This window comes from Bradyrhizobium denitrificans (genome assembly GCF_013179005.1).
GTDB lineage: Bacteria > Pseudomonadota > Alphaproteobacteria > Rhizobiales > Xanthobacteraceae > Bradyrhizobium > Bradyrhizobium denitrificans.
Genome location: NZ_JABFDP010000015.1, coordinates 113,864 through 200,228, shown reverse-complemented (window position 1 = coordinate 200,228; position 86,365 = coordinate 113,864). Strand labels below are relative to the sequence as shown.

The following is an 86,365-nucleotide window of genomic DNA, read 5'->3' as shown; positions in this document are numbered from 1 at the left end:
TCCAGCTAACAGGACACTTGACGCATAATCTAAGGCCTGCACGCCCTCGATGCCGTCCGAGCCTTTGCCCTCCTGCTCGGCATCGTCCTGCATGCCGCGATGTCGTTCCTGCCGTCTCCCACACGATTCTGGTTCATCGAGGACACCCATCAGAGCCTGGTCCTGAGCGGCGTCACCTTCGCCATCCACGTGTTTCGGATGACCACCTTCTTTCTAATGGCCGGCTTCTTCGCCCGCATGAGCTTTCACCGGCGCGGAACGCCGGGGTTCATCAAGGATCGCCTGCTTAGAATCGCGCTGCCGCTGGTGGTGGCGTGGCCGATCGTGTTTGCGCCGATGGCCGTGTCGGTGATCTGGGCAAGCCAGTTTCCGCATGGCGGACCGCTGCCCGGCGCGGCCGGTTGGCCGCCGGTCCTGCCGCGCTTTCCGCTGACCCATCTGTGGTTTCTCTACGTGCTGATCGAGCTCTATGCCGCCGCGCTGCTGCTGCGCACCGGCGTGGTCACAATCGACCGCGCCGGCCGGATTCGCATGGCTATCGATCGGCTGTTCGCGGCGATCATGACAAGCCGGCTTGCGCCCGCAATCCTTGCTCTGCCGATCGGGCTTGCGATCAGCCTCGATCCGAAATGGGTCGGCTGGATCGGGATCCGTACGCCGGACCAATCGCTGATCACCAACGGTCAGGCCTGGATCGCCTATGGCAGCGCCCTTGCCGTGGGCTGGCTGCTGCACCGGCAGATCGGGCTGCTGCGCCAGCTGGAACGGCGCTGCCTGCTCAACACCGCCATGGCGATTGGCCTGATCGCGCTGAGCTACGGGTTGGCATTCGCCGTGTCGATGGTCGCGACGCATGTCGTCGCGGCGCCGGTCAGTCTCCCCATGATCAGGCTTGCCGGCGCCATCGCCTATGCGCTGGCGATCTGGACGACGAGCTTCGCCGCGATCGGCTTGGCGCTGCGCTTCATGGCCGGCTTCAGCCGCACGCGGCGCTACCTCGCCGACGCATCCTATTGGCTCTATCTCATCCATATGCCGATCGTGATGGCGCTGCAGTTGGCGGTCTCGCAGTTCGACTGGCCGTGGCCGGCCAAATACGCGCTGATCCTGCTGGTTGCGATGCCGCCGATGCTGGCGAGCTATCACCTGCTGGTGCGCGGCACGATCATCGGCTGGCTCCTGAACGGCCGGCGTCCCCAGCCCGACGGCGCACCGCGCAACGCCGCAGCAGGGCCAGCATCGGGTTGAGCCGTGTCCCGGATCTCCGACGTCCGCCGCGGCCCTTGAAACGTCTAAGTCACAAGCTCAGGGTCGAACTCTATCGCCGCGAAGCGTTGTCGCCGACCGGCTTTTCCGGATAGCGTGCATTAACTAAGTGGTCCCCCCGCCCGATCACCGGAACCCTAAACTACCGCGTGTACCAGCGCCGGGATAGTATCGCCGCGCTATCAAGTGGTCGACAAAGGCGCTATAATTACATTCACGCCTGCGCCACTCCGACGCCGCGGTCCGGCCTTGGAGTCACCAGCTCTCGCGTTTCACCCGGGAGAACGCATGGCGAAACAACTCATTGCAAAATCGCCGACGGCCGCAAAGCCGTCGACCAAGCCAAAACTCACTTTCGATCCGTCGGTATTTCTGAAAACCGATGGCCCAGGCCGCACAGTCGGGAAGTATCGCAAGGACCAGCCGATCTTTTCGCAAGGCGCCGCAGCGGATGTGCTGTTCTACATCGTCTCCGGCACGGTCAAGATCGTCGTCCATTCCGAGCAGGGCAAGGAGGCGGTCATTGCGCTGCTCGGACAGGACGACTTCTTCGGCGAGGGGTGCCTGGCCGGCCAGTCTCACCGGCTCTCGGCAGCGACGGCCATCACGGACAGCGAAATCCTGCGGATCACCAAGCCCGTCGCGCTGAAGACCCTGCGGGAGCAGCCGGCGTTTTCCGAGGTGTTCGTGTCGCACATTCTCGCCCGCACGATCCGCGTCGAGGCCGATCTCATCGATCAGTTGTTCAATTCGAGCGAGAAGCGCCTCGCGCGGGCCCTGCTGCTATTGGCCAATTTCGGCAATGACGGCAAGCCGCAGCGGGTCATCGCGAAGGTCAGCCAGGAGATGCTGGCCGACATGATCGGTACCACGCGCTCGCGCGTTAGTCATTTCATGAACAAGTTCCGCAAGATGGGCTTCATCGACTACAACGGCCACCTCGTGATCCACAGTTCGCTGCTGAACGTCGTTCTGCACGACCAACCGCATATTGCGGGCGTGAAGTCGGTGGAAGGCAAAGGTACGCTGAAGGGCTTATGATTCATCCGGCGCCACAATCATCATAGCAACTGATTCCGTACCGCCGACGCCGGTGGTTTCAGGAAGGCATCGAAACGTTGCTTGACGATGGCATAGCATTCGCACGACGCCTGCTCGAGACCGCGCCGGTCTAACACCTGGATCGTGCCGCGACGATAGCTGATCAGTCCGGCCGCCTGCATGGATTGCGCGGCAAGCGTCACGGACTTGCGATTGGCTCCGAGAATCTGCGACAGGAACTCGTGTGTGTAAGGAAGCACCGCTCCTTCGGCCCGGTCGTGCATCATCAGCAGCCATCGGCAGATGCGCTCTTCTGTCGCATGCATGGCGTTACAGGCGACCGTCTGCTGAACCTGGGACAGCAGCGTCTCCGAATAGCTGACAAAGAGATTGCGCACGTGCTCGCTGTCGTCGAACTCGTGCTGCAGGAGCTCGATCGGACACCGGACGGTATGGCCCTCGAGCTGCACGATGCAGCGGTTGAACGAGGTCCGACTGTACATGGCGGCGAACAGGCCGAACGCCCCTTCGCGACCGATATTGGCGGTCTCGATGGCATCGCCGTTCTCCAGCACGGTCAACAGCGACAGCACCGATCCTCTTGGGAAATAGGCATGCCGGAGCGGTCCACCGGCCTCGCAGACCACGGCGCCGAGCTTGAAGTCGACGGGCTCGAGGTGTGGATCGATACGGCGACGGCTCTCCGGCGCCAGGGCATCGAGCAGCTGATTGCTCCGGAGATCGCGGTCAGTTTGCGCTTTGATCATTCCAACGTTGCCAGACAGCCAGGAAGGGACGGAGACCACGGCGCCGAGGCGGCACCGCACGTCGATCCCCCTGTTTGAGCGCTCTCGTCCGGCAGATCTGAGCACAATTGCTCACAAGCCGACGATCGCAACCGGTATTCTATTCTCGATTCGCGCCTTCCACCTCCGTGTCGATATTATTGCGCCGGATCGTCGGAGCCGTCGCCCGGTGTTCCGGCCGCCCGGTCGGTCCAGAAGGCGGCCATACGCAGGCAATGCGTCTGCAACTCCGGATCGAGCGAATCACGCGCAAGCTGCGTGAATTCCGCCGCCAGGCGCAGGCATTCCCGGCTGAAATTGAGGTCGTTGACGGATCTGGACAGGAATGCCCCCCTTCGACGGGTTCCATCTGTCACATGGCTCGCCGCTCGCTGTCGGTGGGCCACACCACCGAGCAGCGCAAAATCGTGCCTCGATGATCGGCCGCGACACATCCGTCCGCACGGACGACCAGCACCCGCTCCCCTGCTTCGGCGCGGGGTTCCACAAAATTCGGGGCTTGTCCGCTTTTGCTCAGACTCCACAAGACGCCGCCAACAGAATGCGCGCACGCTGTCAAAGCGTAATCGCCAGCCAGCAACGAGGGATCTCTGAATCGGGGTGCGTTCCTTTTGGGAGACTACGCGTGTTGAAACATTCGAGCCAAAGCTCCGCCTTTCCGGTTTTTCTCGAGCGCGCAGGCGGTCGCAACGAACTCCGCGACGACAGGCTCACGAAGCAATCCGTGCTCGCCGAACTCGCCCGCATCGCGTTACAGACCCGCGACATCCACATCCTTCTTCAGCGCGTCATCGCGCTCTGCGCCAGGGGCCTCGACGCACCGTTCGCAACGGCGATGGAATTCATGACGGCCGATCAGAGACTGTTGGTGCGTGCGGGACACGGTTGGCCGGGCTCGATCAAACAGGTCGCGTTCGTCGTGGATAGCAGGTCATCGGCTGGACGCGCCTTCGAGACAGGTGACGTCATCATCAGCAATCGCGCCTCCCTCGATGGCCGCTTCGAGACCCCTCAGCTTCCGGTCGATCGCAGCATCAAGAGATCAATCAGCGTCCGGATCGAACGCGGTGGACAAGGTGGCGGCTATTTCGGCGTGCTCCAGGTCGGCAGTCCGGACCCCGGCCGCTTCGATGAGGCTGACGCCGCCTTTCTCACCCGAGCAGCCGACATCGTCGGGATCGCCATCGAGCGCCTGCACGAGGAAGCCCGGCTTCGGGAAGCCCTGGATCATCAGGCCATGCTGACGCGCGAAATGAGCCATCGCGTCAAGAACAGCCTCGCCTCCGTCGTTGCCATGCTCCGCGTCCAAGCGTTCGGGGCCGGCTCGGTCGAAGCCAAACAGGCCCTCGGCGAGGCAGGATCACGCGTGGCGGCCATCGCCCAGGTTCATGACCATCTGTCGCGGGCGTCCCGGATCGGCTCCATCGACGTCGACGTGTTCCTCACCGACTTCTGCAAGCGGCTGCAACTTGTGGCAGGAGCGCATGTCCTGCGCTGCGACGCCGACCCGATCCGGCTTCCCGCCGATCTTGCCGTGCCTCTCGGCCTGCTGATCAATGAGCTGGTCAGCAACGCCGTGAAACACGCCTACCCTGGCCAGGACGGGCCGATCGATATCTCCGCCCGTGACGTCGGCGGTTGCCTGCAGCTCAGCGTGGCCGATCAGGGTGTCGGACTGCCTGCTGGTTTTGATATCGATCAGACACGCACGAGCCTCGGATTCCGGATGATCAACGGGATGGTCCAGCAGCTCCACGGCTGTCTCAAGGTCAGCGCGAACCAGCCGACCGGCACGCGCGTGCTGTTCGAACTACCGATCGTCCACCAGGCCGCCGCTGGTGCTCCGGCGGAACCCATCACCGCGGAGGCATCGTCGGAAGATCCCACGCTCCTGGCACCGTCGCGGGGACAGTCCAATGTCTAGCGTCGACCTCAGCAATTCCACCTGGAAGGAGACCACAGCGCCGCGCGCCGTTGTGCGCGACATGGTCACGCCGTAGCGCCCGCGCGCCGGCGCCTCGGCATTTACCGGGCGGAAAGAGTTGCTGACGTTGAATGCGAACATGGCACAGTTGCGCATGGAAGTTCGCGATTCGGCCGGCACCAACCTGCCGGGCTATGGCGACGCATTCTTCGACCTCAGGCTCCCCGGCGACCATTGCCGCGTGGCGCAGAACCTGCTCCGGATGATTCGCGGCGACGATGTCCGCTCGCCGGTCCACAGCATCCATTTCTTCCGCGATGGCGCCGAGATCGGCCGCTGGTCTGTCGACGACGAGCACGCGGAGATGGGCTTCATGGACAAGCGCGCGCATACGCCGCCAGCGGCGGCGTAAGGCCGCGCCAGCCGGCGCTCAGCTCGCCACCGCTCACGCGATGCGCGGATGCGCCTTCTGGTGCCAGGCCCAGGCCGAGCGGATGATATGGCCGAGATCGGATCGGCGGGGTTTGAAGCCGAGCTCCTGCTCGGCGCGACGCGGGTCGGCCACCAGCACCGGCGGATCGCCGGGACGGCGCTCGCGATACACCAGCGGCACCTGCTCGCCGGTCTCGTTGCGGATCGCATCAACGATCTCACGCACCGAATAGCCGCTGCCGGTCCCGAGATTATAGGCGCCGCCGCGATGCCCCTCCATCAGGCGTCCGATGGCCGCGATATGGGCCGCCGCCAGATCATCGACATGGATGTAGTCGCGCACCGCGGTGCCGTCCGGCGTCTCGTAATCGGTGCCGAAGATCGCGAAATCGGGCACATGGCCGAGGATCGCCATCAGCGCGCGCGGAATGAGATGCGTCTCGGGGTCGCGCAGCTCGCCGATCGCGCCTGAGGCGTCGGCGCCGCAGGCATTGAAATAGCGCAGGGCAATCGCCGAGAAGCCATAGGCGGCGCGATAGTCCGACAGAATCTGCTCGATCATGTATTTGGAGCGGCCATAGGGATTCACCGTCGGCCCCGCCGCGCTTTCCGGAATCGGCTCGCGCCCGGCATTGCCGTAGACCGCGCCGGTCGAGGAAAACACCAAGCGGGTGCAGCCCGCCTCGCGCATGCCCTGCAGCAGGCCGAGCGTGCCGGCGACGTTGTTGAGGTAATATTTCTGCGGGTCGGCGACCGATTCCCCGACGGCGCTGGATGCCGCGAAATGCATCACAGCCTGGACGTCATATTGGCGGATCGTGCTGGCGACCTTGATGCTGTCGGCGATGTCGCCCACCACCAGCGGCCCCCATTGCACGAAGCTGCGGTGCCCCAACGTCAGATTGTCGTAACAGATCGGCGTAAAGCCTGCGTCTGCGACCGCCTTGCTGCAATGAGCCCCGATATAGCCGGCCCCGCCGGCGATCAGGATCGCGCCCTTCGTACCCATAACTCTTTGTATCCTTAATCGAGGCGCGGAAAACCTGCCGGCCCCGCGAAATGCCGGACAGTAGAACAGCCGCTCGCCAGCACCAAGTACAGGTTGCGCGTGTCGTTAATCTGCAAGCCCGGATCGGCTTGATCAAACGTCCAATCGCCCGCCGCGCGCACGGGTTCCAATCGCGCAGGCTGGGCTGTTTGAACTTTCCGCGCATGCCTCCCAGCCGCGCGTAAAGGTGGCACGCGGCGCAGAATGGGCTACCACTAGCGGGACGAGCATTGGACGGCGCGGGAGGCATGTCGTGAGCGAAACATCGAGCAATGTTGACGCGGCATCACGCACGGCATCGACACCACCGTCCTCTGCCGCGCCGACGGCAGGCCTATGGGCGCGTCTGGCCATTCCGCTGCTCGCCGTGATCGTCGCGCTGGCCTTCGTGGCGCTGGCGACCTTGCGCTGGAACGCCTGGACCGGCAATGCCACGACCCAGACCACCAACGACGCCTATGTCAGGGCCGACCTCACCCAGTTGTCGAGCCGCGTCGCCGGCGAAGTGCTTAAGGTCGCGGTCAGCGACTTCCAGCGGGTCAAGGCCGGCGACCTGCTGATTCAGATCGATCCGGCCGATTACGAGGCCCAGGTGTCGCAGGCCGAAGCCACCGTGGAAGCGGCGCAGGCGGCGCTCGACAATCTGAGCAATCAGATCGAGCTGCAATATGCGACGATTGCGCAAGCCGAGGCGCAGCAGGTGTCGGCCGGCGCCGCCGAGGTGCAGGCGCGGCAGGAGGAGGAGCGCCAGCAATCGCTGTCGCAGAGCGAGGCCGGCACCCGGCAGCGGCTAGAGCAGGCCACCGCCGCCTATGCCAAGGCGCAGGCCGACGTCCGCGCGAGCCGCGCAGTGATTGCCGCGCAGCGCCATCAACTTGAGGTGCTGACGGGCACCAAGAAGCAGCGCGGCGCCGACCTCGCCGGCGCCAAGGCCGCGCTCGCCGCCGCCCGCCTCAAGCTCGGCTATACCAGGATCACCGCGCCGTTCGACGGCGTCGTCGGACAGCGCCAGGTGCAGGCCGGCGACTACGTCAATGTCGGCAGCAGCCTGATCGCGGTGGTTCCGCTGCCGCAGGTCTTCATCGTCGCGAACTACAAGGAGACGCAGCTCACGCATGTGGCGCCGGGCCAGCCGGTCGACATCACCGTCGACACGTTCCCGGGCGAGCAGATGCATGGCCGCGTCGAACGCATCGCGCCGGCCTCCGGCTCGCAATTCGCGTTGCTGCCGCCCGACAACGCGACCGGCAATTTCACCAAGGTCGTGCAGCGCATTCCGGTGCGCATCGCCCTCGATCCGAACCAGCCGCTGCTGGCGCGGCTGCTGCCGGGCATGTCGGTCGTGACCCATATCCACACCGCTGGCCGCACCGATGGCGCCAAGTGAGAATGCAGGCGAGACGGACCGCGGGCCGCTGTCGCGCGGCGGGCTCGCGGCGCACCCGTTGTTCGCGGTCGGGGCCGTCCTGCTCGGCTCGTTCCTCGCCAATTTCGACAGCCGGCTGACCTCTGTCGGCCTGCCCGATCTGCGCGGCGCGTTCTCGCTCGGCTTCGACGAGGGCGCCTGGCTGTCGACGGCCGCGATCGGCTCGCAGATCCTGATCGCGCCGGCGGTGGCCTGGCTCGCGACCGTGTTCGGCCTGCGCCGCGTGCTCGGCGTCCCCAGCCTGGTCTATGCCGCGCTCTCCCTGATCATCCCGTTCGTGCGCGACTATCCGACCCTGATCGTGCTCGCGATCCTGCACGGCATGCTGCTCGGCACCTTCGTGCCGGCGACCCTGATGATCATCTTCCGCAACCTGCCGATCCGCTGGTGGCTGCCGGCCATCTCGATCTATGCGATCCGCGTCGGCTTCGCGCTGGACACGTCGACCTCGCTGGTCGGCTTCTATGTCGAGCATCTCGGTTGGCAATGGCTGTATTGGCAGGGTGTCGTGCTGGCGCCGCTGATGGCGCTGATGGTGTATCTCGGCACACCCGCCGAGCCGGTCAACCGCACGCTGCTGCGCAACGCCGATTGGGGCGGCATGCTGCTGCTCGGCAGCGCGGTTTCGATGATCTATGCCGGGCTCGACCAGGGCAACCGGCTCGACTGGCTGCAATCCGGCACCGTGGTGGCACTGCTCGGCGGCGGCGCCGTGCTGTTCGTGCTGTTTCTCGTCAACGAGGCGCTCTCCCCGCAGCCATGGGCGCATTTCAACGTGCTGTTCTCGCGCAATATCGGCCTGTCGCTGGCCGTGATTCTCTTGTACACGCTCACCAGCCTGTCGAACGCCTCGCTGGTCCCCAATTTTCTCGCCACGATCACGCAGCTCCGTCCCGAGCAGAGCGGCTCGCTGCTGCTGGTCTACGGCGCGCTGCCGCTGATCGTGCTGGTGCCGCTGTCGATCTGGATGTTGCGCCATCTCGATCCGCGCATCGTGGTCGTGCTTGGCCTCGGCGCCTTTGCCGCCGCCAATCTGCTCGGCACGCAGCTCACCCATGCCTGGGCACGCGAGGACTTCATCGTCATCGTGCTGTTGCAGTCGTTCGGCCAGGCCTTCACCCTGCTGCCGATCATCATTCTCGCGCTGTCGAACTCCGACCCGGCGCGCGCCACGTCGTTTGCGGCCTACATCCAGATCATGCGGCTCGGCGGCGCCGAGATCGGCGTTGCGCTGATGGGAACCTGGCTACGGGTGCGCGAGCAGGTGCATTCGGCCTATCTCGGCCTCAACATCCAGAGCGGTGATGTCGACGTCGCCCGCGCGCTGCAGCGGCTGACCGGCTATTTCGCGAGCCACGGGACAGGACTGGCCAAGGCCCGCGCGGTCGGCACCCTTGCCGCGCAGGTTCAGCGCGAGGCCAATGTGCTCGCTTATCTCGATGCGTTCTGGCTCTGCTTCTGGCTGGCGATCGCCGCGCTGGTGCTGACCGCCCTTATCACACGCGCGCCGCCCGGTCCGTTCTCGCCAGCGCCGTTGGGACTCAGGACGAATTGGCTGCGGCGCTTCCGGGCGAAATTTACATAGATAAGTTCCAACGCCGGGCGCCAGGACGAACTCGTCAGTCGCTGTGCCGTAGCCGGCTCGCTGCCGCTCGGCGGCCGGATTGGCAATCGAGGGCGGCATCATGGACGTGCCATGGACGCTCGACGAGGCGACCAGTTCGAACGACATCCTCGTCATGGAGCGCGCATCGCCGCTGGCCGACAGAATATCCACACCGCCGGCCTCAATTGGTATGTCAGCGGCGCCATCCGCTTCATGGTCGCACGGCAGGCGCGCGCGACGAGCGCGCTCAACACCGACTCGAAGTTTGACGCGGCCGGCTTCCGCACCCAGGTGGCGTTCTGAGGTGGCGTTCTGAAGCCCGCTTCTGTGCGTGGCACGACAAGCCTCGCCGACAAAAGGCCCAGCACAAGTCGGGCCTTTGCGTTTACGAATGGCGGGCCGCAGCCATCGTGGCAGCGCGTACGTCCGCTGGATGTAGTGAGCGCTCGCCGCGACGTACGACATCTGGCCGTGAACGAAACGGGCATCGTGAGTCGCAGCCGATTCGGACGCGGTTCGTTCCGGCCGCGTTCCGGACGTTAACGTCGCAATCCGCAGCGTTGCACGATGGGACATCGTCCCATGAGCGCTGCGGCAGGCCGTCTTAACCCTTTGGCGACCGGGCCAGACGCAGCTTTCCCTCGCAACGTCTGGATATCGTAGGTCGCAACGGCATACCGCGACATCTAGCCGTGAACAAACGCCATACCGTGATGCGCAGCTGATTCGGGCGCGGTTCGTTCCAGTCGCGTTCCGAACTTTAACGTCACGGTGGGCAGCGTCGCACTGTGGGACATCATGCGCGTGTGGGTTGCAGCAGCTCATCGAGCGGCCATTTCGGACGCTTGATCTTTCGGTATGGCAACGTCGTCACGTCGCGCGCGACCACGCCGGGCGCATCGACCATGATGATGTCGGCCGCGATCGGCGCAAAGGCGGCGCGAAAATGCTGCGCGGACTTCACCACGACGAGCTTGCGCGTCGCCGGATCGCAGCCGAGCTGGGTCAAAAAGTCTCTGCCGAAGGCCTGGCAGCGGAATGTCGTGATGACGACCTCGACGCCAGCGGTCGCGATCAGCGCGCAATCACCGAGCTTGGCCGGCGTGCCGGCGAGCCCCGTCATCACCATGTTCTCCTTCAGCGCCTTGATCTCCCAGGTCGCATCCACGGGATCACCGGACAGCGGTCCGATCTTGCCGCCGATGCGCAGTGGCAGTTTTGCGCCGATGCCGGCATCGAAGGCGATGCGCACCGCGATCGGGTCCCACATCGGGCCGACGCAGACGTTCTCGATCTTTCGTTCGAGCACGCGGCGCAGGATGAAGGTGGAATCGCCGGGCGCGCCGCCGCCGGGATTGTCGCTGGCATCGCCGAGCACGATGGTGCCGTCTTTGGCCAAGGCCTGGTCGAGCGCGGCGTCGACGCCCGGCATGCGTTCGGTGACGGCCTCGCGCATGCCGATCAGCTCGTCGGCGAGCTTCCGTGCCAGCGCCTGCGCCCTCGCGCCATCGGGATCGACGGCGGCATCGCTATAGACCAGCACCTTGGTGCCCATCGCAGGCGTGTCGCCCCAGCCGAAGCCGTGCACGATCGACACCGAGACGATGCCGTCCTTGCCTTCCAGCGCGGTGATGCGGTCGACGAAGCTGCGCACCGGCTCGCGCGTCGTGTGCAGCGTCACGATCATGTCGGTATCGACCAGCGCCGATCGCAGCTTGAGGCGCTTCTCGGCCAGCTCTGTGCAGAGCTTCACCAGGTCCTGCGCGCGCTCGAGGATGTCGGTGTGCGGATATTCCTTCCAGCAGATCAGGAGATCCGCGCTCTTGACCATCAGCTCGCTCATATGGACATGCGGATCGAGCGTGGCGCCGATCACGACATCAGGGCCTGCGATCTCGCGGATGCGCGACAGCAGCTCGCCCTCGCAATCGTCATAGCCGTCGGCGATCATTGCGCCGTGCAGGCCGATCAGCGCCATGTCGATCGGCAGCGCCGCCCTGAGATCGGCAAGGATCTGGTCGCGCAGCGTCTCGAAGGCCGCGCGGGTGACAAGCCCGTTCGGGACCGCGGCAGCCACGAGGCCCTCGATCAGCGTCCAGCCTTTCGATGGCCCGACCTGCCGCGCCGCCCACAGCGGCCCGCCATGCATCTGCATCTTGTCCGGATGCAGCCCGGCCGGGAAATACGCGCGCTCATGGAAGGTGGCGAGCCCCGTCGGCATCGGCGCAAAGGTGTTGGTCTCGGTGGCGAGGGCAGCGGAGAAGACACGCATGAAGAATGGCTCTTGGTTCGCGCAATGACGATGAATGCGGCCGCAGGGGATCGCATCGCGTCCAGGAGCACAAGACAGCGCGACGGCAGAGCGCCCGTCGCCCAGCGCATGAGATCAATCAGTTCGCGGCGATGGGGGCGCGTACCGACTGCTCCTCCACCGACCTGATCGCCACTTCGGCCACCTGCGCCAGGGCCTCACGGTCGGCGCCGGAGGACGCCATCACGCTCATGCCGGTGATGACGGCGGAGACGTAGCGGGCGAGCGCGGCGGGATCGGCGGCTTCGGCCAGATCGCCTTCGGCCTTCGCCCGTTCGAAGCGGTGCCGGAGCTGCTCCTCGGTCTGGGCGCGGCGGGCAGCAAGCTCGAACGGCACGTTCGCCGAGCCGGAGCCGCAGGCGAGGCCGCCCTGCACGAGCAGGCAGCCGGGCGGATTGGACGGATCGGTCTGCTTCTCGGCCACGCCCATCAGCATCCGCGCGGTGACCTCGCGGGCGGTCGGCGCGCTCAGCACCTCTTCCATCCAGGCCTCGCGGCGCGCGGTGTAGCGATCGAGCGCGGCCTTGAGCAGGGCCTCCTTGCTGCCGAACGCGGCATAGAGGCTGGGCGGGTTGATGCCCATGGCCTCGGTGAGCTGGGCGATGGTCGCGCCCTCATAGCCATGCCGCCAGAACACCTCCATCGCCTGGTCCAGCGCGGTGTCACGATCGAATGTCCTCGGACGTCCGATGGCCATTTGCAAAACTCCTGTTCCCGTCGCCGCCCCACCAGATTTTTATCTATTTGCGATTCCTAGCCATTTCTTTGATCTGTCGCAGTCGCCAAAGTTCCATCTAGGATTTTCGTAGCATCCGATACATAAGTCTCTTGCGAACGAGTTGCCAGCGCCACATTTGTAGCGAGCACTACAATATGGAGCGCACCAATGCCCTCGTCCGAAATTCGTTCCCCTGGCCGTCTAAAGCGGTGGCTGAGCACCGTCGCCGCGGCCGGCGTGGTGATCGCCGCCGGCTCCTATGCCGGGTCGCATTACTTCAACATGAGCCCTGCGCCACAGGCCGCCCGCGCCGCCGCGCCGGAGCAGGCGGTCGCCGTGACAGTCGCCGTGGTCGAGCCACGCAAGGCGAGCCTGTGGGACGAGTTCTCCGGGCGGCTTGAAGCGGTCGAACGCGTCGAGGTCCGGCCGCGCGTGGCCGGCGCCATTCTCTCCGCCAATTTCACCGAAGGGTCGCTGGTGAAGGCCGGCGACGTCCTGTTCAAGATCGATCCCGCGCCCTACGCCGCCGAGGTCGACCGTGCCCAGGCGCAGCTCGAGGCCGCACGCGCCCGCGCCGCCTTCGCCGCCAATGAGCTGGAACGCGGCGCGCAACTGGTCGGCAATTCGATCGTGACGAAGCGCGATTACGACCAGCGCGACAACGGCAACCGCGAGGCGATCGCCAACGTCAAGGCAGCCGAAGCGAGCCTGCAGACCGCGAAGCTCAATCTCGACTACACGCAGGTCCGCGCGCCGGTCGACGGCCGGGTCGGGCGGATCGAGGTCACCGTCGGCAATCTCGTCGCCGCCGGCTCGGCGTCGCCGGTGCTGACCTCGCTGGTGTCCGTCAACCCGATCTATGCGAGCTTCGACGCCACGGAAGAACTGGTCCTGCGCGCCTTGAGCGCGATCTCCGACGGCTCAGGCAAACGCGGCAATCTCGATCGCATCCCCGTCGAAATGACGACGTCGGGCGGCATCACGGCCTCCGGTCACATCCAGCTGATCGACAACCAGGTCCAGGGCCAAACCGGCACCATCCGCGTCCGCGCCGTATTCAAGAACGAGGACGGCCGGCTGATTCCCGGTCAGTTCGCCCGCGTCCGCATGGGCCAGCCGCAGCAGCAATCCCTCGTGCTGCTCGACGAGCGCGCCATCGGCACCGACCAGGACAAGAAGTTCGTGATGGTGGTCGGCGACGACGAGCGCGCGGTGTACCGCCCGGTGACGCTCGGCGGCAGCGTCGACGGCCTGCGCATCATCTCGGCCGGCCTGAAGCCCGGCGAGCGCGTGGTCGTCAACGGCCTGCAGCGCGTACGGCCGGGGGCCTTGCTGAAGACGCAGGTCGCCGCAATGGGCGCGCGCGATGGCGCCGACGCGACGCAACTGGCGCAGCGCTGATCATGATCGGCCGACACGGTCACCGCGCGCGCCATGCCCACCCTGCCCTGGAGGGGGAGGGTCGACGCGCGCACAGCGCGCGGCAGGGTGGGGTGACAGCGGTAGTTGGACGAAACGCACTCGCATCATCCCAGCTCTTGCATGACGCGGCTTGGACACGATTGAGCACCGCATGCGCGGAGGGTCTGCCACGCAACCCCGTCTCGCATGTCGCTTCGCTCATGCGAGCCGACCCTCCCCCTCCAGGGGAGGGTGAGCACCGCGCATGCCGAACCTACCCGTCAGACCACAACCACTGACATCTCCCGACCACGGGGCCTCCCATGAACCTCTCCAAATTCTTCATCGACCGGCCGATCTTCGCAGGCGTGCTGTCGACCCTCATATTTCTCGGCGGTCTCATCGCGCTGTTTGCGATGCCGATCTCGGAATATCCCGACGTGGTGCCGCCCTCGGTGGTGGTGCGCGCGACCTATCCCGGCGCCAATCCGAAGGTGATCGCGGAGACGGTGGCGACACCGATCGAGGAGCAGATCAACGGCGTCGAGAACATGCTCTATATGAGCAGCCAGGCGACCACCGACGGCGCCATGACGCTCACGGTCACCTTCAAGCTCGGCACCGATCCGGACAAGGCGACGCAGCTGGTGCAAAACCGGGTGCAGCAGGCCGAGCCGCGGCTGCCCAATGTCGTGCGCCAGCTCGGCGTCATCACCAAGAAGAGCTCGCCGGACCTGACCATGGTCGTGCATCTGATCTCGCCGAACGGCCGCTACGACACCACGTATCTGCGCAACTATGCGGTGCTCAACGTCAAGGACCGGCTGGCGCGCATCGACGGCGTCGGCGACGTGCAGCTGTTCGGCGCCGGCGACTATTCGATGCGGGTATGGGTCGATCCGCAGAAGGCCGCCGAGCACGGCCTGTCCGCCTCCGATATCGTCAAGGCGATCCAGGCGCAGAATGTCGAGGCCGCTGCCGGCGTGGTCGGCGCCTCGCCGAGCGTCAAGGGCCTCGACCTGCAGCTCTCGGTCAATGCCGAGGGCCGGCTGTCGAACGAGGACCAGTTCGCCGACATCGTCGTCAAGACCGGCGCGCATGGCGAGATCACGCGGCTGCGCGACGTCGCCCGCATCGAGCTCGGCGCCTCGGAATATGGCCTGCGCTCGCTGCTCGACAACAAGCAGGCGGTGGCGATCCCGATCTTCCAGGCGCCCGGCTCCAACGCGCTGCAGATCTCCGACAACGTCCGCGCCACCATGGCGGAGATCGCGAAGACGATGCCGGAGGGCGTCGAGTATCACATCGTCTACGACCCGACGCAGTTCGTGCGCTCCTCGATCGAGGCCGTCGTGCACACGCTGTTCGAGGCGATCGTACTGGTCGTGATCGTCGTGATCCTGTTCCTGCAGACCTGGCGCGCCTCGATCATCCCGCTGCTGGCGGTGCCGGTCTCGATCGTCGGCACCTTCGCGGTGATGCACCTGTTCGGCTTCTCGATCAACGCGCTCAGCCTGTTCGGCCTGGTGCTCGCAATCGGCATCGTCGTCGACGACGCCATCGTCGTGGTCGAGAATGTCGAGCGCAACATCGAAAGCGGATTGTCGCCGCGCGATGCCACCTATCAGGCGATGCGCGAGGTATCGGGTCCGATCATCGCGATCGCATTGGTGCTGGTCGCCGTGTTCGTGCCGCTCGCCTTCATCTCCGGTCTGACCGGGCAGTTCTACAAGCAGTTCGCGCTGACGATCGCGATCTCGACCGTGATCTCGGCCGTCAACTCGCTGACCCTGTCGCCGGCGCTGTCGGCGCTGCTGCTCAAGGGCCATCATGATCCGAAGGACCGCCTCACCCGCTTCCTCGACCGCGCGCTGGGCTGGTTCTTCCGCGGCTTCAACCGCACCTTTGTCCGCGCCTCCGACAATTACAGCGGCAGCGTCTCCAAGGTGATCACCGGCAAGGCCGCGGTGATGATCCTCTATGTCTTGCTGATCGGAGCCACCGGCCTGCTGTTCAAGCAGGTGCCGGGCGGCTTCGTGCCGGGCCAGGACAAGCAATATCTGGTCGGCTTCGCCCGCCTGCCGGACGGCGCCACGCTCGATCGCTCCGAGGAGGTGATCCGCAAGATGAGCGACATCGCGCTGACTCAGCCCGGCGTCGAGAGCTCGATCGCCTTCCCGGGCCTGTCGATCTCCGGCTTCACCAACTCCTCCAATGCCGGCATCGTGTTCTCCGGGCTGAAGCCGTTCGACGAGCGCAAGGACCCGTCGCTCTCGGGCGGCGCGATCGCCCTGCAGCTCAACAAGAAATACGCGGGGATTCAGGATGCGTTCATCGCGATGTTCCCGCCGCCGCCCGTCAATGGCCTGGGCACGATCGGCGGCTTCAAGCTGCAGATCGAGGATCGAGCCGGCCGCGGCTACGAGGCGCTGAACGACGTCACCACCGCCTTCATGGGCGCCCTGCAGAAATCACCGGAGATCGCCGGTGCGTTCTCGAGCTTCCAGGTCAACGTGCCGCAGCTGTTCGCCGACATCGACCGCACCAAGGCGCTGCAGCTCGGCGTTCCCGTCACCGAGGTGTTCAACACGCTGCAGATCTACCTCGGCTCCTACTACGTGAACGACTTCAACAAGTTCGGCCGCACCTATTCGGTGCGCGTGCAGGCCGACGCGCCGTTCCGTGCCCGCGCCGACGACATCCGCCAGCTCAAGGTCCGTTCTTCGTCCGGTGAGATGGTGCCGCTGTCGGCGCTGCTCAACGTCCGGCAAAGCGCCGGGCCTGAGCGCGCCATCCGCTACAACGGCTTCCTGTCATCGGACATCAACGCCGCTGCGGCCCCCGGCTTCTCCTCCGGCCAGGCGCAGGCGGCGGCCGAGAAGATCGCGGCGGAAGTGCTGCCTCCTGGATTTGCCTTCGAATGGACCGACCTGACCTATCAGGAGTTCATCGCCGGCAATTCCGGACTCTGGGTGTTCCCGCTCGCGATCCTCCTGGTGTTCCTGGTGCTGGCCGCATTGTACGAGAGCCTGACCCTGCCGCTGGCGATCCTGATGATCGTGCCGATGGCGCTGCTGGCAGCGATGGCCGGCGTCTACATCTCGAAGGGCGACAACAACATCTTCACCCAGATCGGCCTGATCGTGCTCGTCGGCCTCTCCGCCAAGAACGCGATCCTGATCGTCGAATTCGCGCGCGAGCTCGAATTCGCCGGGCGCTCGCCGCTGCGGGCCGCGATCGAGGCCAGCCGTCTCAGGCTGCGGCCGATCCTGATGACGTCGATGGCCTTCATCATGGGCGTGCTGCCGCTGGTGCTCTCGACCGGCGCGGGCTCGGAGATGCGCCGCGCGATGGGGGTGGCCGTGTTCTCCGGCATGATCGGCGTCACCGTCTTCGGCCTGTTCCTGACGCCCGTTTTCTACGTGCTGCTGCGGACGCTGACCGGCATGAAGCCCCTCACCCAGCATGGCGGCCACGGCACCGTTGCCGCCCAGCCCGCGGAGTAAACGGCGATGTGAACGCGCGTGATGTCGGATCCGGACAACGCGATCGTCTCTTGATCCGTATGGGCAAGGGACGGTTGGCGTCCTCATCACGCACCACCAATGATCCGGCCCACGATCACATCTGATCGACTGTGAACCGGATCACAGACCAGCGCAGCGAAATGGAGGACGCCAACTCCAGCACGTTGCGCCGACCCGGCGGCCTGTCCCGCACCAGGCCGCCGGGTCATCTGACCGAAGGAGTTGCAACATGGATTTTTTGAATCAAATGGTCGCAGCCAGGTTGATGAAGACCGCCGAGGGATTTCAGCGCATCGGCGCACACGCTGCCTTTCGTCGGCTGCCGGGCCCGCATGGCGCTGCTGCGAGCCAGCGCCCGGCGGTGGGCCTGGTCGTCGACAATTCCGCAGGACACGATCCCGCGCTGTCGCAGATCTGCCCGGAGCGCGATGGCTGCAGCGCCGGTCTCTAGACCGGCGCTGATCTCATGCGATGCCAACAAGCGGCCCGTGGCGTTTCACAGAGCCTGCCACGGTTCGCCCGACGGCCTCAGGCGAAGGCGCCCTTGGTCTTGTCGACCCAATCAGCAAAGCTCTGCGGCGCGACACCGGTGATCGCCTGATAATCGCCGGTCACTTCGGCCACGCGGCCTTGCGCGGTGTTGGTGTCGAACGACGCAAAGATTTCGGCCAGCGGCTGCGGCAGTCCCGCGCCGACCATGCCCTGGATCAATCCCGGCAGCGGCACCTGCACGACCTCGATCGGCTTGCCGTTGGCCTCGGACAGGATGCGCGCGATCTCGGCCTTGGTCAGCGCCTGTCCACCGCTCAGCGTGAACGCCCTCTTGCCGCTGAAATTGCCGGCGAGCACCACCGCCGCGGCCCGCGCGAGGTCGTCCCGCGCGATGTCGGCTGAGGCGCCGCCCTCGTCCGCGGTGAACCAGCGGCCGGAGCCGAGGATCTGCGGCAGCGACATCAACAGGTTCTCGAAGTACCAGTGATTGCGCAGCACGGTCCAGCCGGCGAGCTTGCTGTCGCGCAGCGCAGCCTCGGTGCGAGCGTGGTCGGGCGCGATCAACAACGGTGAGTTGTCGGGCTTCGGCATCGACGTGTAGACGACATGGCCGACACCGGCCTGCTCGGCCGCCGCGATGGCGCGGCCATGCTGTTCGGCGCGATAACCGGGACGATCGAGCCTGTCCGTGCTGATCAGCAGCATGCGGCCAACGCCGGCGAAGGCGGCAGGCAGCGATTGCGGATCGTCGAAATCGGCCGCGCGGACCTGGACGCCCTGGGCAGCCAGATCCTTCAGCTGCTCTGGCTTGCGCGTCGCGGCGATGATGCTGCCGGCCGGCACCTTCAAGGTGGTCAGCAGGTGGCGGATCACGGCGCGGCCGAGCTGGCCAGCGGCACCGGTCACGAGGAGAGTGTCGGACATTGTTAACCTTCGTCGAGGGGCTATGGGGTGGAAAACGCTGGCGAGCTGCCGCGCAGCGGGCTAAAGTCTCTTTCCGAGACCTGCTCTACATTAAGAACCATCAGGGCCTGCCGAAAGAAGGCAGTTTTCTGGGAGATAGGCACATGAAGGGAACTACCTCGGCCACAGCGCCGTCGGACGTGCCCGCACCGGCCGAGGGCGTGCGCGCCTGGAAGGAGAAGTTCGTCTCGATCGAGGACTGCCCGATCCGCACCGTCATCAACCAGATCGGCGACAAATGGAGCGTGCTGATCCTCGCCGTGCTCGGCACGCGCCCGCACCGCTTCGGCGAGCTGCGGCGCGAGATCGATGACATCTCGCAACGCATGCTGACGCAGACCCTGCGCGACCTGCAGCGCGACGGCCTGATCGCCCGCCGCGTCATCCCAACCGTGCCGCCGAGCGTCGAATACAGCGTCACTGCGCTCGGGCAGAGCCTGCTCGAGCCGATGTCGCGCCTGATCGGCTGGGCCGAGCAGCATCAGGCCGAGATCAAGCGGTCGCGGCAGCGCTTTGACGCGAGCGTTGCGCCGGATTGACCATTGTAGCGCGCGTGATGGCGTGCGCACGGCACAAGCTCACACGCGCCTTGTTTGCATGCCGCGGCGCAGGACCATGTTGCATGGACCTGCGTGCCTGCGTTGCTGCGATGCCGCTCGATGGAGCGCTAACGCCAAAATAGCATCAGCTTGCGGTGAAAACTCGCGCTTGCCAGGGCCAGGAACAGCCGATAGCCTTTTTGTACCTTCAAAGCGCGACGGATGAGCGAGCATGTTGCCTCTGCGGACCACCTCCACGAATGCAATGTCGAACAAGACGGAGCTGGCCGCATCACGCGCGCCGGTGAGCGTCGCGAAGACAATGGTGGTGGCCGCCGCAGCGTTGCTCGGTGTCATCACTGCGGCGCAGGCGCGCGATCTCACTGTCGTGTCGTGGGGCGGCAACTATCAGGATGCACAGCGCAAGATCTACTTCCAGCCGTTTGCCGCCAAGCTCGGCGCCACCGTGCTCGACGAGAGCTGGGACGGCGGCTATGGCGTGCTGCAGGCCAAGGTGAAGGCCGGCGTGCCGAACTGGGATGCGGTGCAGGTCGAGGCCGAGGAGCTCGAGCTTGGCTGCAGCGACGGTATCTATGAGAAGATCGACTGGCAGAAGATCGGCGGCAAGGACGGCTTCATCCCGGCCGGAGTCAGCGATTGCGGCGTCGGCGCCATCGTCTGGTCGACGGGGCTGGCCTATGACGGCGACAAGATCAAGGATGCGCCGAAGAGCTGGGCGGATTTCTGGGACACGGCGAAATATCCGGGCAAGCGCGGCCTGCGCAAGGGCGCCAAGTATACGCTCGAATTCGCGCTGATGGCCGATGGCGTGCCTGCGACCGACGTCTACAAGGTGCTGAAGACCAAGGAGGGCGTCGACCGTGCCTTCAAGAAGCTCGATGCGCTGAAGGCCGACATCATCTGGTGGGAGGCCGGCGCACAACCGCTGCAGCTGTTGTCATCGGGGCAGGTGGCGATGACCTCAGTCTACAACGGCCGCATCAGCAACATCAACCGCACCGAGGGCAAGCATTTCGGCTTTGTCTTCCCGAACAGCATCTACGCGGTCGACAGCTGGGTGGTGCTGAAGGGCTCGCCCAACAAGGATGCCGCGATGAACTTCATCGCCTTTGCGAGCCAGGCGGAGAACCAGGCCAAGCTGCCCGAATACATCGCCTACGGCCTGCCGAACATCGCTGCCGCCAGACTGGTGCCGGAGAAATTTGCCGCGGAGCTGCCGACCACGCCGGACAATCTGAAGCAGGCGATCGCGCTCGATGTCGGCTTCTGGACCGACAATTCGGAAGAGCTGTCGAAGCGCTTCAACGCCTGGCTGGCACGCTGAGCCCGCGGCCTCATCGATCGGATGCGCGATCTTCGGCTCGCGCGTCCGCCCTCCTCGTACATGAGTCCCGGCGTGATCAGCGCCCAAAGCCGTCGTCATGGACACCCCCTTCATCTCGTTCCGACAGGTGGTCAAGCGCTTCGCGGCGCTGACCGTGGTCGACCATCTCGATCTCGACATCGCGCGCGGCGAGTTCATCGCTTTGCTCGGCCCCTCCGGCTCGGGCAAGACGACGCTGCTGATGATGCTGGCCGGCTTCGAGCAGCCGACCAGCGGCACCATCGCAGTCGATGGCCGCCGCGTCGACGGGCTGCCGCCGCACAAGCGCGACATGGGCGTGGTGTTCCAGAACTACGCGCTGTTCCCGCATATGAGCGTCCGCGACAACATCGCCTTTCCGCTGAAGATGCGGAACACGCCCAAATCCGAGATCGCGACGCGCGTCGCGCGCGTGCTCGACATGGTCAAGCTCTCGGCCATGGCCGAGCGCAAGCCGGCGCAATTGTCCGGCGGCCAGCAGCAGCGCGTCGCCTTGGCCCGCGCGCTGGTGTTCGAGCCGCAGGTCGTGCTGATGGACGAGCCGCTTGGCGCGCTCGACAAGAAGCTGCGCGAGCAGATGCAGCTCGACATCCGCGACCTGCATCGCCGGCTCGGCCTCACCATCGTGTTCGTCACCCACGACCAGGACGAGGCGCTGACGATGTCCGACCGCATCGCCGTGTTCAACCACGGCAGGATCGAGCAGATCGGGCCGCCGCGCGAGATCTACGAATGGCCGCGCTCGCCCTTCGTCGCCGAGTTCATCGGCGAGACCAATCTGCTGGCGTGCAAGGTCGACGCCCAGGCCGGCGAGGCGGCGCATCTGATCACGGATTCAGGCCTCGCATTGTTGGCGCATGCCGGCGCGGGCCGCATCGCAGGCGACAAGGTGCGGGTCTCGATCCGCCCCGAGGCGATCCGGATCAACGATCACGCGGCTGCGACGGCGAACCGCCTGACCGCGCGCATCATAGATGCCGTGTATTTCGGCGATCACATGCGCCTCGTCGCGACCGTCGGCGCGCAGCGCATGATCATCAAGGGCGACCGCATGAGCGGTGCGGCGGAGGTCGGCAGCGAGGTTGCATTGTCCTTTGCGGCGTCGGATGTCTGGGTGGTGGGATCATGCAACGACCAGCCCTCCGCCAGCGCCTGACGGCGGTCCTGCTGCTGGCGCCGCTGCTGGCGTTCATGCTGTCGTTCTTCGTCGCGCCCTTGGTGACGATGATGAAATCGGCGGTGTCGGATCCGGTGGCGACCGAGGCGCTGCCGCGCACCGCCGCGGCGCTGGCCGGCTGGGACCGCGCGAACGTGCCGCCCGCACCGGCGCAGTCCGCCTTCGCCGCGGACATCCGCGCACTGCGCAACGACGAGCAGTTCGGCGATCTCGTGCGCCGCCTGAACAGCACGCAATCCGGCTTCCGCAGCCTGCTCGGCAAGACGCGCCGCGCGCTCGATGGCACTGGCGCTGTCGATCTCGCCGCGATCGACCCGCGCTGGAGCGAGACCTCCTGGTGGGCGACCATCGCCGACGCCGTCGCCTCGCCCTGGACCGACAAGAACCTGCTCGCCGCCGTCGACCTTGAGCGCAATACCGCGGGCAACATTGCAGCGATGCCGGAGGGCGCCTCGGCCAACCGCCTGATCATGATCCGGACCTTTGTGACCGCGGCGCTGGTGACCTTGGCCTGCATCCTGATCGGCCTGCCCTACGCGATGGTCGCCGCCTCCGTCGAAGGCTGGCGCCGGCAGATTCTGCTCGGCGCGGTGCTGCTGCCGCTCTGGACGTCGCTGCTGGTGCGAACCGCCGCCTGGTACATCGTGCTGCAGGACAATGGCCTGATCAACGCGGCGCTGAAGGGGCTCGGCCTGACATCCACGCCGATCCCGCTGATGTTCAACCGGCTCGGCGTGATCATCGCGATGACGCATGTGCTGCTGCCGTTCATGGTGCTGCCGATCTTCAGCGTGCTGATCGCGATCCCACGCAATCTGATGCCGGCCGCGGCCTCGCTCGGCGCGCACCCCCTGCGCGCCTTCCTCCACGTGCTGCTGCCGCTGTCGATGCGCGGTGTCGTCTCCGGCGCGCTGCTCGTGTTCATGGCCGCGCTCGGCTACTACATCACGCCGGCGCTGATCGGCGGCGCCAACGACCAGATGATCAGCTCCGTCATCGCGTATTACGCGACGGCGGCGGCAAACTGGGGCATGGCTGGTGCACTCGGCCTGGTGCTGCTCGCCATGACCATCCTGCTCTATGCCGTCTACATCCGGCTGACCGCGGCCGAGGAGCGCAGCGCATGACGCCACTGCCCATCCTCAAACTCGTGTTCGCGGCGCTCGTGATCCTGTTCCTGCTTGGCCCGCTGATCGCGGTGCTGCCGCTGTCGCTGACCGACAGCGTGTTCCTGAACTATCCAATCCCGGGCTATTCGACGCGCTGGTTCCGCGAGCTGGTAACCGCCGATTCCTGGCGGCTGTCGATCGTCAACAGCCTGCTGATCGGCGCCGGCACCACGGCGCTGGCCACCCTGCTCGGCACGCTCGCCGCCCTCGGCCTGCGCGGCAGGCGGGCGTCGCTGGTGTTCTCCACACTACGTACCGTCTTCCTGCTGCCGATGGTCGTCCCGGCCGTGGTGCTCGGCGTCGGAATGCAGCTGATGTTTTCGCGCTACGGGCTGACCAACACTTATCTCGGCGTCATCATCGCCCACACGGTCGTGGCCGTGCCGTTCGTGCTGGTCAACGTCTCCTCGGCCCTGCAGGGCGTCGATGTCAGGCTGGAACAAGCGGCGGCGAGCCTCGGCGCCGCGCCTGCGACCGTGCTGTTCGCCGTGACCCTGCCGATCGCCCTGCCCGGCATCATCTCGGGCGCGCTGTTCGCCTTCGCCACCTCGCTCGACGAGGTGGTGCTGACGCTGTTCGTCGCCGGGCCCAATCAGCGTACGCTCGCGCGGCAAATGTTCGCCACCATCCGCGAGAACATCAGCCCGGCGATCGTCTCGGCCGCGGCGGTGTTCATCGTCGGCACGATCGTGCTGTCGCTCGCGATGCTCGCGGTCCGGCGACGGCTGGCGTGAGCGCGAGACGCGCGCACCTGCCCTTTGGGTGACTCGTCCTACCCGGGCTTGCCCCGGGCATCCACGTCTTTCGCTCCACGCATCATGACGCGGACAGCCGTGGGACGAGCCCGGCCATGACGTCGTGGAGAGAGCCGGCCTCCCCCCTGACGTCAGATCCGCTCGCCCTATCCCGCCTTCACATATTGCCGCCAATCATGCTCCTCCTTGAACCCGAGCACCTCCCGCGTCTTCCGGTTTGACAGCGGCGCCTCGCGTTCGCCGAGCTCGCGCGTGATTGGCACGTTGGGACAATAACGCCGCAGCAATTCGCGGGTCGGGATCGTGGCGGTGACGGTGTCGTTCACGGCATTGAACACCTGGAAGCCGAGCCCATCCTTCTGGATCGCCAGATGCACGATCTCGCCGAGGTCGCGGGCGTCGATGTAGGACCACGCATTGCGCTTGCGCGACGGCGGATCGGCCAGGAAGCGCGGGAACATGTCGTATTCGTGCGGCTCGATGACATTGCCGATCCGCAAACAGTAGATGTCGATGCCGTAGCGCATCGCGAAGGCGCGCGCGGTCTTTTCATTGACTACCTTGGACAGCCCGTAGGAATCCATCGGGTCGGTGTCGTAGTCCTCCTCGAGCGGGAAGCTCTTGAAGTCCTTGTCGCCCTCCGCAAAGCAGACACCATAGGTGGTCTCGCTGGAGGCGATGATGATCTTGCGCACGCCGAGCTTCGCTGCGGCCTCGATGACGTTGTAGGTGCTGAGGGTGTTGACGCGGAAGGTCTCGTTGTCGGGCGCGATCAGCACGCGCGGGATGGCCGCGAAATGCACCACGGCATCCGGCGCCTGGGCAGGCCGGCCGGCATTGAAGCCCGCGAAGCCGTCATGCGTGGTCAGGGCGTTGAAGGCCTGGCCGCTGTCCGTCAGATCGGCGATCAGCGTGTTGATGCCGGGCTGATCGAGCGGCTTGAGATCGACATTGAGCAGCTCGTAGCCCTTGCTCTTCAGATGCGGCAGCACGTGCCGGCCCGCCTTGCCGGTCCCCCCGGTGAACACCACACGCTTGGCTGTCATTTGTTCTCTTGTCCCTACTGATGCGTGAAGACGACCTTTCTATCAGCTCCCGCCAACGCCGCTCCAGAGGAACTTTCACCTGAGGCGCAGATCAGCGAATGCTCACATGGGTGGTTGGGCCAGAACGGCATGGAACCTCTGATCGGCTGGCCAGAGACGAATACAACAGATTGCGGGCTGGTCTCGCGGAACCCCGTCGAGGCAATCGAGCGTAACCCTGCATCAGCTCGACGCCGGCTCTCAAATGAACCTTTGTGCTTGCCGTCCTGACCCACCTCAGGCGGGGCAAAGCAGAGGTCGCGAATGACGGCTATGGCCAGAGTACTTTCCCGGGCGCTGTCTGGGTCACCGCTTGGCGTCAAGGACGAGTTGCTCAGACATCTGTTGCTGATCTGTGCCGCCACTTTGTTCATCACAATGATGGCACTGACCTATGGGATCGATCTGAGCCCCGGCTTGTTCTGATCGTCGCCGCCTCCGAAGGCTCTGAGCTTCTCGTTCGAGGGACGGTGAGACCGGCATCCGTCTGGCTTCAGAACTCAAGTCGGCCGTAGAGGTCGTCGAACGGGATGCAAACGTGCGTACGGTACGCTGGCCTGGCCAATAGTCGCTCATACCAGCGTTCAACATTCGGCAAGGCCGGGCGCGGCAGATCCAGATTGAAATAGCGGTAGAGATGCGTGCCGATCGGAATGTCGGCGAGCGAAAGGTTGTCGCCCAACAAGAACAGTCTGCCTTCCAGCTGGCGCTCGACGCGTTGCAAATAGCTGACAGTCTGATCAAGGGCGGCATTCACCGCAATCATGTTGCGCTTCGATTCCGGCGTCCTGTACCAGCCCCAGAACACCCCGCCCAGAAAGGCGGGCTGCAGCGCCGATTGAGACCAGTCCATCCACTGATCCGCCACCGCTCGCTCTGCCGGGTCGATACGCCAGAACGCGCTGCCATCAGCATATTTTGCAGCAAGATATCTCAAGATCGCCTGCGATTCCCAGACGACGACCCCGGAATCATCGAGCACCGGAACGCGACCGTGCGGATTCATCGCCAAGACGTCCGGCCTGTCGAGACCGCCAAATGCCCCTCCAAGCTGGACATGACGGTGGTCAAAGCCAAGTTCGCCAACCAGCCACATCACCTTCTGCACATTGAACGATGATGTTCGGCCAAAAACCGTGATCATGGACGTGCCCTTTGCTCGACGCTCAGCTCACAAACCGCATTTGCCGGGAAAGCGCCAGCGACATGCGTTCGAAGCATCCCTGGCCGTGCTGAGGTCCGCAAGCGAATAAAGCTCGATTGTCGGTAGCCGCGCCCCAAACGGCATTGGAGTCTGCGCTGGGATGAACGGTTCGGTCTGCCGTTGGGCAGCCTCTGCGACTGCAAATATCTCGTCAACGTCGTAGATGCGCAGGTCGGTTCTTTTTGGGGAAGTATTGCCGCAGCCGTCCGTTCGTGTTTTCGTGCGTACCGCGCATGGACTACGACACCGAGGATGTCTGCGCCATCGTGCGCAATGTGTTTCAGGGACGCGTCGATTTTCACGATGGCGACGAGGACATCGCGCCGGAAATATCCGTCCACCTTGCACCCGGTCATACCGCGAGTCTGCAGTTCGTCCGCGTTGCACCCGCGACGGCTGGCTGGTCCTCGCGTCAGACGCATACCACTCGCACCGCCATCTCGACTGGAAGATGCTCTCGTGGTGCGTCTCGATCAGTTGCGAAACGAAACCTTGCATCAGTCCGACAGCAGCTCCTAGACTACCTCACTCTGCTGACTCCAACGAGGCTGTCGCGGGTGAGCGCCCATGGCCGAAAACAATTCTATCAATCTCGCGCTGTTCGCGACGCAGCAAAAGCTACTCTTCGCGGACTTTTTCAAGCGTTATCAGGCTGTTTCGCAACCCTGCCGGATCTTCGTGATCGCGGCCGACGCAAACGCGGTCCCGCGCGCCGAAAAGCTGGCGAAGCGTATCAATAAGAGTGGACTTGTCGAGGGCAAGAGCTTTGTCGAGACGGCCTTGTTGCGGGTGCCGATCTCGTTTCGCGACGTCGCAAGCCGGATCGAGAAGTGGGTGGCGCCGACGCGGAAACAAGGCCCTGCCCTGCTCGTCGTAGACATGAGCTGGGGTCTCGAAACCAACTCGGCAACCGCCAATTTCGAAGGCTGGCCTGCGCTCGCGGAAGCGCTCGCCCAGCAGTCCGAACTCTCGATCGCCTCGCTATACAACCGCCGGCTGCTGATCGACGAGCAGTTGCTCGTCGCCTTGCGTGGCCATCCGCAGATCCTCACCAGCAGCGGGTTGGTGGACAATCCGCATTGGCTCCCGTCACGACTCCAGACGCGCGGCGCGCTACGCGAGCAAGTCGATTTCTGGCTCGGCACGATCGCGCCGGAGCTGCGAATCGGCACCTCGGCGGCGGCGCTGCATGCCGCCGAAGGCGCCGACCCGATGTGGCTGTTGCGCCGCTCGGCGGAAGAGCCGGTCACGGTTCATCTCGACAGCCGCGACCGCTGGAAGATCCGCTGCTTCGGCCGGCTGCGGATCTATCGCAATGATGGCAGCCAGGTGGACTGGGACCCGCCGGGCGGCGCGACGCGCAAGACCAAGACGCTGTTCGCCTATCTGCTGCAGAAGGGCGGCCATGGCGCCGGCACCGACGAGCTCGCCGATCTGCTCTGGCCGAACGCCGACGACATCGAAGCCGCACGCAACCGCCTCTACCATACCGTGCGCTATCTGCGCTTGGCGCTGGGCCAGTCGGACGGCCGCGACGGCGGACGAAACTACGTGCGGCGCGAGGGCTCACGCTACGTGTTGGTGCCGCCGGAACGCAGCTGGCTCGACATATCGACCTTCGAGCAACTCTGCCGCCAGTCCCAAGGACACATCAAGGCCGGCGCCAGCGACGAGGCGCTGATCTGTCTGCAGGCGGCCGACCGTCTCTACACCGGGGACCTGTTCGAAGACATCCCCATCGAATATGCCGATGACGGGGAGCGCGACTGGTGCTGGAGCAAGCGTTATTGGCTGCGTGACATGTTCTTCAAGGTGCAGCGCGACGCGGCGCGGATCTATCTCGAACGCAGCGACTACTCGGCCGCGCTCGCGCATTGCCAGAAGGCGCTCGCGATCGATCCGCTGTGCGAGATGGCGCATGCCGAGGCGATGCAGGTGTTCAAGGCGCAAGGACGGCGCGAGGCGATCGACCGCCAGTTCAAGCTCTATCTCGATTCCCTGAAGCATTTCGACGACCGTCCGAAGAGCACCTCGCTTCAAGAGTTGCATCGCAAGCTCACGGCGTGAGGGCAGATTTCGACATGTGCAAAATCGCAGGCCGGCCCGCGCCGGCGTTCCGGCCGAACGGGCCACGGCCGCCATTCGCCAACCGATTTGACGATTTCTTCATATCTGCCATACGGTTGGCGGCTAAAGAAAACCCAAAGATCGCCGCCTAGGATGAGCCCATAACAAAGGTCGCCGTCGAGGGCGGCGAATGGGAGGACGACATGCCAGGTTCGGCTGCTCAGCTGGCGCGATGCCCCTATCACGACGCCGCAACGGACTTCGATCCGTTCGAGATGCGCGATCCGTTCCCGTTCTATGAATGGGCACGCGCCGAGGCTCCGGTCTTCTTTTCCGACGAGCTGAAATATTTCGTGGTCGCGCGCCACGCCGACATCAAGGCGGTGTTCGACGACTGGCGCACCTTCTCCTCGGAAAACGCCCAGGCGCCGCTGCGCCCGATGTGCGAGGAAGGCAGGCGCATCATGCGCGAGGGCGGCTTCACCGCCTATTCGGGCCTCTCGGCCCGCGTGCCGCCCGATCACACCCGCATCCGCAAGCTGGTGCAGGGCTGCTTCGGACCGCGCCGCTTCAGGGCGATCGAGCCGGAGATCAAGGCCATCGTCAACCGGGCGATCGATACGTTCGCCGAGCGTGGCCATGCCGACTTCTTCCGTGAACTCGCCTATGACGTGCCGGCGCTGGTGCTGTTCAAGCTGGTCGGCATTCCCAACATCGATGTGCCGCGCGTGAAATCCTGGGCGGTGAGCCGTGCGCTCCTGACCTGGGGCGACCTCAGCGACGACGAGCAGATCGTGCACGCCCGCAACATGGTCGAGTATTGGAACTACTGCCGCGCGCTGGTGCGCCAGCGCCACGACGATCCGACCGACGATCTGCCGGGCGATCTGGTGCGGCTGCAGAAGGACGGCGCCGAGATCAGCGACGAGGAGATCGCCGGCGTGCTCTACAGCGCCCTGTTCGCCGGCCACGAGACCACGACGACCTTGATGGCCAACGGCATGCGCGAACTGCTGCAGCGGCGCGAGAACTGGGAAGCCCTCATCGCCGAGCCGCAGCTCATTCCGAACGCCGTCGAGGAATGCCTGCGCTTCAGCCCGTCTATCGTGGCCTGGCGCCGGCGCGCGCTGAAGGACACGGAGATCGGCGGCGTGCCGGTGCCGAAGGACGCCAATATCCTGCTGCTGATCGGCTCCGCCAACCGCGACGAGACAGTGTTCTCCGCGCCGGCCCGCTTCGATGTCCGGCGCACGGATGCGCGGAGCCATCTGGCGTTCGGCTATGGCATTCACACCTGCGTCGGCCAGCAGCTCGCCCGCATCGAATTCGCCATTGCCCTGGGCGAGCTGACTCGCAGGCTTCCGGGCCTGCGGCTGGCCGCAGAACAGACCGACGATTTCGTTCACAACATCTCGTTTCGCGTGCCGACGGCACTTCGGATCGAATGGGACGTGGCCTGACGCGCACCGATCGTCTCCGGGACGCGTCGCACAAGCAAGAACAAGCCCGGATGCGATCCGGGCCACAAGGTGGGGAACAGACGCATGGGCGCCAACGCAGCCGCATCCTTCATCGTGCCGTTCGAAGCCGCATGCGCGGACGACTTTCCGCGCATCGGCGGCAAATGCGCAAGCCTTGCGCGCATGATCGCACAAGGCGTCCGCGTGCCCCAGGGCTTTGCGGTCACGACCGACGCCTACGCCCTGCACCTTCGAAGCAACGGGCTCGCGGCCACGATCAGCGAGCGCCTGGCGCGGATCGTGCTCGACGATGTGGATGACGAAGAGAGGCTGTCGCACGAGATCCGCGATGCGATCGTGGCGCAGCCGATGCCGGCCGCGGTCGAGCAGTCGATCCGCGAGGCCTATCGCCGGATGTCGCCCGACGGCCAGCTGCCGGTCGCGGTGCGCTCCTCCGCGACCGCCGAGGATCTGCCTGATGCCAGCTTCGCTGGCCAGCAGGACACCTATCTCTGGGTGGTGGGCGAGGACGTCGTGGTCGAGAAGGTCAAGGCGTGCTGGGCCAGCCTGTTCAATGCCCGCGCCATCTCCTATCGCGCCGAGAACGGGCTCGGGCAGATCGACGTGCTGATGTCGGTGGGCGTCCAGAAGATGGTCAATGCGTCAGCGGCAGGCGTGGCGATGACGCTCGATCCGATCAACGGCGACCGCACCAAGATCGTGATCGATTCCGCCTTCGGTCTGGGCGAGCCGGTGGTGTCCGGCGAGATCACGCCTGACAATTTCGTCGTCGAGAAGGTGCTGCTGCAGGTGATCAAGCAGCGCATCTCCGAGAAGGATTTCGAGCTTGTGGCCGATCGCGCGGCGCGCCGAACCGTCGAGCGCGTGATCGCCCCGGAGCGGCGCACGCTGCCCTCGCTGACCAACGCCCAGGTGCTCGCCGTCGCCCGGCTCGCGAAGTCGCTCGAGCGCAGCATGGGCTGTCCGCAGGATGTCGAATGGGCGATCGATGCCGATCTGCCGGAGGACGACAATCTCGTCGCGCTGCAGAGCCGGCCCGAGACGGTCTGGAGCCAGAAGAAAAAGCAGACGACGGCGGTCTACGAGACCGGCATCGCCGGGGTGCTGGGGACGCTGCTCGCACCGATCCAGGCCAAGCGGTAAGCACGACCATAACGACAAACGACAACGAGGGGAAACGACCATGACGGCGCACGCGAAATTCCCGAGCCCCTATGACCTGAAGACGCCCGTGGGCGCCGAGGGCTGGGAGAAGCTCTATCCCTATTATCTGCAGTTCCAGAACAGCCTGCGCGACAAGGAAGACGGCAAATTCTGGTTCTGCGACTCGCAGCACTGGCCGAGCCCGTTCAAGCCGTTCGACGCCGTCACCGTCGAGTTCGCCGTCAAATGCCTCGGCCAGTACAACACCCGGCATTATCTGATCCCGCCGGCGAATGGCGTCGAATACCGCATTCACAACGGCTATTGCTACATGAGCCCGGTCGCGGTCGCGCCGGAGCTGATCGGCGACCGCGTGCCGCATTTCATGGAGCGCGCCGGCTACTACTTCCAGAACTGGGATCGGCTGCTGGCCAATTGGGACAAGAAGGTCCGTGCCAACATCGCCGATCTCGAAGCGCTCAGCTTCGAGCCGCTGCCGGACGCCGTGCCGCTCGACTGGATCACCGGCGGCGTCGGCCTCGACAACACCTATGCGCTGACCGAGACCTACGACCGGGCGATCCAGCTGCTCTACAAGACCTGGCAGTATCATTTCGAGTTTCTCAATCTCGGCTACGCCGCCTATCTCGACTTCTTCAGCTTCATGAAGGGGCAATTCCCCACCATTCCCGACCAGGCCATCGCCAAGATGGTTCAGGGCGTGGAGGTCGACCTGTTCCGCCCCGACGATGAGCTGAAGAAGCTCGCCAAGCTCGCGGTGAAACTCGGGATCGCCAGCGCGCTGAAGAGCGGCTCCGTCGACGAGGCACTGGCCGCCGTCAGCCGTGCACCGAACGGCGCCGAATGGCTGAAGGCCTGGAAGGAGGCGCAGGATCCCTGGTTCAACTTCACCTCGGGCAACGGCTTCTACTCGACCGACAAATACTGGATCGAGCATCTCGACATCCCGCTCGGCTATATCAGGGACTACATCGTCCGCCTCGAACGCGGCGAGGAGATCGACCGGCCGACGGAAGCGATCGCGCGGGAGCGCGACCGCATCACCTCGGAATATGCCGAGATGCTCGACGCCGATGCCCGCGCCGCCTTCGAGGGCAAGCTCGGGCTCGCCCGCACCGTGTTCCCCTATGTCGAGAACCACAATTTCTACATCGAGCATTGGTCGATGAGCGTGTTCTGGCGCAAGATGCGCGAGCTCGGCGCCATCTTCCGCGATGCCGGCTTCTGGAAGGACGCCGACGACCTGTTCTACCTCAACCGCCAGGAAGTCCGCGACGCACTGTTCGACTACGGCAATGGCTGGGCCGTCGGCGCGCCGGCGATCGGTCCGACCTACTGGCCGCCGGAGATCGAGCGGCGCAAGAAGATCATGGCCGCGCTGGCGACCACCCCGCCGCAGCCCGCACTCAACAATCCGCCTGATGTCATCACCGAGCCGTTCACGATCATGCTCTGGGGTATCACCACGGAGAGCATCGGCCGCTGGCTCGACGGTGCCGCGAATACGACCAAGCTGTCCGGCATGGCCGCTTCGCCCGGCATCGTCGAGGGCCGCGCCCGCGTGGTGCGCTCGGCCGACGAGCTCGGGCAGATCGAACAGGGCGAGATCCTGGTCGCGCCGGTGACCGCGCCGAGCTGGGCGCCGATCTTCGGCAAGATCAACGCGATCGTCACCGACATCGGAGGCATGATGTCGCACGCCGCGATCGTCTGCCGCGAATATGGACTGCCCGCCGTCACCGGCACGGGGCGCGCGAGCTCCTCGATCAAGAACGGACAGATGCTGCGCGTCAACGGTTCGACCGGCGAAGTCACCATCCTCTCCTGACCCCAAACCACGGAAGGCCGGCGGTGCCGGCCTTCGCCGCAAGATTGGATACAGCAATGCTCGACAGGCCCGAGATCGGCAGCCGTTATGATCAGGTATGGCGCATCAGCGAGCCCTATATGCGCGCCCGCAAGAACGACGTCCACATTCCGCTGTCCTATGCCTACGCGCGCAAGCTGCTGGTGCACTATCCGGACGCCGATGAGGACATCGTCTCGCTCGCGATCATCCTGCACGACATCGGCTGGTACTCCATCGACATGACCGACATCATCGAGAAGGGATTTGGCCCCAACATGATGCAGTCGGAGGTGCGCTTCCTGCACGAGAGCGAAGGCGTCCGCATGTCGCGCGAGGTGCTGGAGCAGGCCGACTGGCCGGAGCCGGTCATCGTCGCGGTCGGCGAGATCATCGACGGCCACGACACGCGCCCCTACCCGCGCTCGCTCAACGACCGGATCGTGCGCGACGCCGACAAGCTGTGGCGCTTCACCACCACCGGCGTCGCCGTCGCCTGCGACTGGTTCAAGATGACGCCGCACCAATATGCCGCGCGCCTGACGACGCAATTCGCGTTGCTCGAGACCGACGCCGGACGCGCGATGGCCGAAGATGCGCTGGCCCAAACCCGGTCCGCGCTGATGCTCGACCTGATCTGACCCCGGGGCACGCGGACATGGAGATGTTCATCGACGGCCGCTGGGTTGGCGCCCTGGGCGGCGCGACGTTCGACGTACTCGACCCGGCCACCGGCGAGACGATCGACAGCGTTCCGGAGGCCGGTCCCGCCGATGTCGATGCCGCCATCCGGTCGGCCGAGACGGCTTTCCAGGCGTGGAAGGCGACGCCGGTCGCCGAGCGAGCGCGGCTACAGAAGGCCGCGGCACGGCTGATGCGCGAGAACGCCGAGCAGCTCGGCCGCCTGCTGACCCGCGAGCTCGGCCGGCCGCTGGCGGGCGCGATCACGGAAATCCAGCGCTCGGCCGAATTGCTCGACGTCTATGCCGAGGAAGGCCTGCGCCTGCATGCCGAGATGCCGCTGACGGGCGTGGCGGGCGAGAAGATCATCATCACCCGCGAACCGGCCGGCGTCGTGATCGCAATCACGCCGTTCAATTACCCGCTGACATTGCTCTGCTTCAAGCTCGGCGCGGCGCTGATGGCCGGCTGCACGGTCGTCGCCAAGCCCGCCGAGGACACGCCGTTGTCGACCTTGCAGCTCGCCGAGCTGTTCCAAACGGCGGGCTATCCAACTGGCTGCTTCAACGTCGTCACCGGCCGCGGCCCGGACGTCGGCATGCAGATGATCGCACATCCAACACCGCGCAAGATTGCCTTCACCGGCGGCACCCAGGCCGGCAAGGCGATCGCCGCTGCAGCTGCCGGGACGATGAAACGCGTCACCCTCGAGCTCGGCGGACAGTGTCCCGCCATCGTCTGCGCCGATGCCGACATCGGCGCAGCGTCTGCGGCGATCGCGCGTCATGCCTTCGCCAATTCCGGGCAGTTCTGCTACCGCGTCAATCGCGTCTATGTCGAGCGCCCGGTCTACACCAGGTTCCTCGATGCGCTCGCCGACAGGGTCTTGCAACTGGATGTCGGCAACGGCCTGACCTCGACCTGCGCGCTCGGGCCGCTCGTCAACGAGAAGATCTATCGCAACAGCGAGCGACAGATCGCCGATGCGCGCGCCCGTGGCGCAACCATCCTGACCGGCGGAGCCCGCCTCACCGGCGGCCTGTACGACAAAGGCTGGTTCCTGCCGCCGACGGTCATCGCCGACGCCGGCCCCTCGTCTCTGATCATGACCGAGGAGACGTTCGGCCCCGTGCTCGGTGTCGCGCCGTTCGACCATCACAGCGAGGCTTTGAGGCTTGCGAATGCGACGATCTATGGCCTCGCCGCCTTCGTGTTCTCCCGCAACCTCGCGACAGGACTGACATTGGCGGAGCGGCTCGAAGCCGGCTCGGTCTGGATCAACGACATCCAGCGCTCGAACCAGCGCGCACCGTTCGGCGGCATGAAGCAGAGCGGCATCGGCCGCGAGAAAGGCCGCTACGGCGTCGAGGATTATCTCGAATACAAGACAATCTACCTCACTTACGACGCGGAGCTGCGATGACGCATTTTCTGCGCGACCAGGATCTGCAGATCTGGCTGGCGGCGCGGCCCTGGCTGGACGTGCGCTCGAACGACGAGCATACGCTGATCTCGTATCGTCTGGGCCAGGCGCTGCTGCGGCTGCATCCGGACGTCGATGCCTCGGTGGTGCTGCCCGCCATCCTCATGCACGATGTCGGCTGGAAGAGGTTCCCGCCGGAGCAGCTCGCTGCGGCTGTCGGCCCTAATCCCCGATATCCCGAACTGCAGCGCGCCCACGAGATCGAGGGCGTGAAGATCGCCAAGGAGGCCTTCACGCGCCTTGCCATTCCGGGGCTGCAGGTCGAGACCATCCTGGCGATCATCGACGGCCACGATACGCGCAAGACGGCGATCTCGCACGAGGACGCGCTGATGAAGGACGCGGACAAATTGTGGCGCTTCACCGGCCACGGCATCGCGACGATCGGAGGCTGGTTCGATACGCCGCCGAAGGAGACGGTCGCGATGCTGGAAAGTTTCGTGCTGCCATCGATGCTGACCGAAACCGGCACCGCCATGGCCCAGGCCCTGATCGCCGAGGGCACGGCCTCCGCCTTCATGACCGATCTGCTCCACATTGGGGGTCCCGCATGAGCACGATCCAACTGCCGGGCAAGCGCGTCATCGTCACCGGGGCGGCAGGCGGGCTCGGCCGCGGCTTCGCGCTGGCCTTCGCGGCCGCAGGCGCCGAAATCGTCGCCGCCGACATCCGTCTCGGCGGCGTCGAGGAGACCGCGCGGCTGATTCGCGACGGCGGCGGCAAGGCGCACGCCGCCGAGGTCGACGTCGCCAACGAAGCCTCGACTGCCGCGCTGGCGCAATTTGCGCTCGCGCGCATGGGCGGGGTCGACGTGCTGGTGAACAATGCCGCCATCTATGCCGGGCTGGAGCGCCGCGGCTTCGAGGCGATCCCCGAAGCCGAGTGGGACCGCGTCATGCGCGTCAATATCAAGGGCGTGTGGATGATGACCAAGGCGGCCGCACCGCTGATGCGGCGCGCCGGCGGCGGCGCGATCGTCAACGTCTCCTCGGCGACGGTCATGAGCGGCTCGCCGCTGTGGCTGCACTACGTGTCGTCGAAAGGCGCAGTCATCGCGATGACACGCGCGCTGGCGCGCGAACTCGGCGACGACAAGATCACCGTCAACGTCATCGCACCCGGCTTCACCCTCACCGAGGCGAGCCTCGGCCTGATGGAGAACGCCGCCGAATACGGCGTCACGCGCGGCGCGCTGAAGCGTGCGGCCGATGTCGACGACATGGTCGGCGGTGCCTTGTTCTTCGCGTCGCCGGCCGCGGCCTTCATCACCGGCCAGACCCTGATCGTCGACGGCGGCCGGCAGTTCATCTAGGGACCCATCAAGACCCATGCCCAGGATCACCTTCATCGAACCCGATGGCACCGTGCGAACCGTCGAGGCCGCGCACGACGAGAGCGCCATGCAGGCGGCGAAGCGCAACGGCATCGATGGCATCATCGGCGAATGCGGCGGCTCCTGCATCTGCGCCACCTGCCATTGCCATGTCGACCAGGCCTGGCTCACGCGCGTCGGCCCGGCCGGCGATATCGAGGCCGATGTCCTCGAGTTCGAGGCCACGGACGTCCGACCCGAGAGCCGCCTGGCGTGCCAGATCCCGATCACCGACGCGCTCGCGGGTCTGGTGCTGCACGTTGTCGGCCGCAGCCGCTGATCCGCGGGAAGCTAAGCCAGCCGCCTGTTGGCTTCGGCCTCATCGTCAATCTGCTCAGAACGGGACACGGGCAGGCACCTCCACGCCTGCTCGCTTCGCAGGTGTGAACCCGCGCGCTTGAGCGGATCGGCCGAAGGGGTCGACGCAAACGCGTCAGCCCTCGACCGCAGTCGACTATTCCTGTCGCATCGCATCAATCCATCGCGGCATTTACGGCGCCGCCGATGCGATCATTTGCGGTCGCGCCGCAGTTCACGCGCCTCGCATTGACGCGGTGACTAAAGAAAAACCAAAGGAAGCCTCCTACACTCCGTCGCATAACAAGCACCGACCTAGCCGACCGATCAGTCTCGATCATCTGGATCGTACGACATCGATACGAGCGGCACGGAGTTCGCCCGTTCAAGGGCGGCAGGGCGGACACAACGAAAAACGACGAATGCGATCATCGAGCTCGGGAGGAGCGACGCATGCCGAAGCTGCAGCGGCGGGACTATTACGACACAGCCCGCGACATGAACTGGGCCTTCTCCTATGTCAGCGAGGACGAGGTCTTCCCCGAGGAGCTTTCAAAGAGCTTCGGCATCCACGGCGAAGAATGGTGGGGCTGGGATGAGCCCTACAAGCTGACCTATCGCGAATACGTCCACAACCAGGCCGGCAAGGACGACGGCATCTACTCGATCCGCTCGACGATCGCGCGCTCTAACCTGTATGACAATCTCGATGCCGGCTGGAAATCGGCGATCAAGGCGCATTATGGCGCGATCCCGGTTCCGGAATATTTCGCCTCGATCGGCGAGGCACGCATGGCACGGTTCGGCCGCGCCGCCGCGTGGCGCAACATGGCCGCATTTGGCACGCTGGACGAATGCCGCCACGGCCAGGCGCAGATCTACTTCCCCTATTGCCTGCTCGGAAAGGACCCGCAATTCGACTGGGCCCACAAGGCGATGCACACCAACGAATGGGGTGTGATCGCGGCGCGCAGCCTGTTCGACGACATGTTCACCGCCAATGATGCCGTATCGACGGCGATCCAGCTCACCTTCACGTTCGAGACCGGCTTCACCAATCTGCAGTTCCTCGGCATGGCGTCCGACGCGCTGCATGTCGGCGATATCGAGTTCGGCGCGCTGATCTCCTCGATCCAGACCGACGAGGCGCGGCATTCGCAGCAGGGCGAGCCGACGCTGAAGATCATGATCAACAACGGCAAGAAGGCGGAGGCGCAGAAGCTGGTCGACCAGATGTTCTGGCGCTCCTGGAAGCTGTTCGCGCTGCTGACCGGCATCTCCATGGATTACTACACGCCGCTGGAAAGCCGGACGATGTCGTTCAAGGAGTTCATGCAGGACTGGATCTGCCGCCAGTTCATGGACCAGTTCAAGGATCTCGGCATGAACGTGCCTTGGTACTGGGAAAAGCACTTCCTGCCCGAGCTCGACTGGGTTCATCACGCCTATCACATGGGCGTGTGGTTCTGGCGGCCGACGGTGTGGTGGAATCCCGACGCGGGCGTGTCCGCCGCCGAGCGCGACTGGCTCGAGCAGAAATATCCCGGCTGGAACGACCGGTTCGGCAAGCTGTGGGACGTGATCGGCAACAACGTCCGCACAGGTCAGATCGAAAAGACCTATCCGGCGACGCTGCCGATCGTCTGCAACTGCTGTCACATCCCGATCTGCAGCCCGAGCATCGGGCAGGCGCCGCGGATCACCACACACAACGGGCGCAAGCTGAACTTCTGCTGCGAAGTCTGCGAATGGGTATGGAAGAGCCAGCCTGAACGCTACGAGACCCATCTCTCGGTCGTCGACCGCTTCCTGGCCGGCCACATCCAGCCGCCGACGCTGGAAGGCGCGCTGCAATACATGGGCATCACGCCCGACGTGGCCGGCAACGACGCTCAAGGATACGCCTGGGATGGCGCATCGCGGCTCGCGGCCGAGTGATCCGGCCTCAGCGGCAGCGACCAGTACGAATTGAGAGGCGCCGCTCACGAGCGGCTCGCCCAACCCGGCACACAACAACAAACATGGGAGGCAAGCGTGGCTCTGTTCCCGCTCCAAGCCAATTTTCGTGGCGATTTCGTCGTCCTGCTGGTCCCCGTCGACGACGGCGACACCATGAGCGTCGTGGCCGACAAGGTCGCCCAGCATGCGGTCGGACTGCGCGTCGCCGAGAAGAACGCGTCGAAATGCGTCTACCACAACGGCAAGGAGCTGCCTTCCGCGATCACGGTGGCGCAGTCCGGCATCCAGCCGATGGATTGGATCGAGGTGGCCTATGTCTGACCATGCCGACGTGACATGGGTGCAGGTCGCAACCTTGGACGATCTTTGGGAAGGCGATTTCATCGGCGTCGAGGTCGACGGCGAGGAAGTGATCGTGATGCATCTGCCCGGCGGCGAATTGCGCTGCTTCCAGGGCATGTGTCCGCATCAGGAAATCCTGCTGGCCGACGGCAAGGTCGATTTCGAAGCAGGCACCATCACCTGCTCGGCCCACGAGTGGGAGTTCAGCATGGATGACGGCCGCGGACTCAACCCGCGGGATTGCCGCCTCTTTCGCTACGCCGTGAAGAAGGACGGTGAAGCCATTCTGGTCGGCGTGCCCAACGACGGACGGCTGCGCCGCCTGCGCCATAAGACCGAGCAGGACGCATAGGACAACCCCATGACCACGACAGCAACACCGAAACTGGTCGGGCCCGTCATCCGGGGCGTCGACGAAGACATTATCGACGCTGTGATCGCGGCGAGCGAGCAGGACAACCCCGATGTCGAGATCGTCGTCGAGGACCGCGGCGGCTACGTCCGCATCCAGGCGGACCGAAACTTCCGCCTGACGCAGAAGAGCATGCAGGCGGCGCTGGGGCGACCGTTCCGGCTGGCCGAGATCGAGCCCAGCCTGGTGTCGTTCGGCGGTCGGCTCGAATCGATGGACGACGAGTGGGTCTGGTCCATCCACACTTAGAAAATCCAGGGAGGACACGTTCATGACCGCAATGACCGCGAAGCCGGCTGCGCGCAAGCAGAAGAAGACCTGGAGCCTGTGGACCGAACGCCGGCTGCCCTCGGAGTACGAGGCCGTCACGTACAAGTTCCACAGTCATTTCCGGCGGGCGCCGGCACCGTTCGAGCTATCCGAGAACTGGTCGATCAACCAGTTCTATCTCAGGCATCGCGAAGGCTCGAAACTGATGCTGGACGATTGGGAGGGTTATCGCGATCCCCTGACCTACACCTATCGCCGTTATATTGGCGACCAGAAGGATCGTGAGGTCTACTGCGACAATCTGATCGATGAGTTCGAGCGCCAGGACAGCTACCGCAAGCTTCCTGCGGCGTGGCTCGACTTTCTCGGCCAGACCTATCTGCCGGTCCGGTTTCCCGGCCATGCGATGCAGATGAGCGCGGCCTATGTCGCGCAGATGGCGCCCTCGGCCTTCGTCACCAACACCTTCTACTTCCAGATGGGCAATGAAATGCGCCGCGTGCAGCGCCAGGCCTACCTCGCCAAGGCGCTCGCGCTCGACACCGGACGCCCGGAGCTCGCCGATAGCGGCATCGCCCGGACGATCTGGACACAGGGGCCGGAGTGGCAGGGCCTGCGCGAGCTGATCGAGAAGCAGCTGATCACCTACGATTGGGGCGAAGCCTTCGTCTCCCGCAATCTCGTGCTGCGACCGATCTTCGACCACATCTTCAATCGCGAGATTGCCGATCTGGCGCGGGCAAATGACGATGACCTGCTGGCGCTGCTGCACGACGACTTCCGCAACTACGACGAAGCCTATGCAGTCGAGACCACCAAGGCGCTGGTACGCTATGCGACTGGCAAGATGCCCGCACATGCCGTTCTGCTGCAAGAATGGGTCGCGAAGTGGATACCACTCGGCGAGCGCGCCGCGCGCAGCCTGAGCGAGGCACTTTCGGCAGCGCCCGGCGCCGACAGCGCACGGACCATCCTCGACCGGACCATGACCGCCCAGGCGAGGCTGATCGCCGATTGCGGCCTGTAGTTTGGCAGCGCCGCTCGGCATGTTGCACCGACCGCCCAGGCCGGAAGGATGGCGTTGATGACACGGCAACTCCGCATCGAGCCCGACGGTATCGCGATCGACATGGCCGACCATGAAACGATCCTTCAGGCGGCGCGTCGCGCGGGCGTCGCACTCCCCTATGAATGCGGCTGGGGGAGCTGCGGCACCTGCAAGGTGACGCTCGTCGCCGGTCAGGTCGATCTGATCTTTCCAGGTGCACCGGCCGTCAATCCGCGCGACGCACGACGCAACCGCATCCTGGCGTGTCAATCCCGCGCGACGTCGGAGGTCACCATCGCCCGCGGTCCCGGCGCCTGGTCCATGCCGGCGCCCGGCTGCGTCGAGCGACAGGCCATCCTGCGCGACGTTGTCGATCTCGCGCCGGAGGTTCGGCAGTTCAGCTTCGAAACGGCTGAGCCGATCGATTTCCGGCCGGGTCAGTATGCGATTCTGCATCTCGGGGCGGACCTGCGGCGCTGCTATTCGATGAGCAATCTGCCGGGCGGCAACCTCCTGCAGTTCATCGCCAGACGCTACGACGGCGGCACGGGCAGCAACGCACTCGCGGCGTTGGCTCCTGGCGCCGTGATCACGATCGAGGCCCCTTTCGGCACCTGTACATTGCGGCGTCGGCCGGGTCGCAAGGTGTTCGTGGCGGGAGGCACGGGCATCGCGCCGATCCTGGCCATGATGCGTGAGGCGGCGGAGGCGCGCCTCGATTTCGGCTCGCCCGTGGACGTCATCTACGGCGCGCGCGGGCCGGCGGATCTTGCCGCCCACGACGTGCTGCGAGCGGTCATCGCACGGATCGCTCAGGCGCGCTATCTGCCCGTGGTCGAGAACGCCCCATCCGGCTGGCCGCACGCAGCCGGCTTCGTCACTGATGCGATCAAGGCCACGATCCCCGATCCGGCCGCCGCCGAGTTCTACGTGGCTGGGCCGCCGATCATGGTCGACGCGGTCAAGTCGCTGCTGCGCAGTGCCGATGTTCCGATCACGCAGGTTCACTATGACAGCTTCGGCTAGGACAGGCTGGCGCGGCGCGCTACCCATCTGGGCGATGGCGCCGGGCCTGCGCCGCCTCGCCGCGCGTCCCGGCGATGCGCCTCGGCTGGCACCGGCATGGCCCTGCGTCCAGCTCGACGACACCTCGCCCGTCGGCTACGCAGCGCAGCTCGCCTCATGCGCATGTGCGCTGGCCGGCGTCGCCGAGGTGGCAGCGCCGCTCAACGCGGCAGGGCGCGCTTTCGCGCTCGATGACAGCCATGCCATGGGCCAGCCGGAAGCCTTCATCGTCCCGCCGGTGTGGCTCATCGTCCGCCCCGATGGCTCGCTGCACCTGACGCTGCGGCCGGAATGGGGGCAGAAGATTGTGGCCAAGGGCTGGGGCACGGTGCATCCCTTCGCACGCTACATGGCCGGTGCCGTGCCGCCGCAGAGCCTCGTCATCTACGCGCCGCGCGACGACGGTGAGATGGCGGTTGCGGCACGCATCATCGTTGCTGCGCATTGCTACGCAACCGGCCGCATCGGCGAGGTCGCGTTGCCCGACAGCCGCTGGTAAGCGATGACGGAGCTCTCGGCCATGATCGATGAAGGCGGCGCCAGGCGGTTTCGCATCCGGCTGGAACGCCCGGACGGCACGTTCACATTCGACGCCGCATCCGACGAATATCTGCTCTACAGCATGATCGACGCCGGTATCGAGAGCCCCTACATCTGCGAACAGGGCTGGTGCCTCGCATGCGCCGCGCGCCTGGTGTCGGGCAAGGTCGACCGCTCGGATGCGCTGACGGTCTACGCCGAGGACGCCGAAGCCGGCTTCCTGCTGCTTTGCTCGACCAAGCCATGCTCGGATCTGATCCTCACGCTTGACGAACGTCAAACCCGTCGGGACATGGTGCAGCACCGGATCGAGCATAACCAGCTCGCGCGCGCTTATCCGCCAGGGGCGCGCCTCCGCTTCCGCCGGGGACGAGCCACGCCGCGAATGAGCTCCGGTGACTAGCCAACACACGCAACCATCCATTCGCACGGCAGGATGCTGCGAGGTGAACTGCGTGGCTACCGGGCTGATGAACCGATCCGCTCACGCGCCGCGCAAGGCGGCCGCGAGCGTCGCAGCAGAGAACGGCGCGACTGAAGCCGAGCGGGACGCGATCTTCGGATGGACCGAGCGTCGGATCCCGAGCCATTGCACGAGGAAGGCCAATCGCAAGAAGCTTGCGTATGGCGGCGTTGCAGAGCTCGAACGAACCGGCTCCACGAACGCATAAAACGAGCGTCTATCCCCTCACCAATAAACTGGGCGAGGGAGATCGAGCAAAAAGCTCAATCAAATCAGACGGTGGTCTGAAGAGTGGTGGGCACGACAGGGATCGAACCTGTGACCCCTACCATGTCAAGGTAGTGCTCTCCCGCTGAGCTACGTGCCCTAAACCCAAGAGGTCTCGTCGGGTGGGGGCTCCTATATCGGCTCCCACGCAGGCAGGCAAGGACGCAAACAGGCAAAAATGGGAATAATCCGCAAGCCTGCGACCGCCGCCGGCGGCTCAGGCCGCCAGCATCTTGTTGACCTCGCTGACCAGCTCGCGCAGGTGGACCGGCTTGGACAGCACCTTGGCGTTCTTGGGGGCCTCCGAATCGGAGTTCAGGGCCACCGCGGCGAAGCCGGTGATGAACATGATCTTGATGTCCGGGTCGAGCTCGGAGGCGCGGCGCGCCAGCTCGATGCCGTCCATCTCCGGCATCACGATGTCGGTCAACAGCATCTCGAACGGCTCCTCGCGCAGCCGCTGATAGGCCGACATGCCATTGTCGTGGGGCGAGACCTGGAACCCGGCATTTTCCAATGCCTTGACCAGGAAGCGGCGCATGTCGTTGTCGTCTTCGGCGAGCAGGATTTTGTGCATGGCGGGGAGTCGTCTGGTCCGGGTGAGAGCGGAGCGTTGCCGCCACTAAGCCTGACGGGCGGTAAATTTCGGGTGAAAGATTGTGCTTTCTGATCGGACATCGACAAGGCAATTTGAGGGCCGACCGGGTTTCTTCTGCCAGAGATCGTCGCCAGCTCAGAGTTGTTCCAAACCGAAGATGAACTTTTTCCTTGTTTGCCACTTGGCAGATCGGCCGGGATTATCGAAGATGCCGTTTGGCAGAGAGCAGTGGCTCGCGTTCTCCAGCGCTTTTCGGCCGGAGCATACCGGCGCATCAACGGACGTGACCAAGGGGACGGCGCCCAGCGATGACGGAGTTTGATGGCGAATTGCCGCCGTTCGAGATCATGGAGCCTGCCACTTGGCGCGCGCCCATCATCTTCAATTCGCCCCATTCCGGTTCGGTCTATCCCGACGAGTTCCTCAGGGCGTCCCGAATCGATCTTCCGACCCTGCGGCGGTCCGAAGATTCGTTCATGGACGAGCTGATCGCAGACCTCTTGGCGCGCGGCTTTCCGACCGTCCGGGTGCATTTTCCGCGCTGCTATGTCGACGTCAACCGCGAGCCCTATGAGCTCGATCCGCGCATGTTCACCGGCCGGCTGCCGAGCTTCGCCAACACCCGCTCCATGCGCGTGGCCGGCGGCCTCGGCACCATCCCCCGGGTGGTCGGCGACGGCCAAGAGATCTATCGCGATCGCCTCAACGTCGACGAGGCGCTGCACCGCATCGAGACGCTTTACAAACCTTATCACCGCGCTCTGCGCCGGCTGATCAACCGGGTGCACCAGCAATTCGGCACCGTCATCCTGGTCGATTGTCACTCGATGCCCTCGGTCGGCGTGTCGCGCGACGAGCCGCGGCGGCCGGACATGGTGATCGGCGATCGCTACGGCACGAGCTGCGCGGCGCTGCTGCCGAACCTGTTCGAGGATGTGCTCGGCCGCCTCGGCTATTCGGTGGGCCGCAACAAGCCCTACGCCGGCGGCTTCATTACCGAGCATTATGGAAATCCGGCGAGCGGCCTGCACGCGATCCAGATCGAACTCAACCGCGCGATCTACATGGACGAGCGACGGCGTGAGCGCGGACCCCGTTTCGCGCAGGTCGCGTCGGATCTCACCGTTCTCGCCGAGGTGCTCGCGACCGTGCCGCTCGACGATCTCGGCCCGTTCCAGGCTGCGGCCGAATAAGCGGCGGAGACAGCGTCAGATCGCGCCTGAGCTGCGTGCAAAAAAAAGGGCCGCTTGAATGACAAGCGGCCCAAGTCTAGGGAGGAAACGCCCAAGGAGGGCAGCGATAACGCGAAGCGCTACCGCACCGCAACAATATGCGGCCGCGCTGCACAAAACGCAAGGGTTTTTCTCTCGATTCCCATGCAAAAAAACATAGGCGGGGTTGCGCTCAACGCGACCCAAGCCGGATTTTCATTTGAGATGTCAATAGGTTCATCAAAAAGTCTGATCAATCGAAAATTCCCCAGCGTGTTTCGATTTCGGTTTCGATTGGCCCCCCTCGACCGCAAACCCGCTGGCTTGCGAAACCGCTGCTCACCAAACGATATCCAAGATGCCAGGTCGCCGTTCCATCTCCGGATGCGCGGCCGGCGGCTTTGAGATAGGCATAACCGGCTCATCGTCTTCCGATTCCCTGCACCTGAAGGACGCGTTGTGACGGTCATCGACTTCTCAGCCTTTATCGGTCGCCTGGCGACCGCCTCGGGCGAAACCATCCTGCCGTTCTTCCGGACCTCGCTCTCGGTCGACAACAAGAGCAGCCGGCACGATTTCGATCCCGTCACCGAGGCCGACCGCGCCGCGGAGGCGGTGATGCGCCGCCTGATCAAGGCGAACTTCCCGCAGCACGGCATCGTCGGTGAGGAATTCGGCAATGAGCGCGAGGATGCCGACTATGTCTGGGTGCTCGATCCGATCGACGGCACCAAATCCTTCATTGCCGGCTTTCCGATCTGGGGCACGCTGATCGCGCTGCTGCACAAGGGCATCCCGGTGTTCGGCATGATGCATCAACCGTTCATCGGCGAGCGCTTTGCCGGCGACAATGGTTCGGCCAATTACAGGAATGCTGCCGGAGAGCGCCGGCTGTCGGTGCGCCGCTGCGAGCGGCTGCAGGACGCCGTCTGCTACACGACCAGCCCATTGCTGATGAACGACGCCGATCGGGCCGCCTTCGCGCGCGCCGAATCCGAGGTCCGGCTGTCGCGCTATGGCGGCGACTGCTACTCTTATTGCATGCTGGCCGCCGGCCATCTCGATCTCGTTATCGAGACCGAGCTCAAGCCCTACGACATCGCCGCCCTGATCCCGATCATCAATGGCGCCGGTGGAATCGTCACCGACTGGGACGGCGGCCCGGCGCAGAATGGCGGGCGTATCATCGCCGCCGGCGACAAGCGCGTGCACGAGGCGGCATTGAAGCGTTTGGCTGCGGGATGACGAGATCGACTGCAATCAAGCGATTGCAGACCGAGTCGGGAGATTGAGCTTCGGCTCGTCGCGTAGAATTACGGAGAACGCACGTTACGATACATTGTTAACTGCGCATTGACCGCGTGTCCCTAAATTTTTTTCAAATTTGACGAGTACCCGCGGCATTGCGCGGATGAACATTGATTCCAGGAAGGCATTTTCGATGGCCCGCATCAACTTCCGGCTGACGCACAAGATCATGGCCATCGCGCTGATCGGGGTGGCTGCCGTCGCCGTTTTTGGCGCAATCTACCTGATCGGCGCGACGTCGCAGGAGGCCTCGCGGCAGCTGGCCGAAAAGGCCCGCGCCGCCGCCGATCTCAACCAGAAGCTCCTCAACGATCTGCTCGAAGCGCGCCGCGCCGAAAAGGACTTCCTGCTCCGCCGTGACCAGAAATACACCGCGCGGCATACCGAGCTGAGTGCCGGCATCACACGCGAGCTCGATGCGCTTCGGACCACCAGCCGCGCGCTCGGCGACACAGCCCTCGGCGCCAGGATCGACACGGTCAGGCAGGGATTTTCGACATACAGCACTGAATTCGGTGCCACCGAGCAGGCCGAGATTCGTCTCGGCCTCAACGAGACCCTCGGCCTGTCGGGCTCGCTGCGCTCGGCCGTGCATGACATCGAAGCCAAGCTGAAAGAGGTCAACGACCCCAGGCTCACAAGCGGCATGCTGATGCTGCGCCGGCATGAGAAGGATTTCATGCTGCGTCGCGACCCGAAATATGTCGCGGAGCTCAAGACGACGGCAGCCGAATTCGCCAAGGCCATCGCCAGCGCCGATATCGCAGCCGCGACCAAGGCGGAAATCAACCAGAAGCTGGACAAATATCAGAAGGATTTCCTGTCCTGGGCGGACGGGTCGCAGGAGGCGGCGCGCCACAGTGCCGCGATGTCCAAGGCTTTCGCCGAGATCGAGCCCGTCATCGCCGAGATCGGCAACACCGTCGCGCAACATTATACGTCGGCGCAGGCCGCCGAGGCCGAGACCGGCCATAATGTCAAGCGTGGCATGCTGATCACGCTCGGCCTGTCGCTGATCCTGGTCGGTTGCGTATCCTTCCTGATCGGCCGCGGCATCTCCACCGCGATCCGCAACATGGTGCAGGCCATGACGCGGCTTGCCGGGGGCGACGCTTCGATCCGGATTCCCGGCGTCGGCCGCCGTGACGAAATCGGCGAGATGGCCGGCGCCGTCGAGGTGTTCAAGACCAACATGATCGAGACCGAGCGGTTGCGCGCCGAGCAGGCCGAGGTCGAAAAGCGGCTCGCGCAGCAGCGCAAGGCGGACATGGCGGCGCTTGCCCAGAGCTTCGAGACGGCGGTCGGCGAGATCATCGAGACGGTGTCCTCCGCCTCGACCGAGCTCGAAGCTTCGGCGACGACCCTGACCCGGAACGCCCAGCACGGCCAATCGCTGGCGACGGCCGTCGCGTCGGCCTCCGAGGAAGCCGCGGCCGGCGTGCAGTCGGTCGCGTCAGCCACCGAGGAGCTGTCGGCCTCCGTCACCGAGATCAGCCGTCAGGTGCAGGAATCGGCTCGCATCGCCGGCGAGGCGGTCGGCCAGGCCCGCCGCACCAATGAGCGGGTCGGCGAGTTGTCGAGAGCGGCAACACGCATCGGCGACGTCGTCGAGCTCATCAACACCATCGCCGGCCAAACCAACCTGCTCGCGCTCAATGCCACGATCGAGGCGGCACGTGCCGGCGAAGCCGGCCGCGGCTTCGCCGTGGTCGCCGCCGAGGTCAAGGCGCTGGCCGAACAGACCGCAAAGGCCACCGGAGAAATCGGCCAGCAGATCGCGAGCATTCAATCGGCCACTGCGGAGTCCGTCGATGTCATCCGCGAAGTCTCCAGCACGATCGAGCGGCTGTCGCAGATTTCAGCGACCATTGCGGCCGCCATCGAGCAGCAGGGCGCGGCGACCCAGGAGATCTCGCGCAATGTGCAGCACACGGCGCAGGGGACGCAGCGCGTCTCCGACAACATCGTCGAGGTCGAGCACGGCGCCACCGAGACCGGCTCCGCGTCGGCCCAGGTGCTGTCGGCGGCGCAATCGCTCTCGGAGGAGAGCAACCGCCTCAAGCTCGAGGTCGGCCGTTTCCTCGAGACGGTCCGCGCGGCATAGACCGATCAGATGGCCGTCTTGCGCAGATGATCGACGAGCAGCTTGGCTGGGCGCGGCAGCGCCTTGAAGCTGCGGGCACAGATCACCAGCCTGCGATTGGACCAGGCATCCCGTAGCATGATGAGGCTGATCGGCATCGATCGCGCGCAGCGGCGTGCGGCCGCCTCGGGCACGACGGCGATGCCGACACCGGCCGCCACCATCTGGCAGATGGCATCGAAATCGCGCAGGCGCGCCCGGACATGCTGACGGATGCCGAGCCGCGCCGCATGCCTGCCGATATGGGCGTTGAGCGCTGTTCCCTGGGTCAGGCCGATGAAGTCCTGCCCGGCGGTCTCGCTGAAATCGATCTGACGGCGGCCGGCGAACGGGCTCCGGCGGCCGGCCACCAGGATCAGCCGGTCCTCGCCGAAGGCGAAGCGCTCGATGGTGTCGGGGAGCGCATGCTCTGCCGCGACACCGAGGTCGGCTCTGCCGGATACGATCGCTTCCGCAATGTCCGTGCTTTCGCGCTCCTCTACATCGACATTGATGTCCGGATGCTCGCGCAGGAACGCCGCCAGTGCGCGCGGCAGATGCTCGGCGAGACCAACCGTGTTGGCGAGCAGTTGCACATTGGCCCGCAGCCCCGACGCAAAGCCCATCAGATCGCCCTGCATGGCCTCGACATTGGCGATGATGAGGCGAGCATGATCGAGCAGGCTTTCACCGGCCGCCGTCAGAGCGACACCGCGGCGCCCACGCTTGAACAGCGCGATGCCGAACGCCTCTTCAAGCCCCTTGATGCGGGCGCTGGCCGACGCGAGCGCCAGATGGGCGCGATCGGCCCCGCCAGTGATGCTGCGGGCCTCGGCGACCGCGATGAACAGCTTCAGGTCAACCAGATCAAAGCGCATATCCGATCCAGCCTCAGTCATTTCCGAAGGCAGGCTCCGTAAGCTCCACATTGTGCTGCAGGGACGGGTTGGTCAATGTCGCCCCATGACCGATCCGCTTCTTATCTTCATCGCGTTCGCGCTGACGCTCGCCGGCTTCGTCAAAGGGGCCCTCGGCCTCGGCCTGCCGACCATTTCGGTCGGCTTGCTCGCCATCGCCATGCCGCCTGGCCGGGCACTGGCGATCGTCATCGTTCCCGCGGTCATCACCAACATCTGGCAGACCTTCGCCGGTCCCTATCTTCGCGATATCGCCAAGCGGCTTTGGCCGCTGATGGCAGGCACCGCGATCGGGATCTGCCTCAATGCCGGAGCTCTCAGCCACGGCTCGACCCGCTATGGCAACGTCGCACTCGGCGTGCTGCTGACGGTCTATGCCACGCTCGGTCTCACTCGGCTCGCCTTCAAGGTCGCTCGCCCGCACGAGAAGTGGGTGGGCGGGATCGTTGGCCTCCTGACCGGGCTGATCTCGGCCGCCACCGGCGTGCAGGTGGTGCCCTCGGTGCCCTACATGCAGGCGATCGGGCTCGAAAAGGACGAGTTGGTCCAGGCGCTCGGGGTCTTCTTCACGATCGCCACCCTCACACTCGCGTTCAACCTGACGAATTCCGGCCTGCTCAGCACGGCGATCGCCTTGCCCGGTACGGTCGCCATGATCAGCGCGTTCCTCGGCATGGCCATGGGCCAGGCAGCGCGCGCGCGATTGCCTGCCGAAGCCTTTCGCCGTGTTTTCCTGATCGCGATGGTTTTGCTCGGTCTCTATCTCGCCGGGAGCGCCCTTATCGAGCTCACATGGTGATCAGCGCGCTTCCAGCAGGGCGATGCGGACACCGAGATAGACGAACAGGCCGCCGATCGCCCGATTGATCCAGACCAGCGCCGATGATCGCCGGACCCGGCGCGCGGTTCGCGCCGCCACGGCGGCAACGCCGAGGCACCACAGCGTCGAGTTGACGATGAAGATCGTGCCGAGCAGCAGAAAGGCGACGGGCTTGTGGGACGCATCGGCGACGACGAATTGCGGGATGAAGGCCAGGAAGAACATCGCGACCTTCGGATTGAGAACGTTGGTGAGCGCGCCCTGCCAGAACACCTGGCGTAACGATGCGTCGGCAGCAACGGCCGGGGCGTCCGCCTCGGCAGCAGCGGCCGGCGGGCGCGCGAACAATTGTGTGAAGCCGAGATAGACGAGATAGGCCGCTCCTGCCCACTTCACGGCCGCAAAGGCGGTGGCCGATGCCATCAGCAGCGCCGACAGGCCGATCGCGCTTGCAAAGACGTGGACCAGGCAGCCCGTGCTGATGCCGAGGGCGGCCGCAGCGCCTCCGCGCCATCCCATCTGAACGCTACGACCGACGATATAGGCCGTGTCCGGACCAGGGGTCATGTTCAGCACCAGACCGGATAGCAGGAACAGCAGCGGATCGTGAATTCCCAGCATGGTTGAACATTTCCTAACAGTTTGTCTCACCGAGACTGAATGATCATTGCTGTTTTCGAGGTGATCGTTCAAGCTGGCGTCATTGCCCCCGGAAAAGAAATGGATTTGGCCGCACCTGGCGTGGTATGCGCGAGGCGGGAGCACGACGTGATGGATAGACGCCTGGCCGCCATCGTTTGCGCTGACGTCGCCGGCTACTCGCGGATGATGGGAATTGACGAGGCCGGCACCCATGCCGCCTTCAAGGCCCACCGCGCCGCCATCCACCCCCTGATCCTCAACCACGCCGGACGCATCGTCAAACACACCGGCGACGGCTTCCTGCTCGAATTCGCAAGCGTCGTCGATGCCGTTCAATTCGGCCTCGACATGCAGTCCCTGATGGCCGACCGCAACGCCGACCTGCCGGCGGAACGCAACATGCGCTTCCGCGTCGGCATCCACATTGGCGAGGTGATCATCGACGAGGAGGAGGTGTTCGGAGAAGGCGTCAACATTGCTGTCCGCCTGGAGGCCGTCGCGCCGCCCGGCGGCGTCGCGGTTTCTGCCAGGGCCCATGATGAGGCCAGCAAGCATCTCTCTGTCAGCCTCACTGATTCCGGCGTCGTCCGCCTCAAAACCATTGAAGAACCGATGCAGGTGTGGACCTGGACGGCGGGGGGCGAGACGGGCAAGCAGGATGGCTCCCGAGGCAGTTCCGGCTCACTGAACTATCGGACAGCCATTGTCGGCGTTCTGCCCTTCGTGAACCTCGCCGACGCCGCCGACGAATATCTCGCCGATGGGCTGGCCGACGACCTCATTCACGCGCTGTCGCTGCAATCCTTCTTTCGCGTCCTCAGCCGCACCTCGACCTTCGCGTTCCGCGACCGCGGGCTCAGCCCTCGCCTGATCGCCCGCGAGATCGACGCCACCTATCTGATCCAAGGCACAGTCCGTCGCTCCGATGCCAAGATCCGCGTGACGGCGAAACTGATCGCGCCCGAGACGGGCGAGCAGCTGTGGACCGGCCGTTACGACCGCGACATGGGCGACCTGTTCACGCTGCAAGACGAGATCACCACCAGCCTGTGCGCCGCGCTGATGCCTGAGATTTATCGCGCGGAGGCGTCCGTGCCGACCCGGTCGCAGACGACGGATGCGACGGCATGGGATCGCTTCCTGAGAGGCCTGTCGCACTATTATCGTCCTACCAAGACCGATTATGAGAGATCGATCGCGCTGTTTCGCGAAGCCATTGCGCTCGATCCGACGCTGGGCATCGCGCATGCCTATCTTGCGACCATCCTGATGCAGGGAATCAGCTTTGGCTGGATCAAGGGATCGCGCGAGCTCTGGAACGAGGCCCTGGCTCTGGCGCTGTCCGGCGTGCGGCTCGACCCGCGCTCGTCCTTTTCCTACGCCATTCTGGCTTTCATTCATGCGATGGAGGGCGCCCATGACGAGGGCCTGAAGGCCGCCCGCAAGGCCACCGAGCTGAACGCCTATGACAGCGGCGCTCGAGGGGTTCTCGGCCTCTGCCACATGGTCATCGGCGAGCATCAAAAGGCGATCGAGCTGTTCTCCGTCGCCGCCCAACGCGGCAACAGCGATCCCCGCTATCAATGGCCGGCGCTGAACGCTTACAGCCATTACCTGCTCGACCGCTACGAGGCGGCGCTGTCCTGGGCCCGCGAGGAGCTGTTCCTCTACCCGAATCATCTCCAGGCGCTGACAATTCGGGCTGCGACCTTGGCACAGCTGGGCGAGACCGACCAGGCGCGTCAGGCCATCGGCGTCCTGGGCGAGCGCTACCCCTGGCTGACGCTGGACCGCCACATGAAGAATATTCGCTGGAAAAACCAGCGCGATATCGCCCATTATCGCGACGGGCTGATGAAGGCAGGCTTGAAATAGGTCTAATTGCGAGCCGCGCGGCTGCGCGGCCATATGTCCTGCGGATTTTTGACCCAAAATCATGGATTTCAGTAGGAATGTCGTGGTATCGCCCAAGGTGAGAGCGAGGAAGCAATGGAGAGACGACTGGCCGCCATTGTCTGTGCCGATGTGGCCGGTTATGCGCGGATGATGGGCGCCGACGAGGCCGGAACCCACGCCGCCTTCAAAGCCCATCGCAGCGCCATTCATCCGATTGTTCTCAATCATGGCGGCCGTGTGGTTAAAAGCACGGGCGACGGATTTCTGGTGGAATTTCCGAGCGTCGTCGGCGCCATCGAAGCTGCGGTCGAAATGCAGCAGCTGATGGCCGAGCGAAACTCTCACCTGCCGGCCGACCGGGTCATGCAGTTCCGGATCGGCGTGAACATGGGCGACATCATCGTCGACGAAGGCGAAGTGTTCGGCGACGGGGTCAACACAGCCGTGCGCCTGGAGGCGGCGGCCCAGCCGGGAGGAATTGCGGTTTCCGAGAAAGCCTATCTGGAAGCCAGCAAGCACCTCAAGGTCGTGTTCGTCGACGGCGGCCCGTTCCGCTTCAAGAATATCGAGGAAACGATCCACGTCTGGACCTGGGCCCCGGGGGCAGACAAGGGGCGGGAACCTCGCTCGACCTCCGGGCTGCCGCCACAATATCGAACGGCCATTGTCGGCGTGCTCCCCTTCGTCAATCTGAGCGACGAGAGCGACGATTACTTCTCCGACGGCCTGGCCGAAGACCTGATCCACGCGCTGTCACTGCAATCCTTCTTCCGGGTGCTCAGCCGGAACTCCACCTTCGTGTTCAAGAAGGCGGGACTGAGCGCCCGCCTGATCGCCAGGGAGATCGACGCGACCTACCTGATCCAGGGGTCCGTCCGGCGTGCCGGCAGCAAGGTCAGGGTCAACGCGGAGTTAATCACGCCGGAAAGCGGGGAGCAGCTGTGGGTCGGGCGCTATGACCGCAACATCGGCGATCTGTTCGCGGTGCAGGACGACATCACCGCCAACCTGTGCACCGCGCTGATTCCGGAGATCTACCGCGCCGAGGCCTCGGTGCCGGTTCGCCTCCTCAACACCGATCTCACCGCCTGGGACCGGTTCCTGCGTGGGCTTTCGCATTATTATCGGCCCACAAAATCGGATTACGAGCGTTCGATCGCCCTGTTTCGCGAAGCCATTGCCCTCGACCCGGGGCTCGCGATCGCCCATGCTTATCTGGGGACGATCCTGCTGCAGGGCATTCACTTCGGCTGGATCAGGAACACGCGCGAATTGTGGGACGAGGCCATGGCGCTGGCCGAAGCCAGCGTTCGTCTTGATCCGCGGGCGTCCTTCTCCTACTCGTTGCTGGCTTACGTCCATGCCATGCAGGGTCATGTGGAGGCCGGCACCGAGGCTGCCGAAAAGGCGTTGCGGCTGAACTCCTATGACATGGGTGCCCGTGGCGTGCTCGGCGTCTGTCACTTCGTGAAAGGCAATCATCGCGAAGCCGTCGACCTGTTCTCGGTCGCCGCCCAGCGCGGCAACAGTGATCCGCGTTATCAATGGTCGGTGTTGAGCGCCTTCAGCCATTATCTGCTCGGACAATACGACGCGGCGCTGTCCTGGGCACGCGAGTCGCACTACCAGAATCCCAACCACCTGCAGTGCCTTTCGATCCAGGCCGCCGCCCTGGCTCAGCTCGACCGGACGGCGGAGGCCGCTGACGCAGTCACAGGCTTCCTGCGCGCTTATCCCTGGATGACCGTCGAACGGCTGATAAGCAATCTGCGCTGGCGCAATCCGGCCGACATCGCGCATTACCGCGACGGGCTCGTGAAGGCTGGCATCCCCCTGACGAAGCTGACCTTGATAGAGACCAAGGCGAAATTCGGCACGGGCAGCGCGCAGTCGACGCACGGCTGACGACCTGTAGTTGACACGACTGCAAGTTACGCCATCATTCATGATTGCATTGTAGCGTTGAGAATGCGTCGCTTGGTCCGCGCTTCCGCGCCGGTCTTCAAGCGACATTTCCGTTTCCGTCGTCTCGTTTTCATGACTCGCTGCATTCCAAGGATGTCATTCGATGCAAAAAGATCGCGCCCGCGTCCGTGACGCCCTGCCGGGACAGATTCCGGTGTCGCCCGACAATCCCTGTCCTTTTCTCCGGGCCCTCGTGGCTGGCGGCTTTGTGGATGGCCACACCGTGCCGCTCAAGACGATCTCCGCCCGGATCGAGGCGGCGAGCGGCGAGACGGGATTCAAGAAGCGTATCGTCGGGATCGAGACGTTCGGAGTCGCGCTGATCGCCAATGGTCTGTCGCCGCTGCGCCTGCTGAAAAGCCTGTTCTCCGGCGCCGATCTCGACGAGTTGCGCAACGGGCCACTCGACAAGCATGGCGGCGGCTCGCGCATCCTCGATGCAAAGGCAGATGTTCACCCCGCGGAGATCGACCGGTTTGCGAGTTTCGGCAGCGACTATCCCGATCCCAATGGCGGCACCGAGCGCGGCCTGAACGCGGCGCAGATCCAGACCTTCATGAAGGCCAATCTGAAGCGCGACGGCGACAAAGCGCGCTGGTACTATCCCCTGTTGATGCAGGGCGAATGGCCGGTGCTGCTGCGCGTGATCGGCAAGGGCGACGGCGACAACCGCTATCTGTCGGTTGCCGAGGTCCGCACCCTGTTCGTCGAGCGTCGCCTTCCGCAGCGCATCGTGGCACGTCTGACCGCTAAGCCGCAGCCCGCCAACATCATCATGCGGATCGGCAAGGCACTGCTCGGCGGAGCCATCGCCGCAGCCGTCGTGCTGTTCCTGGCGTGGGTCGCCGCTCCCGACGCGGTCAGCGACAGGCTGAGCGCGGTGCTGCCGGCGAAGGCTGCCGCCCTGATCCCACCGGCCCTGCCCCAGACCCAGCCGACCCAGGCGGCCTACTGGCTCGACCAGGGCTGGACCACCAAGGACCGGCATTGGTTCCATCACGTGACCCAGGGCACGGCGACCTTCCCGATCCCCTACAATTGGTTCATGGCGATGGAGCAGCCTTATCTGTCGCTGTTCGGTACGCCTGGCCTGATCTCCGATACCGCCTATCTCGAACGCTTCGGCTTCATCCCGAGCCCGAAAAGCGTCGACGGCGAGCCCAGCGCGCTGCAGCCGTTCGGCTACGGCCCCAACGCGACCGCCAAGACCGACATCGCCCCCGCGCTTCCGGCCGGGCTGAAGCCGACCCCAGCCGGCAATGAAGGCGGTTTGCCGGTCGGCTTTGCGCGGCTCAGCGGCGTCACCAATCCGGCGAACGGCGCGCCCGAGCCCGACAAGATCGGCCTGACCTGCGCGGCCTGTCACACCGGCAGCATCCACTACAAGGGCGTGAGCGTCCGCTTCGACGGCGGCCCCGGCATGGTCGACCTGCGCAAGCTCGAAGAGGCGATGGGCTTTGCGATGCTCTTCACGCAATATGTGCCCGGTCGCTTCTCGCGCTTCGCCGACCGGGTGCTCGGGCCCAATGCGACCGACGCCGAACGCGAGACCTTGAAGAAGGGGCTGAAGGCTGCCACCGACTTCGCCCTCACGATGCAGGCCAAGAACTACCAGACTGCAATCGCGGCCAAGGGACAGACCGAGACCATGGAGGGCTTCGGCCGGCTCGATGCGCTGAACCGCATCGGCAACCAGGTCTTCTATCTCGACATGGCGATCAGCGGACTGCCGAACATGCTCGGCAATCAAGAGGCCATCGACGCGCCGGTCTCCTATCCGCCGATCTGGACCGTGCCCTGGTTTTCCTGGGCTCAGTATGACGGCTCGATCGCGCAGCCTTTGATCCGCAATGCCGGCGAGGCGCTGGGCGTGTCTGCGGAAATCAACTTTTCGCCCGAGCCGGCGAGCAACCGCCTCTGGCGCTCGTCGATGGCGGTCGAAAACCTGCTGCACATCGAGGACATGCTGCGCGGCCCCGACCCGTTCGCCACCACGACGCCTGCATTCGGCGGTCTGACGTCGCCGAAATGGCCGGAGAAGCTGTTCCCCGACGACGAGGCCTGGAAGATCAAGACAGCGCGCGTCGAGAACGGCCGCAAGCTCTATGCGACGATCTGCGTCGAGTGCCATCTCGGTCCGGTGGCCGACCCCGTCTTCGACAAGACCTATCCGGACAAGAGCTTCTGGAAGATCAAGCCGCGGGACGATTGGGAGAGCAAGGGCTGGAACGCGAAGGGACCGATCCTCGACCTGGTCCAGAAGCCGGTCGAGGTGATGCAGACCGATCCCGGCCAGGCCAGTATCCTCGCCAATCGCAAGGTCAAGGTGCCCGGCTTCCTCGACGTCGACCCGGCCAAGGACCTGAAGGGCTGCGGCCTGCCCCAGGGCTCGACCACCGAGATGTCCTATGCGCTGGCGCTGATGGCTGTCGTGCAGAAGGCGAGCGACAAATGGATGGAGGACCGCAAGCTCTCCGCGGCCGAGCAGGCGGCGCTGTGGGGCGATCGCAAGAACTGCCCCAATCCGGCTGGCAACACCTATCGGGCCCGGCCGCTCAACGGCGTCTGGGCGACCGCGCCCTATCTGCATAACGGCTCGGTGCCGTCGCTGTACTGGCTGTTGACGCCGGCCGCCGAGCGACCGACCTCGTTCTGCCAGGGCGCCCGGGACTACGACCCGAAACAGGTCGGCTTCGCGGTCCCGGCGGGCGGCGAGACGTCGTGCAAGGTTGGCCAGACGCTGTTCGCAACCAAAGACGCCAGCGGCAAGCCGATCAAGGGCAACAGCACCCTCGGTCATTCCTTCGAGGGTCCCGCGCGGCCCAACAAGGACTATCCCAACGGCATCATCGGCGGCGCCTTCTCCGAGGAGGAGCGCTGGGACCTCATCGAGTATCTCAAGACGCTCTGAGGCCACACCGCAGGCGCGTCCGGCTTCATCGCCAGACGCGCCGGCGGTCTCACGCAGCGATCCACACGCCGGGGCTGACGCAGCGGCGGATGGTCGTGCCGTGATCGCCGAGGGAATGCAGCATCACCCAGCCATTGACGACGAGGTCGCGCACGCTTGGCTGACGCTGCATGATCTCGTCCATCGCACTCTCGGGCGCGGCGATGAAGACGTTCAACCGAACCGGCTCGTGGACGAGGCGCGTGCCGTCATGCACCGATTGCCAGGGCAAACCGACCCTGAGGTCGCCGGCATTGCCTTCGAGCACGCCGAGCTGACCGACGATGTTGTGCAGCACCTTGTTGCCGCTGCCGAAGGCCGCATTGTTCACCGTCGAGCCGAAATATTGCAGATTGATCCAGTTCGCGACCACCATCGGCGCCGTCATGATCAGCTCCAGCGTGCGATGGCCGTCGTCGCGCTCGGCCTCATAGGAGTGCAGGAACGCGCGACCGCCGAGGTCGAGCCCGCGGGTGAAGCTGCGCGGCGCGGCGATGAAGGCGCAATTGCCGGCGAGCCCCCATTCCGGCCGCACCTGCGACCAGTCGCGGCTGCGCGCGATCACGGCGGCATCGACCGCGGATTTGTCTGGAATGCCGAGCAGCGCGCTGCGCTCGAGCCGCGCCAGCCGCGCGGCATCGGCGAGCCGGGCCTTCAGCCGCGCCAGGTCCTGCGCGAGAGCGGCGGGAATGTCGTCCTCGTCGAACACGGTCACGGCATCGGTGGTCGTGTCATGCAGCGCGCCGAGGAACCAGCAATCCGCGGGGATGTCGATTCCCTTGACGCGCAAGCCGTCACGGACGCGCGGATCGTTGAGGACGGCGGCCGCGACGCGCGCATTGGCCTCGCCGGTGTGGCCGCCGCAGGCGCCACAGTCGAGCCCCGAGGCGTGCGGGTTGTTGACCGTGGTGCTGCCATGGCCAGCCAGCAGCACCAGCCGCGCGAACGGCCCGGTCAGCGACATCGCCTTCAGCGCCGCCTCCGCCATCGCCACGCGCTGCACGTCATTGAAGCCGGTGACGCGCCCGCCGAGTTCGCCCGGGGCCAGCCGCGGCATCACGCGCGCGGCGATCTCCGGGTCGAGACCGTCGACGACGGGCGACGGCACCGGGCGGGTCACGCCGGCGCTGTCGGTCGCGATCTTGGCGGCGAAGCCGAGGCCGGCGGTCTCGACGAAGGAGAACGACGACACCGCCGAGACCTTGAACGACTTCCACGCCTTGGCCGCCCGCCGCCGCAGCAGTCGCAGGCCGAGCACCTCGGCCTGCTCGACATCATCGGCGTCTTTGACGGCCTCGCAGACGATGAAGGCGGGTTTGAGCAGCACCGGGCATTGCGCGCCGCCTCTGGTGTGGCCGATCGGGACATATTCAATCGGGAAGCCGAAGAATCCGGCGAAGCCGATCGTCTCGGCCTCCGGATAGGCCGTCTCCAGCGCCCGCCGGAAGATCTCCGACCGCACGTCGATGCAGAACGCGGCCTGCACCGGAGGACGCGCGGGCAGCCGCGCCACCGCCGCACCCGTGCCGTGGCCGGCGAGCCTGGCGATCAGCTGGTTGCGAATGGCGATTTCATAGGCCTCGTGCAGGACGAGATCGACGGCGAGCTCCGGCGTATCGTCGAGCCGCTGATCATCCGGCAGCTTCGCCGCCTCCTCCATCGCCTGCGCCCAGGCGATCTTGAACGCGGCGTCGGTGCGGGCCTGGAACAGCGCATAGCCCCAGGCAAGCCGGATCGCCAGCAGCTCGACGAGCGTGTCGTCGCGCTGGCCATCGCGTTCGGCGCTCCAGCCGATGTAGCGCGCATAGGCCGACCAGCCGCCGATGTCGAACAGCGCCCGCACCAGATAGTCCTCAACCGCCCGCTCGGGAATGCCGAGCCGGGTGATGATGAGGCCGATCGCCTGCACCGGATCGGCGGGCAGCTCGGCGATGGCGTTCCGGAATCCCGTGAGGCCCATGACCTCGGGATTGCGATCGTAGGCGGCGAGCCTACGCCAGGCGGCGTAGGGCTTCAGACTGCGCACCGGGCTTGGCCAGCTCGCCTGGCCCTCGTCGAAATAGCCGGCGCAGAACGCCGAGATCTCGTCGATCATGAACGCGACCAGCGAGACATAGCGATCGCCTTCGGCGAGCCGGTCGAGCACCTCGGCGACGGTCGCGACGACTGCCGGGGGCGACGACGGAGCTGCCGTGGCCCGCGCCTGCTGCTTGAGCTGCTCGACGTCGAGCCCGACCGAGGGGTGAATGTCGAGCGCGCGCGCCAGCGCGGCGTCGTCGATCCGGCCGTCGTCCAGCGCCTGGCGATAGAACGCGCGCGGCATCAAGATCCGCGTCCGCACCACCCGCTCGAAGGTGGCGGCCGTTGCGGCGAAGCTCTGGCCGGTGAAGCCGAGGAAGGGATTGACCGCAACGAAGTGTTTGAGCGGCCATAGCGGCGCGACCCGCTGGCAGGCGCTGTCGATGCACTCTTTCAGTCGTACATCCGTGGCGGTGTCGACCGGATCGGTTGCGGTGATGGACATTGCGAGGGCGGCCTGGGTCATCGGACTCTCAAAGGATTGGAGGGGGGTTGACTGTCACCGCGAGGTCGCGCTGCGCGGCCACAGCGTCAGCACCAGGCGGTTGGCGAGCGTATTGAGGTAGAGCCCGTTGCGGAGGTGAACATAGGCCGCGATCCAGAATGGCGCGTCGGCCCGGCGCATCATCTGGTTCTGGAACACGGTCACGGCCGCGAACGAGACCACGACGGCGGCTGCGATCAGCATCGGCACGACGCCATCGACCGGGCGCGACGCCGGGATGCTGCCGCCGACCAGCCACGCCATCGCGGCCTGCAGCGCGAAATAGGCGATGGCGACACCGGCCGCCGTCACGGCGGCGCGGACGATGACGAAGGCATTGGGCCGCTCGTCGATGGCATTGGCCATCAGATGCACCAGCCCCATCAGCAGCACCGAGCCCAGCGCGATCTGCGCCGGATTGCTGCGCAGGGTCATGCCGAAGGCGAGTCCGGTCAGCAGCGCCAGCGCGATGACGCCGGCAAGCGCCAGGATCAGCCGCGCCGCATGCGGCTGGCCGCCGGGGCTCGGCGTCCAAGAGGCGCGGGCGAGGTCGATGATGCTCCCCGACGACAGGAAGGCATGCGCCTTGTAGAGCGAGTGCGCCACGATGTGCAGCAGCGCCGCCGAGAAGGCGCCGAGCCCGCATTGCAGCAGCATGAAGCCCATCTGCGCCACCGTCGAATAGGCTAGCTGCACCTTCACCGAGGTCTGCGTCAGCATCACCAGCGAGCCGAACAGCGCGGTGGCGCCGCCGACGACGGCCAGCACGTCCAGCGCCGGCGTCGCCAGCAGCAGCACGTCGCTGAGCCTGAGCACCAGGAAGCCGCCGGCATTGATGATACCGGCATGCAGCAGCGCCGACACCGGCGTCGGCGTCTCCATCACCTCGATCAGCCAGCCATGCAGCGGCAGCTGGGCGGATTTGAGCATCGCCGTCGCGACGATCAGCAGCGCTGCGACGGTCACGAGCGCCGATCCCGCGCCTGCTCCGCTGCGGGCCTGCGCAGCGAGGCTGCCGATCTCCAGCGTGCCGAACTGGACGTAGAGCAGTAGCGCCGCGACCGCGAGGAAGGCGTCGCCGAGCCGGCTCGCCACGAACTTCTTGCGTGAGGCGCGGATCGCAGCCGGCCGTGTGTCGTAGAACAGCAGCAGCTTGCCGAGCGCCAGGCTGGTGGCGACCCAGGCAGCGAACAGCAGCACCAGATTGCCGGAGATCGGCAGCATCAGCACCGCGGCCAGGGTGAGCAGCAGCCAGCGCGTGAACCGGACCTGCCCCGGATCGCCGTCGAGATAGTTGCGGCTGTAGCGGATGACGACGAAGCCGATGAAGCTCACCAGCGTGATGAGGATCGCGCCGAGCGCATCGAGCTGCAGCGACAGGCCGAGCCCATTGCCGCCGAGCAGTGGCGTGCGCCCTGCCCCGACAACAGCGGCGCCGAGGCTTGCGACCGCGGCGAGGGCGAAGGCGAGCGCGGCGGCCGCGATCGCATTGCGTGCGACGGTTCTGGCGCTGCCGCCGGTCCCGGCGAGCGCGGCGACCGCGAGCGTGAACGGCGCAAGCGCCGCAAGACAGGGAAGGAACTGGTTCATGGCGGCCCGGTCGGTTGATCACAGGGGGACGATCTCACCTCTCCTTTACCGGCTGCGGTTCCTTCTTAAAATTTCAATCATTGAACATGATCGTTATAAAATATAGAACGATCGCCATGCCGCATCTGAACTACCACCACCTGCGCTATTTCTGGATCATCGCCAGCGAAGGCAGCATGAGCCGTGCTGCGCAGCGCCTCAACGTCTCACCCTCCTCGCTGTCGGTGCAGGTCAAGGCGCTGGAGGAGCAACTCGGGCAGAAGCTGTTCGAGCGCACCGGCCGTACCCTGCAACTGACCGAAGCGGGGCGCATCGCGCTCGACTATGCCGGCAGCGTGTTCAAGTCGGGCCACGAGCTGATCGAGACCCTCTCGGGCCTGCGTCCCGGACGGCAGCTGCTGCGGGTCGGCGCCGCGGCAAACCTGTCGCGCAACTTCCAGATTGCGTTTCTGAAGCCGCTGATCGGACGAAGCGATGTCGAGCTGATCATCCGCACCGGCCAGTTCAACGACCTGTTGGAGCAGCTCGACGGCCATAAGCTCGACCTCGTCCTCGCCAATCATCCGGCGGCGCCGGACACGCGCAGCAGTTTCGAGAACACGCTGATCGACGAGCAACGCGTCAGCCTGGTCAGCCGCAAGCCGGCCAAGGCCGCCCGCTTCCGCTTTCCGCAGGATCTCGCCACGATGCCGGTGATCCTGCCCGGCCGCGGCAGCGCGCTGCGCTCGGCCTTCGATGCGCTGGTCGGCGGCAGCGGCATCCGTCCGGTCATCGCCGCCGAGGTCGATGACATGGCGATGCTGCGCCTGATGGCCCGCGAGAGCGGTACCGTTACTTTGGTGCCGTCGATCGTGGTAATCGACGAGCTCCGTACTGGCGCGCTGGTCGAGCGCGCGCGGCTGAATGCGCTGAAGGAGCAGTTCTTCGCCGTGAGCCAGCAGCGCCGCTATCCGAACCCGCTGGTAGCGGAGCTGATCGGCTCGCGCAGCAAGAAGGCGGGTTGAGCTGTCGCGAACGCGCCCTCGCCACGAGACGCGGTCACTCCTACACAGATGTCAAACAGCAATGAGGACATGGGATCGCGCTCTCGCGGCCTGATCCGCCCGAGCTTTGCGCAGCATCGCCCTCGTGAATGACGNCCCGAGCTTTGCGCAGCATCGCCCTCGTGAATGACGGGAGGGCGCAGGGAAGGCCGGACCTCGACTGAGGCCCGTGGCCCCCGTGCGACAAAGAATGCACGGGGTAGGAACCACAGGTCCAGCCGGACGACCCGGCCTTCCCTGCGCGATGGCGTTACGATTTATACGCGATCTCCCCGGTGTCCGGCTTGATAGCCACCGTCGCCCGCGCGCTTCGTCAAGACAGCGCAGAGGGCTTGGCGCCAGCATCGGGGCGCCAGGACCACGCGATTTCACCGTGCGCGGCGTGTCGTTCGTCGGCATGATTGATCACGCTGCGACCCGCCGCACCCACCGCATCCAGCTCCCCACGCTCGTGACGACCGCGATACGCCCCTCCTCGCGGAAGCCGGACGCCGCAAAGACTATACGAATTCCGAAATTCGTAAATCGAAATATTTTTCGTCGCAGGTCTGGACAGCGGTTGGCGCCCGCGGGCGTCGGGCAAATCAACGCAACCTGCTGCCCCGCGCCACCTCGAACGGAAACGTCAGAGCTGCGTCACGCCTGAGAGTCAGATGCGGCCAGGCCGCGCGAGCGAGGCGAGTCGCTCACGCGGGAGATGGTATCGGGAGCAGACCTCAGTTGCTTGGACGGCGCAGGGCGCTGTGTCCAAGGAATGCATCAGAGCATCTCAGCCGGGCTGATATTGACGCCCTGTTGGACCAGCACGAGAGAAGCGACGACGCCCGTCAACGCGAACATCGCCACCAGACCAAATCCGGAGTTGAGCGCATGGGGGGCAACCAGGTATTTCGCGACCTTCACTAACATGAATTCCTCCTGAATATTACTAATAGGCATCACTAGAGCGAGGGCGCGTTACTAGGGCGTTTCCAGAACAGTCCACCTCGGCGCGTGGTGGGCGCGTGGTGAATACATCCTTGAATACGCATCGTGTCTGGTATGAACGGGGACTTAATCCGATGACGAGTCCGGCCCCTTTTTCAACTTGCCGGACGCCGGAGGCACACAAATAAGTTGAGCGCCACGTTACCTATCGTCTGACGACGTGTCATGAGCGGCGCATGCAACCGTCTCTCTCGCCGGAGACAGCAACGATCATACGCGACCGCCAGGCTGATCGACCCCGCTTCGCGCGAGCCGTGCAACGACGAGACAGCGTGCCCCGTCAGGGCCGAACTATATCGGACCGAGATCATCAAACTCACTCCGCCTCCCCGCGGCCACCACTGATCACGCGGACCAAGGCATATGAGGATCTGAGTTCCTCGTGAGTCTTTCAACATCGGAATGCCCGGCTGCATCCCGAAGAAGGACGCGACAACAAATCGCGCTGCGGTGCGCCCATGGTGATCGCGGGAATGCGTGGACGATCGCCATGGCACAGTCGAGCAACGGAGCAGGCTCGTCCGGCACAGTCCGGAGGCCGTACACCTCCCAAACTCACGCCTGGCTTGCCGGCGCCGCGTTTCATGCCTCAGGCATCCACGTTGACCGCGCGCGGTCGTAGTTGACAGACATGCGTAACAACGCAATGTGTCAACAGCGACTGAAAGACGTCAGACGGGCTGGAACAAAAGTTCCGTGAGCAGTTCGGTTCCGGGCCGGCCGCGGTTGTCCTTGCAGGGCTGACTAACAACGCACGCGACACGCGTGATGCGTAGTGCGGAGTGCGAGAGCTGGGAGGAGATCGGGGGTGTTTGGTGGCGAATGGCGGTTGGCCGCGAGGTTTAGAAGCTGGCCGATCTCAGCCTACCTTCTTGTTCTCGCCCTCGCGACCTCCATTCCGATCACAGCCTGCGCGGGGTTCCTCGCCTATCACTTCGTCGCCGAGTCCTCGCAGTCCAGGAAGGTCGAGTACGAGGACCGGCTGCGGCTGATGCGCAATGCGACCGAGCTGCGGGTCGCCAATATCATCGAGGATCTGCAGATCCTGGCGCTGTCGCCGTTGCTGGCGGCCGGTCGATTCGACGAGTTCAGGAGCCACGCAGTCGACACGGTCAAACTGATCGGGGGCGTGGCGATTGCATTGTATGAACCTGACGGGCAGCAGCTCGTGAACACCCGGCTGGATCCGGGGACGCCGCTGCCGAAGCGCACAGCCTTCGATGCGGAGCGCCGGGCGATCGAGACCGGGCGTCCGCAGGTGTCCGGCCTGCAGCAGGCGGTGGTGGACGGCCAGCCGATCGTCACCATCGCGGTGCCGGTGCGGATCGCCGGGCAGATCCGCTACGCGCTCAATGTCGGGCTCTCGCCTCGCTATTTGTCGACCCTGATGGATGACTACGTCTCGGGAGGGCTGGTCGGCAGCATCATCGACCAGCAGGGAATATTGCTGGCGCGGCGACCGCTGCTGGACGGCGACGACCTGATCGGACAGCCGACCATTCCCGCAGTGCGGTCCCACGTCGGACAGGTCTCGGCCTGGTGGATCAAGGCCATCTCACGCTCCGGCGTCGCCACCTACACGTCCTTGTTGCGCTCGGACCAGAGCGGCTGGACGGTCAACCTCGCGCTGCCGCGCGAGGCCATTGACGGCCCGCTGCATCGCTTTCTCGCCGAGTTCTCCGACCTCGAGCGCTACGTGTCCGGCTTGCAGAACGGCGTCGTCTCGCCGACGATCGGGCGGATCGCCGAGGTCAACCGCATGAAGCAGGTGCTCCATCTCGTTGGCGGCGAGCTGGCGAGCGCCTTGCGCCAGCAGCGCGACCTGCTCGACGAGATCAATCATCGCGTCAAGAACACGCTCGGCACCGTTCAGTCGATCGCGCGCCTGTCGCGTTCGAGCGCAAGCGACGTCGACCACTATGTCGCAGCCTTCGAAGGCCGCATTCTCGCGCTGTCCGAAGCCTATAATCTCTTGACGGAGAACAATTGGGTCGGCGCCGACGTGAGGGCGATCGTCGAGCGGACGCTCGCCCCCTATGCCGGTCCCGACCGTCTGACCATCAGCGGCCCCAGCCTGCTGCTGCCGCCAAAGCTGACCCTGGCGCTGTCGGCGACGATCCAGGAGCTGAGCACCAACGCCGCCAAATACGGTGCGTTCTCCACACCCTCAGGCAAGCTTGAGATTGCCTGGACTGGTCAGGAAAGCGGCATTGTCCGCCTGATCTGGATCGAACGCGATGGGCCGCTGGTGCGCAAGCCGACACGCCGCGGCTTCGGCACCAAGATGATCACGCGCATGTTTGGCGCCGAGACCGGATGGTCGGTCAACCTCGACTTCGATCCCGACGGCCTGCGCTGCACGATGCAGTTCGGCGTCGAGGCCGATGACGAGAAGGATGTGAGGCTGACCGGTTGAGCCTGCGCACCGCCCCGGGCCGAACGGCCCCGAGCATCGGAGATACGGCTTGCCAATGCCCGATCGGCACGCTTCGGTAGATGTTCAAGCCGATCACCGAGGAGCCGCGCCGCGATGTCCGAGACCGATCCCCTCACCCTGAAATTCCGCTGTCCGACGGAGCTGGAGGGCCTGATTCCGGCGCCGGTGCCGGCGCCGATGGGCGTGCCGGATTGGGTGAAGACGATGCCGGCGACCGCGTTCAGCGCGCTCAACCAGGCGGAGGAGCAGACGGTCAAACGCTGCCCCCCCTTCATCGACGCGATGACCACGGGCTTTCTCATCCCCCTGATCTGCGATCTCAGGGTCGAGGACGGCGGCATCAGCTGGGACAACGAACTGCCGCCGGGCGGCGCGATCGACTTTCCGCGTTCGCCGGTCAGCTTCCACGACGTCGCGCAGGTCACGGGATCGCCGCTGTTCGAGGCCGACCGTTTCCTGCTCAAATTTCACAATCTGTGGACCATCGAGGCGCCGGAGGGCTGGGCGCTACTGTTCACCCATCCTATCAACCGTTTCGACCTGCCGTTCACCACCGTCACCGGACTGGTTGACAGCGATCGCTTTCACGACAGCTTCGTGCATTTCCCCGCGCATTGGCACGACACGGCCTTCCGCGGCGTGCTGCCGAAAGGCACGCCGGTGGCGCAGTGCATCCCGGTCAAGCGGCAGGCATGGGCGATGCAGACCTCGGCTTTCACCGAGGAGGAGATCGCCGAGATCCATGAGGTGCGCGACGCCTTGAAGCGCGAGACCGGCGTCTATCGCAAGCGGTTCAGGGCTTGAGCGCGGCTGCGCCCTCGACCTGCAGGAACTTCGCCGCATCGCTCGGCCGGAAGAAGAAGCGGCCATGCGAGCTGACGACCATCGTGTAGGCCGCGCGGCTCAACAGATGCGGCCGGCCGCGCACCACCGTGCGCAGCGCCGCCTCGGCCCCGGCGCGGTCGCCCATTTCCATCAGGCACATTGCGAGGTTGGCGCGGGTCTGCGTGTCCTCGGGACGCAGGCCCAGCGCGTGCTTGTAGGTGCCCGCGGCCTCCGCATAGTCACCATCCAGAAACTGCACCCAGGCGAGCTCGACCAGGATGTCAGGACGACCCGGCGCGGCCTCGCGCGCCGCGACTAGGTTGGCGCGGGCGCGGGCACGATCATTGGCCTGGAGACAGAGGCGGCCGAGATCGAGCTTGAGGTCGACGCTGTCGGGCGCGAGCGCCAGCGCGTCCTCGATGACCTTGATCGCCTCGGTGAGCTCGGCAGATTTGGCGAGCCGTCCGGCCAGTTCCTGGAATGCCGGCAGAAACGGCGGACGGCGCGCCGCCGTCTTGCGCAGTTGCGCGATGCCGTCGGCCCCACGCCGGGATTCGCATAAGGCGGCGCCGAGCAGCGTCTCGAGCTCCGGATCACTGCCACGCAGGATCGCCTTCTCGAGCGGCGCAACCGCCTCGCTGGCGCGCTGCTGCCCGAGCAGCGCATGGGCGTGAACGAGCAGCGCGGCGCGATCCGTCTTGGCGGTGCGCAGGATAGAAGCCGCGATCTGCTCTGCGCGGGCGAACTGCCTGCCGCGCAACGCCTGGATCGCCTCCTGCAGCGCCTGGGCCTGCAACCTGTTCTGCGCCTTGCTCACGACCTGCCGTTACAACGCGAGGGGGGGACGGCCGATAGCTCTAGCCCGCAGGCAGAAGGGTGTCCAGCAACGGCGTCGCAGCTCACCCAAACAGTGGCGTGCCCGGAACGAAGGCGTCGAAGGCGGCCCAGAACTGGGCGCGATAGCGGTCCTGCTCCTGCAGGATCTCATGCTTGGCCCCGGCGATGACGAGATGCGAGCCGGCCCGCAGATGATAGGCGAACTCCTCGATTGCCGCGGTCGACACCACGGTATCGCTGGAGGCCGCCAGCATCAGGATCGGCTGGCGGATCTGCGAAGGATAGGTCATGCCGCGAAAGGTCATCATCGCCGAAAAGGCGGCGTCGGCCCAGGCCACCGTCGGCGAGGCGATCCCGAGCGTCGGATCCTCCTCGATGATCGCGGCGTTGCGCGCATAGCGGACCGGATCCGACGTCAGCGGATTGTTGACGAAGGGCGCGAGCCCGCTGATCTCGTCCGAGCCGCCCGGCACGGTGCGGCCGCCCTGCCCGGCGATGCGCATCACGCGCAGCAGCAGCCGCGCCGGCAGCGCGGTGCGGTTGCCCGGCAGGTCGATCATCGGCGCCGACAGCACCACGCGGTCGAACCAGCGCTTGCCGGCATGCGCGAGCCTGAGCAACACGGTGCCGCCCATCGAATGCGCCAGCGCGAAGTAGGGCGGCGGACAATCCGGTAGCACGACCTGGGTGACGAAGGTCTCAACGTCGAGCTCGTAGTCGGAGAAGGAGCGCACATAGCCCTTGCGGGAATCGCGCAACCGCCGCGACGAATGGCCCTGGCCGCGCCAGTCGATGATGGCGACCGCAAAGCCGCGGTCGCGCAGATCGCGCACGGTCTCGAAATACTTCTCGATCATCTCGCTGCGGCCGGTGAATACGCAGACCGTGCCCTTGCGTCCGGACGGCGGCGCCCAGCGCGCAAAGCGCAGCTCGGCACCATCGGGAGTCTTGATGGTGCCGGCGGTGGCGTTTTCGGGGACAGGATTGGCGGGAATCGAGACGAGCGTCATGAGGCGTCCATCGAATAGGTGAAAGGCGCCGGGAATCAAGGGGCGGAACGGCAAAAAGAGCCGGTTTTGGGCGGCTTGAAAGCTCAAACGATCGCCCCATATCGAATTCGTGCAGGCCGTCAGGCTGCACGACAGCCCGGCCCGATGGCGGGCGGGTTAGCCAAACAGTCGCTCAATGGAGGACTTGACCATGCGTACCTACGATCTCACCCCGTTCTATCGTTCCACCGTCGGTTTCGACCGTCTGTTCTCGCTGCTCGACCAGGCGACCGCCGAGCCCAGCCCCGGCTATCCGCCCTACAATATCGAGCGCACCGGTGAGAACGCCTACCGCATCACCGTCGCCGTTTCCGGCTTTGGCAAGGATGAGCTCTCCCTCGTCGCGAAGGAAAACACGCTGACGATCAAGGGCGAGAAGGCCGCCAACGAGAACGGCAAGAAGGCTGAGGTGCTGTATCGCGGCATCGCCGCCCGGGCCTTCGAGCGGAGCTTCCAGCTCGCCGACCATGTGGTGGTAAAGAACGCCAGCCTCGAAAACGGCCTGCTCCATGTCGACCTCGTGCGCGAGATCCCCGAGGCCAAGAAGCCGCGGTCGATTCCGATCTCGACGAACGCGCAAGGCTCCGAGCAGCCGGCCATCGAGGGCTCGGCCGCGAAGGCCGCCGCGTAACCGGCCCACCAGCTCGTCAGGAATATCAACGCCCCGGGAAACCGGGGCGTTTTTTATAGCGAAGCGCCCTTTGCCCTCACCAGCGTGGCGCGGCCGGCGTCCTGAAACAATGGTGACGTTTTCGGCGCCCTCGCTCTGCAGCCAGCCGTCCTGCCCGCGAAGGCGGGCATCCGGTATTCCGAGACCGTCATGAGCAAGGTGAGGCCCCAGTGTTGACTGGATCGCCCGGTCAAGCCGGGCGACGACAATTGGGGCTGGGGCAACAGCGGGGGCCGACAGCCTCCCGGCGACGTCTCATCCAGCCGACGTCTAATCCAGCCCCTGGGCCGGCGGCATCTTTGCCGTCGGCAGGATCTGCGGGGCCGGCCTGGCGGGGGCCGCGGTGATGGAACCGGTCGTCTGCGGGGCAGCCGCTGCCGACTGGAGGGGCTTCGCATCTGAAGGCTTGGTCTCTGATGCCTTGGTCTCCGTTGCCTTCGTCTCCGGTGCCTTTGTCTCCGGTGCCTTGGCCTCAACCGGCTTGTTCTCGCTCGCTTTGGGCTGCTCTGCCTTGGGCTGCTCGATTTTGGCCTCGACCGGCCTCGTCTCGGCCGGCTTTACGTCGACAGGCTTGGCGTCCGCCGGCTTGATGTCGGCCGGCCGGGACGCAGCCGGCCTGGGAGCCTCGGCCGGCTTCGGCGCGAGCGCGGCGGTCTGCGGCGAGGGCGCCGCGGGACGGACAGCCGGCGCGGCGCCCCGCGGCGGTTGCTGCGGGGCTGCGGCGGTCGCGATGCGCGGTGCGGCCGGAATGGGCGGCGCCAGCCGCGGATCGGCGCGGATCACCGTCGGAGGCGGCAGCCGGTCGAGGCCGCCGCGCGGCGCCGGCTCGTAGCGCATCCGCTCATACTGCTCGCCCCACTGGAAGGCCGGAACGAAGCGGATGATGCGCCCCGACCGAGCATCGACCACCAGCTTGCCGTCCTCACCGTCGCGATCGAGCACCGCCACGACATAGACATTGCCGCGCTGCCGCGGCGCGCCCAACGGCGAGAAGCCGTTGTCGCGCAGGATGGCATAGACCTCGTGCACCGGCAGGAATGCCGGCGCATAGCCATAATCCGGCTGGTAGCCGTCCTGGCGGTAGACCGGCGCTGGCGGCGTGTAGCGCTGATCGCGATAGCCATAATCGGCGCCGGGGCCATAGCCGTAGCGCGGTGGCGCGGGGACCGCGGCCGGCGGGGGCGGCAGATCCTGATAGGGCTCATCGATATCGGAGACAGCTGTATAGGGCGCCCTCGCTCCGGCCGGGCCAAACGGCTCGGCCTGCGCGGCAAAGGCCGCAAGCAACGAGGCTGACACGGCTCCAACTAGCAACTTCATGGCTCAAAGCTCCTGCATGCCCCCGCACGTGAAGCTGTTCGCTTCTCTCAAGTGGCGCGACGTTCGGCCGTGATTCCGGCGGTCCTGGGTCGGAGAGAAGGCGGGATCGCGGCGACGGGTGTCGAAATCGCGCGCGGCGCGTGATCGGCCGCAGTCCACGGGGCGTTCCGCGCACGGCAGATTGTCTGGGATTTCTGTGCTGCCGCAAAGGGCGGCCGGGGGACTCGGCCGCCCTTGTGTGCTAGCATGAACTTTGGCATTGAGCGGGTTAGGACAGAATTGCTGTCTAAAATTTCGTTGCAAAGGTGAGTGAGACTTTGCAATGATGTTACTGCGCCCTTGGGACACCCGCTGGGGACACCTGCTGGGGACACCTGGGCGCTGCGACATGAACAGGCCGTGGCTGTCTGGCGGGGACTTTGTCACCCGGACCCTGGCTTGAACTCTGCAAATGCGGCTCGCTGAGAAGGACGAGCGTTGGCCCCGGAGAGGGGTCCGCGCAGCGCCCCGGGTGCGCCGGACGATACCGGAACTGTGGTGAAGGCCCTGACCATTAATTTATGGGGACGGATATGAGCGGATCGAAGGTCGAGCACGGAAAGTTGGGCGGCGCGGTGCTGGCTGCGGATTCGCACGAAAAACCGGCCGAGATCACCCGCGAATTGCATACGTGGCGCCCCGACGCCGAGGGTCTCTATGACCCCTCGCAGGAGAAGGATTCCTGCGGCGTCGGCTTCATCGCCAACATCAAGGGCCAGAAGTCGCACCAGATCGTTGCGGATGCGCTGAGCATCCTGTGCAATCTCGAGCATCGCGGCGCCGTCGGCGCCGATCCGCGGTTCGGCGACGGCGCCGGCATCCTGGTGCAGATCCCGCACGCCTTCTTCGCCCGCAAGGCCAAGGAGCTCGGCTTCACCCTGCCTGCTCCGGGCGAATACGCCATCGGCGCGCTGTTCATGCCGCGCGACGAGGCCTGGCGGAACGTCATCAAGAGCATCATCGCCGACCAGATCGAGGAGGAAGGCCTGGTGTTGCTCGGCTGGCGCGACGTGCCGACCGACAACTCCTCGCTCGGCGTGACGGTCAAGCCGACCGAGCCGCGCAGCATGCAGGTGTTCATCGGCCGCAACGGCGCCGCCAAGACCGAGGACGAATTCGAGCGCAAGCTCTACATCCTGCGCAAGTCGATCTCGCAGGCGATCTATCAGCGCCGCGACCGCGGCATGTCGGGCTATTACCCGTGCTCGATGTCGTGCCGGACCGTGATCTACAAGGGCATGTTCCTGGCCGACCAGCTCGGCAAGTACTACGCCGACCTGCACGAGCCCGACTTCGAGAGCGCGCTGGCGCTGGTGCATCAGCGCTTCTCGACCAACACCTTCCCGACCTGGTCGCTGGCGCATCCCTACCGGATGATCGCGCATAACGGCGAGATCAACACCCTGCGCGGCAACGTCAACTGGATGGCGGCGCGGCAGGCGTCGGTGTCGTCGGAGCTGTTCGGCAAGGACATCAGCCGGCTCTGGCCGATCTCCTATGAAGGCCAGTCCGACACCGCCTGCTTCGACAACGCGCTCGAATTCCTGGTGCAGGGCGGCTACTCGCTGCCGCACGCCGTCATGATGATGATCCCGGAGGCCTGGGCCGGCAATCCGCTCATGAGCGAGGAGCGCCGGTCGTTCTACGAATATCACGCCGCGCTGATGGAGCCGTGGGACGGCCCCGCCGCGATCGCCTTCACCGACGGCCGCCAGATCGGCGCCACGCTCGACCGCAACGGCCTGCGGCCGGCGCGCTATCTCGTCACCAAGGACGACCGCATCGTGATGGCGTCCGAAATGGGCGTGCTGAAGATCCCGGAGGACCAGATCGTCACCAAGTGGCGGCTGCAGCCGGGCAAGATGCTGCTGGTCGACCTCGAACAGGGCCGCCTGATCCCGGATGACGAGATCAAGGCGCAGCTCGCCGCCAGCCATCCCTACACCGAGTGGCTCGCCCGCACGCAGATCCAGGTCGAGAAGCTGCCGGACGCGCCGACCACGGGCGCGCGCACCAACCTGCCGCTCCTGGATCGGCAGCAGGCGTTCGGCTACACGGCCGAGGACATCAACATCCTGATGACGCCGATGGCCGCCACCGGCGAGGAGGCGACGGGCTCGATGGGCAACGACGCGCCGATCTCGGCGCTGTCGGACAAGCCGAAGCTGCTGTTCACCTACTTCAAGCAGAACTTCGCCCAGGTCACCAACCCGCCGATCGACCCGATCCGCGAGGAACTGGTGATGAGCCTGGTCTCGATCATCGGTCCCAGGCCGAACCTCTTCGACCTCGAAGGCGTCGCCTCGACCAAGCGGCTCGAAGTGCACCAGCCGATCCTGACCGACGCGGACCTCGAGAAGATCCGCTCGATCTCGGAGGTGTCGGACAGCCACTTCGTCTCGCGCACGCTCGACACCACGTTCGATGCGAGCCTGGGCGCGGCCGGCTTCGAGCAGGTGCTCGACGATCTCTGCGGCCGCGCCGAGGCCGCGGTGCGCGAGGGCGTCAACATCATCATCCTGTCCGACCGCATGGTGTCGGCGCAGCGGATTCCGATTCCGTCGCTGCTGGCCTGCGCCGCCGTGCATCACCATCTGATCCGCACCGGCCTGCGCACCTCGGTCGGCCTGGTCGTTGAATCCGGTGAGCCGCGCGAGGTGCATCACTTCGCCTGTCTGGCCGGCTATGGCGCGGAGGCGATCAATCCGTATCTGGCGTTCGAGACCATCATCGCGCTCAAGGACAAGCTGCCGGGCGCGCTGAGCGACTACGAGGTCGTCAAGCGCTACATCAAGTCGATCGGCAAGGGCCTGCTCAAGGTCATGTCGAAGATGGGCATCTCGACCTACCAATCCTATTGCGGTGCGCAGATCTTCGACGCGGTCGGCCTCAAGGCCGAGTTCGTGCAGAAGTTCTTCTACGGCACCCACACCCGCATCGAAGGCGTCGGCCTGGCCGAGATCGCCGAGGAGACCACGCGCCGTCACCGCGACGCGTTCGGCGACGCGCTGGTCTACAAGACCGCGCTCGACGTCGGCGGCGAATATGCCTACCGCACCCGCGGCGAGGACCACGCCTGGACCGCTGAGTCCGTCGCGACGCTCCAGCATGCCGTGCGCGGCAATTCGAAGGACCGCTACCAGGCATTTGCAAAACTGCTCAACGAGCAGTCCGAGCGGCTGCTGACGCTGCGCGGCCTGTTCCGGATCAAGTCGGCCGAGGACGACAAGCGCAAGCCGGTGCCGCTCGACGAGGTCGAGCCGGCCAAGGAGATCGTCAAGCGCTTCGCTACGGGCGCGATGAGCTTCGGCTCGATCTCGCGCGAGGCGCACACCACGCTCGCGATCGCCATGAACCGGATCGGCGGCAAGTCGAACACCGGCGAAGGCGGCGAGGAGGCTGATCGCTTCAAGCCGCTGCCCAACGGCGATTCCATGCGCTCGGCGATCAAGCAGGTCGCCTCGGGCCGGTTCGGCGTGACGACGGAATATCTCGTCAACTCCGACATGATGCAGATCAAGATGGCGCAGGGCGCCAAGCCCGGCGAAGGCGGCCAGCTGCCTGGCCATAAGGTCGACGCCACCATCGCCAAGGTGCGCCACTCGACTCCGGGCGTCGGCCTGATCTCGCCGCCGCCGCATCACGACATCTATTCGATCGAGGATCTCGCGCAGCTCATCTACGACCTGAAGAACGTCAATCCCGACGGTCAGGTCTCGGTGAAGCTCGTCTCCGAGGTCGGCGTCGGCACGGTTGCTGCAGGCGTCGCCAAGGCGCGGGCCGACCATGTTACGATCGCGGGCTTCGAGGGCGGCACCGGTGCCTCTCCCCTCACCTCGATCAAGCATGCGGGATCGCCGTGGGAGATCGGCCTGGCCGAGACGCATCAGACCCTGGTGCGCGAGCGGCTGCGTAGCCGCATCGTCGTCCAGGTCGACGGCGGCTTCCGCACCGGACGTGACGTCGTGATCGGCGCCCTGCTCGGCGCTGACGAGTTCGGCTTCGCCACCGCGCCGCTGATCGCGGCCGGCTGCATCATGATGCGCAAGTGCCACCTCAACACCTGCCCGGTCGGCGTCGCCACCCAGGACCCGGTGCTGCGCAAGCGCTTCACCGGCCAGCCCGAGCACGTCATCAACTACTTCTTCTTCGTCGCCGAGGAAGTCCGCGAGATCATGGCCGCGCTCGGCTATCGCAGCTTCAACGAGATGGTCGGCCAGACGCAGATGCTCGACCAGTCCCGGCTGGTGGCACATTGGAAGGCCAAGGGCCTCGACTTCTCCAAGCTGTTCGTGAAGCAGAAGGCGGAGCCGGGCCAGAAGATCCATCACGCCGAGAAGCAGGACCACCATCTCGAAGCCGTGCTCGACCGCAGGCTGATCGAGCAGGCGCGTCCCGCGCTCGACCGCGGCGCGCCGGTCAAGATCGAGGCCGAGATCAATAACACCGACCGTTCGGCGGGCGCGATGCTCTCCGGCGCGGTGGCCAAGATCTACGGCCATGCCGGCCTGCCGCAGGACACGATCCATGTCAGCCTGAAGGGCACCGCCGGCCAGGCGTTCGGCGCCTGGCTCGCGAACGGCGTCACCTTCGAGCTCGAAGGCGAAGGCAACGACTATGTCGGCAAGGGCCTGTCGGGCGGCCGCATCATCGTCAAGCCGCCGCGCAATTCCGGCATCGTGCCGGAGGAGTCGATTATCGTCGGCAACACCGTGATGTACGGCGCCATCTCCGGCGAGTGCTTCTTCCGCGGCATTGCCGGCGAGCGCTTCGCGGTCCGTAACTCGGGCGCGGTCGCCGTCGTCGAGGGCGCGGGCGACCATTGCTGCGAATACATGACCGGCGGCATCGTCGTCGTGCTCGGCAAGACCGGGCGCAACTTCGCCGCGGGCATGTCGGGCGGCGTCGCCTATGTGCTCGACGAGGCCGGTGACTTCGACAAGCATTGCAACATGGCGATGGTCGAGCTCGAGCCTGTGCTGTCGGAGGAGATGATCGCCGAGGACACCTATCACCAGATGGGCGACCTCGAGGCGCATGGCCGGGTCGACGTGTTCAAGAACCTGCTGGCGTCCGACGTCGAGCGCCTGCACGTCCTGATCTCGCGCCACGCCAAGGCCACCGGTTCCAAGCGCGCCGCCGACATCCTGGCGAACTGGAAGGACTACGCACCGAAGTTCCGCAAGGTGATGCCGGTCGAGTACCGCCGCGCGCTTCGCGAGCTCGCGGCCAAGGCCGACGCCGAGCCGAAGATCGCGATCGGGGCTTGAGGCACGGCAGTAACCAAGGACGTCATTGCGAGCGCAGCGAAGCAATCCAGGGCCAAACAGAATGTCTGAATTGCTTCGTCGCTCCGCTCCTCGCAATGACGACTGAGAAGCAGACGGGCCTCGCCCTTCGAGACGCGGCGCAAGCGCCGCTCCTCAGGGTGAGGAGAAGCGGGAAGCAAACTCCTCATGGTGAGGAGGCGCCAAAGCGCCGTCTCGAACCATGAGGCCGAGGTCGAGGCCTCACCCTTCGAGACGCGGCGAAGGCGCCGCTCCTCAGGGTGAGGGGAAGCACAGAGGAAATCCCTCAAGGTGAGGCGGTGCGAAAGCAACCGATCCGAACAATGAGGCCCGAGCAGTCAGGGACGTCGTAGATCATGGGCAAGGTCACAGGTTTTCTCGAAATCGAGCGGCACGATCGCAAGTATGCGCCGGTTGCCGAGCGGCTGAAGAACTTCAACGAGTTCGTGGTGCCGCTCTCCGAGAAGGAGCTGCGCGACCAGGCGGCGCGCTGCATGAATTGCGGCATCCCCTATTGCCACGGCACCGGCTCGGCCGCGCCGGGCACCACCGGCTGCCCGGTCAACAACCAGATCCCGGACTGGAACGACCTCGTCTACAACGGCAACTGGGAAGAGGCCGCGCGCAACCTGCACTCGACCAACAACTTCCCGGAGTTCACCGGCCGCATCTGCCCTGCCCCCTGCGAGGCATCGTGCACGTTGAACATCGACGACAATCCGGTGACTATCAAGACGATCGAATGCGCGATCGTCGACAAGGCCTGGGAGAACGGCTGGCTCAAGCCGGAGCCGGCCGCGGTCAAGACCGGCAAGAAGGTCGCCATCGTCGGCGCCGGCCCCGCCGGCCTCGCTGCCGCGCAGCAGCTGGCGCGCGCCGGTCACGATGTCCACGTCTTTGAGAAGAACGCCAAGGCCGGCGGCCTGCTGCGCTACGGCATTCCCGACTTCAAGATGGAGAAGGGCATCATCGACCGCCGCATCGCGCAGATGGAAGGCGAAGGCGTGACCTTCCATTACGGCGTCAATGTCGGCGGCAAGGATGGCCTCGATGCCAAGACCCTGCTGAAGGATTACGACGCCGTGGCGCTGACCGGCGGCGCCGAGGCGCCGCGCGACCTGCCGATCCCCGGCCGCGATCTCGCCGGCATCCACTACGCGATGGACTTCCTGCCGCAGCAGAACCGCCGCGTCGGCAACGAGCCGGTCAACACCACCGAGATTCTCGCCGGCGGCAAGCATGTCGTCGTGATCGGCGGCGGCGACACCGGCTCTGACTGCATCGGCACCTCGCTGCGCCAGGGCGCGCTGTCGGTCACCCAGCTCGAGATCATGCCGGCGCCGCCGGAGCGCGAGAACAAGGCGCTGACCTGGCCGAACTGGCCCTTGAAGATGCGGACCTCGTCGAGCCAGGCCGAAGGCGCGGTGCGCGAATTCGCGGTGCTGACGCAGAAGTTCGAAGGCGAGAACGGCGTCGTCAAGAAGCTGCATTGCGTCCGCGTCGACGCACAGTTCAAGCCGATCCCGGGCACCGAGTTCGTGCTGGCAGCCGATCTCGTCCTGCTGGCGATGGGCTTCGTCCATCCGGTGCATGAGGGCCTGCTCAAGAGCCTCGGCGTCGACCTCGACCCGCGCGGCAACGTCAAGGCCAACCTGACCGACTACCAGACCTCGCTGCCGAAGGTGTTCTCCGCCGGCGACATGCGCCGCGGCCAGTCGCTGGTCGTCTGGGCGATCCGCGAGGGCCGGCTATGCGCCCAGGCGGTCGACAAGTTCCTGATGGGCAAGACCGACCTGCCGCGCTGAGCGTCGACGGTTTGTTGGCGACCACGCCACGGCGGAGATGGTCTCCCCGCCTAAGGCAGGTTGATCCCATTTGCTGGCCGCCGTTTTGCGCTCGTCTCTCTCCATGTCGCCATGGCCGGGTTTGTCCCGGCCAACCACGTTCTTCCGCATGCTGGGAACGACGTGGATGCCCGGGAAAGGCCCGGGCATGACGGAGTAACTGATGTCGCTGCACACGTGCAGAGGCGGCTACGCGTCGCCCTTCCAGGCGGTGAGCCGCCGTTCCGCGAGCACCAGCACCTCGTTCAGGACCAGCCCGAGCAGCGAAAGCGTGACGATGCCCGCGTACATCTTAGGGATTTCGAACGTGAACTGCGCATAGTTGACGAGATAGCCGAGCCCGGCCTTCGCCCCGACCATTTCGGCTGCGATCAGCACCAGGATCGAATAGGCGCCGGCGATGCGGATGCCGGTGAAGATCGACGGCAGCGAGGCCGGCACCACCACGCGCGTGAACAGCCGGGTCTGCGATAACGCCATCGAGCGTGCGGAGCGGATCAGCAGCGGATCGACCTCGCGCGCGCCAGCCACGGTGTTGAGCAGGATCGGCCAGAGACAGGCGTAGAACACCATCGCCACCTTCGATACCTCGCCCATGCCGAGCATGAGGACGAACACCGGGAGCAGCGCCAGCGGCGCGGTGTTGCGGAACAGTTCGAGCAGCGGATTGAGAATCTCCGCCACCGAACGGTACCAGCCGATGACGAGCCCGAGCGGCACGCCGACGGCAACGGCGAGGATCAGGCCAGAGAAGGCGCGGCCGGCGCTGGCTGCGAGATGCTCCACAAGCTCACCGCTGCGCGCCATCTCGACGAAGGCGGACAGCGCCGTCGAGAACGGCGGGAGGAAGGTGGTATCGACGAGCCCGAGGCGCGGCAGGATTTCCCATGCGGCCAGGAAGGCGAAGATCGCCACTGTCCCGCGCAGCAGCCGCGCCGCGCGGCGCGCGAAATGGCCCGGCCCCGACGACCCAGAGGCTTCGACCAGCCGGTCGACCGAGGTGCTCATGACGCGCGGCTCTCCTCGCTTGCGGTGGACTGCCGGACGCCATCGCGCACCACGCGCGCGGCGGCCGTCGCCTCCGGATGGAACAGCTGCCAGATGCGATGACGGAGCGCGACGAATTCGGGCGTCGCGCGCAGATCGTCGGCGCCGCGGTCGATATCGATCGCGATGTCGGCGACGATGCGCCCCGGGCCGGCGGCCATCACCAGCACGCGCTGGCCGAGATAGACCGCCTCGTCGATCGAGTGCGTAATGAAGACGATGGTCTTGCCGGTCTGCCGCCAGATGCGAAGGGTTTCGTCCTGCAGTCGCTCACGTGTCTGCGCGTCGAGTGCGGCGAACGGCTCGTCCATCAGCAGCACCTCCGGGTCATAGGACAGCGCCCGAGCGATGGCGATGCGCTGCTTCATTCCGCCAGACAGCTGATGCGGATAGCGATCGCCGAAATCGGCGAGGTCGACGAGATCGAGAAAATGCGCCGCACGCGCGGCGCGCTCCGCCTTCGGCACGCCGCGCGCTTCCAGGCCGAACTCGATGTTGCCCTTCGCGGTCTTCCAGGGAAACAGCGCGTATTGCTGGAACACGATGCCGCGATCGAGCCCCGGCCCCTTGACCGGAACGCAGTCGATGAGAATCGAGCCCCCGTCGGCCAAGCTCAGCCCGTCGATCAGATCGAGCAGCGTGGTCTTGCCGCAGCCACTCGGGCCGACCAGCACCAGGAATTCGCCGGGCCGGACCTCGAACGACACATTGCCGAGCGCGACGAAGCGGCCGCCTTGGTTGAGGCTGTAGCTCTTGCTCACATTGCGCACACTGATCGCCGCGCCCATCCACATGCTCCTTCAGGTCGCGGACCTGATCTTCATCTCGCTCGCGCCGCTCGCCGGCTGCGCGCGCGTCTCGTCAGTCCGCGAACGGATTGAACCGGTTGGTATAGACGTCGGCCGCGCGGATCTGGCCCGGCTTCAGCTGACCATTGGCCTCGAACCACGCCTGGTAGCTCTCGAACTCCTCGGGGCGGATGACGCCGCCCTTGCCGCCGACGCTGGCGGATTTCCAATAGCGCACCGCCGTCCTGTCCTCGTTCCTGTTGCGCTCCTGCAGGATCTTCTCCAGCCGCGCGATCACCTCCTCGCGCGGCGTCGACTGTGCCCAGGCAATCGCGCGCGCGGTGGCTTCGACGAACTTCCGCGACGTCCCCGGATATTGCGCGATGAACCGATCGGTGAGGATGTAGGCTGCATAGCCGAACGAGCCGAGCAGGCCGTAGTCGGTGACCAGGAGGCGCGCATCACCCTCTGCGAGCACCTTCTCCTTCAGGATGTCTTCGAGAAAGATGGCGTCGAGCTGCTTGGCCCGCAGCAGCTGCGCGAGGTTGACCGGCGGCGCCGGCACGAAGATCACCTTCTTGATGTCCTCGGCCGATACGCCCGACTTCTGCAGATAAACGGTGATGAGATATTCCTGATAGGCGCCCGGCGTGTTGACGCCGATCTTGCGGCCGACGAGGTCCGTGGCGTTCTGGATCGGGCTCGAATTGAGGGTGAGAAGGCCGCCGCTGGTCTGGGCATCGGTGCCGATATAGGCGATCACCGCCTTGATCGGGGCATGCGCTGCAGCGAGCTTCAGGATCGAGCCATTGAAGGCACCGCCGAAATCGATATCGCCGGTCACCGCCGCCTGGATGTCCTGCGGACCCGAAATCGTGTTGCCGATCCATTTCAGCTTGACGGGGGCAAGGTAGCCGAGGTCCTCGGCGAGCTCCGGATAGAGCACCCTGCCCAACCAGCCCTGGTAGCGCAGCTCCAGCTTTTCTGGAGCAGGCCACTGCGATTTGGAGCTCTCCTCGGCGCGAACCGGCTCGGAGGCAACGAAAGCCGTTGCCAGCAACAGCACGAAAGCAGCAAGGCTCTGCGCAAGTCTCAACAGCGCAAGCCTCAACAGCAGGGCGTCTTTGCGCCCGCGGCTCAGATCGATGATGTTCATCAGCGGCGATACTCGGTTCAACATTGGAGGCCGGCTCCTGGCGGAGCCGACCGGCTCACGAACGACGAGGCGCCGACGTCAGAACGCGCCGTCGTACTCCAGCGTGACTCGATGGATGCGCCGCGGCGCCTTCCCATAGTCGCGCACCGCGTAATGCTGGACCTGGCGGTTGTCCCAGATCGCGACGTCGCCCTCCTGCCACGCGAAGCGCGCCTGCACCTCGGGCGTCTTGACCAGGTCATACAGGTAGTTCAGCAGGCTCTGGCTCGCGGTCTTCGACACGCCGAGCAGATGGCTGGTGTGCGCCTCATTGACGAAGATCAGCTTGCGGCCGGTCTCCGGATGGGTCTTGACGACCGGGACCTCGATCGGCGGAAACTTCACTGTCGCATCCTGCACCCGCGCGAGCCCCTCTTCCGCAGTCTCCTCGCGGCCTTCCGCGTAGCCGGTGAGCAGGTCCGAGAGCGCTTCCTTCTTCGGCGAGGCGAAGAACGTGTTGACCGCGGTCAGCTTCTCGAAATAGCGGGCGAGGTCGGGATCGAGCAGATCGTATACCGCCGTGGACGAGGCCCAGATCGTGTCGCCGCCACCGTCGGGCGGCAATTGCTTGATATGCAGCACCGTCGCTTTCGGCGGCTGCCGCTGCCAGGAAACGTCGACGTGCCAATTGTCGGTGCCGCCGGTCTTGGTGTTCTCGTCATGGGCGATGACTTCGATCTCGGGAAATCCCTCGACCGACGGCAGATAGATGTTCTTGCGGATCGGATTGCCGAAGATGCGCGCGAGGTCGACATGCTGCGCGAAGCTCAGCGCCTGCTTACGGAAGAAGATGACGCCGTGCTGGACCAAAGCGCGATTGAGGTCCTGCTTGTTCTGATCACTGAGCGGCCTGGTGAGATCGATATTTTCGATCACGGCGCCAATCAGCGGCTTATAGGGACGAATCGAAATATCCTGGTGGCCATGCTTCGACTGAGCAGAATTTCTTTCCAGCGCGACACTCATCTCTTGTTCCCCGGAGCGTTGAGATAACAAAAGGTTAGGTTTGAGTGGAAAGACCGTCAAGTTAGTCTATCAAATAAGTATACAATCATCGCAAAGCCGCAGCGACGCGGAGGATCCGCATCGCATAGAGAGCTGACGAAGGCAGGGTTTGCCTCAAAGCCCGAGCCGATCGACTGCCAAGCCCGGTCGTTGCGAGCGGTCGACCGTGCCCTGCGACAATTCGCGATCGTGTGGGGAACGATGACGAACTTTGCGACGGAACCTTCACGGCGGCATCAGCCGCGGCCGTGCACTTTGGCTGTTAAGCAGATCGCGGCAAGCAGTGCAGATCGATGAGACGCCGCTTTCGCACCGGAGAAAAAAGGGTGGGGACTTCCTCGACATGAGTCTCCGTTCGGCCTGAAGTGGCAGGTCAGGCCGGCGTTTCATCATCGATCGGATGAACGTCGAAGCGTCAGGATCGACGTTTCACCGTGAAGCCCCCACCCGTCCTGGCCATCGGCCAGCTCGGATAAGCCGCGCCGCGCGCGGCTCTGATCTCAGAACGGGTGCAGCCGTGTCGCACGGCCGCATTGCCCAGTACTTGATGAACCCCGCAGGATTTCGCGTTCCGCGCGCATCGCGATGGTCGTCATGTCGGACAATCCCCACGTCTCGCCGGCAGACGCCGCGGTCCCCTCTGGTTCACACAACCTAAAAGTGCATCTCCTAAGATAGACCAAATGGCATCGCCAGCATTCCCATCAAATGCGGCGCGTGTCTCGACGATGTGCGCCCGCTCGTCGTTCACGAGAGCAACATAGGTTCGATAAACGAACGTTTCGTTACCGCATCAGAATACCGCCGTCAACTCGTGGTCCGCTCCCACAGGTCCTCGATCGGGACAGGGGGCGTCACCCGAAAGATGTCATCGATCACGTGGCCGAGCTCGGCGGCGCTCGCGAGGGCGCGCTCCTCGATCACCTCGGCATCGCCGTCCTGCCGCGTGTAGCGGCGGCTGACCAGCTTGTGCCGCACGCCGCGCGCGACGCGCTCCATCATCAGCGTGTGCGTGGCTGGCACGGCCGGGCTGGTCGAGGTGTACCAGCTACCGAGCACGTAGTCGGCATGGATCTGCGGCGCCAGGTCGAACGCATACATCATGCGCCAGCCGGTCGGCTGTTTCGCGCTGATCGTGTAGAGCCCGTTCCACATGCCGATGCGGAACGTGCCCATCGGCGTCCGCTGCTCCGGCCCGACCTCGAGCCGGATCGGCCCATCCATCATGCAGATGCCGAAGCCGACATCGACCAGATGGGGACGGCCCTCGACCTCGACCAGCAACATCATGTGCTGACGCGGCCCGAGCGGATCGTCCGGCGCCGAGCGCCAGCGCACGCGTCCTGTCAAACCGACGACCTTGAAGCCGATCGCCTCCAGCACCGCCTGGAACAGCACATTCTGCTCGAAGCAATAACCGCCGCGGCGGCTCAGCACGAGCTTCTGCTGCACCGACGGCAGATCGACATGGACTGGACGTCCCATCAGCGGATCGAGCGCCTCGAACGGCAGCGCATCGACATGCGCGGCCTGGAGCGCTGCGAGGGTTGCCAGATCGGGCGCGAGCGGCGCGCGATAGGCGATGCGGGCGAGATAGGAATCCAGTTGAAGCTCAGCCGCCATCGCACCTTCGTTCCGTCAGCTTTCGATCCGAGCCCAGATCATGTCCGCCGGCACCGGAAGCGTCAAACCAAACAGCTCGTCGATGACACGGTGCAGCGCCTCCGGCGATTCGACGATGCGCTCGCTCCTCACCTCGCCGTCACGCGCCTCGATGACGAGGCGGCGGTTGACCAGCCGGTAGCGCGCATCGCGCGTCAGCCGCTCCAGCACCAGCATCGAGGTGAACGGCGTGAACGGGCTGGTCGAGGTGTACCAGTTGCTGAGCACGTAGTCGGCGTGGACCTGCGGCGCGAGGTCGAACACATACATCATGCGCCAGCCAGCCGGCTGCCTGGCCGCGAGCCAGTACAAATCATCCTTCAGCGTCAGGCGGAACGTGCCCATCAGGGTCGGCTGTTCGATGTCGGGCGCCATCCGCAACGGCGTATCGAGCAGGCAGGAGCCGAAGCCGACATCGGCGATGTGCGGCCCCTCCGGCAGGTCGACCTTGAGCATCATGTGCGTGCGGGGCGTCAGCGGTGCATCCGCGTCGAGCCGCCAGCGCACCCGCGCCGACAGTGGCGTGACGGCAAAGCCGATCGCCTCCAGCGCGGCCTTCAGCAGCGCGTTCTGCTCGAAGCAATAGCCGCCGCGGCGGCCGTCGACGATCTTGGCCTGGACCGCAGCGAGATCGATGTTGACGGGCCGGCCGAGCAACGGATCGATGCCTTCGAACGCGATCGCATCGACATGCGCCGCCTGCAATGCGGCGAGCGTCTCGAAGGTCGGCGCCAGCGGCCCGCGATAGCCGATCCGGGCGAGATATTTGTCGAGGTTAAAATCGGAGGACATCTTGAGGAAACTTCCAACGGCCTAAGGCACGACATCGATCACTCGTCATTGCGAGCGCAGCGGAGCAATCCAGGGCTCAGCGGGGACTCTGGATTGCTTCGTCGCTGCGCGCCTCGCAATGACGGCAAGTGAGATCAAGCCACTCCGGCCCGCAGCAGATCATGCATGTGCAGGATGCCGACCGGTTTCGCGCCGTCGGTGACGATCAGGGTGGTGATCTTGGCGGAGTTCAGGATCTCCAGCGCCTCGGAGGCGAGCGCCTCGCGGCCGACGGTGCGCGGGTTCGCGGTCATGATCTCGTCGACCGCGACCGACAGCAGATCCGCACGCATCTTCCGGCGGAGATCGCCGTCGGTGATGATGCCGGCAACATGGCCGCGGCCGTCGACGATGACGACGCAGCCGAGTCCCTTGGCTGACATCTCGGCCAGCGCATCGGCCATGCCGGTGCCGAGCGGCTTCAGCGGCACCGCGTCCCCTGAGCGCATCAGGTCGGAGATGTGCTTGAGCATGGCGCCGAGCTTGCCGCCCGGATGGAAATTGGCGAATTCCAGCGCGGTGAAGCCGCGGCCTTCGAGCAGCGCGATCGCCAGCGCGTCGCCGATCGCGGCCTGCATCAGGGTCGAGGTGGTCGGCGCCAGATTGTGCGGACAGGCCTCGCGCGCCTTCGGCAGCTCCAGCACGATGCGCGCCGCCTGCCCGAGCGAGGATTGCGCGTTCGAGGTGATGGCGATCATCGGGATCGCAAAGCGCTTGGTGTAGTTGACCAAGGTCTTCATCTCCGGCTGCTCGCCGGACCAGGACAGCGCGATGACGACGTCATCCGAGGTGATCATGCCGAGATCGCCATGGCCGGCCTCGGCGGAATGGACGAAGAAGGCCGGCGTACCGGTCGAGGCCAGGGTCGCGGCCATCTTGCGGGCGACGTGGCCCGACTTGCCGAGCCCGGTCAGGATCGCACGGCCCTTGGCTTGCCGAATCAGCGCGACGGCGGCGGCGAAGGCCGCGCCCAGCGGTCCATGCAATGCCGCAGAGATCGCGGCAATGCCGTTGCTGCCGGCGTCGAGCGTCCGCAGCGCCGATTGAATGTCCGCATTGGCGGGAGGGGCTTCGGTCAACGGCTTCGATCTCGGCATTCGCGCTTCCAAGGCTCAGATTCCAAGGCTCAGACAATCAAGCGCCGCTCTTTAGCATGGGTAAGGCCGCGAGGCGTCATCAACAGCCCATTAACCATATTTGTTTTTACTCTCTTAACGACGGGGTTTGCCGACGGCGCCCGGCCGCTCGGCTAAATATTTGATTTGTTGGGGTTTTGGAAATCGTGGGGTGGAGCCCTGACAGCGGCCGCGCGGCGCGCGCGCGGCGATGGCGCGACGCCTCGGCCGCATGCGTGCTGCTCGCTGCCCTCGGCGGCGGCCCGGCTCAGGCGCAGACCATCGACGCGCTTCGCCCCGTTCGCGACGGCTTTCTGGCCCCGCAGGATTCGCCGCTGCGGCGGACCGTCGTGAGCGGGTTGTCCGATGCCGCTCCGACGGTCGGCGTCGACACCCCCATTTCGGCCAGCTCCCCGCCGCGGCAGACCGGCGGGCCACTGCCCGGCAGACCCGCCGCCAGCGGAGCGGCCGACACCGGCTATGATTCGCTCAACCGGACCCGCAAGAAGCCGCGCTACTACCCCGCGCAGCCCCGGCCCAAGCCGCCGCCGGGACCCGGCACGCGCCCATCCGGCGAGCTGACCGGACAATTGCGCCCGACGCTGCCGCCGTCGGCTTCGGCCAACAAGCCGCCGATCCCCGCCGCCATGGCCGGCACAGTGCCTGGCCAGCCGCCGCGCAAGCGACTGAAGATCGATGACGACCCGTTCGGCGCCGTCGGCGACTATGCCGGCCCGTTCCTGGTCAAGGGCGCGGTCGAGCTCTCGGCA

The 86,365-nt window shown here is 65.4% G+C and carries 70 protein-coding genes, 1 tRNA gene and 2 pseudogenes (1 of these 73 only partly in view); 48 read left to right on the top strand and 25 right to left on the bottom strand.

Annotated elements, in window-relative coordinates; genetic code table 11:
* Window positions 1-36 precede the first annotated feature (36 nt).
* The gene (locus HL671_RS18450; protein WP_246705889.1) at window positions 37-1,248 is read left to right on the top strand and encodes an acyltransferase family protein; all 1,212 of its coding nucleotides are present in this window, start codon (window positions 37-39) and stop codon (window positions 1,246-1,248) included.
* 306 nt (window positions 1,249-1,554) lie between these two features.
* Window positions 1,555-2,307, top strand: coding sequence for a Crp/Fnr family transcriptional regulator (locus HL671_RS18445; protein ID WP_172237340.1), 753 nt, complete (start codon window positions 1,555-1,557; stop codon window positions 2,305-2,307).
* A 20-nt stretch (window positions 2,308-2,327) separates the two neighbouring features.
* Here HL671_RS18445 and HL671_RS18440 read toward each other — a convergent pair whose 3' ends face one another.
* Window positions 2,328-2,900, bottom strand: coding sequence for a Crp/Fnr family transcriptional regulator (locus HL671_RS18440; RefSeq protein WP_307769061.1), 573 nt, complete (start codon window positions 2,898-2,900; stop codon window positions 2,328-2,330).
* 21 nt (window positions 2,901-2,921) lie between these two features.
* On the opposite strand from HL671_RS18440, the gene HL671_RS38395 reads away from it, so the two are divergent.
* The 3 genes from HL671_RS38395 to HL671_RS18430 all read left to right on the top strand — a co-directional run bounded on the left by HL671_RS38395 (window position 2,922) and on the right by HL671_RS18430 (window position 5,449).
* Window positions 2,922-3,152, top strand: a complete 231-nt coding sequence (locus HL671_RS38395) for a hypothetical protein (protein WP_246579486.1) — start codon at window positions 2,922-2,924, stop codon at window positions 3,150-3,152.
* A gap of 376 nt (window positions 3,153-3,528) precedes the next feature.
* Window positions 3,529-5,037, top strand: coding sequence for a sensor histidine kinase (locus HL671_RS18435; protein ID WP_244424387.1), 1,509 nt, complete (start codon window positions 3,529-3,531; stop codon window positions 5,035-5,037).
* Window positions 5,038-5,176: 139 nt separating this feature from the next.
* On the top strand, window positions 5,177-5,449 hold the full coding sequence (locus tag HL671_RS18430; RefSeq protein ID WP_012041874.1) for a hypothetical protein: 273 nt from the start codon (window positions 5,177-5,179) through the stop codon (window positions 5,447-5,449).
* A gap of 33 nt (window positions 5,450-5,482) precedes the next feature.
* Here HL671_RS18430 and galE read toward each other — a convergent pair whose 3' ends face one another.
* Complete coding sequence (gene galE / locus HL671_RS18425) at window positions 5,483-6,478, bottom strand: UDP-glucose 4-epimerase GalE (protein ID WP_012041873.1); 996 nt, start codon at window positions 6,476-6,478, stop codon at window positions 5,483-5,485.
* A 292-nt stretch (window positions 6,479-6,770) separates the two neighbouring features.
* On the opposite strand from galE, the gene HL671_RS18420 reads away from it, so the two are divergent.
* The 4 genes and pseudogenes from HL671_RS18420 to HL671_RS39145 all read left to right on the top strand — a co-directional run bounded on the left by HL671_RS18420 (window position 6,771) and on the right by HL671_RS39145 (window position 9,852).
* On the top strand, window positions 6,771-7,904 hold the full coding sequence (locus tag HL671_RS18420) for an HlyD family secretion protein (protein ID WP_172237319.1): 1,134 nt from the start codon (window positions 6,771-6,773) through the stop codon (window positions 7,902-7,904).
* Window positions 7,891-9,528 (top strand): MFS transporter, encoded by a 1,638-nt coding sequence (locus tag HL671_RS18415; RefSeq protein ID WP_172237316.1) that lies wholly within the window; start codon window positions 7,891-7,893, stop codon window positions 9,526-9,528. Before HL671_RS18420 ends, HL671_RS18415 begins: the two co-directional genes overlap by 14 nt.
* Window positions 9,529-9,607: 79 nt before the next feature.
* A pseudogene (locus HL671_RS39150) lies at window positions 9,608-9,707 on the top strand (porin); the annotation flags it as partial.
* Window positions 9,708-9,762: 55 nt separating this feature from the next.
* The gene (locus HL671_RS39145; protein ID WP_417903709.1) at window positions 9,763-9,852 is read left to right on the top strand and encodes a hypothetical protein; all 90 of its coding nucleotides are present in this window, start codon (window positions 9,763-9,765) and stop codon (window positions 9,850-9,852) included.
* Window positions 9,853-10,345: 493 nt separating this feature from the next.
* On the opposite strand, the gene HL671_RS18400 is transcribed toward HL671_RS39145, so the two are convergent.
* Together HL671_RS18400 and HL671_RS18395 are read right to left on the bottom strand one after the other, a co-directional pair.
* Entirely contained in the window at window positions 10,346-11,821 is a 1,476-nt protein-coding gene (locus tag HL671_RS18400; RefSeq protein WP_172237313.1) for a M81 family metallopeptidase, read from the bottom strand.
* Between the two features lie 118 nt (window positions 11,822-11,939).
* Window positions 11,940-12,557, bottom strand: a complete 618-nt coding sequence (locus tag HL671_RS18395; protein WP_012041869.1) for a TetR/AcrR family transcriptional regulator — start codon at window positions 12,555-12,557, stop codon at window positions 11,940-11,942.
* A gap of 189 nt (window positions 12,558-12,746) precedes the next feature.
* Between HL671_RS18395 and HL671_RS18390 the strand changes: the two genes are divergently transcribed.
* From HL671_RS18390 to HL671_RS18380, 3 genes are all read left to right on the top strand, one after another.
* Entirely contained in the window at window positions 12,747-13,979 is a 1,233-nt protein-coding gene (locus tag HL671_RS18390; RefSeq protein WP_172237310.1) for an efflux RND transporter periplasmic adaptor subunit, read from the top strand.
* Window positions 13,980-14,302: 323 nt separating this feature from the next.
* Window positions 14,303-17,485 (top strand): efflux RND transporter permease subunit, encoded by a 3,183-nt coding sequence (locus HL671_RS18385; RefSeq protein ID WP_172237307.1) that lies wholly within the window; start codon window positions 14,303-14,305, stop codon window positions 17,483-17,485.
* Between the two features lie 250 nt (window positions 17,486-17,735).
* Window positions 17,736-17,957 (top strand): hypothetical protein, encoded by a 222-nt coding sequence (locus tag HL671_RS18380; protein WP_146713950.1) that lies wholly within the window; start codon window positions 17,736-17,738, stop codon window positions 17,955-17,957.
* Between the two features lie 77 nt (window positions 17,958-18,034).
* Here the strand turns inward: HL671_RS18380 and HL671_RS18375 are convergent, their stop codons facing one another.
* Entirely contained in the window at window positions 18,035-18,922 is an 888-nt protein-coding gene (locus HL671_RS18375; protein ID WP_172237304.1) for an SDR family oxidoreductase, read from the bottom strand.
* 143 nt (window positions 18,923-19,065) lie between these two features.
* Between HL671_RS18375 and HL671_RS18370 the strand changes: the two genes are divergently transcribed.
* The 5 genes from HL671_RS18370 (at window position 19,066) to HL671_RS18350 (ending at window position 23,964) form a co-directional block, all read left to right on the top strand.
* Window positions 19,066-19,500 (top strand): winged helix-turn-helix transcriptional regulator, encoded by a 435-nt coding sequence (locus tag HL671_RS18370; RefSeq protein ID WP_172237301.1) that lies wholly within the window; start codon window positions 19,066-19,068, stop codon window positions 19,498-19,500.
* Window positions 19,501-19,822: 322 nt separating this feature from the next.
* Window positions 19,823-20,845, top strand: coding sequence for an ABC transporter substrate-binding protein (locus HL671_RS18365; protein WP_172237334.1), 1,023 nt, complete (start codon window positions 19,823-19,825; stop codon window positions 20,843-20,845).
* A 97-nt stretch (window positions 20,846-20,942) separates the two neighbouring features.
* Window positions 20,943-22,040: an ABC transporter ATP-binding protein gene (locus tag HL671_RS18360; RefSeq protein WP_172237298.1), complete on the top strand. Its 1,098-nt coding sequence runs from the start codon at window positions 20,943-20,945 to the stop codon at window positions 22,038-22,040.
* 35 nt (window positions 22,041-22,075) lie between these two features.
* Window positions 22,076-23,188, top strand: a complete 1,113-nt coding sequence (locus HL671_RS18355; protein ID WP_041751321.1) for an ABC transporter permease — start codon at window positions 22,076-22,078, stop codon at window positions 23,186-23,188.
* Window positions 23,185-23,964, top strand: coding sequence for an ABC transporter permease (locus HL671_RS18350; protein ID WP_172237295.1), 780 nt, complete (start codon window positions 23,185-23,187; stop codon window positions 23,962-23,964). Before HL671_RS18355 ends, HL671_RS18350 begins: the two co-directional genes overlap by 4 nt.
* 167 nt (window positions 23,965-24,131) lie before the next feature.
* Here the strand turns inward: HL671_RS18350 and HL671_RS18345 are convergent, their stop codons facing one another.
* From HL671_RS18345 to HL671_RS39140, 3 genes and pseudogenes are all read right to left on the bottom strand, one after another.
* A complete protein-coding gene (locus HL671_RS18345) occupies window positions 24,132-25,031 on the bottom strand; it encodes an NAD-dependent epimerase/dehydratase family protein (RefSeq protein WP_012041859.1) in 900 nt (299 codons plus the stop codon).
* 532 nt (window positions 25,032-25,563) lie between these two features.
* Complete coding sequence (locus HL671_RS18340) at window positions 25,564-26,214, bottom strand: glutathione S-transferase family protein (protein ID WP_012041858.1); 651 nt, start codon at window positions 26,212-26,214, stop codon at window positions 25,564-25,566.
* A 189-nt stretch (window positions 26,215-26,403) separates the two neighbouring features.
* Window positions 26,404-26,506, bottom strand: a pseudogene (locus HL671_RS39140) (IS30 family transposase); the annotation flags it as partial.
* Between the two features lie 335 nt (window positions 26,507-26,841).
* On the opposite strand from HL671_RS39140, the gene HL671_RS18335 reads away from it, so the two are divergent.
* From HL671_RS18335 to HL671_RS18255, 17 genes are all read left to right on the top strand, one after another.
* Window positions 26,842-28,341, top strand: a complete 1,500-nt coding sequence (locus tag HL671_RS18335; protein WP_041750445.1) for an AfsR/SARP family transcriptional regulator — start codon at window positions 26,842-26,844, stop codon at window positions 28,339-28,341.
* Between the two features lie 203 nt (window positions 28,342-28,544).
* Window positions 28,545-29,801, top strand: a complete 1,257-nt coding sequence (locus tag HL671_RS18330) for a cytochrome P450 (protein WP_172237292.1) — start codon at window positions 28,545-28,547, stop codon at window positions 29,799-29,801.
* Window positions 29,802-29,885: 84 nt separating this feature from the next.
* Window positions 29,886-30,965, top strand: a complete 1,080-nt coding sequence (locus tag HL671_RS18325) for a PEP/pyruvate-binding domain-containing protein (RefSeq protein ID WP_172237289.1) — start codon at window positions 29,886-29,888, stop codon at window positions 30,963-30,965.
* A gap of 40 nt (window positions 30,966-31,005) precedes the next feature.
* Window positions 31,006-32,814: a PEP-utilizing enzyme gene (locus tag HL671_RS18320; protein ID WP_012041853.1), complete on the top strand. Its 1,809-nt coding sequence runs from the start codon at window positions 31,006-31,008 to the stop codon at window positions 32,812-32,814.
* A 56-nt stretch (window positions 32,815-32,870) separates the two neighbouring features.
* Window positions 32,871-33,473, top strand: a complete 603-nt coding sequence (locus HL671_RS18315) for an HD domain-containing protein (RefSeq protein WP_172237286.1) — start codon at window positions 32,871-32,873, stop codon at window positions 33,471-33,473.
* Between the two features lie 23 nt (window positions 33,474-33,496).
* Window positions 33,497-34,936, top strand: a complete 1,440-nt coding sequence (locus HL671_RS18310) for an aldehyde dehydrogenase family protein (protein WP_210263952.1) — start codon at window positions 33,497-33,499, stop codon at window positions 34,934-34,936.
* Window positions 34,933-35,550 carry an HD domain-containing protein gene (locus HL671_RS18305; RefSeq protein ID WP_172237280.1) on the top strand — a complete coding sequence of 206 codons (618 nt, stop codon included), beginning with the start codon at window positions 34,933-34,935 and terminating at the stop codon, window positions 35,548-35,550. The genes HL671_RS18310 and HL671_RS18305 overlap by 4 nt, the downstream gene beginning before the upstream one ends.
* Window positions 35,547-36,308, top strand: coding sequence for an SDR family NAD(P)-dependent oxidoreductase (locus tag HL671_RS18300; RefSeq protein ID WP_172237277.1), 762 nt, complete (start codon window positions 35,547-35,549; stop codon window positions 36,306-36,308). The genes HL671_RS18305 and HL671_RS18300 overlap by 4 nt, the downstream gene beginning before the upstream one ends.
* A 16-nt stretch (window positions 36,309-36,324) precedes the next feature.
* Window positions 36,325-36,648, top strand: a complete 324-nt coding sequence (locus tag HL671_RS18295) for a 2Fe-2S iron-sulfur cluster-binding protein (protein WP_172237274.1) — start codon at window positions 36,325-36,327, stop codon at window positions 36,646-36,648.
* Between the two features lie 470 nt (window positions 36,649-37,118).
* Window positions 37,119-38,603 carry an aromatic/alkene/methane monooxygenase hydroxylase/oxygenase subunit alpha gene (locus tag HL671_RS18290; protein ID WP_012041847.1) on the top strand — a complete coding sequence of 495 codons (1,485 nt, stop codon included), beginning with the start codon at window positions 37,119-37,121 and terminating at the stop codon, window positions 38,601-38,603.
* A gap of 96 nt (window positions 38,604-38,699) precedes the next feature.
* Entirely contained in the window at window positions 38,700-38,945 is a 246-nt protein-coding gene (locus HL671_RS18285; RefSeq protein WP_041750440.1) for a toluene-4-monooxygenase system B family protein, read from the top strand.
* Window positions 38,938-39,318 carry a monooxygenase system ferredoxin subunit gene (locus HL671_RS18280; protein ID WP_172237271.1) on the top strand — a complete coding sequence of 127 codons (381 nt, stop codon included), beginning with the start codon at window positions 38,938-38,940 and terminating at the stop codon, window positions 39,316-39,318. The genes HL671_RS18285 and HL671_RS18280 overlap by 8 nt, the downstream gene beginning before the upstream one ends.
* A gap of 9 nt (window positions 39,319-39,327) precedes the next feature.
* Window positions 39,328-39,627: an MmoB/DmpM family protein gene (locus HL671_RS18275; RefSeq protein ID WP_172237268.1), complete on the top strand. Its 300-nt coding sequence runs from the start codon at window positions 39,328-39,330 to the stop codon at window positions 39,625-39,627.
* A gap of 22 nt (window positions 39,628-39,649) precedes the next feature.
* Window positions 39,650-40,675 (top strand): aromatic/alkene monooxygenase hydroxylase subunit beta, encoded by a 1,026-nt coding sequence (locus tag HL671_RS18270; RefSeq protein WP_012041843.1) that lies wholly within the window; start codon window positions 39,650-39,652, stop codon window positions 40,673-40,675.
* Between the two features lie 57 nt (window positions 40,676-40,732).
* Entirely contained in the window at window positions 40,733-41,722 is a 990-nt protein-coding gene (locus HL671_RS18265) for a 2Fe-2S iron-sulfur cluster-binding protein (protein WP_246579484.1), read from the top strand.
* On the top strand, window positions 41,706-42,260 hold the full coding sequence (locus HL671_RS18260; protein ID WP_246579483.1) for a luciferase domain-containing protein: 555 nt from the start codon (window positions 41,706-41,708) through the stop codon (window positions 42,258-42,260). The genes HL671_RS18265 and HL671_RS18260 overlap by 17 nt, the downstream gene beginning before the upstream one ends.
* Before the next feature lie 21 nt (window positions 42,261-42,281).
* Window positions 42,282-42,704: a 2Fe-2S iron-sulfur cluster-binding protein gene (locus HL671_RS18255; protein ID WP_244424384.1), complete on the top strand. Its 423-nt coding sequence runs from the start codon at window positions 42,282-42,284 to the stop codon at window positions 42,702-42,704.
* 352 nt (window positions 42,705-43,056) lie between these two features.
* Here HL671_RS18255 and HL671_RS18250 read toward each other — a convergent pair.
* Together HL671_RS18250 and cpdR are read right to left on the bottom strand one after the other, a co-directional pair.
* A tRNA-Val gene (locus tag HL671_RS18250) sits at window positions 43,057-43,131 on the bottom strand.
* Between the two features lie 117 nt (window positions 43,132-43,248).
* On the bottom strand, window positions 43,249-43,608 hold the full coding sequence (cpdR, locus tag HL671_RS18245) for a cell cycle two-component system response regulator CpdR (RefSeq protein ID WP_006610087.1): 360 nt from the start codon (window positions 43,606-43,608) through the stop codon (window positions 43,249-43,251).
* A 329-nt stretch (window positions 43,609-43,937) separates the two neighbouring features.
* Between cpdR and HL671_RS18240 the strand changes: the two genes are divergently transcribed.
* The 3 genes from HL671_RS18240 (at window position 43,938) to HL671_RS18230 (ending at window position 48,252) form a co-directional block, all read left to right on the top strand.
* Entirely contained in the window at window positions 43,938-44,822 is an 885-nt protein-coding gene (locus tag HL671_RS18240) for an N-formylglutamate amidohydrolase (protein ID WP_012041665.1), read from the top strand.
* Window positions 44,823-45,299: 477 nt separating this feature from the next.
* Window positions 45,300-46,085: a histidinol-phosphatase gene (gene hisN, locus HL671_RS18235; protein ID WP_012041664.1), complete on the top strand. Its 786-nt coding sequence runs from the start codon at window positions 45,300-45,302 to the stop codon at window positions 46,083-46,085.
* A gap of 196 nt (window positions 46,086-46,281) precedes the next feature.
* Window positions 46,282-48,252: a methyl-accepting chemotaxis protein gene (locus tag HL671_RS18230; protein ID WP_172237262.1), complete on the top strand. Its 1,971-nt coding sequence runs from the start codon at window positions 46,282-46,284 to the stop codon at window positions 48,250-48,252.
* Between the two features lie 5 nt (window positions 48,253-48,257).
* Here the strand turns inward: HL671_RS18230 and HL671_RS18225 are convergent, their stop codons facing one another.
* Window positions 48,258-49,148, bottom strand: coding sequence for a LysR substrate-binding domain-containing protein (locus HL671_RS18225; RefSeq protein WP_012041662.1), 891 nt, complete (start codon window positions 49,146-49,148; stop codon window positions 48,258-48,260).
* 85 nt (window positions 49,149-49,233) lie between these two features.
* Here HL671_RS18225 and HL671_RS18220 point away from each other — a divergent pair, with 85 nt between their 5' ends.
* Entirely contained in the window at window positions 49,234-49,986 is a 753-nt protein-coding gene (locus HL671_RS18220) for a sulfite exporter TauE/SafE family protein (protein ID WP_012041661.1), read from the top strand.
* On the opposite strand, the gene HL671_RS18215 is transcribed toward HL671_RS18220, so the two are convergent.
* The gene (locus HL671_RS18215) at window positions 49,987-50,628 is read right to left on the bottom strand and encodes a LysE family translocator (RefSeq protein ID WP_172237259.1); all 642 of its coding nucleotides are present in this window, start codon (window positions 50,626-50,628) and stop codon (window positions 49,987-49,989) included.
* A 150-nt stretch (window positions 50,629-50,778) separates the two neighbouring features.
* On the opposite strand from HL671_RS18215, the gene HL671_RS18210 reads away from it, so the two are divergent.
* The 3 genes from HL671_RS18210 (at window position 50,779) to HL671_RS18200 (ending at window position 57,421) form a co-directional block, all read left to right on the top strand.
* Window positions 50,779-52,524, top strand: a complete 1,746-nt coding sequence (locus HL671_RS18210) for an adenylate/guanylate cyclase domain-containing protein (protein ID WP_012041659.1) — start codon at window positions 50,779-50,781, stop codon at window positions 52,522-52,524.
* 114 nt (window positions 52,525-52,638) lie between these two features.
* Entirely contained in the window at window positions 52,639-54,450 is a 1,812-nt protein-coding gene (locus HL671_RS18205; protein ID WP_172237256.1) for an adenylate/guanylate cyclase domain-containing protein, read from the top strand.
* A 163-nt stretch (window positions 54,451-54,613) separates the two neighbouring features.
* Window positions 54,614-57,421 carry a di-heme-cytochrome C peroxidase gene (locus HL671_RS18200; RefSeq protein WP_012041657.1) on the top strand — a complete coding sequence of 936 codons (2,808 nt, stop codon included), beginning with the start codon at window positions 54,614-54,616 and terminating at the stop codon, window positions 57,419-57,421.
* Window positions 57,422-57,470: 49 nt separating this feature from the next.
* Here the strand turns inward: HL671_RS18200 and HL671_RS18195 are convergent, their stop codons facing one another.
* Together HL671_RS18195 and HL671_RS18190 are read right to left on the bottom strand one after the other, a co-directional pair.
* On the bottom strand, window positions 57,471-60,005 hold the full coding sequence (locus HL671_RS18195; protein WP_172237253.1) for a YbcC family protein: 2,535 nt from the start codon (window positions 60,003-60,005) through the stop codon (window positions 57,471-57,473).
* A gap of 33 nt (window positions 60,006-60,038) precedes the next feature.
* The gene (locus tag HL671_RS18190) at window positions 60,039-61,613 is read right to left on the bottom strand and encodes an NADH-quinone oxidoreductase subunit L (RefSeq protein ID WP_172237250.1); all 1,575 of its coding nucleotides are present in this window, start codon (window positions 61,611-61,613) and stop codon (window positions 60,039-60,041) included.
* 116 nt (window positions 61,614-61,729) lie between these two features.
* Between HL671_RS18190 and HL671_RS18185 the strand changes: the two genes are divergently transcribed.
* Window positions 61,730-62,617, top strand: a complete 888-nt coding sequence (locus HL671_RS18185) for a LysR family transcriptional regulator (protein WP_012041654.1) — start codon at window positions 61,730-61,732, stop codon at window positions 62,615-62,617.
* A gap of 798 nt (window positions 62,618-63,415) precedes the next feature.
* Here the strand turns inward: HL671_RS18185 and HL671_RS18180 are convergent.
* Window positions 63,416-63,565: a hypothetical protein gene (locus HL671_RS18180; RefSeq protein ID WP_012041653.1), complete on the bottom strand. Its 150-nt coding sequence runs from the start codon at window positions 63,563-63,565 to the stop codon at window positions 63,416-63,418.
* Between the two features lie 886 nt (window positions 63,566-64,451).
* Between HL671_RS18180 and HL671_RS18175 the strand changes: the two genes are divergently transcribed.
* Complete coding sequence (locus HL671_RS18175) at window positions 64,452-66,059, top strand: sensor histidine kinase (protein WP_172237247.1); 1,608 nt, start codon at window positions 64,452-64,454, stop codon at window positions 66,057-66,059.
* Between the two features lie 114 nt (window positions 66,060-66,173).
* Complete coding sequence (locus HL671_RS18170; protein ID WP_172237244.1) at window positions 66,174-66,884, top strand: hypothetical protein; 711 nt, start codon at window positions 66,174-66,176, stop codon at window positions 66,882-66,884.
* Here HL671_RS18170 and HL671_RS18165 read toward each other — a convergent pair.
* Together HL671_RS18165 and HL671_RS18160 are read right to left on the bottom strand one after the other, a co-directional pair.
* Entirely contained in the window at window positions 66,874-67,722 is an 849-nt protein-coding gene (locus HL671_RS18165) for a tetratricopeptide repeat protein (RefSeq protein WP_172237241.1), read from the bottom strand. The two genes, HL671_RS18170 and HL671_RS18165, sit on opposite strands and share 11 nt — an antisense overlap.
* An 82-nt stretch (window positions 67,723-67,804) precedes the next feature.
* Window positions 67,805-68,752 carry an alpha/beta fold hydrolase gene (locus HL671_RS18160; RefSeq protein WP_172237238.1) on the bottom strand — a complete coding sequence of 316 codons (948 nt, stop codon included), beginning with the start codon at window positions 68,750-68,752 and terminating at the stop codon, window positions 67,805-67,807.
* A gap of 190 nt (window positions 68,753-68,942) precedes the next feature.
* Between HL671_RS18160 and HL671_RS18155 the strand changes: the two genes are divergently transcribed.
* A complete protein-coding gene (locus tag HL671_RS18155) occupies window positions 68,943-69,422 on the top strand; it encodes an Hsp20 family protein (protein ID WP_012041648.1) in 480 nt (159 codons plus the stop codon).
* Window positions 69,423-69,731: 309 nt separating this feature from the next.
* On the opposite strand, the gene HL671_RS18150 is transcribed toward HL671_RS18155, so the two are convergent.
* Window positions 69,732-70,781 carry a hypothetical protein gene (locus HL671_RS18150; protein ID WP_172237236.1) on the bottom strand — a complete coding sequence of 350 codons (1,050 nt, stop codon included), beginning with the start codon at window positions 70,779-70,781 and terminating at the stop codon, window positions 69,732-69,734.
* A gap of 572 nt (window positions 70,782-71,353) precedes the next feature.
* Here HL671_RS18150 and gltB point away from each other — a divergent pair.
* Window positions 71,354-76,090: a glutamate synthase large subunit gene (gene gltB, locus HL671_RS18145; protein ID WP_012041646.1), complete on the top strand. Its 4,737-nt coding sequence runs from the start codon at window positions 71,354-71,356 to the stop codon at window positions 76,088-76,090.
* Window positions 76,091-76,464: 374 nt separating this feature from the next.
* Complete coding sequence (locus HL671_RS18140) at window positions 76,465-77,913, top strand: glutamate synthase subunit beta (RefSeq protein ID WP_012041645.1); 1,449 nt, start codon at window positions 76,465-76,467, stop codon at window positions 77,911-77,913.
* A 228-nt stretch (window positions 77,914-78,141) separates the two neighbouring features.
* Here HL671_RS18140 and HL671_RS18135 read toward each other — a convergent pair whose 3' ends face one another.
* The 7 genes from HL671_RS18135 to HL671_RS18105 form a co-directional block, all read right to left on the bottom strand.
* Entirely contained in the window at window positions 78,142-78,960 is an 819-nt protein-coding gene (locus tag HL671_RS18135; protein WP_172237234.1) for an ABC transporter permease, read from the bottom strand.
* Complete coding sequence (locus HL671_RS18130) at window positions 78,957-79,793, bottom strand: ABC transporter ATP-binding protein (RefSeq protein WP_012041643.1); 837 nt, start codon at window positions 79,791-79,793, stop codon at window positions 78,957-78,959. The genes HL671_RS18135 and HL671_RS18130 overlap by 4 nt, the downstream gene beginning before the upstream one ends.
* Window positions 79,794-79,860: 67 nt before the next feature.
* Window positions 79,861-80,967 (bottom strand): ABC transporter substrate-binding protein, encoded by a 1,107-nt coding sequence (locus HL671_RS18125; protein ID WP_172237232.1) that lies wholly within the window; start codon window positions 80,965-80,967, stop codon window positions 79,861-79,863.
* Between the two features lie 54 nt (window positions 80,968-81,021).
* Window positions 81,022-81,948, bottom strand: a complete 927-nt coding sequence (locus HL671_RS18120; protein ID WP_012041641.1) for a TauD/TfdA dioxygenase family protein — start codon at window positions 81,946-81,948, stop codon at window positions 81,022-81,024.
* A gap of 846 nt (window positions 81,949-82,794) precedes the next feature.
* Window positions 82,795-83,610: an arylamine N-acetyltransferase family protein gene (locus tag HL671_RS18115; protein ID WP_172237230.1), complete on the bottom strand. Its 816-nt coding sequence runs from the start codon at window positions 83,608-83,610 to the stop codon at window positions 82,795-82,797.
* 15 nt (window positions 83,611-83,625) lie between these two features.
* Window positions 83,626-84,441: an arylamine N-acetyltransferase family protein gene (locus HL671_RS18110; RefSeq protein WP_172237228.1), complete on the bottom strand. Its 816-nt coding sequence runs from the start codon at window positions 84,439-84,441 to the stop codon at window positions 83,626-83,628.
* Between the two features lie 134 nt (window positions 84,442-84,575).
* Entirely contained in the window at window positions 84,576-85,577 is a 1,002-nt protein-coding gene (locus HL671_RS18105) for a KpsF/GutQ family sugar-phosphate isomerase (protein WP_172237226.1), read from the bottom strand.
* A 185-nt stretch (window positions 85,578-85,762) separates the two neighbouring features.
* Between HL671_RS18105 and HL671_RS18100 the strand changes: the two genes are divergently transcribed.
* Window positions 85,763-86,365, top strand: partial view of an outer membrane beta-barrel protein gene (locus HL671_RS18100; protein WP_172237224.1) — the 5' end (the start) only. It continues 1,104 nt past the right edge of the window; the window shows 603 of its 1,707 coding nt (coding positions 1-603); its start codon is at window positions 85,763-85,765; its stop codon lies beyond the right edge, outside the window.

Coding starts and splice junctions, on each gene's coding strand:
- HL671_RS18265 (WP_246579484.1), top strand. CDS start 40,733: ATGACACGGCAACTCCGCATCGAGCCCGACGGTATCGCGATCGACATG.
- HL671_RS18255 (WP_244424384.1), top strand. CDS start 42,282: ATGATCGATGAAGGCGGCGCCAGGCGGTTTCGCATCCGGCTGGAACGC.
- HL671_RS18350 (WP_172237295.1), top strand. CDS start 23,185: ATGACGCCACTGCCCATCCTCAAACTCGTGTTCGCGGCGCTCGTGATC.
- HL671_RS18385 (WP_172237307.1), top strand. CDS start 14,303: ATGAACCTCTCCAAATTCTTCATCGACCGGCCGATCTTCGCAGGCGTG.
- HL671_RS39145 (WP_417903709.1), top strand. CDS start 9,763: ATGGTCGCACGGCAGGCGCGCGCGACGAGCGCGCTCAACACCGACTCG.
- HL671_RS18435 (WP_244424387.1), top strand. CDS start 3,529: ATGATCGGCCGCGACACATCCGTCCGCACGGACGACCAGCACCCGCTC.
- HL671_RS18380 (WP_146713950.1), top strand. CDS start 17,736: ATGGATTTTTTGAATCAAATGGTCGCAGCCAGGTTGATGAAGACCGCC.
- HL671_RS18270 (WP_012041843.1), top strand. CDS start 39,650: ATGACCGCAATGACCGCGAAGCCGGCTGCGCGCAAGCAGAAGAAGACC.
- HL671_RS18400 (WP_172237313.1), bottom strand. CDS start 11,821: ATGCGTGTCTTCTCCGCTGCCCTCGCCACCGAGACCAACACCTTTGCG.
- galE (WP_012041873.1), bottom strand. CDS start 6,478: ATGGGTACGAAGGGCGCGATCCTGATCGCCGGCGGGGCCGGCTATATC.
- HL671_RS18115 (WP_172237230.1), bottom strand. CDS start 83,610: ATGGCGGCTGAGCTTCAACTGGATTCCTATCTCGCCCGCATCGCCTAT.
- HL671_RS18160 (WP_172237238.1), bottom strand. CDS start 68,752: ATGACGCTCGTCTCGATTCCCGCCAATCCTGTCCCCGAAAACGCCACC.
- HL671_RS18225 (WP_012041662.1), bottom strand. CDS start 49,148: ATGCGCTTTGATCTGGTTGACCTGAAGCTGTTCATCGCGGTCGCCGAG.
- HL671_RS18325 (WP_172237289.1), top strand. CDS start 29,886: ATGGGCGCCAACGCAGCCGCATCCTTCATCGTGCCGTTCGAAGCCGCA.
- HL671_RS18280 (WP_172237271.1), top strand. CDS start 38,938: ATGTCTGACCATGCCGACGTGACATGGGTGCAGGTCGCAACCTTGGAC.
- HL671_RS18240 (WP_012041665.1), top strand. CDS start 43,938: ATGACGGAGTTTGATGGCGAATTGCCGCCGTTCGAGATCATGGAGCCT.
- HL671_RS18105 (WP_172237226.1), bottom strand. CDS start 85,577: ATGCCGAGATCGAAGCCGTTGACCGAAGCCCCTCCCGCCAATGCGGAC.
- HL671_RS18120 (WP_012041641.1), bottom strand. CDS start 81,948: ATGAGTGTCGCGCTGGAAAGAAATTCTGCTCAGTCGAAGCATGGCCAC.
- HL671_RS18340 (WP_012041858.1), bottom strand. CDS start 26,214: ATGATCACGGTTTTTGGCCGAACATCATCGTTCAATGTGCAGAAGGTG.
- gltB (WP_012041646.1), top strand. CDS start 71,354: ATGAGCGGATCGAAGGTCGAGCACGGAAAGTTGGGCGGCGCGGTGCTG.
- HL671_RS18395 (WP_012041869.1), bottom strand. CDS start 12,557: ATGGCCATCGGACGTCCGAGGACATTCGATCGTGACACCGCGCTGGAC.
- HL671_RS18210 (WP_012041659.1), top strand. CDS start 50,779: ATGGATAGACGCCTGGCCGCCATCGTTTGCGCTGACGTCGCCGGCTAC.
- HL671_RS18125 (WP_172237232.1), bottom strand. CDS start 80,967: ATGTTGAACCGAGTATCGCCGCTGATGAACATCATCGATCTGAGCCGC.
- HL671_RS38395 (WP_246579486.1), top strand. CDS start 2,922: ATGCCGGAGCGGTCCACCGGCCTCGCAGACCACGGCGCCGAGCTTGAA.
- HL671_RS18110 (WP_172237228.1), bottom strand. CDS start 84,441: ATGTCCTCCGATTTTAACCTCGACAAATATCTCGCCCGGATCGGCTAT.
- HL671_RS18260 (WP_246579483.1), top strand. CDS start 41,706: ATGACAGCTTCGGCTAGGACAGGCTGGCGCGGCGCGCTACCCATCTGG.
- HL671_RS18185 (WP_012041654.1), top strand. CDS start 61,730: ATGCCGCATCTGAACTACCACCACCTGCGCTATTTCTGGATCATCGCC.
- HL671_RS18355 (WP_041751321.1), top strand. CDS start 22,076: ATGCTGTCGTTCTTCGTCGCGCCCTTGGTGACGATGATGAAATCGGCG.
- HL671_RS18170 (WP_172237244.1), top strand. CDS start 66,174: ATGTCCGAGACCGATCCCCTCACCCTGAAATTCCGCTGTCCGACGGAG.
- HL671_RS18135 (WP_172237234.1), bottom strand. CDS start 78,960: ATGAGCACCTCGGTCGACCGGCTGGTCGAAGCCTCTGGGTCGTCGGGG.
- HL671_RS18220 (WP_012041661.1), top strand. CDS start 49,234: ATGACCGATCCGCTTCTTATCTTCATCGCGTTCGCGCTGACGCTCGCC.
- HL671_RS18375 (WP_172237304.1), bottom strand. CDS start 18,922: ATGTCCGACACTCTCCTCGTGACCGGTGCCGCTGGCCAGCTCGGCCGC.
- HL671_RS18320 (WP_012041853.1), top strand. CDS start 31,006: ATGACGGCGCACGCGAAATTCCCGAGCCCCTATGACCTGAAGACGCCC.
- HL671_RS18275 (WP_172237268.1), top strand. CDS start 39,328: ATGACCACGACAGCAACACCGAAACTGGTCGGGCCCGTCATCCGGGGC.
- HL671_RS18140 (WP_012041645.1), top strand. CDS start 76,465: ATGGGCAAGGTCACAGGTTTTCTCGAAATCGAGCGGCACGATCGCAAG.
- HL671_RS18310 (WP_210263952.1), top strand. CDS start 33,497: ATGTTCATCGACGGCCGCTGGGTTGGCGCCCTGGGCGGCGCGACGTTC.
- HL671_RS18390 (WP_172237310.1), top strand. CDS start 12,747: ATGCCCTCGTCCGAAATTCGTTCCCCTGGCCGTCTAAAGCGGTGGCTG.
- HL671_RS18445 (WP_172237340.1), top strand. CDS start 1,555: ATGGCGAAACAACTCATTGCAAAATCGCCGACGGCCGCAAAGCCGTCG.
- HL671_RS18150 (WP_172237236.1), bottom strand. CDS start 70,781: ATGAAGTTGCTAGTTGGAGCCGTGTCAGCCTCGTTGCTTGCGGCCTTT.
- HL671_RS18290 (WP_012041847.1), top strand. CDS start 37,119: ATGCCGAAGCTGCAGCGGCGGGACTATTACGACACAGCCCGCGACATG.
- HL671_RS18200 (WP_012041657.1), top strand. CDS start 54,614: ATGCAAAAAGATCGCGCCCGCGTCCGTGACGCCCTGCCGGGACAGATT.
- HL671_RS18315 (WP_172237286.1), top strand. CDS start 32,871: ATGCTCGACAGGCCCGAGATCGGCAGCCGTTATGATCAGGTATGGCGC.
- HL671_RS18345 (WP_012041859.1), bottom strand. CDS start 25,031: ATGACAGCCAAGCGTGTGGTGTTCACCGGGGGGACCGGCAAGGCGGGC.
- HL671_RS18130 (WP_012041643.1), bottom strand. CDS start 79,793: ATGTGGATGGGCGCGGCGATCAGTGTGCGCAATGTGAGCAAGAGCTAC.
- HL671_RS18305 (WP_172237280.1), top strand. CDS start 34,933: ATGACGCATTTTCTGCGCGACCAGGATCTGCAGATCTGGCTGGCGGCG.
- HL671_RS18195 (WP_172237253.1), bottom strand. CDS start 60,005: ATGACCCAGGCCGCCCTCGCAATGTCCATCACCGCAACCGATCCGGTC.
- HL671_RS18430 (WP_012041874.1), top strand. CDS start 5,177: ATGGCACAGTTGCGCATGGAAGTTCGCGATTCGGCCGGCACCAACCTG.
- HL671_RS18360 (WP_172237298.1), top strand. CDS start 20,943: ATGGACACCCCCTTCATCTCGTTCCGACAGGTGGTCAAGCGCTTCGCG.
- cpdR (WP_006610087.1), bottom strand. CDS start 43,608: ATGCACAAAATCCTGCTCGCCGAAGACGACAACGACATGCGCCGCTTC.
- HL671_RS18230 (WP_172237262.1), top strand. CDS start 46,282: ATGGCCCGCATCAACTTCCGGCTGACGCACAAGATCATGGCCATCGCG.
- HL671_RS18365 (WP_172237334.1), top strand. CDS start 19,823: ATGGTGGTGGCCGCCGCAGCGTTGCTCGGTGTCATCACTGCGGCGCAG.
- HL671_RS18335 (WP_041750445.1), top strand. CDS start 26,842: ATGGCCGAAAACAATTCTATCAATCTCGCGCTGTTCGCGACGCAGCAA.
- HL671_RS18330 (WP_172237292.1), top strand. CDS start 28,545: ATGCCAGGTTCGGCTGCTCAGCTGGCGCGATGCCCCTATCACGACGCC.
- HL671_RS18370 (WP_172237301.1), top strand. CDS start 19,066: ATGAAGGGAACTACCTCGGCCACAGCGCCGTCGGACGTGCCCGCACCG.
- HL671_RS18190 (WP_172237250.1), bottom strand. CDS start 61,613: ATGAACCAGTTCCTTCCCTGTCTTGCGGCGCTTGCGCCGTTCACGCTC.
- HL671_RS18295 (WP_172237274.1), top strand. CDS start 36,325: ATGCCCAGGATCACCTTCATCGAACCCGATGGCACCGTGCGAACCGTC.
- HL671_RS18415 (WP_172237316.1), top strand. CDS start 7,891: ATGGCGCCAAGTGAGAATGCAGGCGAGACGGACCGCGGGCCGCTGTCG.
- HL671_RS18180 (WP_012041653.1), bottom strand. CDS start 63,565: ATGTTAGTGAAGGTCGCGAAATACCTGGTTGCCCCCCATGCGCTCAAC.
- HL671_RS18215 (WP_172237259.1), bottom strand. CDS start 50,628: ATGCTGGGAATTCACGATCCGCTGCTGTTCCTGCTATCCGGTCTGGTG.
- HL671_RS18155 (WP_012041648.1), top strand. CDS start 68,943: ATGCGTACCTACGATCTCACCCCGTTCTATCGTTCCACCGTCGGTTTC.
- HL671_RS18300 (WP_172237277.1), top strand. CDS start 35,547: ATGAGCACGATCCAACTGCCGGGCAAGCGCGTCATCGTCACCGGGGCG.
- HL671_RS18205 (WP_172237256.1), top strand. CDS start 52,639: ATGGAGAGACGACTGGCCGCCATTGTCTGTGCCGATGTGGCCGGTTAT.